At 67.2% G+C, this 113,802-nt stretch carries 105 protein-coding genes, 4 tRNA genes and 2 pseudogenes (2 of these 111 cut by a window edge); 47 read left to right on the forward strand and 64 right to left on the reverse strand.

Going from position 1 to position 113,802, the window contains the following annotated elements:
- From mshD to asd, 7 genes are all read left to right on the forward strand, one after another.
- A protein-coding gene (mshD, locus tag IY716_RS12850; RefSeq protein ID WP_218222047.1) for a mycothiol synthase crosses the window boundary here: on the forward strand, positions 1–497 show its 3' portion. Its footprint begins 496 nt before the window's first position; 497 of the gene's 993 nt are visible here — the last part of the coding sequence; the start codon falls outside the window, past its left edge; it ends in the stop codon at positions 495–497.
- A gap of 14 nt (positions 498–511) precedes the next feature.
- Complete coding sequence (locus IY716_RS12855) at positions 512–1,543, forward strand: NUDIX domain-containing protein (RefSeq protein WP_369699717.1); 1,032 nt, start codon at positions 512–514, stop codon at positions 1,541–1,543.
- Between the two features lie 50 nt (positions 1,544–1,593).
- On the forward strand, positions 1,594–1,926 hold the full coding sequence (locus IY716_RS12860) for a GNAT family N-acetyltransferase (RefSeq protein ID WP_218222048.1): 333 nt from the start codon (positions 1,594–1,596) through the stop codon (positions 1,924–1,926).
- 79 nt (positions 1,927–2,005) lie between these two features.
- Positions 2,006–2,827 (forward strand): thymidylate synthase, encoded by an 822-nt coding sequence (locus IY716_RS12865; protein WP_218222049.1) that lies wholly within the window; start codon positions 2,006–2,008, stop codon positions 2,825–2,827.
- Positions 2,824–3,393, forward strand: a complete 570-nt coding sequence (locus IY716_RS12870; RefSeq protein ID WP_218222050.1) for a dihydrofolate reductase — start codon at positions 2,824–2,826, stop codon at positions 3,391–3,393. Before IY716_RS12865 ends, IY716_RS12870 begins: the two co-directional genes overlap by 4 nt.
- 1 nt (position 3,394) lies before the next feature.
- Entirely contained in the window at positions 3,395–3,676 is a 282-nt protein-coding gene (locus IY716_RS12875) for an NF038396 family protein (RefSeq protein ID WP_218222051.1), read from the forward strand.
- Positions 3,677–3,707: 31 nt separating this feature from the next.
- Complete coding sequence (gene asd, locus IY716_RS12880) at positions 3,708–4,916, forward strand: aspartate-semialdehyde dehydrogenase (protein WP_218222052.1); 1,209 nt, start codon at positions 3,708–3,710, stop codon at positions 4,914–4,916.
- 63 nt (positions 4,917–4,979) lie between these two features.
- Here asd and IY716_RS12885 read toward each other — a convergent pair whose 3' ends face one another.
- The 7 genes from IY716_RS12885 to IY716_RS12915 form a co-directional block, all read right to left on the reverse strand.
- Complete coding sequence (locus IY716_RS12885) at positions 4,980–6,158, reverse strand: UDP-N-acetylmuramate dehydrogenase (protein ID WP_218222053.1); 1,179 nt, start codon at positions 6,156–6,158, stop codon at positions 4,980–4,982.
- Between the two features lie 71 nt (positions 6,159–6,229).
- A complete protein-coding gene (locus IY716_RS12890) occupies positions 6,230–7,045 on the reverse strand; it encodes an amino acid ABC transporter ATP-binding protein (RefSeq protein WP_218222054.1) in 816 nt (271 codons plus the stop codon).
- A 14-nt stretch (positions 7,046–7,059) separates the two neighbouring features.
- The gene (locus tag IY716_RS12895) at positions 7,060–7,854 is read right to left on the reverse strand and encodes an amino acid ABC transporter permease (protein ID WP_218222055.1); all 795 of its coding nucleotides are present in this window, start codon (positions 7,852–7,854) and stop codon (positions 7,060–7,062) included.
- Positions 7,855–7,859: 5 nt separating this feature from the next.
- A complete protein-coding gene (locus IY716_RS12900) occupies positions 7,860–8,783 on the reverse strand; it encodes an ABC transporter substrate-binding protein (protein WP_255316765.1) in 924 nt (307 codons plus the stop codon).
- Between the two features lie 127 nt (positions 8,784–8,910).
- Positions 8,911–9,414, reverse strand: coding sequence for a MaoC family dehydratase (locus IY716_RS12905; RefSeq protein WP_218222056.1), 504 nt, complete (start codon positions 9,412–9,414; stop codon positions 8,911–8,913).
- Positions 9,411–9,863, reverse strand: coding sequence for a MaoC family dehydratase N-terminal domain-containing protein (locus IY716_RS12910; RefSeq protein ID WP_218222057.1), 453 nt, complete (start codon positions 9,861–9,863; stop codon positions 9,411–9,413). Before IY716_RS12910 ends, IY716_RS12905 begins: the two co-directional genes overlap by 4 nt.
- Positions 9,864–10,127: a hypothetical protein gene (locus IY716_RS12915; RefSeq protein ID WP_218222058.1), complete on the reverse strand. Its 264-nt coding sequence runs from the start codon at positions 10,125–10,127 to the stop codon at positions 9,864–9,866.
- A 205-nt stretch (positions 10,128–10,332) separates the two neighbouring features.
- On the opposite strand from IY716_RS12915, the gene IY716_RS12920 reads away from it, so the two are divergent.
- Genes IY716_RS12920 through IY716_RS12930 form a run of 3 tightly spaced genes read left to right on the forward strand, consistent with a single transcriptional unit; the run spans position 10,333 to position 15,547 of the window.
- Positions 10,333–11,733 (forward strand): MFS transporter, encoded by a 1,401-nt coding sequence (locus IY716_RS12920; protein ID WP_218222059.1) that lies wholly within the window; start codon positions 10,333–10,335, stop codon positions 11,731–11,733.
- 20 nt (positions 11,734–11,753) lie between these two features.
- Positions 11,754–14,021, forward strand: a complete 2,268-nt coding sequence (locus IY716_RS12925) for a molybdopterin oxidoreductase family protein (RefSeq protein WP_218222060.1) — start codon at positions 11,754–11,756, stop codon at positions 14,019–14,021.
- The gene (locus tag IY716_RS12930; RefSeq protein WP_218222061.1) at positions 14,018–15,547 is read left to right on the forward strand and encodes an FAD-dependent oxidoreductase; all 1,530 of its coding nucleotides are present in this window, start codon (positions 14,018–14,020) and stop codon (positions 15,545–15,547) included. The genes IY716_RS12925 and IY716_RS12930 overlap by 4 nt, the downstream gene beginning before the upstream one ends.
- A 28-nt stretch (positions 15,548–15,575) precedes the next feature.
- On the opposite strand, the gene IY716_RS12935 is transcribed toward IY716_RS12930, so the two are convergent.
- The 3 genes from IY716_RS12935 to nirB are packed head-to-tail and all read right to left on the reverse strand — an operon-like array spanning position 15,576 to position 20,220.
- Positions 15,576–16,715, reverse strand: a complete 1,140-nt coding sequence (locus IY716_RS12935; protein WP_218222062.1) for a uroporphyrinogen-III synthase — start codon at positions 16,713–16,715, stop codon at positions 15,576–15,578.
- Positions 16,715–17,527 carry a uroporphyrinogen-III C-methyltransferase gene (gene cobA, locus IY716_RS12940; RefSeq protein ID WP_369699718.1) on the reverse strand — a complete coding sequence of 271 codons (813 nt, stop codon included), beginning with the start codon at positions 17,525–17,527 and terminating at the stop codon, positions 16,715–16,717. Before cobA ends, IY716_RS12935 begins: the two co-directional genes overlap by 1 nt.
- Positions 17,527–20,220: a nitrite reductase large subunit NirB gene (gene nirB / locus IY716_RS12945; RefSeq protein ID WP_218222064.1), complete on the reverse strand. Its 2,694-nt coding sequence runs from the start codon at positions 20,218–20,220 to the stop codon at positions 17,527–17,529. Before nirB ends, cobA begins: the two co-directional genes overlap by 1 nt.
- 280 nt (positions 20,221–20,500) lie before the next feature.
- On the opposite strand from nirB, the gene nirD reads away from it, so the two are divergent.
- The 3 genes from nirD (at position 20,501) to IY716_RS12960 (ending at position 24,127) form a co-directional block, all read left to right on the forward strand.
- Positions 20,501–20,878 (forward strand): nitrite reductase small subunit NirD, encoded by a 378-nt coding sequence (gene nirD / locus IY716_RS12950; RefSeq protein ID WP_218222065.1) that lies wholly within the window; start codon positions 20,501–20,503, stop codon positions 20,876–20,878.
- A complete protein-coding gene (locus IY716_RS12955; RefSeq protein WP_255316766.1) occupies positions 20,871–21,674 on the forward strand; it encodes a sirohydrochlorin chelatase in 804 nt (267 codons plus the stop codon). The genes nirD and IY716_RS12955 overlap by 8 nt, the downstream gene beginning before the upstream one ends.
- A 299-nt stretch (positions 21,675–21,973) precedes the next feature.
- Positions 21,974–24,127 (forward strand): DEAD/DEAH box helicase, encoded by a 2,154-nt coding sequence (locus tag IY716_RS12960; protein WP_218222066.1) that lies wholly within the window; start codon positions 21,974–21,976, stop codon positions 24,125–24,127.
- Between the two features lie 154 nt (positions 24,128–24,281).
- Here IY716_RS12960 and IY716_RS12965 read toward each other — a convergent pair.
- The 6 genes from IY716_RS12965 to IY716_RS12990 all read right to left on the reverse strand — a co-directional run bounded on the left by IY716_RS12965 (position 24,282) and on the right by IY716_RS12990 (position 30,582).
- Positions 24,282–24,355 (reverse strand) — tRNA-Met (locus tag IY716_RS12965).
- A gap of 98 nt (positions 24,356–24,453) precedes the next feature.
- Positions 24,454–24,525 (reverse strand) — tRNA-Thr (locus IY716_RS12970).
- Between the two features lie 140 nt (positions 24,526–24,665).
- On the reverse strand, positions 24,666–26,834 hold the full coding sequence (locus tag IY716_RS12975) for a DEAD/DEAH box helicase (protein WP_218222067.1): 2,169 nt from the start codon (positions 26,832–26,834) through the stop codon (positions 24,666–24,668).
- A 427-nt stretch (positions 26,835–27,261) separates the two neighbouring features.
- The gene (locus tag IY716_RS12980; protein ID WP_218222068.1) at positions 27,262–27,888 is read right to left on the reverse strand and encodes an MOSC domain-containing protein; all 627 of its coding nucleotides are present in this window, start codon (positions 27,886–27,888) and stop codon (positions 27,262–27,264) included.
- A complete protein-coding gene (locus IY716_RS12985; RefSeq protein ID WP_218222069.1) occupies positions 27,881–29,050 on the reverse strand; it encodes a cystathionine gamma-synthase in 1,170 nt (389 codons plus the stop codon). The genes IY716_RS12980 and IY716_RS12985 overlap by 8 nt, the downstream gene beginning before the upstream one ends.
- Complete coding sequence (locus IY716_RS12990) at positions 29,047–30,582, reverse strand: pyridoxal-phosphate dependent enzyme (RefSeq protein ID WP_218222070.1); 1,536 nt, start codon at positions 30,580–30,582, stop codon at positions 29,047–29,049. Before IY716_RS12990 ends, IY716_RS12985 begins: the two co-directional genes overlap by 4 nt.
- Before the next feature lie 144 nt (positions 30,583–30,726).
- Between IY716_RS12990 and IY716_RS12995 the strand changes: the two genes are divergently transcribed.
- Positions 30,727–31,788 (forward strand): DNA-3-methyladenine glycosylase, encoded by a 1,062-nt coding sequence (locus IY716_RS12995; protein WP_218222071.1) that lies wholly within the window; start codon positions 30,727–30,729, stop codon positions 31,786–31,788.
- 42 nt (positions 31,789–31,830) lie between these two features.
- Here the strand turns inward: IY716_RS12995 and trxA are convergent, their stop codons facing one another.
- Positions 31,831–32,214, reverse strand: a complete 384-nt coding sequence (trxA, locus tag IY716_RS13000) for a thioredoxin (protein WP_218222072.1) — start codon at positions 32,212–32,214, stop codon at positions 31,831–31,833.
- A gap of 206 nt (positions 32,215–32,420) precedes the next feature.
- Positions 32,421–32,502 (reverse strand) — tRNA-Tyr (locus tag IY716_RS13005).
- A 222-nt stretch (positions 32,503–32,724) separates the two neighbouring features.
- Between IY716_RS13005 and IY716_RS13010 the strand changes: the two genes are divergently transcribed.
- Positions 32,725–34,092 (forward strand): PLP-dependent aminotransferase family protein, encoded by a 1,368-nt coding sequence (locus IY716_RS13010; protein WP_218222073.1) that lies wholly within the window; start codon positions 32,725–32,727, stop codon positions 34,090–34,092.
- Positions 34,093–34,108: 16 nt separating this feature from the next.
- Here the strand turns inward: IY716_RS13010 and IY716_RS13015 are convergent, their stop codons facing one another.
- Positions 34,109–35,326 carry a cobalamin-independent methionine synthase II family protein gene (locus IY716_RS13015; RefSeq protein WP_218222074.1) on the reverse strand — a complete coding sequence of 406 codons (1,218 nt, stop codon included), beginning with the start codon at positions 35,324–35,326 and terminating at the stop codon, positions 34,109–34,111.
- Between the two features lie 127 nt (positions 35,327–35,453).
- Here IY716_RS13015 and IY716_RS13020 point away from each other — a divergent pair, with 127 nt between their 5' ends.
- The gene (locus IY716_RS13020; protein WP_218222075.1) at positions 35,454–35,942 is read left to right on the forward strand and encodes a YajQ family cyclic di-GMP-binding protein; all 489 of its coding nucleotides are present in this window, start codon (positions 35,454–35,456) and stop codon (positions 35,940–35,942) included.
- A 76-nt stretch (positions 35,943–36,018) separates the two neighbouring features.
- Here the strand turns inward: IY716_RS13020 and IY716_RS13025 are convergent, their stop codons facing one another.
- Positions 36,019–36,315, reverse strand: coding sequence for a hypothetical protein (locus tag IY716_RS13025; protein WP_218222076.1), 297 nt, complete (start codon positions 36,313–36,315; stop codon positions 36,019–36,021).
- 175 nt (positions 36,316–36,490) lie between these two features.
- Positions 36,491–37,726: a Na/Pi symporter gene (locus IY716_RS13030; protein ID WP_218222077.1), complete on the reverse strand. Its 1,236-nt coding sequence runs from the start codon at positions 37,724–37,726 to the stop codon at positions 36,491–36,493.
- A 259-nt stretch (positions 37,727–37,985) separates the two neighbouring features.
- Here IY716_RS13030 and IY716_RS13035 point away from each other — a divergent pair, with 259 nt between their 5' ends.
- Positions 37,986–38,867: a M48 family metalloprotease gene (locus tag IY716_RS13035; RefSeq protein ID WP_218222078.1), complete on the forward strand. Its 882-nt coding sequence runs from the start codon at positions 37,986–37,988 to the stop codon at positions 38,865–38,867.
- Between the two features lie 78 nt (positions 38,868–38,945).
- Here IY716_RS13035 and IY716_RS13040 read toward each other — a convergent pair whose 3' ends face one another.
- Complete coding sequence (locus IY716_RS13040; protein WP_218222079.1) at positions 38,946–40,385, reverse strand: FAD-dependent oxidoreductase; 1,440 nt, start codon at positions 40,383–40,385, stop codon at positions 38,946–38,948.
- A 99-nt stretch (positions 40,386–40,484) separates the two neighbouring features.
- On the opposite strand from IY716_RS13040, the gene IY716_RS13045 reads away from it, so the two are divergent.
- Both IY716_RS13045 and IY716_RS13050 read left to right on the forward strand, forming a co-directional pair.
- Complete coding sequence (locus IY716_RS13045) at positions 40,485–40,931, forward strand: hypothetical protein (protein ID WP_218222080.1); 447 nt, start codon at positions 40,485–40,487, stop codon at positions 40,929–40,931.
- Positions 40,928–41,437: an HIT family protein gene (locus IY716_RS13050; protein ID WP_218222081.1), complete on the forward strand. Its 510-nt coding sequence runs from the start codon at positions 40,928–40,930 to the stop codon at positions 41,435–41,437. Before IY716_RS13045 ends, IY716_RS13050 begins: the two co-directional genes overlap by 4 nt.
- Positions 41,438–41,488: 51 nt before the next feature.
- On the opposite strand, the gene IY716_RS13055 is transcribed toward IY716_RS13050, so the two are convergent.
- Entirely contained in the window at positions 41,489–42,541 is a 1,053-nt protein-coding gene (locus IY716_RS13055) for a polyprenyl synthetase family protein (protein WP_218222082.1), read from the reverse strand.
- A gap of 21 nt (positions 42,542–42,562) precedes the next feature.
- Positions 42,563–43,291 (reverse strand): demethylmenaquinone methyltransferase, encoded by a 729-nt coding sequence (locus IY716_RS13060; RefSeq protein WP_369699719.1) that lies wholly within the window; start codon positions 43,289–43,291, stop codon positions 42,563–42,565.
- Positions 43,292–43,351: 60 nt separating this feature from the next.
- Between IY716_RS13060 and IY716_RS13065 the strand changes: the two genes are divergently transcribed.
- Positions 43,352–44,776 carry an isochorismate synthase MenF gene (locus IY716_RS13065; protein WP_255316767.1) on the forward strand — a complete coding sequence of 475 codons (1,425 nt, stop codon included), beginning with the start codon at positions 43,352–43,354 and terminating at the stop codon, positions 44,774–44,776.
- Positions 44,777–44,875: 99 nt separating this feature from the next.
- Here the strand turns inward: IY716_RS13065 and menD are convergent, their stop codons facing one another.
- Both menD and IY716_RS13075 read right to left on the reverse strand, forming a co-directional pair.
- Complete coding sequence (menD, locus tag IY716_RS13070; RefSeq protein WP_218222085.1) at positions 44,876–46,843, reverse strand: 2-succinyl-5-enolpyruvyl-6-hydroxy-3-cyclohexene-1-carboxylic-acid synthase; 1,968 nt, start codon at positions 46,841–46,843, stop codon at positions 44,876–44,878.
- A gap of 9 nt (positions 46,844–46,852) precedes the next feature.
- The gene (locus tag IY716_RS13075; RefSeq protein ID WP_218222086.1) at positions 46,853–47,983 is read right to left on the reverse strand and encodes an o-succinylbenzoate synthase; all 1,131 of its coding nucleotides are present in this window, start codon (positions 47,981–47,983) and stop codon (positions 46,853–46,855) included.
- A gap of 43 nt (positions 47,984–48,026) precedes the next feature.
- Here IY716_RS13075 and IY716_RS13080 point away from each other — a divergent pair, with 43 nt between their 5' ends.
- Entirely contained in the window at positions 48,027–48,992 is a 966-nt protein-coding gene (locus tag IY716_RS13080) for a phosphatase PAP2 family protein (RefSeq protein ID WP_218222087.1), read from the forward strand.
- Between the two features lie 49 nt (positions 48,993–49,041).
- On the opposite strand, the gene IY716_RS13085 is transcribed toward IY716_RS13080, so the two are convergent.
- Positions 49,042–49,794 carry an MBL fold metallo-hydrolase gene (locus IY716_RS13085; protein ID WP_218222088.1) on the reverse strand — a complete coding sequence of 251 codons (753 nt, stop codon included), beginning with the start codon at positions 49,792–49,794 and terminating at the stop codon, positions 49,042–49,044.
- A 111-nt stretch (positions 49,795–49,905) separates the two neighbouring features.
- On the opposite strand from IY716_RS13085, the gene IY716_RS13090 reads away from it, so the two are divergent.
- Complete coding sequence (locus tag IY716_RS13090; protein ID WP_255316768.1) at positions 49,906–51,393, forward strand: sodium:alanine symporter family protein; 1,488 nt, start codon at positions 49,906–49,908, stop codon at positions 51,391–51,393.
- 22 nt (positions 51,394–51,415) lie between these two features.
- Positions 51,416–52,408, forward strand: a complete 993-nt coding sequence (locus IY716_RS13095) for a phosphatase PAP2 family protein (RefSeq protein WP_218222089.1) — start codon at positions 51,416–51,418, stop codon at positions 52,406–52,408.
- On the opposite strand, the gene IY716_RS13100 is transcribed toward IY716_RS13095, so the two are convergent.
- On the reverse strand, positions 52,383–53,486 hold the full coding sequence (locus IY716_RS13100) for an acyl-CoA desaturase (protein ID WP_218222090.1): 1,104 nt from the start codon (positions 53,484–53,486) through the stop codon (positions 52,383–52,385). The two genes, IY716_RS13095 and IY716_RS13100, sit on opposite strands and share 26 nt — an antisense overlap.
- Positions 53,487–53,570: 84 nt before the next feature.
- Positions 53,571–55,475 (reverse strand): sensor histidine kinase, encoded by a 1,905-nt coding sequence (locus IY716_RS13105; RefSeq protein WP_218222091.1) that lies wholly within the window; start codon positions 55,473–55,475, stop codon positions 53,571–53,573.
- A gap of 96 nt (positions 55,476–55,571) precedes the next feature.
- Between IY716_RS13105 and IY716_RS13110 the strand changes: the two genes are divergently transcribed.
- From IY716_RS13110 to IY716_RS13120, 3 genes are read left to right on the forward strand one after another with little or no spacing between them, the layout of a single operon-like run.
- Positions 55,572–56,279 carry a response regulator transcription factor gene (locus IY716_RS13110; protein ID WP_218222092.1) on the forward strand — a complete coding sequence of 236 codons (708 nt, stop codon included), beginning with the start codon at positions 55,572–55,574 and terminating at the stop codon, positions 56,277–56,279.
- A gap of 59 nt (positions 56,280–56,338) precedes the next feature.
- Positions 56,339–58,606, forward strand: a complete 2,268-nt coding sequence (locus IY716_RS13115; RefSeq protein WP_218222093.1) for a S9 family peptidase — start codon at positions 56,339–56,341, stop codon at positions 58,604–58,606.
- Positions 58,603–59,430 carry a class I SAM-dependent methyltransferase gene (locus IY716_RS13120; RefSeq protein WP_218222094.1) on the forward strand — a complete coding sequence of 276 codons (828 nt, stop codon included), beginning with the start codon at positions 58,603–58,605 and terminating at the stop codon, positions 59,428–59,430. Before IY716_RS13115 ends, IY716_RS13120 begins: the two co-directional genes overlap by 4 nt.
- A 27-nt stretch (positions 59,431–59,457) precedes the next feature.
- On the opposite strand, the gene IY716_RS13125 is transcribed toward IY716_RS13120, so the two are convergent.
- Both IY716_RS13125 and IY716_RS13130 read right to left on the reverse strand, forming a co-directional pair.
- Entirely contained in the window at positions 59,458–60,492 is a 1,035-nt protein-coding gene (locus IY716_RS13125; RefSeq protein ID WP_218222095.1) for a DUF2332 domain-containing protein, read from the reverse strand.
- Between the two features lie 3 nt (positions 60,493–60,495).
- Positions 60,496–61,155: a TenA family protein gene (locus IY716_RS13130; protein ID WP_218222096.1), complete on the reverse strand. Its 660-nt coding sequence runs from the start codon at positions 61,153–61,155 to the stop codon at positions 60,496–60,498.
- Between the two features lie 185 nt (positions 61,156–61,340).
- Here IY716_RS13130 and IY716_RS13135 point away from each other — a divergent pair, with 185 nt between their 5' ends.
- Positions 61,341–62,330 carry a 1,4-dihydroxy-2-naphthoyl-CoA synthase gene (locus IY716_RS13135; RefSeq protein WP_369699720.1) on the forward strand — a complete coding sequence of 330 codons (990 nt, stop codon included), beginning with the start codon at positions 61,341–61,343 and terminating at the stop codon, positions 62,328–62,330.
- Positions 62,331–62,438: 108 nt separating this feature from the next.
- Here IY716_RS13135 and IY716_RS13140 read toward each other — a convergent pair whose 3' ends face one another.
- The 5 genes from IY716_RS13140 to IY716_RS13160 all read right to left on the reverse strand — a co-directional run bounded on the left by IY716_RS13140 (position 62,439) and on the right by IY716_RS13160 (position 68,240).
- Positions 62,439–64,013 (reverse strand): dihydroxyacetone kinase subunit DhaK, encoded by a 1,575-nt coding sequence (locus tag IY716_RS13140; protein ID WP_218222097.1) that lies wholly within the window; start codon positions 64,011–64,013, stop codon positions 62,439–62,441.
- Positions 64,014–64,188: 175 nt separating this feature from the next.
- Positions 64,189–64,800, reverse strand: a complete 612-nt coding sequence (gene folE, locus IY716_RS13145; RefSeq protein ID WP_218222098.1) for a GTP cyclohydrolase I FolE — start codon at positions 64,798–64,800, stop codon at positions 64,189–64,191.
- Between the two features lie 48 nt (positions 64,801–64,848).
- Positions 64,849–65,709: a methylenetetrahydrofolate reductase gene (locus IY716_RS13150; protein WP_255316770.1), complete on the reverse strand. Its 861-nt coding sequence runs from the start codon at positions 65,707–65,709 to the stop codon at positions 64,849–64,851.
- A gap of 66 nt (positions 65,710–65,775) precedes the next feature.
- Positions 65,776–66,651: a formyltetrahydrofolate deformylase gene (gene purU / locus IY716_RS13155; RefSeq protein ID WP_218222099.1), complete on the reverse strand. Its 876-nt coding sequence runs from the start codon at positions 66,649–66,651 to the stop codon at positions 65,776–65,778.
- Between the two features lie 182 nt (positions 66,652–66,833).
- Positions 66,834–68,240 carry an aminomethyl transferase family protein gene (locus IY716_RS13160; protein ID WP_218222100.1) on the reverse strand — a complete coding sequence of 469 codons (1,407 nt, stop codon included), beginning with the start codon at positions 68,238–68,240 and terminating at the stop codon, positions 66,834–66,836.
- 265 nt (positions 68,241–68,505) lie between these two features.
- On the opposite strand from IY716_RS13160, the gene IY716_RS13165 reads away from it, so the two are divergent.
- The 3 genes from IY716_RS13165 to IY716_RS13175 are packed head-to-tail and all read left to right on the forward strand — an operon-like array spanning position 68,506 to position 70,901.
- The gene (locus IY716_RS13165; RefSeq protein WP_218222101.1) at positions 68,506–68,820 is read left to right on the forward strand and encodes a hypothetical protein; all 315 of its coding nucleotides are present in this window, start codon (positions 68,506–68,508) and stop codon (positions 68,818–68,820) included.
- Positions 68,821–70,038 (forward strand): AMP-binding protein, encoded by a 1,218-nt coding sequence (locus tag IY716_RS13170; protein ID WP_369699721.1) that lies wholly within the window; start codon positions 68,821–68,823, stop codon positions 70,036–70,038. It abuts the gene before it with no gap.
- Positions 70,026–70,901: a 1,4-dihydroxy-2-naphthoate polyprenyltransferase gene (locus IY716_RS13175; RefSeq protein ID WP_218222102.1), complete on the forward strand. Its 876-nt coding sequence runs from the start codon at positions 70,026–70,028 to the stop codon at positions 70,899–70,901. Before IY716_RS13170 ends, IY716_RS13175 begins: the two co-directional genes overlap by 13 nt.
- Before the next feature lie 15 nt (positions 70,902–70,916).
- On the opposite strand, the gene IY716_RS13180 is transcribed toward IY716_RS13175, so the two are convergent.
- A complete protein-coding gene (locus IY716_RS13180) occupies positions 70,917–71,564 on the reverse strand; it encodes a PLD nuclease N-terminal domain-containing protein (protein ID WP_218222103.1) in 648 nt (215 codons plus the stop codon).
- A 61-nt stretch (positions 71,565–71,625) separates the two neighbouring features.
- Between IY716_RS13180 and IY716_RS13185 the strand changes: the two genes are divergently transcribed.
- The gene (locus tag IY716_RS13185) at positions 71,626–71,970 is read left to right on the forward strand and encodes a DUF4229 domain-containing protein (RefSeq protein ID WP_218222104.1); all 345 of its coding nucleotides are present in this window, start codon (positions 71,626–71,628) and stop codon (positions 71,968–71,970) included.
- 67 nt (positions 71,971–72,037) lie between these two features.
- Here the strand turns inward: IY716_RS13185 and ccsB are convergent, their stop codons facing one another.
- From ccsB to IY716_RS13210, 5 genes and pseudogenes are all read right to left on the reverse strand, one after another.
- The gene (gene ccsB / locus IY716_RS13190; RefSeq protein WP_218222105.1) at positions 72,038–73,081 is read right to left on the reverse strand and encodes a c-type cytochrome biogenesis protein CcsB; all 1,044 of its coding nucleotides are present in this window, start codon (positions 73,079–73,081) and stop codon (positions 72,038–72,040) included.
- Complete coding sequence (locus IY716_RS13195) at positions 73,081–74,823, reverse strand: cytochrome c biogenesis protein ResB (RefSeq protein WP_218222106.1); 1,743 nt, start codon at positions 74,821–74,823, stop codon at positions 73,081–73,083. The genes ccsB and IY716_RS13195 overlap by 1 nt, the downstream gene beginning before the upstream one ends.
- The gene (locus tag IY716_RS13200; protein ID WP_218222107.1) at positions 74,823–75,614 is read right to left on the reverse strand and encodes a cytochrome c biogenesis CcdA family protein; all 792 of its coding nucleotides are present in this window, start codon (positions 75,612–75,614) and stop codon (positions 74,823–74,825) included. Before IY716_RS13200 ends, IY716_RS13195 begins: the two co-directional genes overlap by 1 nt.
- A 185-nt stretch (positions 75,615–75,799) precedes the next feature.
- Positions 75,800–76,411, reverse strand: a pseudogene (locus IY716_RS13205) (TlpA family protein disulfide reductase); the annotation flags it as partial.
- Positions 76,412–76,539: 128 nt separating this feature from the next.
- Positions 76,540–77,241, reverse strand: a complete 702-nt coding sequence (locus IY716_RS13210; protein WP_218222109.1) for a histidine phosphatase family protein — start codon at positions 77,239–77,241, stop codon at positions 76,540–76,542.
- Between the two features lie 188 nt (positions 77,242–77,429).
- On the opposite strand from IY716_RS13210, the gene IY716_RS13215 reads away from it, so the two are divergent.
- Positions 77,430–78,425, forward strand: coding sequence for a hypothetical protein (locus IY716_RS13215; RefSeq protein WP_218222110.1), 996 nt, complete (start codon positions 77,430–77,432; stop codon positions 78,423–78,425).
- Here the strand turns inward: IY716_RS13215 and purN are convergent.
- Positions 78,412–78,990: a phosphoribosylglycinamide formyltransferase gene (gene purN, locus IY716_RS13220; protein ID WP_218222111.1), complete on the reverse strand. Its 579-nt coding sequence runs from the start codon at positions 78,988–78,990 to the stop codon at positions 78,412–78,414. The genes IY716_RS13215 and purN overlap by 14 nt on opposite strands.
- Positions 78,991–79,040: 50 nt before the next feature.
- On the opposite strand from purN, the gene IY716_RS13225 reads away from it, so the two are divergent.
- Positions 79,041–79,466 carry a hypothetical protein gene (locus tag IY716_RS13225; protein ID WP_218222112.1) on the forward strand — a complete coding sequence of 142 codons (426 nt, stop codon included), beginning with the start codon at positions 79,041–79,043 and terminating at the stop codon, positions 79,464–79,466.
- 31 nt (positions 79,467–79,497) lie between these two features.
- Here IY716_RS13225 and IY716_RS13230 read toward each other — a convergent pair whose 3' ends face one another.
- Both IY716_RS13230 and IY716_RS13235 read right to left on the reverse strand, forming a co-directional pair.
- Positions 79,498–80,865, reverse strand: a complete 1,368-nt coding sequence (locus IY716_RS13230) for a DUF6350 family protein (RefSeq protein ID WP_218222113.1) — start codon at positions 80,863–80,865, stop codon at positions 79,498–79,500.
- A 49-nt stretch (positions 80,866–80,914) separates the two neighbouring features.
- Positions 80,915–81,667, reverse strand: coding sequence for a sulfite exporter TauE/SafE family protein (locus IY716_RS13235; RefSeq protein WP_218222114.1), 753 nt, complete (start codon positions 81,665–81,667; stop codon positions 80,915–80,917).
- 102 nt (positions 81,668–81,769) lie between these two features.
- On the opposite strand from IY716_RS13235, the gene IY716_RS13240 reads away from it, so the two are divergent.
- Entirely contained in the window at positions 81,770–82,987 is a 1,218-nt protein-coding gene (locus IY716_RS13240; protein ID WP_218222115.1) for a glycosyltransferase family 1 protein, read from the forward strand.
- A gap of 9 nt (positions 82,988–82,996) precedes the next feature.
- Here the strand turns inward: IY716_RS13240 and IY716_RS13245 are convergent, their stop codons facing one another.
- Positions 82,997–84,142, reverse strand: a complete 1,146-nt coding sequence (locus IY716_RS13245) for an App1 family protein (protein ID WP_218222116.1) — start codon at positions 84,140–84,142, stop codon at positions 82,997–82,999.
- A gap of 65 nt (positions 84,143–84,207) precedes the next feature.
- On the opposite strand from IY716_RS13245, the gene IY716_RS13250 reads away from it, so the two are divergent.
- The 3 genes from IY716_RS13250 to IY716_RS13260 all read left to right on the forward strand — a co-directional run bounded on the left by IY716_RS13250 (position 84,208) and on the right by IY716_RS13260 (position 86,878).
- Complete coding sequence (locus IY716_RS13250) at positions 84,208–85,119, forward strand: inositol monophosphatase family protein (RefSeq protein ID WP_218222117.1); 912 nt, start codon at positions 84,208–84,210, stop codon at positions 85,117–85,119.
- 71 nt (positions 85,120–85,190) lie between these two features.
- Entirely contained in the window at positions 85,191–86,321 is a 1,131-nt protein-coding gene (locus IY716_RS13255; RefSeq protein ID WP_218222118.1) for a VIT1/CCC1 transporter family protein, read from the forward strand.
- 104 nt (positions 86,322–86,425) lie between these two features.
- Positions 86,426–86,878 (forward strand): pyridoxamine 5'-phosphate oxidase family protein, encoded by a 453-nt coding sequence (locus IY716_RS13260; RefSeq protein ID WP_218222119.1) that lies wholly within the window; start codon positions 86,426–86,428, stop codon positions 86,876–86,878.
- A 181-nt stretch (positions 86,879–87,059) separates the two neighbouring features.
- On the opposite strand, the gene sucD is transcribed toward IY716_RS13260, so the two are convergent.
- The 3 genes from sucD to IY716_RS13275 form a co-directional block, all read right to left on the reverse strand.
- Positions 87,060–87,974 carry a succinate--CoA ligase subunit alpha gene (gene sucD / locus IY716_RS13265; protein ID WP_192592175.1) on the reverse strand — a complete coding sequence of 305 codons (915 nt, stop codon included), beginning with the start codon at positions 87,972–87,974 and terminating at the stop codon, positions 87,060–87,062.
- Between the two features lie 15 nt (positions 87,975–87,989).
- Positions 87,990–89,168, reverse strand: coding sequence for an ADP-forming succinate--CoA ligase subunit beta (gene sucC / locus IY716_RS13270; protein WP_218222120.1), 1,179 nt, complete (start codon positions 89,166–89,168; stop codon positions 87,990–87,992).
- Between the two features lie 73 nt (positions 89,169–89,241).
- Positions 89,242–91,785 (reverse strand): ATP-dependent helicase, encoded by a 2,544-nt coding sequence (locus IY716_RS13275; protein ID WP_218222121.1) that lies wholly within the window; start codon positions 91,783–91,785, stop codon positions 89,242–89,244.
- Positions 91,786–91,884: 99 nt separating this feature from the next.
- On the opposite strand from IY716_RS13275, the gene IY716_RS13280 reads away from it, so the two are divergent.
- Positions 91,885–92,604, forward strand: a complete 720-nt coding sequence (locus IY716_RS13280; protein ID WP_218222122.1) for a hypothetical protein — start codon at positions 91,885–91,887, stop codon at positions 92,602–92,604.
- Here IY716_RS13280 and IY716_RS13285 read toward each other — a convergent pair.
- Positions 92,560–93,756, reverse strand: a complete 1,197-nt coding sequence (locus IY716_RS13285; protein WP_218222123.1) for an SGNH/GDSL hydrolase family protein — start codon at positions 93,754–93,756, stop codon at positions 92,560–92,562. The two genes, IY716_RS13280 and IY716_RS13285, sit on opposite strands and share 45 nt — an antisense overlap.
- Positions 93,753–94,370 carry a TetR/AcrR family transcriptional regulator gene (locus IY716_RS13290; protein ID WP_218222124.1) on the reverse strand — a complete coding sequence of 206 codons (618 nt, stop codon included), beginning with the start codon at positions 94,368–94,370 and terminating at the stop codon, positions 93,753–93,755. The genes IY716_RS13285 and IY716_RS13290 overlap by 4 nt, the downstream gene beginning before the upstream one ends.
- Positions 94,371–94,551: 181 nt before the next feature.
- Between IY716_RS13290 and IY716_RS13295 the strand changes: the two genes are divergently transcribed.
- From IY716_RS13295 to IY716_RS13305, 3 genes are all read left to right on the forward strand, one after another.
- Positions 94,552–94,624: transfer RNA gene (locus IY716_RS13295), tRNA-Arg, on the forward strand.
- A gap of 15 nt (positions 94,625–94,639) precedes the next feature.
- The gene (locus IY716_RS13300; protein ID WP_218222125.1) at positions 94,640–94,861 is read left to right on the forward strand and encodes a hypothetical protein; all 222 of its coding nucleotides are present in this window, start codon (positions 94,640–94,642) and stop codon (positions 94,859–94,861) included.
- Positions 94,862–95,233: 372 nt separating this feature from the next.
- Entirely contained in the window at positions 95,234–96,340 is a 1,107-nt protein-coding gene (locus tag IY716_RS13305; protein WP_218222126.1) for an alkene reductase, read from the forward strand.
- 4 nt (positions 96,341–96,344) lie between these two features.
- On the opposite strand, the gene IY716_RS13310 is transcribed toward IY716_RS13305, so the two are convergent.
- The 11 genes from IY716_RS13310 to IY716_RS13360 all read right to left on the reverse strand — a co-directional run bounded on the left by IY716_RS13310 (position 96,345) and on the right by IY716_RS13360 (position 105,110).
- The gene (locus IY716_RS13310; RefSeq protein WP_255316772.1) at positions 96,345–97,043 is read right to left on the reverse strand and encodes a TrkA family potassium uptake protein; all 699 of its coding nucleotides are present in this window, start codon (positions 97,041–97,043) and stop codon (positions 96,345–96,347) included.
- A complete protein-coding gene (locus IY716_RS13315) occupies positions 97,036–98,352 on the reverse strand; it encodes a TrkH family potassium uptake protein (RefSeq protein ID WP_218222238.1) in 1,317 nt (438 codons plus the stop codon). The genes IY716_RS13310 and IY716_RS13315 overlap by 8 nt, the downstream gene beginning before the upstream one ends.
- Before the next feature lie 244 nt (positions 98,353–98,596).
- Positions 98,597–98,800, reverse strand: a complete 204-nt coding sequence (locus tag IY716_RS13320) for a cold-shock protein (protein ID WP_036473143.1) — start codon at positions 98,798–98,800, stop codon at positions 98,597–98,599.
- Positions 98,801–98,960: 160 nt separating this feature from the next.
- Positions 98,961–99,116: a hypothetical protein gene (locus tag IY716_RS13325; RefSeq protein WP_218222128.1), complete on the reverse strand. Its 156-nt coding sequence runs from the start codon at positions 99,114–99,116 to the stop codon at positions 98,961–98,963.
- A gap of 36 nt (positions 99,117–99,152) precedes the next feature.
- Entirely contained in the window at positions 99,153–99,998 is an 846-nt protein-coding gene (gene fdhD / locus IY716_RS13330) for a formate dehydrogenase accessory sulfurtransferase FdhD (RefSeq protein WP_218222129.1), read from the reverse strand.
- Positions 99,998–101,263, reverse strand: a complete 1,266-nt coding sequence (locus tag IY716_RS13335; protein WP_218222130.1) for a molybdopterin-binding protein — start codon at positions 101,261–101,263, stop codon at positions 99,998–100,000. The genes fdhD and IY716_RS13335 overlap by 1 nt, the downstream gene beginning before the upstream one ends.
- Before the next feature lie 52 nt (positions 101,264–101,315).
- Positions 101,316–101,621, reverse strand: a complete 306-nt coding sequence (locus tag IY716_RS13340; protein WP_255316773.1) for a DUF6457 domain-containing protein — start codon at positions 101,619–101,621, stop codon at positions 101,316–101,318.
- 57 nt (positions 101,622–101,678) lie between these two features.
- A complete protein-coding gene (locus IY716_RS13345) occupies positions 101,679–102,332 on the reverse strand; it encodes a molybdenum cofactor guanylyltransferase (RefSeq protein ID WP_218222131.1) in 654 nt (217 codons plus the stop codon).
- On the reverse strand, positions 102,316–102,816 hold the full coding sequence (locus IY716_RS13350) for an HNH endonuclease (RefSeq protein WP_218222132.1): 501 nt from the start codon (positions 102,814–102,816) through the stop codon (positions 102,316–102,318). Before IY716_RS13350 ends, IY716_RS13345 begins: the two co-directional genes overlap by 17 nt.
- A gap of 208 nt (positions 102,817–103,024) precedes the next feature.
- Positions 103,025–103,903 (reverse strand): C40 family peptidase, encoded by an 879-nt coding sequence (locus IY716_RS13355; RefSeq protein ID WP_255316774.1) that lies wholly within the window; start codon positions 103,901–103,903, stop codon positions 103,025–103,027.
- 478 nt (positions 103,904–104,381) lie between these two features.
- Complete coding sequence (locus IY716_RS13360) at positions 104,382–105,110, reverse strand: metal-dependent transcriptional regulator (RefSeq protein ID WP_218222133.1); 729 nt, start codon at positions 105,108–105,110, stop codon at positions 104,382–104,384.
- A gap of 201 nt (positions 105,111–105,311) precedes the next feature.
- Here IY716_RS13360 and serC point away from each other — a divergent pair, with 201 nt between their 5' ends.
- Complete coding sequence (gene serC / locus IY716_RS13365) at positions 105,312–106,430, forward strand: phosphoserine transaminase (RefSeq protein ID WP_218222134.1); 1,119 nt, start codon at positions 105,312–105,314, stop codon at positions 106,428–106,430.
- An 84-nt stretch (positions 106,431–106,514) separates the two neighbouring features.
- On the opposite strand, the gene IY716_RS13370 is transcribed toward serC, so the two are convergent.
- On the reverse strand, positions 106,515–106,988 hold the full coding sequence (locus IY716_RS13370) for a DUF3027 domain-containing protein (RefSeq protein WP_218222135.1): 474 nt from the start codon (positions 106,986–106,988) through the stop codon (positions 106,515–106,517).
- Positions 106,989–106,990: 2 nt separating this feature from the next.
- Positions 106,991–107,374, reverse strand: a complete 384-nt coding sequence (locus tag IY716_RS13375; RefSeq protein WP_192592159.1) for a cold-shock protein — start codon at positions 107,372–107,374, stop codon at positions 106,991–106,993.
- Positions 107,375–107,478: 104 nt separating this feature from the next.
- Between IY716_RS13375 and IY716_RS13380 the strand changes: the two genes are divergently transcribed.
- From IY716_RS13380 to IY716_RS13400, 5 genes and pseudogenes are all read left to right on the forward strand, one after another.
- Positions 107,479–107,742, forward strand: coding sequence for a cell division protein CrgA (locus tag IY716_RS13380; protein WP_218222136.1), 264 nt, complete (start codon positions 107,479–107,481; stop codon positions 107,740–107,742).
- 1 nt (position 107,743) lies between these two features.
- A complete protein-coding gene (locus IY716_RS13385) occupies positions 107,744–109,960 on the forward strand; it encodes a helicase-associated domain-containing protein (protein ID WP_218222137.1) in 2,217 nt (738 codons plus the stop codon).
- Positions 109,957–111,614 (forward strand): annotated as a pseudogene (locus IY716_RS13390) (DNA repair helicase XPB). Before IY716_RS13385 ends, IY716_RS13390 begins: the two are co-directional and overlap by 4 nt.
- Positions 111,615–111,750: 136 nt before the next feature.
- Positions 111,751–112,479, forward strand: a complete 729-nt coding sequence (locus IY716_RS13395; protein ID WP_036473118.1) for a response regulator transcription factor — start codon at positions 111,751–111,753, stop codon at positions 112,477–112,479.
- Between the two features lie 60 nt (positions 112,480–112,539).
- Positions 112,540–113,802, forward strand: partial view of a HAMP domain-containing sensor histidine kinase gene (locus IY716_RS13400; protein WP_218222138.1) — the 5' portion only. It continues 294 nt past the right edge of the window; only the first 1,263 of its 1,557 coding nucleotides appear in the window; its start codon is at positions 112,540–112,542; its stop codon lies beyond the right edge, outside the window.

A 113,802-nucleotide genomic window follows, 5' to 3' on the forward strand; every position in this document is an offset into this window, starting at 1 on the left:
TGACCACGCTGGACGAGGCCCCGGCGCCGGAGCTTCCAGACTCGGTGACGCTGCGCGGCTTCCGGCCCGGCGAGGATGATCAGGCCTGGCTTGCGGCCAACGCGGCCGCCTTCGCGGATCACCCCGAACAAGGCCGGCTCACCCTGGAGGACCTGCACGCCCGCATGGAGGAGGACTGGTTCGATCCAGAGGGCTTCCTGCTCGCCTTCGAGGGCGATCAGCTGCTCGGATTCCATTGGACCAAGGTCCAGGATTCGAGTCTCGGTGAGGTCTACGCGGTCGGCGTCGTTCCCTCCGCCCAGGGTCGCGGACTCGGTCGCAGCCTCACCCTGGCAGGGATCGAGCACCTGCACCGTGCCGGGCATGACGCGATCATGCTCTACGTCGACGCGGACAATACGCCCGCCGTCACGCTGTACAAGAAGCTGGGATTCACCAAATGGGATGCTGACACCATGTACGCCCCGGCCGAGAAACACAGCACCGAACCCGCCTGATATCTTGGTTCCTCGTGAGCTCCCCCGAGACCATGACCAAGGTCCCCCGCCGCCGAACTGTCACAGTCTCCGATGACGGCACCGATGCCGAGATCCTCGCCGCAGGAGCGCTCTGCTGGCGCGTGCGCCGTGGAGAGCTCGAGGTGCTGCTGATCCACCGGCAGCGCTACGACGACTGGTCCTTCCCCAAAGGCAAGCTCGATGAGGGCGAGACCCTTCCCGAATGCGCGATCCGTGAAGTGCGCGAGGAGATCGGGCTGAAGGTCCGCCTAGGCATGCCGCTGCCGGTCACCCGCTACTCCGTGGGCAAAGCCCGCAACGGGACCGGCGGTGGAAACGGAAACGGCGGCAAAGCCAAGGAGGTCTGGTACTGGGCCGCCCAGGTCTCCGAGGGCGCACCTGTCCCCGACGGCGATGAGGTGGACGAGACCGCCTGGGTCAGCGTGGAACGAGCCCGCGAGATGCTCACGAACCCCGGCGACGTGCTGCCGCTGGACGAGCTGGAGAACCTCCACCAGCAGCAGCGGCTGCACACCGCGCCCTTCATCGTGCTGCGTCACGCCAAGGCCAAGCCCCGCTCGTCCTGGTCCCGCGCAGAGTCCGAGCGCCCGCTGGCCGCCACGGGGAAGCGGCAGGCCCGGTCGGTGGAGCGGCTGCTAGTCTGCTGGCGCCCGAGGCACCTCGAGTCCAGCCCCTGGAAGCGGTGCGAAGAGACCATCGCTCCCTACGTGAAGGCTCACCGCAACCGCGCCACATACCGCAAATCGTTGACGGAGAAACGTGCGGAGGCTCATCCCGAGCGGACCAGAACACGCACACGCCGGTGCCTGGAGCTGCTGCTGCCCACGCTGATCTGCACCCACCGCCCGGTGCTGCCGCTGATCCTGGAGACGATGACGGGGTGGTTCCAGTCGGCGGAGCTCGGCCTCGCGCTGCCACAGGAGGACCCCTATCTGCGCCCCGGCGCGGTGCTCGTCGCGCAGCAGGCCATGGACCGCGGCGGTGAGATCGTCGCCCTCGAGGTCTATGAGCCTTTTGAGGACTGATCGGTCGCACACTCCTGACAAGGGGTGACTGTGACCGGTACTCTCTGTGCATGACTGCGCAGAAGAACGTCCATCCCACCGCAGAGCTTCGCATCGACGAAGATCGGGGACGTGCCGAGCTGTGGGACAGCATCAACGGTCAGCGCACCTTCATAGGATTCGTGGGATTCGCCCCGGAGACCCGGCGCGGCCAGGAGGTCACCCTTCTCCAGCACACCATCGTGCACCCGCAGCACAGCAGGCAGGGCTATGCACGCTGCCTGGTGACCCTGCTGCTGGAGGAGTTCAAGGCCGAGGGCCGGCTCTTCGCCTCCGAGTGCACCTATATCGACGCCTACCTGCGCCGGTACCCGGAGTACCGCGCACAGCAGGCCAGCGCCTGAGTCCGCCGGCTGGTCACACTGCCGGGGACATCTCCACCGGACTACAGACCACGCGCCCCGGTGGTCACACTCCCCCGGTATGCTGTGGTCCGTGAACTCGACGATCCCCACCCCGTACGAGGACCTGCTCGCAGATGTGCTGAACTCCGGCGCGGCCAAGTCTGACCGGACTGGAACAGGCACCACCAGCGTGTTCGGCCGCCAGATCCGGTTCGACCTCGCGAAGTCCTTCCCCCTGGTGACCACCAAGCGTGTCCACTTCAAGTCCGTGGCGCTGGAGCTGCTCTGGTTCCTGCGCGGTGACTCCAACGCCCGCTGGCTGCAGGAGCGCGGAGTGCGCATCTGGAACGAATGGGCCGATGAGGACGGCGAACTCGGCCCCATCTACGGCGTGCAGTGGCGCTCCTGGCCCACCCCCTCGGGGGAGGACATCGATCAGATCTCGGATCTCATCACCTCGCTGAAGACCAATCCCGATTCGCGTCGACATCTGGTCACCGCCTGGAATCCGGCGCAGATCTCCGAAATGGCGCTGCCGCCCTGTCACATCATGTTCCAGTTCTATGTGGCCGACGGCAGGCTCTCCTGCCAGCTGTATCAGCGCAGCGCCGACATGTTCCTCGGCGTGCCGTTCAACATCGCCTCCTACTCGCTGCTCACTCGAATGGTGGCGCAGCAGGTCGGACTCGAGCCTGGCGAGTTCATCTGGACCGGCGGGGACTGCCACATCTACGACAACCACCAGGACCAGGTGCGCGAGCAGCTCTCCCGCACCCCCTACCCGGCCCCCCGGCTGGAGATCCGGCGCCGTCCGGAATCGATCTTCGAATACGAGCTCGAGGACTTCGAGGTCCAGGACTACCAGCATCACCCCGCCATCAAGGCGCCCGTCGCTGTATGACCTCACCCCACGCAGAGATCGGCATGATCTGGGCGCAGACGGCCTCCGGAGTGATCGGCGACGACGGCGGCATGCCCTGGCACCTTCCCGAGGACCTCGCGCACTTCAAGGAGCAGACACATGGATGCCCGGTGGTCATGGGACGCCGGACCTGGGAATCCTTCCCGGCGAGGTACCGGCCCCTGCCGGGCAGGACGAACATCGTGATCACCCGTGATCAGCAGGCCGCCGCGGAGATCACCCGACTCGGCGGCCGGACCGTGACGAGTCTCGATTCCGGGCTGGAGCTCGCAGCCGGCTCCGGCGCGGGGAAGATCTGGATCATCGGCGGTGGTCGGGTCTACGCCGAGGCCGTGGAACGCTCAGCGGCGGAGCTGGCGGTGATCACCGTGATCCAGACCGAGGTCTCCGGCGACACCTCGGCTCCGAAGCTCAGCGATGAGTGGAGGCTGGAGCGCCGCGATCCCCCCACCGGCTCCCGCCGCAGCGCCAACGGGCTGGAGTATCACATCGAGACGCACCGACGCGGAGACGGTTCCTCGCGACACCTCCGGGAAGGAGGCTGAGATGGCCGCGAACCTGCGCACCGACCACGCCCACGCCCACGGGGAGAATGGGACCAGCGGTGCACCCTCCACCGCGGTGCTGGGCATGGTCGGCTACGTGATCTTCCCGATCCTCGCCCTGGTCACGGTGGCCCTGGGATTCATCCTGGTGCTCAATGAGCGTCTGGTGCCCGGCCTGATCTTCATCCTGATCATCGCCCAGGTCTGGGTCATCGGAGGTCTGTGGGCTCATTTCCGGCGTCGTCGGCTGGTGGCGCCCGGAACTGGTGACGAGCACCTCTGACGCGCCGCAGCGACTCCGCTACCCTGGAGCTATGACTTCTGTTGTCTCCTCCTCCGCGTCCCCTGCCCTTTCTGCCGTGACCGGCGAGACCCCCTCAGTGGGTCTGATCGGATGGCGCGGCATGGTCGGTTCTGTGCTGATCCGCCGCATGCTCGATGAGGGCGATTTCGCCCACATCAATCCGGTGTTCTTCTCCACCTCCAATGCTGGAGGCCAGGCCCCGAGCTTCGACGGCGTGACGCCGGAGGAGACCACCCTGCAGGACGCCTTCGACCTGGACACTCTGGTGAAGCTGCCCATCATCGTGACCGCCCAGGGCGGGGACTACACCAGCGAGGTCTACCCCAAGCTGCGTGAGGCAGGCTGGAACGGCATCTGGATCGACGCCGCGTCCACCCTGCGGATGGCCGAGACCTCGATCATCGCGCTGGACCCGATCAATCGGGACGTCATCGACGCCGGTCTCAAGGCCGGGGTCAAGGAGTTCATCGGGGGCAACTGCACCGTCTCGAACATGCTCATGGGACTGGGAGGACTGTTCAAGGAAGACCTGGTCGAGTGGGGCACCGCGATGACCTACCAGGCCGCGTCCGGCGGCGGAGCCAAGCATATGCGCGAGCTGCTGACCCAGTTCGGCACCCTGCACTCGGCGGTCGCCGAGCAGATGGCGGATCCCGCCTCCGCGATCTTGGAGATCGACCGCGGGGTGCTCGCGGCGCAGAAGAAGGACCTCGACGCCTCTCAGTTCGGAGTGCCGCTCGCCGGGTCGCTCATCCCCTGGATCGACGCCGATCTGGGCAACGGCGTGGCCAAGGAGGAGTGGAAGGCCGGGGTGGAGACCAATAAGATCCTGGGGCGTGGGGAGAATCTGGCGCCGGGCGTCGCGGCTCGCGGCGCGGCATTGCCGTTCGACTCACTCTGCGTCCGGGTGGGCGCGCTGCGCTCGCACTCCCAGGCATTGACGCTCAAACTGCGCGAGGATCTCCCGCTGGCGCAGATCGAGGAGGTCATCGCCTCCGGCACCGAGTGGGCCAAGCTCGTCCCGAACGAGAAGGCCGCCACGATGGAGCAGCTCACACCCGTCGCCGTCACCGGCACGCTGGACGTCCCCGTGGGACGAGTCCGCAAGCTGGAGATGGGCCCCGAGTACATCTCGGCGTTCACCGTCGGTGACCAGCTGCTGTGGGGCGCGGCAGAGCCGCTGCGCCGGATGCTGCTCATCGCGATCGGCAAGCTCTGACTCGCGCCTGACGCGCCACGAACGGAGCCGCCCCAGCCTGACGCTGGGGCGGCTCCGTTCGTCTCAGAGTGCGTGACCGATCAGCACCGGCTCCTGATGCATGGTGATCCCGAATCGCGTGCGAACCTGATCGCGCGCCGCTCGCGCGACGGTGAGCAGATCATCGGTGGTCGCCGCGCCACGGTTGGTCACCGCGAGCGTGTGCTTGGTGGACAGCGAGGCCCGACCCTCCGCAATGCCTCTGCCCTGGGCGCCACGCCCCGCGGCTGGCCCGTCCGGAAGCCCGAATCCTTTGCCACAGCCCGCCTGATCGATCAACCAGGCGGCGGAGAGTTTGACCAGCGGCCTGCCGGAGTCATCGGTGCCGGCGGAGAACTTCGGGGCGTCGGCGGGAAGCGCGGCGGCCGTCTCCCGCGGCACGATCGGATTGGTGAAGAAGGAACCCGTGGACCAGGTGTCGTGGTCGGCGTCGCTGAGCACCATGCCCTTGCCCGCGCGCAGCCGCAGCACGGTCCGGCGAACCTCCCCCAGCGGCGCGCGTCGCTCGTGATCCGCGCTTTCGGCGTCCAGGCCCAAGGTCCTGGCAAGTTCGCCGTAGCGCACCGGGGCCGAGAGCCCGTCGGGGCGGTTCTGCAGCAGGAAGCGCACCGAGAGCGCCACATAGCGCGGAGAGCCATGCACGGTGGTCTGTTTCAGCAGCGAGTCCCGGTAGCCGAACCGCAGCTGCTCCTTGGTGAAGCTGATCAGCTCGCCCCGCGCGCGGTCGAAGACCTGGACGTCCTTGAGCGTCTGCGCGACGTCGGCGCCGTAGGCGCCCACGTTCTGCACCGGCACTGCGCCGGTGGAGCCGGGAATCCCGGAGAGCGCCTCGAGACCGGTGAGGCCTCGGGCGACGCTGAACCGTACGGCGTCGTCCCAGTCATGCCCCGCCGCGACGCTCATCAGCACCTTGCCGGCGCTGTGCTCCTCAGTGTCGATCCCGGAGAAGGCGAGCTGCAGCACGGTGCCGGGGAAGCCCTCCTCGCTCACCAGGAGATTGGAGCCTCCGCCGAGCACGATCAGAGTGTCGCGGCCCGCTTCGCGCTCATGTTCTTCAGGCAAGGGGTGCGCGCGGAGCACCTCGAGCGCCTGGTCCTGGGTCTCGGCCCGGATCCAGCGGCCCGCTGGGCCTCCGACCCGGGCGGTGGTGTGGTCACGGAAGCGGCCGGAGGGGCCGCCGGAGCGGGAGTCGACGCTGGTCACAGCGCAGAGCCTACCGGGCTGAACCGAGAATCAGCATCCCGGCCGTGAAGTGTGTCCCGGCGCTCGGCGGCTCACTCCGCAAGCGGATTCAGCACGCGGCGCAGGAAGTCCTGGGTGCGCGGCTGCTGCGGGCTGCCGATGACTTCGGTGGCAGGGCCTTCTTCGACCACGAGGCCCTGATCCATGAACACCACTCGGTCTGCGACCTCACGTGCGAAGCCCATCTCGTGGGTGACCACGAGCATCGTCATCCCAGCCTCGGCAAGCTTGCGCATGCTGGCCAGGACGTCTCCCACCGTCTCGGGATCGAGCGCGGAGGTGGGCTCGTCGAAGAGCATCAGCTGCGGCTTCATGGTCAAAGCTCGGGCGATGGCCACTCGCTGCTGCTGTCCTCCGGAGAGCTGATCGGGCCGGCGGTCAGACAGGTGCTTCAGCCCCACCGTGTCCAGCTGTGCCAATGCCTCGGCCTCGGCCTCCGCCTTGGACTGCCCGAGCACCCGGCGCGGGGTGATCGTGCAGTTCTCCAGCACGCTCAGGTGCGGGAACAGGTTGAACTGCTGGAAGACCATGCCGATCTGCCGGCGCATGGCATCGAGGTTCACATCCGGGTGGGTGGCCTCGTGCTCCCCGACCGTGATGGTGCCCGCGTTGGGGTTCTCGAGCCGGTTCACGCAGCGCAGCAGGGTCGACTTTCCCGAGCCGGAGGCACCGATCAGACACACCACCTCGCCGGGAGCAACTTCCATGTCGATGCCCTTGAGCACCTCGTTGTCCCCGAAAGACTTGTGCAGTCCGGAGATCGTCACGCCGGCCGCGCTGTACGCGCCTGCCGCCTGGAACTGGTCAGCGCCCTGCGTCGCGGCATCTGTGGTCTGGTTCTGACTCATCCTCGACTCCACCTCTACTTCTTCCCCGTGCGCGGGCTGCGGTGCTCCATGCGGCGTGCGAGCAGCGAGAGCGGCACGGTGAGCAGCAGGTAGCAGAAGCCGGCGATCACCAGCGGCGTGAGTCCGGCCTGATAGATGTTGATCCCGTCGCGGCCCATCTTGGTGAGCTCTGCGGCGCCGCCGGCCATGCCGACCACGAAGATCAGCGAGGAGTCCTTGGTCAGCAGGATCGCCTCATTGGTGAGCGGGGGCAGCACGATTCTGAAGGCCTGCGGGATCTGGATGGTCACCATCGCTCGCCAGGCCGGCATGCCCAGGGCGCGGGCTGCTTCGATCTGACCCTTGGGGACCGCCTGCAGACCTGCGCGCAGCGTCTCCGCGATATACGCGCTGGCCACGATCGCCAGCGCGGAGCCGGCGATCTGAAGGGTGGAGAGATTCACGCCGAAAGCCAGCGACGCACCGAAACCGAGCGCGATGAACACCAGGATCGCAGGGATTCCTCGGAAGAACTCGATATAGCCGGTGGCGACCCACCGGTAGACCGGGAACGAGGACATGCGCATGAGCGCCAGCAGCGTCCCTCCGAGCAGGCCGAAGACGAAGCCCACCACGGTGTACTTGACTGTGTTGAACAGTCCCACCGTGATGATCTCCGGGAACATCGGCCCGAGGTTCTCGATGGAGAAGAAGCTGTTGCGGATCGCGGACCAGTCGACCATCACGGCCAGCACGATCACGACCGCAAGGAAGATTCCTGCTTGGATCCCGAGGCTCACTCGCGCTCGGTCACGGGTTGTCATGGCCATGGGGCTTAGTTTTCGCCCTCGTCGGCGGACTCTTCCTCGGTGGGCTCTTCCTCGGCAGCCTCATCTTCCGCTGCTTCTTCATCGAGCTCTTCGGGGGTGTCTCCCTCGCGGAACCAGCGGTCTTCGATCTCCTGCATGCCGCCGGAGGCCTCGAGTTCGGTGAGGACCTCGTTGACCGCTTCGATCAGCTGGTCGTTCTCCGAGGCGGCTGCAATGCCGAGCTGCTCGCCGGTGTCGATCTCTTCGATGAACTCCGCGGTGTCGGATTCCCCGGCCTGGTAGCCCAGGATGGAGATGTTGCCGATCGCGGCGTCGACCTGGCCGGACTCGAGTCCCTGGATGAGCAGACCGGAGTCGGTGTACTCGCGGACCTCGTAGCCGTTCTCCTCGGCGTAGGTGGCGCCGGTGGTCTCCGTCTGCACGCCGACGGTGAGGCCCTCGAGGTCATCGAGGGAGGTGACGTCTGCCTCGGTGGCGGCCATCAGGCCCAGGTTGTCGTCGAGGTAGGGCTCGGAGAAGAGCATGTTCCCGGCGCGCTCCTCGGTGATGGTCATTCCGGAGATGGCAAGGTCACAGGTCCCCGCGTCCAGCGCAACACCGGACTGGATGCCTTCGAACCCGGTCTGCACGACCTCGAGCTCGGCGCCCATGGCGTCGGCGATGGTCTGGGCGATGTCGATGTCGAAGCCGACGACGGTGCCCTCCTCGTCGAAGTACTCGAACGGCGGATAGGGCACATCGGAGCAGACCTGCAGGGTGCCCTCGTTGTTGAGCTCGACCTCACCGAGATCGACGTCCACAGTGACCTCGTTCTGCGGCTCGGCTTCGACGCTCTCGTCAGCCTCATCGCCACCACCGCAGGCAGTGAGGACAAGCGCTGCCAGCGCGGAGGCGCCTACGGCCTTGGCCGCGGTCTTATGCATAGGCATTATTGGATCCTTAGGTTGGTCGGCGCATCTGGACTCAGACGGTCCCCGCGATTATACGGTCATGCTGTGTTTCAGCCCTATGTCGGCCGGGCACAGGCTTGACGGAGCTTCTTCCCCGGCGGACCGCTCAGAGCAGCACGACCGCCTGCGACTTCGCCAGCACCTTGGTCCGTGTCGGCTCCTGGTCAGGTTCCTCAGTGGGGCTCTGCCCCTGCGCCTCGGCGGCGGGCTGGAGCATCTCCACGGTGAGATCGATCCTGACCCGACGCTCCTCGGCGTCCACTGCGCCGATCTTGCCGGTGATGAGCAGCCGCGCCGTCGGGCTCTCGGGCGATCCGGTCTGCACATCGGGCACCGGGACCGGTTTCGTGAACCGCGCCTGATAGTCGACGACGGCGCCCGGGTCGCCGGCCCAGTCGCTGACCAGTCCGACGGCGGAACCCATGGTGAGCATGCCGTGGGCGATGACACCGTCGAGGCCGACCTCGCGGGCGAAACGGTCGTTCCAGTGGATGGGGTTGTGGTCTCCGGAGGCCGCGGCATAGCGCAGCAGATCGGCGCGGGAGAAGCTCAGCTCACGGGAGCCGATCTGCTGACCCTTCTCCAGGTCGGCGAGCACGGGCTTGTTCACGCGGGATCCTCCTCGGTGCGGACCAGCAGGCTGGAGGTGACGGTGGCGCGGGGTTCGCCGTCGGCTGCACTGATCTCAACCCGGGTGGTCACCATCGCTCCGGCGCCCATGCTGCGGATGCGTTCCAGAGTGACCTGTGCCGCAAGGGTGTCACCGGCAAGGATCGGGTGCTGGTGGGTGAAGCGTTCCTCGGCATGGACCACGCGGGAGAAGTCGATGCCGGCCTCGGCGTCGTTGACCACGGCCGCCTCCGCACGCTGGGCGATGATCACGGCGAAGCTCGGCGGCGCCACGAGGTCACGGTGCCCCAGCGCCTGGGCGGCCTCGAGTTCATGGTGCGCGGGGTGCGACGCCTTGACGGCCTGTGCGAACTCGCGGATCGCCTCGCGGCTGACCTGGTACGGGGCAGCGGGCGGGTACTGGTGCCCCTGCCTGTCTGGATTGATCATTCAGTCTTCCTCGGTGGCTCGGCGGGACAGGATCTGTGCGGCCTGGCGCCTGCGCAGACCGATCGCGATCAGGTGGCTCAGGATCCCGGCCCCCAGGCAGAACAGCCCGAAGCTGCGCAGCGAACCTGCGCCGTCGGCCGGTTCCATGACGGCGGCCAGGATCACCAGCACGACCCCGATGCCGGTGGCCGCCATGCCGGTCACCAACGTCACGCGGTAGGCGCGCGTCCCGCTGCTCCACGGGTCGAAGGACTGAGTGCTCACGGCGGACAGCCTACAGGTGCGCCCCCGCGGAACCCGACAACCTCACAGTGCACAGCGGTGGCTATGAGGCTGGTTTATCGCGACGGAAATGCGGCGCTCCCCTGACGGAAACACGGCATTGCCACAGTGAAGGTGTCACCGCCCGACCCTGAACGGCACATTGCGCGGCGCAGGCCCGTGAGACCCCAGGAAGCAGGAGATCAGGATGAACCCGCAGCTTTCCACGACCGAAGCACCCGCACCGACGACCAGCGGTCCAACCGACCGACTCGTGCTGAAGGATGGCCGTTGGATCACCAACTGGCAGCCCGAGAACAAGGACTTCTGGGAGGGCCCGGGGCGGACGACGGCACGCCGGAACCTGATCTGGTCCGTCTTCTGCGAGTTCCTGGGCTTCGCGGTCTGGCAGCTTTGGTCGGTGACCGTCGTCTTCCTCCCGCTGGTTGGCTTCGACCTGACCACCTCCGAACAGTTCTGGCTGGTCTCGCTGCCTCCTCTGGTCGGAGCCACACTGCGCATCCCGTACAGCTTCATGGTGGCCATGGTGGGTGGTCGGAACTGGACCATCATCTCTGCGCTGCTGCTGCTGATCCCCACCGTGGCCATGACGCTGACCTTGGGCAACCCGGAGACTCCGCTGTGGGCGCTGTTCGCCATCGCCGCCGCGGCAGGCTTCGGCGGCGGAAACTTCGCCTCCTCGATGGCCAACATCACGTACTTCTACCCGGCCAGAGAGAAGGGAGCGGCGCTCGGTCTTAACGCCGCCGGTGGAAATCTCGGCGTGGCTGTCGCCCAGTTCACAGTGCCGATCGTGGTCACGGCCTTCGCGTTCGGAACGCTGCAGCCAAACCTTCCTGCCGCCGGGCTGTTTTGGATTCCCTTCATCCTGCTCGCCGCCTGGGGCGCGAAGACGTACATGCACAACCTCTCCCACGCGAAGAACGACATCCGGGGCTCGCTCTCCGCGCTCAAGGAGAAGCACCTCTGGATCATCTCGCTGATCTACATTGGCACGTTCGGGTCCTTCATGGGGTTCGGCTCGGTCTTCCCCACGCTGATCAACATGCAGTTCCCGGAGTTCTCCAGCTTCGAGCTGCTCGGGGCGGCGCTCTCGCTGGCCTTCATGGGCCCACTGGTGGGCTCGCTCGCACGCCCCTACGGCGGAAGGCTCGCTGACCGCGTGGGGGGCGCTCGAGTGACCATCGTCAGCTTCCTCGCCATGGCGGCCGTCACCGCCGCCGTCGTGCTGACACTGCGGCTGGCGAACTTCTGGCTCTATCTGGTCCTGTTCCTCGCGCTGTTCATGCTGACCGGCGTCGCCAACGGATCGAGCTACCGGATGATCCCCCTGGTATTCCGGCTCTCGGTCGACCCGATGGATCGGGTGGGCCATGAGCGCAAGGCCTCCTCCGCACTGGGCCTGATCGGAGCGATCGGCGCCTATGGGGGTTTCGCCATCCCGCAGATTCTGCGCATCGCCAATGAATCCACCGGGTCCTTCGATCTTGCCTTCTGGGCCTTCGCCGCCGGTTATGTGGCTCTGGCTGGGCTGACCTGGATGGTCTATATGCGGCCAGGGACCGTCTTCGCCCGGGCGAACGTCTGATGGGGGGCCGCGAGAAGCCGATGGAGTACAGCGCGACGACTCAGGAGCGCAGCACCCGCAGCGTCACCACGCACTGTCCTTACTGCGCTCTCCAATGTGCCATGCGGCTGAACATCACCGAGAGGCCACAGTCAGCACCGAGCATCACGGTGGAAGGTGCCGACTTTGCGACCAATCAGGGACGATTGTGCCGGAAGGGCAGCACCTCCGCCGAGCTCCTGACCGGCCGCACGGACCGATTGACCACCCCACTCATGGCCGTCAGGGACGAGGACGGTGAGCGCACCGGAGAGTTCCGCGAGGTCAGCTGGGACCAGGCTCTGGACCACGTCGCGGACTGTGTGAAAGCCATCCAGCAGACCCACGGCTCCGATGCGGTGGGGGTCTTCGGGTCCGGCAGCCTGACGAACGAGAAGACCTACGCCCTCGGCAAGTTCGCGCGCGTGGCCCTGGGCACCTCGCAGATCGACTACAACGGTCGGTTCTGCATGTCCTCGGCCGCCAAGGCCTCGACCATGGTCTTCGGCGTCGATCGGGGTCTGCCCTTCCCGCTGACCGATCTGGACGCGGCCTGCACCATTGTGCTGCTGGGCTCCAACGTCGCAGACACCATGCCCCCCTTCGTCCAGCATCTGCAGGGTGCGATGGCCAAGGGTGGACTCATTGTGGTGGACCCGAGGCGCAGCGCCACTGCAGAGCTCACGGCGGAGGGCGGCGGATTCCACCTGGCACCGACCCCCGGAGGTGACCTTGCGCTGCTCCTCGCGCTGGCAAACGTGCTCTTCGAGGAGGGCTACACGGACCGGCGGTACCTGCAGCAGCGAGTCAACGGCCTCGAGGACTTCCGCCGCTCAGCGGCGGCCTGGTGGCCCGAGAGGGCACAGGCCGCCACCGGGGTCGGTGCCGATCAGATCCGCTTCATCGCGCGTCGACTCGGCTCGGCGGCGTCCCGGGCTCGGGAGGGCGGGGAGCCGGTGTTCATCCTGACCGGACGCGGGGTGGAACAGCATCGCGACGGCACCGACACTGCTCGTGCCGCCATCAGCCTCGCTCTCATCCTCGGGCTGCCCGGCAGCACCAGCGGCGGCTACGGCACCTTGACCGGACAGGGCAATGGGCAGGGCGGCCGAGAGATGGGACAGAAGTCCGACCAGCTCCCTGGGCTGCGCTCGATCAGCTCGGAGGCTGACCGCACCCATATCTCCGCGGTCTGGGGCGTGGATCCGAAGACCATTCCAGGTCCAGGAACCCCTGCCACCGAGCTGTTGCACACTATGGGCACCCACAGCGAAGACGGCCGGCCCGGCGTGCGCGCACTGCTGGTCCACGGCTCAAACGTCGCAGTCTCTGCCCCGGACAGCGGTCGGGTGCTCAAGAACCTGCGTGCTCTGGATCTGCTGGTGGTCGCCGACTTCTTTCTCTCCGAGACCGCGGCTGAGGCCGACGTCGTCCTGCCGGTGCTGCAGTGGGCCGAGGAGGACGGGACCATGACCAATCTGGAGGGGCGTCTGCTGCGTCGGCGCCAAGCGGTCCAGCCTCCGTCCGGGTGCCGCTCAGAGCTGTGGATCTTCGCTGAACTGGCCCGTCGCCTCGGCCAGCCCACCGGGTTTCCAATAGATCCCGCGGAGGTCTTCGAAGAGATCCGCCGCGCCACGGCGGGGGCCGCCGCCGACTACTCCGGCATGAGCTGGGAGAAGCTGGATTCCGGACACGCCGGATATTGGCCGCACCCCTCGACGGACGCGGAGGAGACGACCGACGCCGTCATCAGCCAGACCACCGGCCCGCGCGAACTCACCCTCAGCGGAGAACCGATCATCGGCACCCCGCGCATGTTCGAGTCGACCTTCGCCCATGCCGACGGCCGGGCGAGGCTCAGCGCGATCCGACCGCGTCGCCAGGCGAGCCCGCAGGCGGATGAACTGACCTTCACCACGGGACGACTGATGGAGCACTACCAGTCAGGAAACCAGACCCGTCGAGTACCAGCCCTTGATGCCACGCACCCTGAGGTCACCGTCGAGATCCATCCAGCTGCTGCCCGCCAGTTCGGACTCGAGGACGCCGACTATGCGGTGCTCGAAAATGCACAGGGATCCATGAGGGCGAAGGTTCGCCTGGATGAGACGATCCGCGCCGACACCGTCTTCGCACCCTTCCATTTCTCCGGTGAGGCGGCCGCAAACGCACTCACCCGCGGACTGACAGATCCACACTCGAAGATGCCCGAGTTCAAGAACACCCCGGTCCGCATCCGTCGCGCCGATTCCCAGGAGGCAGCCTCATGAGCCCGACGACACGTGTCACCGTCGCACCCGCCGCGAGGCTCGTGGTCCTCGGATTCGGTCCGGTCGCCGCGCGACTGGTCGACGAGCTGCTCGAGGAGGTCATCGCGGGCAGGATCCGGCTGACCATCGTCGGAGCTGAGCCCGAGCCCGCCTATCAGCGCATCCGCATCGGCGATGTCTCTGTAGGCCGCCTCCGACCCGAGGATCTCGCGGTCTCCGATGTGAAGCAGCTGCGAGACCTCGGAGTCACGGTGCTCACCTCCGCGAGAGCCACTGAAATTGACCGCGCCGCGCAGCGGGTCCTTCTCGAAGGGGGCGACGTCGTTCCCTATGACCGTCTGGTGCTCGCCACAGGAGCTGAGCCGCTCATGCCCACTCTGGAGGTGGAGACTCGACGCGCCGGCGCCATCGACGCCGAGGTGCGGGTCTCGCAGCTCCCGGAAGGCATCATGGCACTGCGAGACATGGGTGATGCGCTGCGCCTCGCCGCTGCGGTGCGTCGCGCCGAACCGGTGGTCGTGCTCGGCGGTGGCGTGCTCGGTGTGGAGGCGGCACTGGCCATCGCGGAAGTCGGTTCTCCCGTGACTCTCGTCCACCGCGGCAATGTGCCCATGGGGCGTCAGATCGACGCGGACGCCGGGATGTTGCTGCGCCGAGAACTCATCAGTGCCGGTGTGAAGGTGCGCGCGGCCGCAGACATCACCACGGTGGTGTCCGAATCCGGTCGCCTGAGCGCAGTGCGCACCTCGCTGGGCGAGAAGATCCCCGCCTCGCTGCTCGTGCTCTGCACCGGCGTACGCGCTCGTGATGGGCTGGCCGCCGAAGCGGGGCTGTCCACCCGCTGGGGCGTCATGACCGACGCATACTGCCGCAGCATCACCGATCCGAGGATCTTTGCCATAGGGGACTGCGCCACGGTCGATGGCAGGGAGCCTACGGGATTGATCGCCCCGGGATGGGCGCACGCGGAGACAGCTGCTGAGGCCCTGTGTGCCGAGCTGAGCCTGAGCCGGGGGGTGGAACGTGATGCCTCGGGTTCCCCGGTGAGGATGCGTGCCGGCACCGGGCTGGACGTCATCCTGGTGAAGTCCAAGACATTGAACGTGGCGTGCGCCGGAACCACGGACGTGGATCCCTGGGATCCTGACTCCCCCAGCGTCTCCACCTGGTCTGACCCGAAAGCCGGCCAGTATCTGCGCATCGTCTCAGAACATGACCGGCTGCTGGGATTCGTCTCCGTGGGCATGCCCCGCTCGGCAGCAGAACTGGCGATGCACGCCGGACGCGGCACCATGCCGGTGGCCGACCGCACGGCGCTGCTCGCCGCCGAGCATGCCACACGAGAGGCGCAGCTCGGTCCCGATGACGTACTGTGCCGATGCGCTGGGACCACACTGAGCCAGGTGGAAGATGCCGCGGGCTGCGCCTCCAGCGTCGCCGAGGTGGGCGAGGCCTGTCGTGCCGGCACCGGCTGTGGAACCTGCCACTCCCAGATAGAGAAGCTCCTCCAGCCGGCGCAGGCTTAGCAGGAGCTCGTGCAGCCGGTACACGCGCTCACACGGTGAGTCGGTATCCGCGTTTCACCACGGTGCTGACCAGGCCAGGCACGGGCAGTGATTTGCGCAGCCGGGAGACCCACATCTCCAAGGCGTGTTCCGATTCGCACTGCCCGAGCACCTGCATCAGATGTTCCCGGGTCAGCACCGCCCCCTCGGCCTTGACCAGGGCGCGCAGCAGCGACAGCGGACCAGGGGGAAGTCGGACCGGGGCGTCGCTGAGGGACGGAAGCCGCACCTCTGAACCGCGCAGCTCCATGAGACCGTGACGAGTCGTGATGCGCAGCGTGTGGTGCTCCTCGAGATGATCACAGACCAGCTTGATCAGGGCGCCGAGTCGCCACCGAGACGGGATGATCGGACTCAGCCCGGCGTCGTAGAGGGGCCCGGCTGTCACCGCCCCGACCGCCGCGCACACCACGTCTGAGCGCAGAGCGTCGACAAGAGCCTCTGATCTGTCGTACTGGCGCGCCACCGAGAGGAAGGCCTCCACCGCGGGGGCGGCGGTGAAGGTCACCAGGTCAAGCTGTCGATCAATGACCGCGTCGATCATGCGCAGCAGGTCGGAATCCTCATCCGGCTTGGTCCAGGTGTAGGGCAGCACCGACACCACCGTCGCCCCTGCTGCCTGCATACGCTCGATCTGAGAAACATCGCTGGCCCCATGCTGCTGCAACGCCACCGTCTTGCCGGCGATGTCGCGGGTGAGCAGCATGTCCACCACGGTCGCGGTACGCTCATCCTCCGCGGCGCCGTCGTCGTCGAGGCCTGCGGCGCGCACAGCTCCGCGCGCCTTGGGTCCGCGCACCAGAATGGTTGCCCGGTCCAGCGCCTGGAAGAGCTCGGTGCCCAGACCGTAGGCGTCTGCGGCTTCTGCCCATCGGCGCATCCCATAGGCAGTGGTGATGATCGCGAAGTCAGGTGCCGCCTCGATCACATGCCGGGTGTCCCGCTGCAGCGTCACGGATTCGGTGAGCGCCACGATGCGCAGTGCAGGCGCATGCGTGACTTCGGCCCCGCGGCGCTGGAATGCGCAGATGAGATCCTCGCTGCGCCGGTCCGAGGTGATGCCGATGCGGAAGCCCGCCAGCGTCTGGGGAACCCCCGTCGACGCGTCGGCAGAGGAGAGAGCCGTCATCAGAGCACCGCCCCGGCCATGGCACGGATCACGCGTTCCCCCGCGGCCCCGGGTGATGAGTCGGAGTCGCTGCTGGCCTCGCCCGAGCAGGGATCGGCCGCCGCGAGACGGACCACGTCGCCAATGATCAGCACCGCTGGCGAGCGCAGCCTGGCCGCAGCCGCCACCCCTAGCATCTCGGCCAGCGGCGCGATGAGCACTCGCTGGTCCTCGGTGAATCCGTGCTCCACGACCCCCACTGGAGTATCGGACATCATGCCCTGACGCTGCAGCCCGGCCATCGTGTGACCCAGAGTTCCCACCCCCATCAGGATCACGGCCGTGCCACCCAGCGCGGCGAGACCAGCCAGCTCCCGCTCGCTGAGCGGGTCATGGCCGGAGATCACGGTGAACGACTTGGAGACGTTGCGCGCCGTGACGGGGATCCCTGCCGCAGCCGGCACGGCGATGGCCGAGCTGATTCCCGGAACCACCGTCACCGGGATGCCCGCCTCGCGACAGGCGGCGACCTCTTCGCTCCCCCGGCCGAAGACGAATGGATCTCCGCCCTTGAGCCTGACCACGCGCCGGCCGTCGAGCGCGGCAGCCACCATCCTCTGCTGGATGTTCTCCTGAGTGATCCGGTGGTGTCCGGGCCGTTTGCCGACGTCGTAGAGCTCTGCGGCGGGAGCCCATTCCCTTAAGCCGTCTGTCGGGGCCAGCCGGTCATAGAAGACGACATCAGCGACGGCGAGGGCATCTCGAGCACGCACGGTCATCAGATCTGCGGCACCAGGGCCACCGCCGATGAGCGTCACTTCTCCGGTTCCCATCATGAGGTCCCTTTCGCAGCAGCCATGCTCGCCGCATCTTCGCGTGCCATCTCTTCGCGGACAGGGATCCGGGGGCCGGTCAGCAGCACCGGGCCCTCACCGGCCTCGGACGCGGCTCGCTCCTCTTCTGTGGCGGGTCGACGCTGGCCACGCTCGAGCACGTAGGCGAGCCCGGTGTCCGGAGCGTCCGGAGCGTTGACGAAGCTGCGGAAGCGACGAAGACGCTCCGGGTCCCGCAGCGTGGCGGCCCATTCGTCCTCGTAGCCGTCCACATGCTCGGCCATTGCGGCCTCGAGATCAGCACCGATCCCCAGCGAGTCCTTCACCACGACGTCGTAGACATGGTCGACTCCTCCAGGAAGCTCCTCCATCCACCGTGCCGTGCGCTGAAGCCGGTCTGCGGTGCGGACGTAGTACATGACGTACCGGTCGATGTAGCGCAGCAGCGAGGCATCGTCGAGGTCCTTGGCGAGCAGCTGTCCATGGGCCGGCGTGGCTCCGCCGTTGCCCCCGACGTACATGTTCCAGCCATCGCTGGTGGCGATCACGCCCACGTCCTTCGCTCGGGCCTCCGCACACTCACGGGCGCATCCGGAGACGCCGAACTTCATCTTATGCGGTGAGCGCAGCCCGCGGTAGCGATTCTCCAGTCTGATGCCCATGGCGACCGAGTCCTGCACCCCGTAGCGGCACCAGCTGGACCCCACACAGGACTTCACGTTGCGCAGCGCCTTGCCGTAGGCCTGGCCTGATTCGAAACCGGCGTCGACCAGTCGGCGCCAGATCGCGGGCAGCTGCTCGAGCCGCGCGCCGAACATATCCACGCGCTGGGCGGCGGAGATCTTCGTGTAGAGGTCGAAGTCGGCAGCAACCTCGGCAAGGATCTTCAGCTTCTGCGGAGTGATCTCGCCACCGGGGATCCGCGGCATGACGGAATAGGTGCCGTCCTTCTGCATGTTCGCCAGGGCGCGGTCGTTGGTGTCCTGCAGGGTGCCTCGTCCTGCTTCCAAGATGTATTCCGCACCATGCTGCGCGGCAAGGATCGAGGCGACCGCCGGCTTGCAGAGGTCACAGCCCAAGTTGACGCTGGGATCTGCGGGCGTGCCGAACCGGGCGACGATCTGGGTGAAGGAGGTCAGCTGGGTGGCACGCACCGCCTCGAACAGCTCCGCTCGGGAATGCGCAAAATGCTCACACAGCGCCCTGGAGACGTCCATCCCGAGGGAGAGCATCTGCTTCTCCATGATCTTCTTCGCCATCGGGATGCAGGAGCCGCACTGAGTGCCGACCTTGGTGCAGCCCTTCATCGCCGTCATATCGGTGCAGGGCGGATGCTGGTCATCGCCTTCCACGGCGGACCGGATGGTCCCGGCGCAGACGTCCTTGCAGGAGCAGATCTGCGCGTCATCGGGCAGGTCCATATCCAGCTCCCCACCTCCGGAGGCGGAGAGGAATGCCCCTGGGGCCGCCGGAAGCTCCCGCCCCAGCAGCGGTCGCAGCGAGGAGTAGGGGGTCGCGTCGCCCACGAACACTCCGCCGAGCAGGGTGGTCGCGTCGTCGGTGACCACGATCTTCTGGTAGATCCCGCCGACGGCGTCTGCATAGACGACTTCCAGTGCCCCAGGAGTCTCGGCGAAGGCGTCTCCGAAGGAAGCCACGTCCATCCCGGCGAGCTTCAACTTGGCCGCGGTGTCGAATCCGTCGAAGGAGGCGGTGCCTCCGCTGAGTCGATCCGCCACCACCTCAGCCATGGCATTGGCCGGGGCGACCAGACCCATGGAGACGCCCTGGTAGCTGGCCACCTCACCGATGGCCCAGATGCCCTCCGCCGAGGTGGCACAGGTCTCATCGATGACGACTCCCCCACGCTCGGCGCACTCCAGGCCCGCCTCCACGGCCAGCTCGTCCCGCGCCGTGATGCCGATGGCCGCCACGACCAGATCTGCCGGCAGATCGGGGTTCTCGGTGAATTCAAGGGTGTAGCGGCTTCCCCCGGGACTCGACTGGGGATCCACGGCAAGCCTGCTGGGTCGCTGACCCAGCTGAAGACGATAACCTTCCTTCTCCAGCAGACGGTTCAGCGTGCGCCCGCCGTATTCATCCACCTGCGCGTTCATCAGCCAGGGACGCGAATGCACCACGGTGACCTCGGCCCCGAGTCCTTTGAGCCCGCCAGCCGCCTCGAGGCCCAGCAGACCTCCACCGATCACCACGCAGCGGGCCGGGCGGCCGAGTTTCGCCGAAAGGTCAGCGGCTCGCTGCCGCAGCCAGTCCACGTCCTCCAGGGTGCGGTACACCGCGATGTGCTCAGCGCCGTCGATCGGCGGCCGAGGCGCCGAGGAGCCGGTGGCGAGGACCAGATCGTCGAAATCGATCACCTCCCCCTGCGCTGTGCGAACAGTCTTAGCCGCAGCGTCAATGCTGGCCACGGCCGTAGAGGTGTGAAGCTGAACCCGGAGGTTCTGCCACAGCGCCGGGTCGCCCAGCAGCAGGTCCTCGTCTGCGGCGAAGCGGCGAGACAGCGCGACGCGGTCATAGGGGGCCGAAGACTCCTCGGTGAACACGCTGATCCGCAGACCCTCGGGATTCCGAGCGATCAGGGCTTCGGTCACGCGGTGCGCGGCCGGGCCTCCACCGACGACGACGATGTGTCGCTCGGCCCTGGCCTGGGTCGAAGCTGTGGGTGCATCCATAGGTGTTCACCTTCGCGGTAGACGATGAGTGCTGCGAATAGCCTTCACGTTGATCTGGCACTGAAGTTGATCTGGCACTGAAGCGGGCGCGGCTCCTCCTGGATGCCGGACCGTCGAGGGTGCACCCCAGCCTAAGAACCTGCGATTTCTGGGCGGTGTCGCATTTGTAAAGCCAATATGACGACGTGCTCACCTCGATCTGAAGGCTGGTGAACTCGACGTCACGCGGGCTTTACATGCAGGCGTTCCCATCGAAACTGCCGCTGTTTACAGTGGTGCCATGAGCACCGCGACGACACCTGCCCCCCGTCCAGACGACGACGCTGCGACCGCGGATCCGCAGTGGCGGCGGGTATGCAGATTGGACGATCTCGAGCCGATGTGGGGAGAGGCTGCCCTGATCAACGGCACCCAGATCGCGCTGGTCCGGCTCTACGAGGACACCGTCCACGCGGTCTCGCAGTGGGACCCGTTTGCCCGCGCCAACGTCATGTCGCGCGGAATCGTCGGCTCGAAGGCCGGCAGGCCGACCATCGCCTCCCCGATTCACAAGCAGTCCTATGATCTCCAGACCGGTCAGTGCCTCAGCGAAGAGGGCCTGACGCTTCACTCCTACCCCGTGCGGATCGTCGAGGGAACTGTGGAGATCCATGTCTGAGCGTGGACTCGCACCTGAGCGGGGTTCCATGCCTGGACCGCAGCGGCGTCCGCCGCGGACCGCGCTGCTGGCAGTCTCCCATGGGACCTCCAACCCTGAGGGCCAGCGTCTCGTGGCGCAGCTTGTCCAGCAGGTCCGCGATGCAGCGGCGAAGCGCGGCCTCGCTGACCTGGTCAGACTCGGCCACGTTGATGTCCAGCAACCTGATGTCCCCGCCAGTCTGGCCGCCCTCTCGGAGGGGATGGCCGCCGTCGTCGTACCGCTGCTGCTCTCCGCCGGCTTCCATGTGAATGTAGATCTGAAGCGAGACACGGCTGAGCTGAATCGACCCGCGACCATCAGCGGGGCGCTGGGACCCGATGACCGCCTGGTGGAGCTGATCATCCATCGTCTGGAACAGGCCGGCGTCGATCTCGGCCGCGATGAGCTCATCTTCGCCGCCGCCGGCTCCTCCGACAGCTCTGCCGTGCGGGATTGCCAGGAGATGGCGGCTCGGATTCAGGCCCGCCTCGACCGTCCCGTCCAGGACGCCTACCTCTCTTTCGCGAAACCCTCGGTGAAGACCGCGGTGGCGCAGGCGCGGACCACCACGCAGGGCCGGGTCGTGCTGATCAGCTACCTGCTGGCTCCGGGCTATTTTCAGAAGCTGCTTGAACGCGCGGGCGCCGACGTGGTCACCCGGTCGCTGCTGCCGCAGGACTCGACGCAGGCACCGACGGAGCTGGTGGAGATCATTCTTGACCGGTTCGCCGCGGGACTGGCGGAACTGACTCCGACCGCGCACGCCGCGCGCTGACGGCGAGCGGACACGGGTTCAGCGCCAAGACACCCGCCACACCACGTCGTTCCCGGAACCTTCGAGATCACCCGGCAGGGCGTGTCCAGGCGTCGTAGGCGTAGCGGAGGCTCTCCCGAGGCCAGAGATTCGTCCGGCACGCGGTACGCTGGCGGGGCCCCCACCGGCTGGGCACGTCCGACGCGTCGATCTCTTGGAAATCCGCTGGACCAGCTTGTGCTCCGGGACCTGTATGCCGAGACTGCTCGGACGTCCCCGCCCCGCCGTGGGTGCCGTGCGGGCACCGTCCCGCCATGTGCATGACCAATCGCTTCGAGGAGGACTCCGTGGCTCGAGGAGCCCAGCGCCAGAACGCCGCACGTACGCGCGCCCGACGGCGACCCCGCAAGAACGACGACGGCGGCATCATCCACCTGCTCGCCAAGGTCGTGCGCGAGGTCGAGTCCGCGGTCCAGCGTGGTCTCGACCTGCCCTCGACCCGGACCAAGTTCCAGGTGGTGGCGCTGCTCATGCGCGAGGAGCGGGCCCGTCTCAAGGCCGAAGAGACGAAGCAGGGGGCGCGCGGCGCAGATGACCTGAAGCGCCTCGACGGCATCGCCACCATCCTGGCCACGACGGCCGCCCGCGACCCCTCCCTGCTGGGGCTGCTCGCCGACGACGCGGTCGTCTCCGACCGTGCGCGCTCACTGCGCCGCGAGCTCCTGCAGTCTGCCGGCATCGCCGTGCCGGACGAGCCCGCCGCACCAGCTGAACCGGCCGAGCCCACGCCGGAGCCGCAGCGCCAGGTGGTGCCCGTATCGGTGGCATCTCGTCAGCTCGCGAACCCCTTCCTCGAACCTGACTACTCCGTCGTCGCCAAGCGCACCGCCAAGCCCCGCCGCCTCGTCGGCTGGGAGCTCATCGAGCCGCTGATGAAGTCCTTCACCGACGGCGGCGCTCTCTCCTGCATGGACCTGCCGGAGCCTGCCGCCAGCCGGGCGACCCAGGGGCTGGACCTCATGCCGCATCAGGCGCGACTGGTCGCCGCCGCTGCGGAAGGACACCGGACGTTCCTGCTCGCAGACGAGCCCGGCCTGGGCAAGACGGCACAGGCGCTGCTCGCCGCTCAGGCGGCGGATGCCTACCCGCTGCTCGTGGTCGTGCCGAACGTCGTGAAGATGAACTGGGCGCGGGAGGCAGCACTGTGGACGCCTCGCCGCCCCGCGACGGTGGTCCACGGCGACGGGGACCGGATCGACGGCTTCGCGGACATCATCATCGTCAACTACGAGGTGCTGGATCGGCACGCGGGCTGGCTCCAGGAACTGGGCCTGCGCGGGATGGTGGTCGACGAGGCGCACTACATCAAGAACCGGAAGTCGCAGCGGTCCCAGAACGTGCTGCAGCTCTCCGAACGCATCCGCACACGGATCGCTGATCCGCTGCTCATCGCGCTCACCGGCACCCCGCTGATCAATGACATCGAGGACTTCCGGGCGATCTGGCAGTTCCTCGGCTGGATCGACGAGACCAAGCCGATCGGTGAGCTGATGGAGGCGCTCGAACAGACAGGTCTGACACCGGCCGACCGGGGTTTCTCCACCGCCGCCCGCTCAGCCGTCGTCGAGCGCGGCATCGTGCGGCGACGCAAGGTGGATGTCGCCTCCGACCTGCCCGCCCGTCGAGTGGCCGACGTCCCGGTCGAGATCGACGACGAGGCCAGTCGGTCCATCCGCGCCGCCGAACAGAGCCTCGCGCGTCGTCTCGTCACACGCTATGAGCGGGCCCTGGCCGCCCAGGGATCAAGCGAGGTCGTCGAGGGCATCGACCACGCACTCGTGCGCCAGGTCGCCGCCCGGGAGCGCGTGAGCCGGACGACGAAGAAGTCCAACGAGAACGTGTTCAGCATGACCCGACGCATCGGCCAGGCGAAGGCCGGCCTCGCGGCGGACTACGCCGCCCAGCTCGCCCGCAGCGCCGGCAAGGTCGTCTTCTTCGCCAAACACATCGACGTCATGGACACGGCCGAGGCGACCTTCGCCAAGCAGGGCATCCGGTACGCCTCCATCCGAGGCGACCAGAGCGCATCGGCTCGGCAGAAGCACATCGACGCATTTACCAACGACCCGGACGTCGCCGTCGCGGTGTGCTCGTTGACTGCCGCCGGCGTCGGCATCAACCTGCAGGTCGCCTCGAACATGGTGCTCGCCGAACTCTCCTGGACCGACGCCGAGCAGACGCAGGCCATCGACCGGATCCACCGCATCGGTCAGGCGGAACCGATCACGGCGTGGCGGATCATCGCGGCGCAGACCCTTGACACGAAGATCGCCGAGCTCATCGACGCCAAGGCAGGGTTGGCCGCGCGAGCGCTCGACGGGAGCGACCAGGCGATCGCCGACTCTGCCGATGTCCAGCTCGAGGCGCTCGTCACGCTTCTCGAGGATGCGTTGCAGGGCCACAGCAGCAACTAGGAGCTGCCCACTTCGCCCGGCGAAAGCGCCGCGACGGAAGGTCTGGCACCCGGAGCACCGGGCTGCCGGGCTGCGCGCCCGGAGACACGTCGGGCCCCCACGCTGTGAAGCGTAGGGGCCCGAAGCGTCGTGCTCGCCTGTGCGGCGTCTTCTGTAGCGGTGCCGGGGCTCGATCCCGGGACCTCACGATTATGAGTCGTGCGCTCTAACCAGCTGAGCTACACCGCCATATGCCGCTCCGGAATCTCTCTCAGAGACTCTGGAATCGGCGGAATGAGAAACACCCGCGCTGCGCATTCTGCTGCGCTGCGCGGGCTCTCATTCAGAGCCCCAAGCGGGAATCGATCCCGCGACCTCAGTCTTACCAAGACTGCGCTCTACCACTGAGCTATTGGGGCAACAGCACTAAACTCTACCACCAGTCCAGTGCCGGTCAAAAACCGTCAGGAGTGAGCTCGCTCTCCCCTGACGAGGGCCTCTGCCGCCGCAGAGTCAGCTCTGCGACGGCAGCTCCCGGAACCCCCTGAAGGGGCCTCGATCACTTCCAGCGGGGCTTGTTGCGATCCTTGTCTCCGAAGCGGCTTCCGCCGGCACTGGGCCGTCCGCCGCGATCGCCGGATCCGCCATCGCGCTTGCCGGCATATCCGCCCTCACGCTTGCCTGCGTATCCGCCGCGTGAGTCACCGGAGCTGGACGGTGCGCCGGAGTCGCGCTCCATCTTCAGCAGCTCGCCGCCGATGCGGGTCTTGGCCAGAGCCGCCCATTGTTCGGAGGAGAGCTTCTCAGGCAGCTCCACCAGGGAGTGCGTCGGGCGGATGTCGATGCCGCCGATCTCGCGGGCGCTCAGGCCCGCCTCGTTGGCGATCGCGCCGACGATGTGACCCGGGTTCACGCCGTTGCGGCGACCCACCGCGATCTTGTACATCGCATTGCCCGGACCCGCAGTGCGCGGCCCGCGGTCACGCGCTGGACGCTCGGGGCGATCGCTGCCGCCCCGCTCATCGCCGACCTCGCGCTTGGACTCACGGACCAGCTCGTCGTCGCGCTTCTCATCGAGGAGCAGCGGACGTCCGTCATGGACCATGGCCACCAGTGCGGCGGCCACGTCCTCGGCGGGAGTGTTGTGCTCCTGGGTGTAGGAGGCCACGAGTCCGCGGTACTCCTCCAGCTCCTCAGAGGCCAGGGTCTCGGTGATGCGCTCCGAGAAGCGCTCCAGCCGTGAGGAGTTCACATCCGCGATGGTCGGCATGGACATCTGCTCGACCGGCTGGCGGGTGGCCTTCTCGATGGACCGCAGCATCCGCTTCTCGCGGGGCGTCACGAACAGCACCGCGTCGCCTGAACGACCCGCGCGGCCGGTGCGGCCGATCCGGTGGACGTAGGACTCGGTGTCCAGCGGGATGTCGTAGTTGAAGACGTGGGTGATGCGCTCGACGTCGAGACCGCGGGCCGCGACGTCGGTGGCCACGAGGATGTCGATGCGACCCGACTTCAGGTTCTCCACGGTCTTCTCGCGCAGGTTCTGCGGAATGTCACCGTTGATCGCAGCCGTGCGGAAGCCGCGGGCAGCGAGCTTGTTCGCGACCTCTTCGGTGGCCGAGCGGGTGCGCACGAAGACGATCGCAGCATCATGCGGCTCGGTCTCGAGGATGCGGGTGAGCGCCTCGTTCTTCGCCGAATGCTTGATCAGCACGAAGCGCTGGCGGGTGTTGGTGCCGGTGGAGGTCTTGGACTTCACCGAGACCTCGACCGGATCGTTGAGGTAGTCCGCGGAGATCCGGCGGATCGCCTTGGGCATCGTGGCGGAGAACAGCGCGACCTGCTTGGTCTTCGGAGTGCGGGCCAGGATCTGGTCCACCTCTTCGGCGAAGCCCATGCGCAGCATCTCATCAGCCTCGTCGAGCACCAGGTGCTTGATCGTGGAGAGATCCAGCGAACCGCGGGTCATGTGGTCGATGACGCGGCCGGGGGTGCCGACGACGACGTGGGCGCCGCGACGCAGGCCCTCGAGCTGGGGACCATAGGGGGAGCCGCCGTAGATCGGCAGCACGGTGATGCCGGGGACGCCTTGGGCGTAGGTGGAGAACGCCTCGGCGACCTGGATCGCGAGCTCACGGGTAGGGGCGAGCACCAGGGTGGAAGGGGACTTGCCCAGCTCCCCTGCGTCGTTGGCGCGAGCCATGTGCGAGAGCGCCGGCAGCGCGAAGGCTGCGGTCTTGCCGGTGCCCGTCTGGGCCAGGCCGACGACGTCGCGCCCCTGGCTCAGCAGCGGAATGGTCTGCGCCTGGATCGGCGAGGGAGTCTCGTAGCCGAGCTTGGTCACCGATTCCAGCACTCGATCGTCCAGGCCCAGTTCTGCGAACTTCGGGCCGGCGGCCTGGTCGGCGCTGCTGGCGGACTTCGCGGGCTTCTCGGCCTGAGGGGAAGTCGGAGCCTCGGTCGGAGCCTCGGTCGGCGCCTCGTTGGAGGCAGGAGCCTCGGTGGACGTCGGAGCCTGCGCAGATGCGGACTGAGTCTCGACCGCTGCGGCGGCATCGACGGCGGCCTGGGTCTCGTCCGGCGCCTGCTCAGGCGCGGCCTCAGCCGCTTCAGGGGCCTGAGCGGGTGCTTCCGGAGCGGAATCGACCTCGGTGATGGTCTCGGTCGGGACTTCGGCCGCGTCCTGAGCCTGCGTCGGCTCGGAGGCGTTGGGATCCTGGATGGTCATGTTGACTCCTCGTCACATGTCACGCGACCGAGAGGACCCCCGCTTGAGATCCAGTCCCAGGGCACCTGCGCTTCAACCACCGCTGCTCGAAGAGGCTGCGCAGGCCAGAAGGCGCTGCACAGAACCTCTGCATGGGCAGGGCAGGTTGCTCAGATTCTTTGGACGGGACTGGATCAGTCACGGGGACTCGGCCGCTTTGTCGGCTCCGGAGTCGACCCGTGGATACACACAACCCTCAACGAGCTTCCGGCCCCTCTCAAGGAGGAGCACGCTCGGAGTCAGCAAGAGAAAACGGGATTATCCGGAGAATGCCCATTCAGTCTAGCCCACGGGCGGCACACCTGTCGTCTTTGGAGACGAAGCTCACGTTCACGCCGCCCACCAGGCCTCCTGCCGCGGAGCTGCCCAGTCTTCGGGTCAGAGCTGCTCAGTCTCCAGGACGGGACTGCGCAGGGCCGCGTGCGAGGGCGAGCTCACGGATGCTCTCGGCTGCAGTCTCCGCCACGGAGACGACCTCCACAGCATCCCCCGCCTGCACGGTTCCGGCCGTGATGACGCGGAAATAGGTGCCGGGTCTGCCCGCCTCCATGAAGCGTCTGACCCAGCTCGGCTCCCTGAGCCACCGCCCGAAGGTGGCGCAGGGGATGCGCGGGACGGTGGCCTCGAGCACCACGCGCTCGCCGATCCGCCACCGCTCGCCGGGGTACGCTCCGTCGAGATCTATTCCGGACAGGCGCAGGTTCTCCCCGAAGGTGCCGGCGGGGAGCTCGCGCTGCAGCTGCTGGGACCACCAGGCGGCGTCGTCGGCGGCGTAGGCGTAGACGGCCTTGTCGGCACCGCCGTGATGTTTGCGATCGGCCTGCACGTCACCGTGAAGACCGAGCGTTCGCACCCGGACCGGTCCCGCGACGGGTCGCTTGTCGATGCCGGAGACCCCCACTGCGCCGACGTCGTCGTTGAAGAGCTGACCCACCACACAGACCGCGTCCACGGTGCCGGTCAGCCCCAGGCGCTGCGCCGCTGCCGCGAGGCAGGTCGGCGAGGACTCAGCCACGGCCCGTGAGCCCCTCCAGCGCACGATCCAGATCGGCGATCAGGTCGTTCACGTCCTCGATGCCGACCGAGAGGCGCAGCAGGTTCTCCGGGACTGCAAGCTCTGTGCCGCGCACCGAGGCGTGGGTCATCTCATGCGGGTAGTTCATCAGCGACTCGATGCCGCCCAGGGATTCCGCCAGCACGAAGAGCCTGGTGCCCTCGGCGACGGTGCGCGCGGCCTCCTCGCCGCCCACGAGCTGCACCGAGACCATGCCGCCGAAGCCGCGCATCTGCCTGCTGGCCAGCTCATGGCCGGGGTGGTCCGGCAGCCCGGGGTAGAGCACCCGCTCGACGGCGGGGTGGTCCACCAGGTGCTCGGCGATCGCCTGGGCATTGCTGCAGTGCCGGTCCATGCGCACTGCCAGGGTCTTCAGTCCACGAGTGGTGAGGTAGGCGTCGAGTGGGCCGGAGATGGCGCCGACGGCGAACTGCTGGAAGCCGATCTTGGTGGCGAGCTCGTCGTCGGAGGTGACGACGGCGCCGCCGACCACATCCGAGTGACCGCCGATGTACTTGGTGGTGGAGTGCACCACGATGTCGGCGCCCAGGCTCAGCGGCTGCTGCAGATAGGGGCTGGCGAAGGTGTTGTCCACCAGCAGCAGGGCGTTGTTCTCATGAGCGATCTTCGCCAGCGCCGCGATGTCGGTGATGGACATCAGCGGGTTCGAGGGCGTCTCCACCCAGAGCAGGGTCGCGTCCTCGGTGGCCATCTCGGTGGCCACACGGTCCAGGTCGGAGAGGTCCAGAGGCGTGTTGGCGATGCCCCAGTCTCCGTGGATTCGGCTGATCAGCCGGTAGGAGCCTCCGTAGGCGTCATTTCCCATCACGATGCGCTGCCCGGGGCGCATCACCGCACGGATGATCGCGTCCTCGGCGGCCAGGCCGGAGCCGAAGCTGAATGCGTGCTCCCCACCCTCGAGGGCGGCGAGCTGGGTCTGCAACGAGGTGCGTGTGGGGTTTCCCGCACGGCCGTAGTCGTAGCCGCGGCGCAGGTTGCCGATGCCGTCGGGTGCGTAGGTGGTGGAGAAGTGCAGGGGCGGGACCACCGCGCCGTAGACCTCGTCGAGCTCCTGCCCGGCGTGGATGGCGTCCGTGGCGAATCCGTAGCTGTTCTCGGTCATCGGTTGTCCTTCTGTTCTGAACTGGAGAGGTGGGCCAGCAGGTCATTGCGGGTGAGCACGCCGACGATGTCGCCGTTCTCAGCGGCGAGCAGGGTGGGATTGCTCCTGAGCTTCTTCAAGATCTGCGGGATGGTCTCGGTGATCCCGACCAGGGGCAGCTCGGTGCGCAGGTGGTCCGCGACCAGCTCATCAGCAGAGGCGTGGCCCATGATCATCTCTTCCGAGAGGTGGGTGACGTCGACGACGCCGTAGACCTCGCCGATGCGGGCCACGCGTCCGGGCTGATCGATCACCGGGACGATGTCGATCCCATAGCGATTCATCACCGAGACGGCGTCCCGCAGTGTGGTCTCGCGGGAGATCGACACCACCTCCGGCATGGCGGCGGAGAAGAGCGAGCGCTTGCCGCCCAGGACATCCGCGGCGGTGAACACTTCGGAGCGGTCCTTGCTGGTCTGCGCCTCGGGGTGTTCGGCACGGGTGCCGATGACCCCCTGTGCGACCGCGTCCGAGAGTTCCTGGGAGGACTTCACGGTGATCTCCACCCCGCTGGAGTGTGAGACGACCTCGCCGAAGCCGTGGTCGATCATCCACTGGTCATTGAAGATCTTCCCCAGATAGCCTCGCCCGGAGTCGGGCAGGACGGCGACCACGACATCGTCGGGTCCGAGGTCCTCGGCGATGCGAAGGGCGGCGACCACGGCGGTGCCGGAGGAGCCGCCGACGAGCAGGCCCTCCTCGGTGGCGAGCCGCCGGGCCATCGCGAAGGACTCGGCGTCGGTGATGGAGTGGTGTTCATCCGGGACGCTGGCGTCGTAGTTCTTGACCCAGATGTCTTCCCCGACACCCTCGACGAAGTAGGGGCGACCTTCGCCGCCGGAGTAGATGGAGCCGTCCGGATCGGCGACGACCACGCGGACCGGGCCGGTGTCGCGGTCCGCGGAGACCTCTTTCAGGTACCGACCCGTGCCGGTGACCGTGCCGCCGGTGCCGGCGCCGACGACCAGGTGGGTGATCTTGCCTTCGGTGTCCTCCCAGATCTCGGGGCCGGTGGTCTCGTAGTGGGAGTTCGGTGCCGCCGGATTGGAGAACTGGTCAGGCTTGTAGCCGCCGTCGATCTCTTCGGCGAGCTGGTCTGAGATTCCGTAGTAGGACAGAGCGGACTCCGAGGGAACCCCGGCGGGTCCGACGACGACGTCGGCGCCATAGGCACGCAGCACGTCGCGCTTCTCCACCGCCACCTTGGGCACGGTGACGAAGACTGCGCGGTACCCCTTCTGCTGGGCGACCAGGGCCAGTCCCACACCGGTGTTGCCGGAGGTGGGCTCGACCACGACTCCGCCGGGCTTCAGCGAGCCTGCGGCCTCCGCCTCCTCGATCATCTTCAACGCGATGCGGTCCTTGATGGACCCTCCCGGGTTCAGATACTCGAGCTTGACCAGGACGGTGGCGGAGAGACCTTCGGTGACCCGATTCAGCCGCACCAGAGGGGTGCCGCCGATCAGCTCGACGACAGACTGGGCATATTTCATGCCGCCAACTCTACCGATGCCCACTGACATTGGGTCAGGATCTGTCTTTCGGCGAAATCTCGCCTGCCGGATGAGTGGGCATCGCGGGCAGGCAGTGCACGGGGGTGCGCGAGAGATGTCCCACCGATGTGCCAGAGTGAATGTATGACCACGGCGGGGCACAGCAGCGAGGTTCTTCTGGATCTCCAAGGGCCGTTCGACCTGCCCCGAACGCTGGGGGTCCTCCAGCGCGGGGCCGGGGACCCGAGCATCCGACTGGATCCGGGCTCGGCCGCCATGGCCGGCGGTCCACAGGGGACGCCCGGCGCTGGGGCGTGGATGTGCCAGCGGATCTATGACGCCCAGGGCCGGCAGCGCGGACAGGCCAGTCTGCGCTTTGACCAGCTCGGGCCCTCGATCGTGCGGGTACGGGTGGCTGCTGCGAGCGGCGATGGCGCCGGCGCCCACGAGGTCTCCGAGCTGGCGGAGCGTCGGGCGGGGCGGCTGCTCGGCTGCCTCGACGACTGGGGGGATCTCGAACTTCGCCTCGATGCTCTCGGAGACGAGACCTCGGCGGCGTTGGCTCGGGTGCGGCGTCGTCATCCTGGTGTCCGGCTGCCCGCCACCGGAGCACTGTTCGACCAGCTGGTGACCGCCACCCTGGAACAGAAGGTCACTCATGATCAGGCTCGTGCCGGATGGCGCCAGCTGCTGCGCCGGCACGGGGAACCCCCGCCTTCGGCGCCCGGAGTGCCAGCCCCGGACTGGATGCGGCTGCCGCTGACGGGAGATCAGCTGCGCGCGGTCCCGTCCTGGGAATGGCACCGGCTCTGGGTGCAGCCGGCGCTGTCGAAGACCATCCTGCGGGTGGCCGAACGCGCGAGGAGGATCCATCAGCTCAGCGCGGAGACCCCGGCCGAGACCGCGGCGGTCGCGGCACTCGGTGTGAGGCTGCGATCGATCCCGGGGATCGGTGAATGGACCGTGGCGGAGGCGCTGCAACGCTCCCACGGCTCTGCGGATCTTCCCGCCGTCGGGGATTACCATCTGAGCAACTTCGTCGGCGCCGCGATGACCGGTCAGCGCACCGATGACGCCGGGATGCTCCGGCTGCTCGCCCCCTACGCCCCGCACCGTCAGCGCGTGATCCGGCTGCTCAAGCTCTCCGGGTTCCAGCACCAGAAATACGGACCCAAACTGACTCCGGCGGACCACCGAAGTCGGTGATCCGCCGGAGTCGCGCGCTCAGTGCAAACTTCTGGGCTCGGGTCAGCTCTGGGGCGTCTCGCCCTGCGCCTGGTCCTCGGCGATCTGCTTGTGGACCTCGTCCATGTCCAGGTCCTTGACCGCCGTGATGACCTCGGTCAGCTGCTCGGCGTTCAACGCGCCGGGCTGCGAGAAGACCAGAACCTTCTCGCGGAAGGCCATCAGAGTGGGGATCGAGGTGATGTTCGCGGCGGCGGCGAGCTCACGCTCAGCCTCCGTGTCCACCTTGCCGAAGGTCACGTCCGGGTGCTTCTCGGAGACCTCGGAGTAGACGGGTGCGAACTGCTTGCAGGGGCCGCACCAGTCAGCCCAGAAGTCAACGAGCAGAATGTCGTTCTCCTCGAGGGTCTGCTGGAAGTCAGTGGTGGTCAGATCAGTGGTAGCCATGCCTCGCCACCATACGCGAGCACTTCGAGCTTGTCGGCCCCCGCGGGACCGTGAACCAGGCTCTTAAGCGGCTAGCTGAACGACTCCGGCGAGCAGTTGCGACGACCCGGAAGCCGCCGCTGGGCAGTGATGCCGGGACGTGGACCCCGAGACGCTGAAGGGCGGGCCGGGATCATTCTGATCCGACCCGCCCTTCAGCGGTGATGTGGCAGATGAGGGATTCGAACCCCCGTAGGCGATGCCAGCTGATTTACAGTCAGCCCCCTTTGGCCGCTCGGGTAATCTGCCGCGCAACCACACGGTGTGACCTGAGGCCATTTCCCGTGTCGTGTTTTTTCATGCCCCGGTGCTCGGCACCCCATAACTTTAGCGAAGATGCGGGGAATTCTCGAATCCTGATCCGCAGACTAGGAGTATCGTGGGGCGCATTATTCGTGCCTGCGCGATGATCCCGTTCTGATCCTCCGCCATGCGGCACGCCCTCCCCCGCACCGACTTCCAAGGAGCATCGTGGCCGACATCGAGGCCGAAACTCTTGCCGAGAAGCTGAGTGAGCGCGGCCCGGCCGGCATCGCCGAGCAAGTCCGCGAACTCATCAGCGCCGGCACACTCACCGCAGGCATGCGACTTCCCACCGTGCGCGACCTCGCCACTGAACTCGGGGTCAGCGTGGGCACGATCGCTCAGGCGTGGAGCCTGCTGCGCGAATCCACCCTGGTCGAGACCCGCCGCCGCGGTGGAACCCGAATCGTGGACCCCGGCGAGGTGGGCGGCGTGAGCTTCCGCAGCTGGGCGAGCGTGGACCTGTTGCACTGCAGTCCTGACCTGCGGCTTCTGCCCTCTCTGGAAGAGGGGTTGCTGCGCAGCCTGAAACAATCTGATCTGCACAGCTGGAGCCGAGAGCACATCCTGCCCGAACTCCAGCGCGCCGTGGAGAAGAAGCTGGGCCACCGGCCTGCGGAGTCGCGTCCACGAAGCTTCGCCGCCGTCTCCTCCGCCACGGAAGGGCTCTGGCTCGCCACCAAGGCTGTTACGAGCCCCGGTGATCTGATCGCTGTGGAGGAGCCGGCTCCGCCGGGCTACCTCTCGGTGCCCCGCAGCCTTGGCCTGCACATGGTGGCGGTGCCCGTGGATGCTCTCGGACCGGTGCCCGCCGCGCTGCAGGAAGCCCTCGACGCGGGCGCCACCGCTTTCGTCCACAGCCCCGGAGGCGCCTTCTCACCGCGGCATGTGCTGAGCACCGGGCGCGCACAGGAGCTTCAGCAGATCCTGGACGCCTCCCCCGAGACCGTGGTCATCGAGGAGGACCCGCTGGGCCCGCTCGCCGAACGGGAGCCCTTCGTCCACACCCTGGAGGCTCACCTTCCGGAACGCACGCTGCGCGTGATCGGCTTCGAACGCGCCTACGGCATGGACCTGCGCACCGCCGTGCTCGCCGGACCGAAGCCACTGATCTCGCGAGCGATCACTGAGCGTTCAGGCGGTGTCAGCTCGAACAGCAGGATCCTGCAGCACGCCCTGGCGTTCCTGCTGCGCGACCCCGTCGCCGCCCGGCGGGTCAGCAGCGCCCGGACCCGGTACGCCACCCGGCGTCGGATGGCGCTCAAGGCCTTCACCGAGGCAGGCCTCACGGTCCAGGCGGGGCCCGCCAGCTGGGCGCTCTGGGTTCAGGTGCCCGACGAGCAGGCGGCGGCGCTGACCTTAAGCGCCCAGGGGGTGATCCTCGACGTGGGCAGCGGATCACATCTCACCGAACGGCCCACGGGACTGCTGCGCCTCTCGATCGCTCAGCTGCCCGAAGATGAAGAGCTGCTCCGGGGTCTGGCCCAGCTGATCCTCCAGGCCACCGAGGAGGGCCTGAACTCCACGTTCGTCTAGAAGCCACAGGGCGGGATCAGAGAAGTCGCTGTCCCGCCAGGGCGGCGCCGAGCCCCAGGGTCTCGAGCTTTGCGTGGGCGATCTGCGGATGCAGGCGCCCGCCCAGGCCGCAGTCGGTGGACGCGATCACGTTCTCCGCGCCGACCAGACGGGCGAAGCGTTCGATGCGTTGAGCGACCAGCTCGGGGTGTTCCACGACATTGGTGGCATGGGAGACGACCCCGGGCGCGATGACCTTGCCCTCGGGCAGCGAGACATCCTCCCAGATCCGATACTCGTGCTCGTGGCGCGCATTGGCGGCCTCGAAGGCGTAGTACTTCGCGTTGACGCCGAGCATCAGGTCCACGATGTGCCTGAACTCGATATCTGTGGTGTGCGGGCCGTGCCAGGAGCCCCAGCACAGGTGGAACCGCACCTGCTCCTCGGGAATCCCCCGCAGCGCCCAGTTCAGCGCCTCGATGCGAATCTGGGTGAACCGCCGGTAGTCCTCCACGGAGGGCTCCGGAGAGATCTGATCCCAGTTCTCCGCCACCGAGGGATCATCGATCTGCACGATCAGCCCGGCATCGGTGATCGCCTGATACTCATGGCGCATCACCTCCGCCCAGGCCCAGATATGGTCCTCCTCGTTCGCGTAGTGCCGGTTGGGGATGCGCGCGCCTGAACCCGGCGACAACGAGGTGAGGAAGCCCGTCTCCGCGCCTGCGGCGTCGAGTCCTGCACTCAGGTTCGCGATGTCGGAGTCCACGGCCGCCTGGCCCCGCCAGCTCAGCTCGCCGGTGGTGGAGGGGAACGCAGTGGCGGTCTTGCCCGTGGCGATGCCGGAACGCGGGTCCGAGTAGGCCTGGCTGAAGCGCACCCAGTCTCTTCGGTGGAGCATGTTCGTCAGCTGGATGTTCCCGGGGCTGGATTCCACGTGCGGCCAGCTGAACAGGTCTTCACCGGTCAGCTCGAGCCCGCCGACGCGCTGGAAGACATAGGACCACCAGGCCCCGTAGTCCACGGCCGAGGTCATCGCGTGCCCGTACTCCCCATCCCCGGGGACGGTCACCCCGTAGCTCCTCTGCCGGACGACCAGGTCGGTCACAGCTTGGGAGAGCAGGGTCTCAAACTCGGGGGTGCGGCGCAGCGTGAAGCCGTCGGGCTCCAGCTCACGCGCTGCATTCGCAGCGATGAGCTCCTCGGTGCGGGGCAGCGAGCCTGCGTGTGTGACCGGAATGGACCTGTCGGACATGATTGCCTTCCGCATTTTTGTTCATATCTTCAAATCACATCTTAGCTGCAGAGGAGCACCGGCTGTACAGGACTATTAGACTCATCGGCAGATATCGACACCGACAGCACACCGACAGGAGACACCCATGGCCAAGGACTCGACATTCGACGTCGTCTCGAAAGTGGACAAGCAGGAGGTCGCCAATGCCTTGAACCAGGCGCAGAAGGAGATCGCCCAGCGCTATGACTTCAAGGGCACCGGCGCCGAGATCGACTTCTCCGGAGAGAAGCTGCTCATCAAGGCCAACTCCGAAGAGCGCGCCAAAGCCGTGGAGGATGTCTTCGGCTCCAAGCTGGTCAAGCGCGGAATCTCGCTGAAGTCCTTCGACTCCGGTGAACCCTATGCCTCCGGCAAGGAGTTCCGGATCGAGGGGACGATCAAGGAGGGGATCGACCAGACGACCGCGAAGAAGATCACCAAGCAGATCCGCGACGAGGGCCCGAAGTCAGTCAAAGCCACGATTCAGGGCGACGAGCTGCGCGTGACCTCGAAGTCACGCGATGACCTCCAGGAGGTCATCGCGATGCTCAAGGGCTTTGAGGACGCCGACCTGCAGTTCGTCAACATGCGCTGACTCTGCTCGAGGCGACACCTCTCTCCCCCTCCCCCGCTGGTTGAGTTCTCCGGTAGTCATGTATCCACCGGAGAACTCAATAGGCGGGGGTTTTTGGTGTCAGCGAGTTCGCGTCGCGACGGGCCTGGTGGCACAGGATGAGCGCCAGGATCGCGCCGAGGATGGGGGCCGCGAACACCAGGATCAGCAGAACTGCCTTGGTGGTGACCGACATCGACCGCGACCGCAGGACGGCGATCACTGCCCACAGTCCCAGCAGGAGCATGAGCACCGGGATCAGCACGACGAATCCGAAGCCGAAGCTCAGCGACTCCCAGACGTTGGGCACGAGTGGGTTGAGGTCAGCGCTGGCCAGCAGGGTCGCGGTGCTCATGGGTCTCCTCAAAGTCGACGGCGCGACGTCGGCCATTCAGCAGACGTCCAGGTGACACCGTAGCGCGGCTGACCCCACCAAGAAACCCCGCCGATTGAGTTCTCCGGTGGAAACATCTCCACGGGAAAACTCAACCAGCGGGGTTGATCGGGGTTGATCGGGTTGGGGGAAGCTCTCAGAAGAGGGTGCTGATACCGATCAGCGCCAGCGGGATCACGATGAACACGCCGAGCACCCATGCGAAGGCGTAGACCTTCTTCTCGGCGGCCAGATCGGCCAGCCAGGTCGCCCCGCGCGGCGGCAGGTCGCGCAGCCACGGGGTGCAGAAGATCACGAGCGTGGCCAGCACGTTGAACAGCAGGTGCGCCAGCGCCGCGGTCAGCGCGATCTCTCCCGCCGCGCCGTCGAAGGCAAAGGCTGAGATGAGGGCGGTGACCGTGGTGCCGATGTTCGTGCCCAGCGTGAAGGGGTAGATCTGCTTGAGCGTGAAGGCTCCCGAACCGGCCAGCGGCACGATCAGCGCGGTGGAGGTGGAGGAGGACTGCACCATGATCGTCACGGCGGCCCCTGAACCGATGCCAGCCACCGGGCCGCGACCGATCGCTGCGTGCAGCACCTGGCGAGCCTTGCCGACCAGAAGCACCTTCAGCAGCCGCCCGATGAAATTGATCACCATCAGGATCAGGCCGACGGCGACGACGATCATGATCACGCCCTGCAGGCTGCCCGGAATGAAGCTCAGCGCGTCCTCGATCAGATGCGCCAGCGGCTTGGTGGCACCCTTGACGGTGGAACCGATGCCGCCCAGCACCGCAGCCACCGGGCCGCCGTCGGAGCCTGTGGCCATCCCCGCGATCGAGGTGGAGATCCGCTCGAGCAGGCTGAACATGATTTCCAGGGGCAGGAAGATCGCGACCGCGATCAGATTGAAGAAGTCATGCACGGTGGCGGCGGCGAAGCCGCGGCGGAAGGACTCCTTCTCGCGGACCATGCCCAGACTGACCAGGGTGTTGGTCAGCGTGGTGCCGATGTTGGCGCCCAGGATGATCGGGATGGCCACGCCGAGCGGGAGGCCGCCGGCCACGAGGCCGACCGTCACCGAGGTGGTGGTGGAGGAGGACTGAGTCAGCGCCGTGGCCACGATGCCGATCATCAGACCGACCACGGGGTTGGTCGCGAAGCCGAAGAGCGCCTCCGCCTGACCTCCGGTGGCCAGGCTGAACCCGGTGCCGATGACATTGACGGCGGTGATCAGCACGTAGACGGCGGCTGCGACAGAGAGCCAGTTGGCGACGTCGAGCACCCGCCCAGAGAGACCGAATCGTTCGAAGGGGCTGAAGGGTCGCGTGGCGGACGCCTCGTCTACAGGCCCGGCAACCCGCTGCGGGGCCTCGATCGACGGTGCGGACATGCAATCTCCTCTGCGGAACACGAGCCGTGGTTCAGCCCTGCTGTGAATCGGCTTGGCACTACATTTGCGCTGCGCGGGCGGGACTGCGTGAGTATCACCGCCGGATGAAGGGCCGTAGAACACTGTGCACCGCTTGCAGAACGAGAGTCACACGGGAAGGTGAACTGCAGGTGAACGATCCGCCCAGAGGCGGCGCGAGTAGGATGTCCTTGGTCACAGCGGACCATTTCCCACCCTGATCCCCCTCTGAGGAGAGTCAATGCACCAGCATCACGGTCGGCTGCGCACAGCGGGGCTGCTCGCATTCCTCTTCGCGATGCTCCTGCTGGTCGGCGCGGTGATCGCCTATGCCACCCAGACGCCGGGACTGATCTTCGTCTTCGGGCTCATCGGACTGGTCTCGGTGGCCTACTCCTACTGGAACTCCGACAAGATCGCGCTGCGTGCGATGAAGGCCTACCCGGTGACCCGGGAGCAGGCTCCCCAGCTCTACGAGATGGTCGAGGACCTGGCGCAGCGCGCGCAGCAGCCCGCCCCACGCATCTTCATCGCCCCCTCGCCGAACCCCAATGCCTTCGCCACCGGGCGAAACCCTGCCAACGGCGTCGTCTGCTTCACCGAGGGGATCCTGAACCTGCTCACCGAGCGTGAGCTGCGCGGGGTCACCGGCCATGAGCTGATGCACGTCTACAACCGCGACATCCTGATCTCGTCCGTGGCTGCGGCGGTCGCCGGGTTCCTCACCACGATCAGTCAGTTCTTTCTGCTCTTCGGCGGCGGCCGCGGCAACAACCAGGGTGGGAACCCGCTCGCGCTGGTCGGCGCGATCGTCGCGGTGTTCCTCATGCCGATCGCGGCCAGCCTGATCCAGATGGCGGTCAGCCGTACTCGCGAGTACGACGCCGACGCCGACGGCGCCGCACTCACCGGAGACCCGCTGGCGCTGGCCTCGGCTCTGGACAAGCTGGAGCGCGGCATTTCTCGCTACCCGCTCGAGGAGAGCCCCAAGCATGACGCGCACGCGCACATGATGATCGCCAACCCCTTCGGCGGCAAGGCGAAGAAGCTCTTCAGCACCCACCCGCCGATGCCCGAACGGATCGCCCGGCTGGAGTCGATGGCAGGCTACGAGCAGCAGTAGTGACGTGCGGCGGCAGAAGAGTGCCCCCTGGCCCATGGGCCAGGGGGCACTCTTCTGTCCTCAGTCAGTTCAGCAGCCTCAGCTCTCGCGTGAGATCCGGATCATGTCCTCACGCTCGACGACCTTGACCCGCTCCCTGGCGCCGCCGTCGGGCAGCGGACCGTAGGACTCGCCCAGGGACATCTCATGGGCGTCGAGCTTCTGCCAGCCGCCCCAGGTGGTGTACTCCACGCCGCGGGACTCGAGCAGCTCGATGACGGCGTCCTCCTCCGGGACCTCTGCCACCGGAAGGTGGTGCAGGTCCTCGAGCAGGCAGCCGATGGTCTCCAGCGCGTCACCCTTGGTGTGGCCGATCAGGCCCACCGGCCCACGCTTGATCCATCCGGTGGCGTAGATGCCCGGCACGTGCGCTCCGGCCTCGTCGATGACTCGGCCGGCCTCGTTGACGAGCACGCCGCGTCGGGAGTCGAACGGCAGCCCGGCGATCTCGGAGCCCAGGTAGCCCACGGCCCGGTAGACGGCCTGTACCTCGTAGTCCTGGAACTCGCCGGTGCCACGGACGTTTCCGGTGCCGTCGAGCTCCATGCGTTCGAAGCGCACGCCCGCCACCGCGCCGGTACCCTGGCCGGACGCGTCGGTGCCCTCCAGGATCTCCACGGGCTGCTGCAGGAAGTGCAGGTGCAGCTTCCGCGAGGCCTCGGTCTCACGGTCCTCCTGCTCCACCAGCCAGTTCCCCAGCGTATTGACCATGGTCTTGACCTGGTTGTTCGTCTTGATCGCTTCGTCGGAGCCCTCGTCGAAGTCGAAGTCCTCCTCGTAGAGGATGATGTCCACGTCCTTGCTGTGCGAGAGTTCGCGCAGCTCCAGCGGGGTGAACTTCACCTGGGCGGGCCCCCGGCGGCCGAAGATATGCACATCACTGACCGGGGAGGACTTCAGCCCGGCGTAGACGTTCTCCGGAATCTCGGTGGTGAGCATGTCCTCGGCGTGCTTGGAGAGCACCCGGGCGACGTCCAGGGCCACGTTGCCGTTGCCGATGACGGCGACCTTCTCTGCGGTCAGCGGCCAGTCACGGGGATAGTCCGGATGGCCGTCGTACCAGGAGACGAAGTCGGCGGCGCCGAAGCTGCCCTCAAGCTCGATCCCGGGGATGTTCAGCTCCGCGTCCTTGATGGCGCCGGTGGCGAAGATCACGGCGTCGTAGTGTCGCCGGAGGTCCTCAATGCTCAGGTCCTCACCGATGTTCACATTGCCGATGAGCCGGATGTCGCCGCGGTCGAGCACCTTGTGCAGCGCCTTGACGATGCCCTTGATCCGCGGGTGGTCGGGTGCGACCCCGTATCGGATGAGGCCGAAGGGCGCCGGATAGCGGTCGTAGAGGTCGATACTGAACTCGAAGTCGCTCTTCTTCTGCGCCTTCGCCAGGATGTCGGAGGCATAGACACCTGCGGGACCGGCGCCGACGACGGCGACTCGGATGGCCCGGTCTGCTGGCCGCTGCGAGGAATTCTGGGACACGGATAGCTTCCTATCGATCGATTAACTCAGCACAGTATGCCGTATTGGGATGAACGCCGGCGGCCCGCGAGGATGTTCCCGGTCTTCTAGACTGAGGCCATGGCCGATATGTTCCTGGAGAAGTTCCGCGCCCTGGTGCCCGAATATCTCGATGAGAAGTGGACCCCGGAAGAGGGCTACACCGAAGCGGAGCTGCGTGAGCTCATCGCCGATTCCGAGCTGCCGGCCGAGCTGAAAGCCCGTCAGCGACTGCCTCAGGTGCTCGAGGAGTTCTATCTCGCGCTGGGCCGTTGTGAGGAGATCATGGAGGCCTATCACTTCTTCTTCGACCCCGATGAGCTGACCGTCGAGGACGGGCACCTGCTCTTCCTCGAAGATGAGGAGGAGCGCTGGGTCTGGGGCGTCGATGTGGACTCCCTCGATGTGCCCGATCCGCTCATCGCCCGGCGCAGCAGCAACTCCGGAATGTGGAATGACGAGGGCGCCACCGTCAGCGAGTTCGTCTTCGACCTGCTGGAGTTCTCCTTCGAGGAGGAGACGCCATGAGCGTCTCGGATCTGCGGCAGCTGTGGCCCTCGCATGCTCCTGAAGGCTATTCCTGCCCGTTCTGCGGGCTGGCCCGCGGCGAGGTGGACCAGCCGTCAAACCGCTGCGAGCTGACCGACCTGGTCCATCAGGACGATGACGTGCTGGTGTTCATGGCCTGCGACGGCTTCGGTCCGCATGAGGGACACGCCATGATCACCCCGGTGCAGCACCGTGAAGCGCTCTATGACCTCGAGGACGAGCTGCTGTCCAAGATCGCCATCATGTCCCGAGATGTCTCCAAGGCGATGAAGCTGGCGTGGAACCCCGAGGGAACCTCCGTGCGCCAGCACAACGAGCCGGCCGGGAACCAGCACGTGTGGCACTACCACCTGCATGTCTTTCCGCGGTACTCCGACGACATGCTCTACCGGCAGATACGACATCCGGTGCCGGTGGCGGTGCGCGCCGAGAAGGCGCTCGAGCTGCGTGCCGCATTGACGCAGATCCTCGCCGCGAAGAACTAGCGCAGCCGCGCAAGCTCCGGCTCAACGAGGTCCGGCTCAGTCAGCTCCGGCTCAGCCCTCGCGCTCGACCACCGCATCGGCGAAGGCCAGCAGCGCCGACTTCACCGTGCTCTGCGGCAGCTCGGTGATCGCGGCCTTCGCCTTATCGGCCCAGCTGTGGGCCACCTGCCAGGACTCCTCGGTCACCGGATGAGCGACGACGGCGACCACTGCCTCGGCCAGCGCCGCATCTGAGCTGAGGTCGCCGTCGATCAGGGCGAGGACGCGTGCCGCCTCCTGCTGGTCCTGTTCGGACTCGGCCGACTGCGCGTGCTGACGCAGCATGAGCACCGGCAGTGTGGAGACTCCCTCACGCAGATCGGTGCCGGGGGTCTTGCCCGAGGACTCGGGATCCGCCGTGAGGTCGATGACGTCATCGGCGAGCTGGAAGGCCACACCCACGGCCTCGCCGTATTCCTCGAGCATCGCGATGGTCTCTTCGGAGCAGCCGCCGAAATGTGCGCCGAGCCGCGACGCGGCGGCGACCAGGGAGCCGGTCTTGTCCCCGATGACGCGCAGGTAATGCGCGTAGGCGTCCTCGCCCTCCTGGGGGCCCACAGTCTCGTGGAGCTGGCCCATGACGAGGCGCTCGAAGGTCTGTGCCTGGATCTTCGAGGCCTCCACGCCGAGCTCGGACATCAGCCGGGACGCGCGCGCGAGGATCAGATCTCCGGTGAGGATGGCCACCGAGTTTCCCCACACCTGATGCGCCGCGGGTGCTCCCCGACGCACAGGAGCGGAGTCCATCACGTCGTCGTGGTAGAGCGTGGCCAGGTGTGTCATCTCCATCACTGCAGCGGCTCGGCGGACACGATCGTCCACGCCCTCGCCGATCATGGAGGTCAGCACGGTCAGCAGCGGCCGTACTCGCTTGCCACCGGCCTGAGCGAGGTAGCGCGCGGAGGCGTTGACCAGCTCGTCCGCGCTGGTCAACGAGCCGAGGAGGTCTGCCTCGACCTGCGTCAGCGCCTCCGAGACCTCGTTGGCGAGCGCCAGGTCCTCGGCCAGCACATCGAAGCCGGCGGGCAGCTTCGTGGTCAGGGGATCAGCGGCTGATTCAGTCATCGGTGTCTAGCCTATCCAGGTTCAGGATGCGGGGAGGGCGCTGGGCTTGATGGCGTGATGGATCGCGACGATCCCGCCGGTGAGATTGCGGTAACGCACCTCCGCGTAGCCGGCGGCGGCGATGTCAGCGGCCAGGTGATCCTGGTCGGGCCAGGCGCGGATGGACTCCGCGAGGTACACATAGGCCTCTGGGTTCGAAGAGACCGCGCGGGCCGTGGGCGGCAGCGCGCGCATCAGGTACTCGTTGTAGACCGTGTTGAAGAGCTTGTTCGTGGGGTCCGAGAACTCCATGACGGCCAGCCGACCCCCGGGGGCGGTCACCCGGAGCATCTCGCGCAGACCGGCCAGCGGATCCACGATGTTACGCAGCCCGAAGGAGATGGTCACGGCATCGAAGCTGTCATCGGCGAACGGCAGGTTCATCGCGTCTCCGGCGATGAACGTCATGTCCGGACGGCGTCGCTTGCCCACCTGGAGCATCCCGGAGGAGAAGTCGCACGCCACGGCCTCGGCGCCAGCGTCATGGAAGGGCTCGGTGGAGCTTCCTGTTCCGGCTGCCAGGTCGAGGACCCGTTCACCTGGGGCGACGGCGAGCGCGGCGACGAGCTGCTTACGCCAGCGCTTCGTCTGTCCCAGCGAGAGCACGTCATTGGTGAGGTCATAGCGGTCGGCGACCTCGTCGAACATCGAGGCGACGTCCTGAGGGTTCTTCGCGAGGCTTGCGCGGCTTCCGGTGCTGGGGCGATTCACCTTGGCATTCTCCCACACACGGGCATCGCTGCCGCCGCCATGTCCTAGACTTGTCCAGCCATGACAGCGCTTCCCGGTTCCCTCGACGCCACCACGCTGGTGGTGGATCTTCCCGGAGGCAGCTCGCTCGCGGATCTGCTGCCCGCGCTGGAGCCCAGCGCCGTATGGCTGCTGCGCGGTGACGGGCTCATCGGGCTTGGGGCCGCGGCACACATCCGGGCCCACGGTGCCGAGCGCTTCGCCGAGCTCGCGCAGTGGCATGCTCAGCATCTGGCCCCGCTGGGTGAGACCTCTCCGCTTCCGGACGACCTGGTCGGGATCCCCGGAGCAGGCCCCGTGGCGCTGACCTCCATCACCTATTCCTCCTCCTCGGCGGCCGACTCGCATCTGATCCTGCCCGAGCTGATCCTCGGCTCGGCGCAGGGGAAGGCGTGGATCACGGCAGTCTTCCGCGTTCCCGACTGGGACGAGGACTTCGAGGAGATGGACGAGCCAGCAGCTCAGACCCACGACGGCGCGGCGCAGGTGACGAACTCCCGGCGACTCCACGCGCTGCTGGCCAAGCACGGACTGCAGCTGAACGCGGGACGGCTCAGTCTGATCAGCGCCGCAGCGCCTGCGTCCAGAAGACGTGACGGGCACACGGCAGGGAGCTCCTCGCGTCCCGCCACCTCGCTGATCCAGGGCTCGCACTCCGAGCAGCATTACCTGCGCGCCGTGCGCGCCGGTGTGGACGCGATCGAGCACCGCCGGCTGGAGAAGCTGGTGCTGGCTCGCGACGTCGTCGTCGCCGCCGACGCGCCGCTGCCCACCGGTCCGCTGCTGGCGTCACTCGCCGCCGACTACGCGGACTGCTGGACCTACCTGGCAGGCGATGTGCTCGGCGCGACCCCGGAGATGCTGGTCAAGATCCGTGGACAGGACCTCTCCGCACGGGTGCTCGCCGGCACCGTGGATGGGCGTGAGGGGCTTCAGCGCGCACGCACGCTGCTGCTTGAAGACCCGAAGCAGCGCGACGAGCATCGCCTGGCGGCCCAGTCGCTGTTGGATCAGCTGGCACCGGTGGCTCATCAGCTTCACGCGGAGGATCCACCCGCGGTGCTTGAGCTGCCCAATGTCTTCCACCTCTCCACCGACGTCACCGGGCGGCTGACCGCTGAGACCCCGGCCCTGCTGGTGGCCGAGCGCGCGCATCCCACCGCCGCAGTCTGCGGCACTCCCACAGCCACCGCCGCGGAGCTGATCAGCACCCTGGAGGGCCTCGATCGGGGGGCGTTCTCCGGTCCGGTGGGGTGGATCGACGCGCAGGGCAATGCCGACTTCGGCATCGCCCTGCGCGGAGGGATCTTGCAGGAGCAGGGCACGCAGGTCAGGCTCTACGCGGGCTGCGGGATCGTGGCGGGATCGGTCCCTGAGGAGGAGCTGGCCGAGACCTGGGCGAAGATGCGCCCGATGCTCGGCGCCCTCGGCGTCCCCCAGCCCTGACCCACCCTCCCGGCGTTTTACCTCCCCGTACGTGAACTACCCCGCCGACCGTCGGGCCGGTATTCCTCGTAGGACGGGGTAAAACGCCAGGGGGTGGGGTCAGAGGTGCTCGGAGGCGCTGCGCAGCCGGGCATGGAAGTCACGCAGCACCGTGCGATCGGTGCGCACCTCGATGATCCGGATCCCGATCCGGTCCTCGATCCCGGAGAGCCCCTCCCCGAGGGACTCCAGGTCATCCGCGAAGTGATACTCATGGCCGTAGGCGTCCGCGAGCGCCTCGATGTCCACGGTCTGCGGTGTGCCGAAGAAACGCTCCACCGTCTCGGCCTGGCCCTCGCGGCGCCCGACCGCGCCATGCTCGAGCTGGTCGAAGATCGCCCCGCCGGAGTCGTTGACCACCACGATGTCCAGGTCCGGCTCCCGCTCCGTGGCCGGCACGAGCAGGGCGTTGACGTCATGCAGGAAGGTCAGATCACCCACCAGCGCGGTGACGCGGGTGTTCCTCGCCAGAGCGATCCCGGAGGCCGCCGAGAGGTTGCCGTCGATGCCGGCCAGGCCGCGCATCGCGTAGACCCGGCGTCCGCCGTCGTCCGCAACTCGAGACCGGGGACCCGACTCGGACTCCAGCACGCTGCGATTGAGAACCGCCGCCAGGTCCACGTCTCGGATCACCGAGGAGGATCCCAGCAGCAGCGGGGTCTTGACCGTCTCGGCCACGAACTGGGCCACCCGCACCGAGGACAGCTCACCTTGGGCGAGGGTCTCCTGCTCGGTCAGCGCGGCGTCGATCAGGCGCTGCGCCGCCAGGCCGCGCTCCGACCAGGCGTCCTGCCAACCGGCGGGCGCGACACCAGCGAAGAGCGCGATGGAGGGCAGATCGGCAAGACGACGGCGCGCGAGCCGGTGATCGAACCAGGCCTCACCGCCGGGGGCATACTGCACCGCCTCGACGTCCGCGCGATTGATCAGCTGCTGAACCGGCCGGGTCAGGGTGGGGCGTCCGGCCACCACGACGCGCTCGATGCTCCCCGCCAGCTCACTCGCGGGAGATCCCTCTGGAGCCTGCAGGATCAGTCGGTAGCCCTGGATGGCACCGAGGTCGCTCCAGCGCGCATCACTGCTGGGCTCCGCCAGCAGCGGGTGGCCCAGTCGGCGCGCCAGCTCTCGCGCCTCGGCCGGCGCCTCGGCACCCATCACAAAGACGGTGCGCCGGGGTGCGAGCTGCGGGCCGGACTCTGCGGGGGCCTGAGCGGGGTCCTGCGCCTCCCGATTGCCCTCTGTGCGTTCTGCGGCAGCGGGGTCCTGCGCATCGACGGCCGGCCGATCCGCCGCTCGATCGCCGAGGATCTCTCCTCCGATGATCTCGGCGCGCAGCTGTTCCGGAGAGCCGGTCCCGGTTACTCGGCGGGGAACGAACGGCGTGCGCGCCCAGCGCTGAGCTCCCGGCTGGTGCGCGGCTGCCGGTTCGGAGGGAACCAGCGGGTCGCGGAAACCGATGTTCAGATGCACCGGTCCCGGAGAGGACCCGGTGGCGACGCGCAGCAGCAGTCCGACCTGCGTCTCGGCGGCGAGCATGTCGTCACGGGACTCGGGCTCCAGCCGCGCCTCCCCCTGCTCCAGGTGGATCTCATCACGCACCCGTCCGGCGAACATGCCCTGCTGCCAGGCCGTCTGGTTCGCGCCGGTGCCATGCAGCTCCTCGGGCCGGTCAGCGGTGATCGCCACGAGGGGCACCCCGGAGAGATCGGCCTCCATCATCGCCGGCAGCAGATTGCCCGCAGCCGTGCCCGAGGTGGTGACCACCCCGACCGGGCTCTTCGTCGCGAGCGCGATCCCCAGCGCAGTGAACGCAGCCGAGCGTTCGTCGATGCGCACATGCACGGTGATCGCACCGAGATCCTCTGCCTCCCGCAGGGCGTAGGCCATGGGCGCCGAGCGGGAACCGGGCGCCAGCACGATATGGCGCATGCTCATGGTGAGTCCACGGATCACCCGCCGGGCAAGCCGCAGGGATTCGACGTCGTAGGAGTCGTCGAATTCACGAAACGGTCGCCGGCTTGTCGTCATGGCCCAATCCTAGAAGCTGTGCGACGACGGCGGTTCCGCACCCGGATCTGGGCGCGCTTCCGCGCCCGGCTCCGCGCGCCTTGTCAGTTCGGCATAGGCCGCACGCAGCCGAGCGAACCACCACTCGGCGCGGTCTCCGCTGATCCGGTGACGGTGCAGCAGCTCCGCAGACGGGACGACGGCGGCGGGCACGCTCAGCGCTCCGGCCACCGGGATCAGCGGGGCGTCGAGCACGTCCTCGGTGAACAGGGCGGCGGTGCCCAGGCCGCAGGCATACGGCAGCTCCGGCAGCCGGGCCGCCAGTGCCAGTCCGGCCGCCAGACCCACGGAGGTGTCCAGGGCGGAGGAGACGACGGCGTCCAGCCCCGCCTGCTCCACGATGCGCAGCGCCCGGTCCACCCCGCCCAGCGGAGGGACCTTGACCACGATCAGGTCGGCCGCACCCAGGCGAGCCACGCGCAACGGATCCTCAGCCTTGCGCACCGCCTCATCGGCGGCGATGCGCAGCGGGGCCCCGTCGGACGTGACCCCCGCCGCTGCCAGCGCCTCGCGCAGCTCGGCCAGCGGCTCCACCCCGGCCACCGGCTGTTCTGCGTACTCGAAGTTGCCCCCCGCGGCCTCGGCGAGCGCCGCGAGCGCAGGCACCGCCTCGGCGATGCTCCATCCCCCATTGGCATCGGCTCGAAGTCCTGCATCGGGCACCAGCCGTCGCACCTCCCGGAACCGGGCGACGTCCTCGGCCAGAGTCTGCCCCGGCTCGGCCACCTTGACCTTCACCGCCGGGATGGACTCCACGGCCCCGAAGCGGCGCAGCACCGACTCGACCTGATCAGGGCCGACGGCCGGCATGGTCGCGTTGACCGGAATGGAGGTGCGCAGCGGTGTTCCCCAGCCGTGCCACCCCGCCTCGAGCGCGGCCCGCAGCCAGTGGGCCGACTCTGCGGCCCCGTACTCGGGGAACGGGGAGAACTCTCCCCACCCCCGAGGGCCCTCCACCAGCAGCGCCTCACGGTGAATCTGACCACGAAATCTCGTGCGCAGCGGCAGCGAGACCACATGGGCACGCTCCAGCACCTCATGGAGATCGGGGTGCTGCCAGCCGTGCGAACCCGGCTCCGGTGCTTCGCTGTGGGGATCCATGTCATTCAGTCTAGGCAGAGCCGGACCTGCGATACTGGGGCACATGTCAGCTGCCAGCGCTCTGCGTCCCCCGGCCCGGCGCACCGGTCTGTGGATCCTCGGTATTCTGCTCTGTTGCGCGATCTTCATCGCGGTCTACGAATACCTCGTCCGCTCGGATTCAGGCCAGTGGGTCGAGTACGCGATGCTCGACGCCGCCGCCAACCGAGTGGACTCGCTCTCGGCCAGAGGATTCGACCTCTGGTGGCTGAGCCCGGTGATCATCGCGCTGCCCGCGGTGTTCTTCCTGGTGATCGTGCTCACCCGGCAGCGCTTCCTCGGGGCCATGATCGCGCTGGGCGCGGTTCTCGGCGCCAACCTCACCACCCAGGTGCTCAAGGCCTGGCTGGACCGCCCAGATCTGGGCAACGGCGTGCCTTACTGGACTGGGAACTCGCTGCCCTCCGGGCACACCACGCTGGCTGCCTCCATGGCTGTGGCGGTCTTCCTGGTCAGCTCCCCACGCCGCCGACCCTTCATCGCCGTGCTCGCCGCCTTCTACGCGGGCCTCGTCGGTGCCTACACCTTCATCGAGACCTGGCACCGGCCCTCAGACGTGATCGCCGCTTACCTGGTGGTGGCGGGCTGGGCGATGATCGGCGGCTGGCTGATCATGCGCACCGGAGTGGAATGGAACACGGTCGTGGCCGACTACGAGCCGGAGACCGCCCCGCTGGCGGGTCTGGCCTGGTTCTTCGGCGTGACGCTCACCGTGGTGGCCGTGCTGTGCTTCCTCTTCTCCGGAGGGTGGACCGGCATCGCGCTGGCCGGCGAGGAACCGAGCCTGTGGCACTGGTTCGCCGGACTGCTCGTCTCGATCGGGCCAGGCTTCCTGATGGCTGGCGCGGGCATCAACCTCTTCGGCGCCGAGACCGGGCGGCGGCAGCGTGGCGCCCCGGTGCCCTCTCCGCGGGGCGAGACGGTGCACTACCCGATCCCGCCTCAGTTCAACGAGCTCTACCGGGTCTGAGCCTCAGACACCGGCCGGGCCTGAACCGGACGGGCCTGAACCCGCCGAGTCACCGGCCGCGCAGCCGGGTGATCAGCTCGCGGGACTCCCCGGGGCCGTAGGGGATGATCGGGATGGCCTTGGTCGCATCATTGACCGCATCCCTGATCGCCTGTGCGGAGACATTGCAGCCCTGCTGCATGCGGCGACGCATGGACGCCAGGAAATCAGCATCGACCTCGCGCCCGTGGCCCGGGACGAACCTGCCGTAGTTTCCCGCCATCGACCACAGCCGGCCCAGCGTGCGAACCCACTCTTCAGGGTAAGAATCGTGGAACTCGGGGTCGCGGCCCTCGCGGACCAGGTCTCCGCAGAACATGATCCCCGGTTCGTCTCCCGAACGGACTCCCGCCACCAGGTCACCGGAGGTGTGCCCGCGCCCGAGGTGCGCCAGGACGACGGCGACCCCGCCGCCGAGCTCCAGCGTCACCGGCGTGCTGGAGACCAGATCGGTGGCTGACTCGACCCCTGCGTGCTCATGGGCCCAGATCTTCTGCACTCCCTGGGCTCGCAGGAACTCGTTGGCCCCCACGTGATCACGGTGCCCGTGGGTGTTGACCACGAGGATCTCGGCCGAGCTGAGCTCACGGACACCTGCCAGCAGGGCGGCGTGGTCGCCGTCGGACGGTCCCGGATCGATGAGCACCGCAAAGTCCTCTCCGAGCACCAATCCCACGTTCACCCCGGAGTCAGACCCTGGTGCGGCGAGCCAGACATGCTCCTCGAGGCGCTGGAAACGGACGGGGTCAGGGACGTGAGCCATCGTGATCACCTTCTGTGAAACCGGAGTTTCTCTTATTCTGCCTCACGCTCCGAACACAGCCTGGGAGGTTCCTGGGGGTGCCGTGACCGGTAGAGTCGGAGCATTATGACTATGGACAATCTTCTCGACACCATCGGCGCGATCGAGGACGCCTCCTGGACCTGGGTCGGCATCCCCGTGATCCTGGTGGTCGGTCTCTACCTCACCGTCCGCACCGGGTTGGTGCAGGTCCGGCACGTCCCGGACATGTTCCGCTCCATCACCGATAAGGCCACCCGCGACGAGAACGGCCGCACCCGGTCGCTCTCTGCATTCCAGACCTTCACCATCACCGCCTCAGCGCGCGTGGGCACCGGCAACATCGCCGGCGTCGCCGGTGCGATCGCCATGGGCGGACCCGGCGCCGTGTTCTGGATGTGGGTGATGGCGATCTTCAATTCGGCGGCCTCCTTCGTCGAGTCCACCCTGGCGCAGCTGTACAAGGTGCGCCGCTTCGACACCTTCAAGGGTGGTCCGGCCTATTACATCGAGCGGGGGCTCGGCTCCCGCTCCGGCGGCATCGTCTTCGCGGTGATCTTCATCTTCTGCTTCGCCCTGTCCTTCACCTCGCTGCAGGCCAACACGATCGTGGATGCGGTGACCGGTGCCGCCGGAGAGCTCGGAATGGCGGACACCACAGGCCTGGGCTGGATCCTGGCCGTGCTGCTGACGGTGCTCACCGGCGTCGTCGTCCTCGCTGGCCTGCGCCGAGTCGCCCAGGTCACTCAGCGGGTGGTCCCACTGATGGCGATGCTCTACATCCTGCTGGGCCTGGTGGTCGTAGCGTTCAACATCGAGCAGCTTCCCGCCGTGTTCGGCATGATCTTCGGCGAGGCCTTCAACTTCACCTCGGCCGCCGGGGGTGCATTCGGCGCCATGATCATGGCCGGCGTGCAGCGCGGAATGTTCTCCAATGAGGCAGGCATGGGCTCAGTCCCCAACGTCGCAGCCACCGCTGACGTCTCGCACCCGGTCAAACAGGGACTCGTACAGACCCTCGGCGTCTACCTGGACACGCTGATCATCTGCTCGGTCACCGCCTTCATCATTCTGGTGACCTTCCCGGAGGCGTCCGTCCGCGCGGAGACCAATGTGGGCGGGGAGCTGACCCAGGAGGCGCTGAGCGCGAACTTCGGCGCCTTCGGTGCGCTCGCCCTGGCTCTGATCATCCTGCTGCTCGCGTTCACCTCGATCCTGGGCAACTACTCCTACGGCGAGATGAACGTATTGTTCATCTCCCGCTCCGAGAAGACTCGCAAGATCTTCGCCGCGGTGCTCACCGCTGTGGTGTTCATCGGCGCGATCATCCCGGTGGACCTCGCATGGGCGATCGCCGGTGTGACGATGGTCATCATCGCGATGTTCAACCTGGTGGTCATCACGCTGCTCGGTGGGACGGCCGTCAAGCTGCTCAAGCACTATGAGGCGCAGAAGAAGCAGGGAATCGACCCGATCTTCTTCGCCTCGGACATGCCGGAGCTGCGCAACATCGAGTGCTGGACCGCCGAGGACATGGCGGATCACCAGCCGCAGAGCGATTCTCACCACAGCCAACACTGAAGTGGTGCGGCAGAATAGCCGCATGCCTCATCACCTGCGGACCCCGGCCTTCCACCCTGAGCGGTGGGCTGCCGGGGTCCTGCTGTGTGGGGCGCTCTTCGGGGTGCTCTACTGGATCTCGGTCCATACCGAGACAGGTCAGCTGCTGGACATCATGATGCAGCGCACCGGATCCACCACGGGCCACCCGCTGCCCGAGCTCGACCCGGAGAACGAGTGGATCGCGGTGTGGATCCTGCTGCCGCCGCTGGTGGCCTGCGTGGGGCTGGGCCGGAGGCGCGGAGCCCATGGCAGGTGGAGGGTGCTCGGCAGCGCCGCGCTGCTGGTGCTCGGTGCCAACCTGAGCACCCAGCTGTTCAAGCTGGTCTTCTCCACCCGTCCGGTGCTGATCGGACTCACCGAGGACTGGACCGGGAATTCGCTGCCCAGCGGTCACACCACGATCGCGGCCTCAGCTGCGGCCGCCATGTTTCTGGTCGCCCGACCACGCGACCGCGCGCTGTGGGGCGTGCTGGCGGCGAACTGGTCGGCGCTCTGGGGCGCCTACATCTTCGTGGAGGGCTGGCACCTGCCCAGCGACATGATCGCCGCCTATCTCGTGGTGGCGGGGTGGACGCTTCTCTGCGGAGCGGTGGTGCTGCAGACGGAGGCCCGTGACCCGAGCCTGGCCCCGCTTCCTGCGGAGAGCGGACGGGCCGGGGGCCGGCAAGCAGGACTCTGCATCACTCTGGGCGCCTTCGGCACCACCCTCGGACTCGTGTCCCTGCTGGGGCCGGTGCTGCGAGACGGGCTCGGCGCCGTCGCCGAATCCACCACCCCGTGGCTGTGGATCGCCGGGGCCGCGCTCTCAGCCGCGCCGGTCTACCTGCTCTGGGCCGCGCTCATCCCACTGTTCGGGGCGCAGACCCGAGAACTCGATCGGCAGGCCGCCCAGCGTCGCAGGCGCGAACAGGACCGCTTGGACAGCATCGCCCGGCGCTCCCGAGGGATCAGCGGGGACGGTACTGCGCCATGATCGGGCAGTCCATCGGATCGGCATAGCCGAGACCGACCCGGTTCAGGTACGTGATGACCATGCCGTAGGACTGGACGAGCCCCGTGGCGGTGTAGCTGATGCCCTTCTCGGCGCAGAACTCCTCGACGATGGGCTTGACCTTGTGCAGGTTGGGGCTGGGCATCCGCGGGAAGAGGTGGTGCTCGACCTGCAGGTTCAGTCCTCCCATCGCGATGTCCATGGCACGTCCACCCTTGATGTTGCGCGAGGTCAGCACCTGGCGGCGCAGGAAGTCCATGTCTGAGTCTTTGGGGATGATCGGCATGCCCTTATGGTTCGGAGCGAAGCTGCCGCCCATGTAGACGCCGAAGACCACGAGCTGCACTGCGAGGAAGCCCAGGGCCAGACCCGGGCTCATGGCCAGGAAGATCAGCACGGGGAAACCGATGAGCCGGACTGCCAGCATCGCCAGCTCGGTCTTGCGGCGCTTGAGCTTCTTGGCCGTGAAGACGGTCTTGAGCGCGTTGTAGTGCAGCGCGAGGGCGAACAGCGTCAGCAGCGGGAAGAACATCCAGCCCTGCCGGCGGGCCAGCCAGCCCATGGAGCCGGTGCGCTGCGCTGCGTCCTCGGCGACGAACACCAGGGCGCCGGGAGCGATGTCCCCGTCCTTGCCGATGGTGTTGGGGTTGGCGTGGTGCTTGCCATGCTTCTTGGTCCACCATGCGTAGGACAGGCCCACGATCAGGTTGCCGGTGATCCGGCCGAACCACTCATTGCGCTTGCCGGTGCGGAAGACCTGCTGGTGGGCGCCGTCGTGGGAGAGGAAGGCGACCTGGGTGAGCAGGATCCCGAAGAATGCGGCGACGGCGAGCTGCCAGAGGCTGTCACCGAGAGTGAACATGGCGACGAAGGCGCCGACGAAGGCGAGGCTGAGCACGATCACGCGCAACACGTAGCTGGACGCGCCGCGCTCCATCAGGCCCTCGTCCTTGACCCGCTGGGCGAGCTCGAAGAACTCGTTGACCTGCTTGTTCCGCGGTGGACGAGCCTGCTCGGAGTGGGTCCCTGCTGACTCGGACCGGGTCTGGGTGACTGTCATAGTTTCACCGTATCCAACCGGAGTCGCCAGCACGTCACCCAGGGGAGCCATCTTCACCCCCTACGCCGGTAGGGGGTTGGGGGTTCACAGCGGGAAAGCGGCGCGGATGTAGTAGCCGCCGTCCGGGGTCTCCCCAGTCTCAACAGTTCCCCCAACCGCGCCCACTCGCTCCCGGATACCCTCCAGCCCCAGGCCAGCGCCCGGTGCAGGCATAGAGACGGGATGCGGCGGAGCGGTGTTGCGCACCTGGATGAGCAGGTGTCGCTCGCCGTCGGACGCGTCGTGCCCGAGCAGTTCCGCGCTGACCTCGATCGTGGAGGAGGGCGCATGGCGCAGCGCGTTGCTCAGCCCCTCCTGGACCATGCGATAGGCGGCCAGGCCGACGGAGGAAGAAGCCTCCACGACATCGAGTCCGCTGACCCGGATCGGAGTGCCCGAGGCCCGTGTGGTCTCGACCAGCGAGTAGATCTCTGCGAGCCCCGGGGTCGGCCCGGTGGGCACCTCCTCGTCGCTGCGCAAGGTGCCCAGCAGCATACGCATCTCCCCGAGCGCCTGACGGGAGGACCGGGCGATCTCCTCGAACTCCTGCTGGGCCTCCGGGGTGATCGAGGACAACCGGTACTGGGCCGTCGCGGCCTGCACGCTGATCACGGACATCGAATGAGCGACCACATCGTGAAGCTCACGCGCGATCCGGTTGCGCTCCTCCAGCTCTCGACTGCGGCGGCTCTGCAGGGCGCTCGTGCGTTCGGAGACCTCAAGCCGGTCGGCATCGAGGATCCACTGCCGGGTCAGGCTCCCCAGCACAGCGACGCCGATCCCCACCGCGGCGAACACGATCCCCGTGCTCACCGCGCCGTCGGGAAGCGCTGGAGTCGCCATGACGATGGCCGCGGCGGTCAGCAGCGCACTGGCGGCCCAGCCGCTGGCGGCGCAGTACCAGGGTTCGCGCAGCGCAGCGACCAGGATCAGGGAGCACTGGATGATCATTGCGGTCACCGGCCAGGGCCAGATTCCAGCGTCGGTCTCCGCCGTGGCGCCCATGAGCGCGGCCGAGACCAGCACGGACGCGCCGATTCCGGCCCAGGGGAACTTCTGTGTGAGCACCAGGGCCAGGCAGTGCGCCAGGGTCAGCACCAGGGCGAGGGCAGGGTGGATCCCATAGACCGTGGTGGTCAGCGGCCACGACACCGCGAAGAGCACCACGGCGGCGAAGCAGACGCCGATCCAGGACCAGGCGGCGGCGCTGAAGGAGGCGGTGGACTCCTGAGTGCGCGATCCCGGGCGACCCACGGCGGCCCGGGAGAGCGTGCGCTCCAGCGGGTGTGCCCGGGGATGTTCCAGTGGGATCAGTCGACCCCGGCCCCCTGCGCCGAGCAGACTCGTCGCCAGCAGCGCATCCAGTGCCGCCAGGCCGCGCATCACCGCGGGAAGGGTGACCAGGAAGACCACACCCACGATGAAGAACACGGTGGAGTCCAAGACGTACTGCCAAAGCTCATCGGCCGGGACCAGAGCGGGCTCGATCAGCTGGAGAAGCTCGATCAGACCACGCTCTCCGGGGATGAAGCGAGACCAGAAGAAGTAGGTGAGCCCCAGCGGTCCCGTCAAGATCCAGAGCACCGCGACCACGAACGTCACCAGACGCACCGGCAGCGCGAGGATCATCTCGAAGACCAGATCAAGCCAGCGGCGAGGATCGGCCACCGGGCGCAGCCGACCTGAGATCCCCGGATCTCGGGGTCGGTAGCTCACGGGGGCGAGCTCTGCGCCCCAGATCTGGAGTCGGCGCCGGGAGAGCTCCGCGAACTCCGAGGCGGTGACAAGTGTCAGCGGCAGTATGAGGGCCCCGACCCACAGCGGTGCCATCGCGATCGAGACGGCCAGCAGGGTCAGCAGCAGACTGGCGCCGAAGATCGCTATCGGCAGCCCGGGGAGCACGTAGGCACCATCGCGCACCAGTCGCCGGGTCAGGGACTCAGGACGCACGCGCTGCATGGTGAGGCTCTTCGCTGGTGGTCATGATGGACACATCACATCACATCACAGGCCTGAAGGACTGCGGTACCGGGGTAGCGTTGGACCATGCCCCAACCCGTCCCCGCCGCCGCCTCGGCCCCGCCGCCAGGTTCCTCCATCCGAGTGTTGATCGTCGACGACCAGTCCATGATCCGGGCCGGGTTCGCCGCGCTGCTCGATGCCCAGGAGGACATCAGCGTGACCGGCACGGCCTCGGACGGGGAGGGGATCGTCGAGGTCGTGCACAGCACCACCCCGGATGTGGTGCTCATGGACATCCGCATGCCCAAGGTCAACGGCCTCGAGGCCACCCGGCAGATCCTCGCCATGGCCGGCACTCCCCCGCGGATCCTGATGCTGACGACCTTCGACGCCGATGAGTACGTCTTCGACGCGCTGCGCGCCGGTGCCAGCGGATTTCTGCTCAAGGACGCGACCCCTGAGGAGCTCGTGCAGGCGGTGCGCGTGGTGGCCAGCGGCGATGCGCTGCTCTCACCGAAGATCACCCGGACGCTGATCGCTGACTACGCTGCCCGTCCCTCTGCAAGCCCGAAGCAGCCCGATCTGCTCTCGGAACTGACGGAGCGCGAGCGTGAGGTGATGACCGCCGTCGCCCGGGGCCGCTCCAACACCGAGATCGCCGCGGAGCTCTATCTGGCCGAGCAGACGGTCAAGACGCATGTCTCGCGGATCCTCACCAAGCTGTCCCTGCGGGACCGGACCCAGATGGTGGTCTACGCCTACGAATGCGGGCTCGTGCGCGCCGGCGAGTGACGCCGTCGGCAGCTCCCGCGGGATCTTCTCGAGGTTTTCAGGTCTGATTGAATAGCGGCATGTCCGATTCAACCCCCGCGCAGAGCTCGTCAGCCGCCGACACCACCCTCCCGACACCTCCACGGGCGAAGCAGGTCCCGATCTCGCGCACCCACCACGGGGACACGTTCGTGGACCCTTACGAATGGCTGCGCGAGAAGGACTCCGCCGAGGTCATCGAGCATCTTCACGCGGAGAACTCCTACGCGGAGGCGGTCACCGCGGATCAGCAGCCGCTGCGGGAGGCGATCTTCTCCGAGATCAAGCACCGCACCGTGGAGACCGATCTCTCGGTCCCCTCCCGCCGCGGCGACTGGTGGTACTTCACCCGCACCCTCGAGGGCGAGCAGCACGCCATCTACTGCCGGGTCCCCGCCGAGGCAGGACAGGAGGAGAGCCCCACGGCCGACGACGACGCCGGGCGCGGGTCCTGGACCCCCCCGCAGGTCCAGGCCGGAGTCACACTCACCGGTGAGGAGACCATCTTCGACACCAATGCCGAAGCGGCGAAACATCCCTTCTACCAGCTCGGCGGGATGTCGCTGAACGCCGAGGGGACGCTCCTGGCCTACTCCGAGGACACCTCCGGGGATGAGCTCTACACCCTGCGGTTCCGCGACCTGAGCACCGGAGAGAACCTGCCGGAAGAGGTGGGCAGCGTCCACGGCGGCCCCGTGCTCGAACCCACCGGGGCGCGCGCCTATTACATGGTGGCCGACGCTGCCTGGCGGCCCTACCGGCTCTATGTGCACACGCTGGGGACACCCGCCGAAGAGGATCGGCTGCTCCTGGAGATCACGGACGAACAGCTCTGGACCGGTGTGGGGCTCTCGGCGGACAAGCGCGAGCTGCTCATCATCTCCGGGAACTCCGAGTACGACGAGTCCCGGCTGCTCGATGTCACCGATCCCGCGGCGGAGCCGGTGCTGCTGATCGGCGCGGAGCGGCGGATCCTGCACAGCATCGATCCGATCGTCCTCGACGGCGAGCGCCTGCTGCTGATCACCCACAACCAGGCCGGACCCAACAACGCGCTCTCGCTGACCACCGCAGAAGAGCTCACGGTGCAGGCCGCTGACCAGCCGTTGGATCTGGGCCGACTCGTGCTGCCGCATGAGGAGACGGTGAAGCTCGAAGGAGTGACCGTCACCGCCGCGCAGGTGATCGTCGCCGCACGGCGCGACACCGTTGAGTCAGTCCAGCTGCTCTCGCTGGGTGCGCTGCGCGCGGCGCGCGAGGGTGCGGCCCCCGTGCTGACCTCCACACTGCCCGGGCCGGCCTTCGGCGAGCAGCTCTACACCTGCGCGGTGATCGCCGCCGAGTATGAGGCTCCGCTCTTTCGGGTCGCCTATGAGTCCTGGCTGACGCCGACTCGGATCTATGACATCGACCATGCCGAGGGAACACCGGTGCTGCGCCGGGAGACCCCGGTCCACGACGTGGACCTCGAGGCCTACCGCGCCACCCGCCTCTGGGCGCCGACCGGGGACACCCGGGCCGACGGTTCGGAGATCACGGTGCCGATCACGGTCCTGCACCACCGGGACGTGAGCGCCGACGGCAGCAACCCGACCCTGGTCTATGGCTACGGCTCCTATGAGATGAGCATGGACCCCAGCTTTGGGATCCCGCGGCTGTCCCTGCTGGATCGCGGCATCGTCTTCGCCATCGCTCATGTGCGTGGCGGCGGCGAGCTGGGCCGCGGCTGGTACGAGGACGGGAAGAAGCTGAAGAAGACCAACACCTTCAGCGACTTCATCGCCGCGACCGACCACCTGGTCGCCCAGCGGTGGGCCGATCCTGCGCGGATCGCGGCGCTCGGCGGCTCTGCCGGCGGACTTCTCATGGGGGCGGTGGCCAACCTCGCCCCCGAGAAGTACGTGGCCGTCCTGGCGCAGGTGCCCTTCGTGGACAACCTGACCTCGATCCTGGACCCGGAGCTGCCGCTCTCTGCGCTGGAGTGGGAGGAATGGGGCAACCCGATCACCGACCCCGACGTGTACGCGTACATGAAGTCCTACTCCCCCTACGAGAACATCCGTGACGTGGCGTACCCGGCGATCGCCGCAGTCACCAGCCTCCACGACACCCGCGTGCTCTACGTGGAACCGGCAAAATGGGTCCAGGCTCTGCGCGAGCACCAGCAGGGCGACGCCCCTGTGGTGATGAAGATCGAGATGGACGGCGGGCACGGCGGCGCCTCGGGCCGCTATGAGAGCTGGAAGGAACGCGCCTGGGATTATGCCTTCCTGGCGCATCACCTCGGTGCCGACGGGCTGGGCCGATGAGCTCGCCTGGTTCCCCTGCGACCCCGGGACCTGCTCCGGGACCGCAGGTGGACCCCGCCTTCGCCTGGGTGCAGGATCCCGAGCTCGTGGCGATCTATGACGTGGAGAACGCCGGTGGCTGGGACCACGAGTTCTACCTGGAGCTGCTCGAAGAACTCGGCGCCCGGAGGGTGGCCGATGTCGGCTGCGGGACCGGCGTGCTCGGTGTCCTGCTTGCCCAGCACGGCATCCGCGTGGTCGGGGTGGATCCCTCGGCGGCGATGATCGACGTCGCCCGGTCCCGCAGCGCCCGAGCCGGGGTTGACGCACAGATCAGCTGGATCCATGGCTTCGCCGATCAGCTGGAGACCGGTGGTGTGGACGCGGTGGTCATGGAGGGCCACGTGGCCCAGTACTTCCTCGATCGGGCAGACTGGGACGGGGTCCTGGCTGCCGCCTGGCGGGCGCTGAGCCCTGGCGGCCATCTCGCCTTTGAATCCCGGAACCCGGCCGCCCTGGAGCTCGACGCCTGGGATGCCGAGTCCACCCGAGAGACCCAGCCGCACCCAGCCGGTGGAGAGTTCACCTCCTGGATGGAGATCGCCGGGGTGCGCCCTGACACCGTGGACGGGCAGCTGATCACCGCCCGAGCGCATAACCTGCTGCCTGATGCGCGCGAGATCATCGCCGAGGAGACCCTGCGCTACCGCCCGCTGGACGTGCTGCGCGCATCGCTGACCGACGCCGGGTTCGAGATTCAGCAGATCTGGGGCGACTGGGATCGTGAACAGCTCAGCGAAGACTCCCCCGAGATGATCTTCCTGGCGCAGAAGCCGCTGCGCTGAGCGTGATCACCGGCGCAGCCTCGAAGGTCACCGATGCAGCGCGCGGGCTGCCTGACCGTGGGGGGCGGTGCGCGCCAGCGGCTCTCCGTCCAGGCTCAGCACGAACCCAGACTCCGCCTCGCTCTCCCGCGGAAGCCGCTCAGCGATGCCCTCGATGATCTGGATCCCCTCATTGCTGACCCAGCGCACCCCCGCCGCTTCGACCTGGCTGCGGAACCGCCGTCGATCCTGCCTGCTCAGGTAGGCGAGCACGGCCGTGTGGAACACCACCGGAGTCATGCCGGCAGGGACCTGATCGAGCACCTGGGCCAATCGGTCGTTGAGGTCTCCCGCGAACATCGCCGGAGCGTCCTGGGCCAGGATCTCGGCGCCGGCGCGGATCCGCGGGATGCGGTATTCCATGCCGGGCCAGATCAGGGACTCGAGCCAGCGCTGATCCTCGACGTCGGTGAGGTCCAGCGGGTTCAGGTCGATGCCTGCCCGGTAGCCCACCCGAGGCAGCGCATGCGGGGCCTCCAGGCCGCTGAGCTCACAGCTCAGCTGCACCGTGCTGCGCAGCGATCCTTCGGGAGGCGCGAGCTCACGATCGGGCTGCCCGGCGCGGAGGTAGCGGGTGGGCCAGGCGTCGGGGTAGAGGCAGAGGCCGGCGGAGGCGCCCACCTCGATCAGCGCGAGCGGCGCGTCGTCGTCGTCCTGGATGGCGGAGAAGGCGAGGTTCAGCGCAGCGATGCGACCGGGCTCATTGGTCTGGGTCGCTCGATCCCGCATGGTCGCGGAGATCTGCGCCCAACCGCTGAGGATCAGTTCGCGGGCTCGAGCCCACGCCTCGGCCTGCACACCGTGAAACTGGGCGGACGCGAAGAGGAGATTCGCCTGACGTTTTGCCGAGGGAAGGCCGAGGAGACGCTGCAGGAGCTCGGCGTCCTCGGCCACTCCCGCCGCCCATCGGGCGTAGCGCGGCGAGACCGGCGCGGCCTCGACCTCGGCGAAGACGCGGTAGTGCTCCTGGAGCTGCGCCAGGCTCGCAGCATCAGCGAATTCTCGATCGGGCAGCTCGTGCATTTCTCAGGCCACCGGCCAGGTCTCGAGCCGGTGCGCGGAGTCCCAGAACATCCATTCGTACTGGCTGGCGCGGTGGTAGGCCCGGTGCATGGCGGCGCGCGTCTCCTCGCTGGAGGCGGCGGCCAGTTCGTCGACGATCCGTCGTGCCGCCTCGGTGAGCTCGTGGAACTCCGGGTCGCCGTAGGCGGTGATCCAGTCGGCGTAGGGGTGGCCCTCCAGGGACCCGACGCGCTCCTTGAGCCGAGTGCCGACGTCGTCGTAGATCCAGAAGCAGGGCAGCACGCTGGCCGCCAGCACCGGCAGCGATCCGGCGGAGACCAGGGCGAGCTCGAAGGAGGTATAGGCCACCGTGGTGGGCGAGGGCTGCACGGCGGAGAAGTCCACGACGTGGGTGGCGTGCAGGGCGCGCTCCTCCTCGATCGCGCCGGCGGCCGCGCGGGACCAGAAGATGATGTGCTCGGGATCGGTGGACTGGGCCGCGCAGGCAGCCAGCGCCCGGGCGTAGTCGGTGAGGTACAGCGCATCCTGACCCATGTAGTTCTCGAAGATGGTGCGCGGAAGCGAACCATCCTGGAGCTGGCGCAGGAACGGCAGCGCGTCGATCTCGCTGCGGATCGCGGCGGTCCGCTCCCAGGCCTCCTCAGTGAATGGTGCTGCGCTCATCATCTCCCTCTCCAGATTCATGTTCCCCCTCGCCTCTACCCAAATTATCGTAGAGCTCTCGAATAATCGTGGAGCTATAGCTCTACGATTCGCTACAGCTCTACGATAATTTCGCGGGGGTGGGGCTCAAGCGGAACACTGCCGACGACGACGGCGCACCATCGCTCCTCGGTAGACTCGCTGCTGTGATCGGATCAGATACTCCCAGCAGCCCGCACGACTCCTCCTCCGCGGTCCTGCCGCCGCAGGTCTCGGACATCTTCGACCCCTGGCAGTGGCGCGTGGTGGAGGGGTTCGACTTCACCGATGTCACGTACCACCGTCGTGTGCAGCGGGACGAGTCGGGAACGATCACCGCCGACCTCCCCGCGGTCCGGATCGCCTTCGACCGCCCCGAGGTGCGCAACGCCTTCCGGCCCGGCACCGTGGACGAGCTCTACCGGGCCCTGGACCATGCGCGGATGACCCCCGATGTGGGTGCCGTGCTGCTCACCGGCAACGGCCCCTCCCCCAAGGACGGCGGACACAGCTTCTGCTCCGGCGGTGACCAGCGCATCCGCGGCCGGGACGGGTACCGCTACGCCGAGGGTGACACTGCGGAGACCATCGATCCGGCCCGCGCCGGTCGGCTGCACATCCTCGAGGTCCAGCGACTCATCCGCACGATGCCCAAGGTGGTGATCGCCGTGGTCAACGGCTGGGCCGCCGGCGGCGGACATTCCCTACATGTGGTGGCGGATCTGAGCATCGCCTCGCGCCAGCACGGGAAGTTCAAGCAGACCGATGCGACCGTGGGCTCCTTCGACGCGGGCTATGGCTCCGCCCTGCTGGCCCGTCAGGTGGGACAGAAGAAGGCCCGCGAGATCTTCTTCCTCGCCCGCGAGCACTCTGCCGAAGACATGGTGGCCGCAGGGGCGGTCAATGAGGCGGTGGACCACGAGCGTCTCGAAGAGGTCGCCCTGGAGTACGCCGCCGACATCGCGGGCCAGTCTCCGCAGGCCATCCGGATGTTGAAGTTCGCCTTCAACGCGGCCGACGACGGCCTGGCAGGTCAGCAGGTCTTCGCCGGTGAGGCCACCCGGATGGGGTACATGACCGATGAAGCTGTCGAGGGCCGTGACGCCTTCCTGGGCAAGCGTGCGCCGAACTGGTCCGAGTTCCCGTACTACTACTGACCCGGGGCATGACCGTCATCGATGTCCGCTCGAAGCACCCCGGGGCCTCACTGACCCGGGGCATGACCGAGCTGGGTCGCGAATCGCTTCACGGTGTGAAGAGGCGGTTCAGTTTCTGCTGATAGCGGTGAGAAGCGCGGCGACGGCTTTGGCCCCCGGGTCTTCAACACCAGAAGAGGCAGCGTCAGGAACATAGGCGGCTCGACCGGACCGGGCTGCGAATTCAGCCGTTCCGCGTGCACCTGATTCCGCCTCTCGGGCAGCTTCCACCAGGCTGCCACCCGCGTCCAGGACCCTGAACGCTGGGGCGATCGCGTCGACCATCGTGGAGTGTCCTTCTTCAGCGCCGCCATGGTGCATCATCGCGTTGAGCCCAGCACCTAAGGCGTCTGCCCAGTTGGCGTCTCGAGCCAACACCTCGGACATGGCAGTCGTGAGTATCGCAAGAAGAACTCCCGATGAGCCGCCCATTCGCGTTTCAAGGATTGTTGCTACGCGGTTCATACCCGCGGCGGGGTCGGCGAATCCCAGGGTGCCCGCGTCGAGGTCCGCGAGTATGGCTTCGGCCCCAGCGCGGAACGTTGTTCCTGCATCGCCGTCGCCGGTGGACCTGTCAAGGTCGTCGAGCACAGCCTTCAGCTCGATAAGGGTCAAGCACCCCTGCCTGACCCTCTCCTCAATCTGGTTTCCGGCGGAAACTTCCATAGGTGTATCTGGTTGTTTCTTGTTTCTGCTCTTTGTCCGCCGAGGCGATTCTTTGACTCTCTTCGGGGCCATCCAGGCAGGGGCAGTAGTCGGTCTCTCCAGCGCCGTGACCAGAGCATCCTCTGCAGGCATAGCCGTGACAGAGAATCCCTGCATTCCAAGGGATGTCATCGCTCTCACCGGGCCAATGAAGCGTGCGATTCGGGACGGACCAATCTGGCGAATCAGTTCGTGCGTGAGAACAAGGCTCTCCTGGGCTGAACATCCGCCGAGGTCGTTGAGCATGATCACCATCTTCTGGGGCTCCGCGGCGATCTCCAGAGACTCGATCACCCGTGCGACCGCGTCGGCAGCACTGTCGATGGAGATGGTTTTCGCCCCAGGCTCGTTGTGGATCCCCAAGCCCAGTTCGGCTCCACGCTCGAGATCAGGTGCATCACCTGGCAACTGAGCCGGGCCAAGCGCCACCCCGATGGTGCGAATCGACCCCGCCGCCTGGCGCGCGGCGTCTGCTACTTCAGTGAGGCTCTTGCCCGTCCACGCCGCGGCTCCCGCCACTTTGTGCACCAATATCGTTCCGGCGAGCCCGCGTGGCTGCTCGAAGCCAGGGAGTGCCACATCGTCTGCAACGAGGACGGTTTCGACCTCGTAGCCCTCTTGACGCGCGCGCTCAGCGGCGAGCCCGAAGTTCAGTCGATCACCGGTGTAATTCTTGATCACCAGAAGGCACCCAGCCGGACCGGAAACATGTCGAATGCCCTCAAGCACAGCGGTGACCGAAGGAGAGGAGAAGATCTCGCCAGGTATGGCCGCGTCTAGCATTCCCTCGCCGATGAACCCGGCATGGGCAGGCTCGTGACCTGACCCACCACCCGAGATGACGGCGACTCGAGATGGGTCGCGCTGTGACGCGGCTCCTACGAGGACTGTTGTCCCTTCAGAAGTCTCAAGTTCTTCTAACTCGAGAGTCTGCGTCATGGCCGAGAGCATCTCGGGCACCAAAGTTTCACGAGAGTTATAGAACGGCATCGCGCTCCCCCATTATTGTCATTCAGCATGCGCATGAGGCGCTTGAATATGATGTACGGGCGACGGATTGTGAAGCGTAACACATCACAATCTCTGAACCTCCTGGAAGCCTCGAACTGGCCGGTCAACGCCAGAAGATCAGGCTCATCGCCTCTGCACGGGTGGCTGCTTCTCTCATCTGACCCCGCACTGCCGAGGTGATGGTCTTCGCCCCGGGTTTGGCGACTCCCCGCATGGACATGCAGAGATGTTCGGCCTCCAGCACCGCGATGGCGCCCCTCGGCTTCAGCTGCTCCATCAGTGAATCGACCACCTGTGTGGTCAGCTGCTCTTGGACCTGAGGTCTTTTGCTGAACACGTCGACCAGTCGTGCCAGGGCCCCGAGTCCGGCGACGTTGCCGCCCAGCGCCGGGAGGTAGCCGATGTGAGCCACTCCGAAGAAGGGAACCAGGTGGTGTTCACACATGGAGTAGAAGGAGATGTCACGGACCAGGACCATCTCCTCGTGGCCGGCCTCAAACGTCGACCCGAAGAGGTCCCCCGGATCCTGCTGCATCCCGACGAACGCCTCCTGATACGCGCGGGCAACACGGGCAGGGGTGTCGCGTAGGCCCTCCCTCAGGGGGTCCTCTCCCACGGCCAGCAGCACCTCGCGAATGGCGTCCTCGATCCGTTCAAGATCCACCTCACCTCGCACGGCTGGCGCCACCCTCTCTTCGACCCACAGATCCGTCATCTCGCTCCTCACTGCGAATCCTGCAGTTCAACGCCCCGTGGGGATGACTCAGCTTCCGAGCTGCCTCGCGTCGTACTCGGCGATCCAGTCGGCCGTGGTCTCCATCCCGCCGAAGGTGTAGAAGTGGAGCTTCACATCACCTGATTCGGGGTTGAGTCCCTTCTGCAGGTCACGGATCAGCCGCTCCGGACCCGCAGTCCCCAGCAGGTTCGTCATGGAGAACCCATACTTGCGGGCGATGCCCGCAGACGTTGAGACCCCGAAGCGTTTCGCGTAGGTCATCAGCCGCTTGATCCCGGCAGGACCCGGCACGCCGATTCGGATGGGAAGGTTGATGCCCCGAGCACGGACCTCGCGGATCCAGTCATGGATCGGGTCTACGTCGAACCCGAACTGGGTGAGGATGGTGCCGGAGAGACCCTGCTGCTGAAGCGCCGCGACCTTCGCCTCCAACACATCCCAGAGCTCAGTATCGGCAATGTCCGGATGTCCCTCCGGATAGCCTGCGATGGAGATGTCGGTGAATCCATGCTCCGCCGGAAGGCCTGAACGAATGAGATCAAGGGCCGAGGCGTATGGCCCCATGGGTTCGGACGGGTCTCCTCCGACGGTGAAGAGGTGAGTCGTTCCCACCTGCCCGCGCAGGGCAACCAGGAACTCGACGAATTCCTCCTCAGACGACATCCTCCGAGCCGCTACGTGGGACACGGGGATCAGCCCCGCGTCATGAACGGCCTTGGCGGCTGCGACTCGCATATCGAGGTTCTCGTTTCCCAGGAACGTCACGTTGACGCGGGTCCCGGGTGTGATCTTGGGCGCCGCCGCGAGAAGCGCATCCACATCTTTTCCCGTCATCTCCAGTGAGGGGTCCGCCATCACGGAAGCTGCTGCGTCATTGTTCATCGCCATCTTGCTCACCTTTGTCTTCGATAGTCCTCGTCTCGGTGTTCACCGATCCGTGATGCCGCGCTCGACTCAGAAGACGATCGTGGCCGAGCCGTCCCGCAGAACCCGGTCTTCACAATGCGCCTGGACCGCCGAGGAGAGGACCCGCCGTTCGACGTCCGCGCCTCGTCGCTGGAGGTCTGCAGCAGTGTCTCGGTGCGACACCGCGATGACGTCCTGGGCGATGATCGGTCCTTCATCCAGATCCTTGGTCACATAGTGAGCCGTCGCCCCCACCAGCTTCACACCACGTTCTTTGGCCTTGCGGTATGGCGCGGCCCCGATGAAGGCAGGAAGGAAGGAGTGATGGATATTGATGACCGGCACCCCGAGGCCCTCGATGAAGTCTTCTGTCAGGATCTGCATATAGCGGGCAAGCACGACGAGGTCTACGTTTCCCTGCAGCAGCTCAAGCTGTCTGGCCTCCACCTCCTCCCGCGGCTTCCCAGCAGTGGGCGTGTGGAAGAACGGGATGCCGAGGGAACGAACATCTTCGTCCAGGCCAGTGTGATTGGAGATGACCATAGCGATGTCGACGGGCAGCTCACCCCGCCGATAGCGCCAGAGCAGATCGAGCACGCAGTGATCTGAAGTCGAAGCCATCACCGCGATGCGCTTCTTCTTGGAGGCATCCACCAGCGAATGATCAAGACGGAAGCCTTTGAGCGCCTCACCGATTTTGGCATCCAGCGCAGGCAGCTCCGCCGAGAGATGAGGCATCGAGAACACGGTTCGCTGGAAGAAGCGTCCTCCGTCGGGGTCCGTCGTGTGCTGGTCCAAGGAGATGATGTTGGCACCGGCTGCGGAGAGTATGTCGGTGATGGCAGCAACTATTCCAGGCTCGTCGGTGCCGTATACAACAAGCCTGCCGACATCTGCGAACGACTCGCTCTTCTCTGCACCCATGGGTGTTCCCTTCATTCCCGGTCTCTTCCTTCGTGGGGCCCGTCGGGGCGCCGGCCGCCACTGATGCCAGCAGCGACCGGCACGATCACGTGATTCAGCTCAGGCCTTGATTCGCCCTGGCTGTGTCCGCATCGTCACGGAGCGACCCCGGAGAAGCGTTGAGGCAGAACTTTGTCAGTGCTTTAAGCCGCAGTCCCGGTCCGCCAACCGCCGTGGTACTCCTTGCGGGCCACGACGGAGAAAGGCACCGGGCTGACGACTGCTCGCACCTCGATCTGTTCGTGAGGTTCCACCGTGGGCTTGGAGGTTCCTCCGTTGGGCTCACCCCACAACACTTTGACCTCGGCACCCTCGGGGACGTCCGGAGAGACGGTGGCCAGAGAGATTGCCCGTCGATCATTGGAGGTGTAGCCGGTGAACATCGAGAAACCGACGTTCGTGCCTTCGGCATCGAGGACTGAGTCGTAGTTGGAGGAGCCGTACTGGGCCATCGGCAGGTCGAAGTACTTGTACTGTGGTCCATCGACATCGACGAGTGAACCCCAGATCTTCTTCATGTCCTCACTGTTCCAGGACAGGGTGACCTTCCGACGCTGGGTGCTCGGATCGATCTTCTCCAACGCCTCACGGCCGATGAAGTCGTGGTCGAACTTCACGAAGTTGCCGTAGCCGAGCTCCCACGGGGTGAGGTAGTAGTCGTCGATGGAGTCGCCAACGAAACTGCCAGCGATGGCGTTGATGGCCTCGTAGCTGTCAGCGCCCAACCACTCTCTATAGCCCCGCATCTCCTCGCCCGTATAGACCGCCGGAAGCGGAGAAGGGATCCACCCTGATTCGATCGTGTTGGAGGAATACGTGCGGGAGCCCACCGGCACCATGCCGAATTCGGCTCCCTGCTCCAGGATCGCGTCACGGATCCGGAAGTAGTCCTCGTAGGGACCCCAGAGCTCCAGACCTGGCGCGCCGGCCATACCGTGACGCAAGGTCCGCACCTGGGTGCCATCGACCTGCATATGCGACATGTTGAAGAACTTCAGCTGCTCCAGTGAACCGCCGTGGAGCTTTTCGATCACCTGCCAGGCGTTGGGGCCCTGGATCTGGAAACGCCAGTACTTGCGCTGAACCGGACGTCCCAGGGGGTGGGAAGGGGAACGACGATCAATCTCGACATTGACGTTGTAGCCACCCGTCTCGGCGTGGAAGATCAGCCAGTTCGCAGCAGGCGAGCGGCCTACGTAGATGAACGTCTCCTCCGCCTCGCGAAAGACGATGCCGTCACCGATCACGTGACCAGAATGGGAGGTGGGAACGTACTGCTTGGCCTTGTTCACCGCGAAATTCGCGACGGAGTTGACCGCAGTGTCCGAGATCAGCTTCAGCGCGTCAGGACCTTCGATGATCAGGTTGTCCATGTGGTGGGACTGGTCGAACAGCACGGCGGAATTGCGCCATGCCTGCTGTTCGGTCCGCCAGTTGGAGAATTCCGTGGGCACGACCGGGTACACGTAGGCACCCAACTGAGAGTTGCGGAGCAGGTCCACGGTGCTGTTCGAACCGTCCAGGACATCTTGCAATGACCGGTGAGTCATGTGTATCTCCTTCCCCGTGAGACCGGCTCACGGGCGTGTTTGGAAACTTCCAGACGAAGGGACCTCTGGCGGCACCGTCGGTGAACGACTAATCCCGTGTGTTCCCCGTCACATCAACGTCTTGAGAATATATCTATGTATGTAGTTATGTCCAGGCAAGATCTTCCGATGCTGGGAGGTCGCTGTCGAAGCCGACGGTGCGCTTGTCGCGTCCACTGAGCACGTCCTCCGCTCCGCTGAGGAGCTCAGTTGCTAATCTGTTGCCATGCCTTGGGTCGCGTGGGTCGCCATTATTGCCATCATCGTCTTCGGCATCACCCAGATCGTGAGCATGGCCACCGGCCGGCCGCTGCCCTGGGGGTCGGATTCAGAGGAAGAGATCGAGGCCCTGCGCAAACGGTTGAAGAAGCTCGAGAAGCGCAGCGACCCGGAGCTCGAAGGTCCGAAGATCCCCACCAAGTCCGAGGAGAACATGTCCGCTGAGGACCGCTGGCGCCTGGACATGCTGGAGGCCCGTCTCGAGGAGCTCGAGAAGCAGAAGAAGGATCAGAAGGACACGAAAGACGACGGCGGAAGCTGAGTGACAGACACACCCCAGCGTCCCGAGCCATGGGTGCCGGAGGCCCTCGGCGCGCTCCAGAAGTCCTTGGACGACCTGCACTCCCCCGTCGAGTTCCTTCCCGGCAATCCCGACGCCGACCCGCGATGGACCTTCCGCGTGGATGTCTCCCCCTCCCAGGGTGCCGCGATCGTGCGCACCTCGGGGTCCACCGGCACGCCGAAGCAGACCCTGCTCAGCGCCGATGCCCTGCGGTCCTCGGCGCATGCCACAGCCGAGGCGCTCGGCGGGCACGGCCAGTGGCTGCTCACCCTGCAGCCGAGCTATGTGGCTGGACTTGCGGTGCTCAGCCGCAGCCTGCTGGCCGGCACGACACCGGTGCCGCTGCTGCAGCACACCACCGACCCCGACTCGTTCACCCGTGCGGCCGCGCGCCTCGACGGCGAACGCCGCTACGTCTCCCTGGTGCCCACCCAGCTGCAGCGACTGCTGGACCACCTCCCTGCCGACGCGGAGCTCTCCGATGTGCTCCGACGGTTCGATGCCATCCTGCTCGGCGGGGGACCCAGCTCCCCCGCCCTTCTCGAGGAGGCAGCACATCATGGGCTGACCGTGGTGCGCACCTACGGGATGAGTGAGACCAGCGGTGGGTGTGTCTACGACGGACGCCCGCTGCCAGGTGTCCTTCTGAGCACGGAGGACTCCGGTCGGGTGAGGGTCAGCGGGCCCATGGTCGCCTCGGGGTACCTCGCGGACGAGGACCTCAGCGCGGCCCACTTCAGTCAAGACCCAGACTCCGGGCTGCGCAGCTTCCTGACCGATGATCTGGGCGAGGTGGACACGGATTCCCGCGGCCAGCGGCTGAGCATCTCCGGACGCGCCGATGACGTGATCATCACCGGCGGGGTCAAGGTCTCCGCCGCGCTCATCCGTGAAGCCCTGCTGAGCCACCCAGACATCAGCGACGCGTTCGTCGGCCCGGTGACCGACGCCGACTGGGGGCAGGCAGTCAGCGCCGTCGTCGTCCCCAACAGCCAGGACCTGCAGCCTCAGCTGGAAGCAGAGCTGCAGAAGCTGGTCAGCTCCGCACTGGGCGCGCCAGCGGCGCCCAAACGCCTGATCCTGGTGAGCGAACTGCCGCTGCTGACCAATGGCAAGCCCGACCGCCAGACGCTGCTGCAGCTGCTCGCCGAGGACCCGAGACAACAAGAACGAGAGGTCACCCCGTGGCAACTGTGAAGGAATGGATCGCTGGCTCCCGGCCACGCACGCTGCCGCTGGCGGTGGCGCCGGTGATCATCGGAGCCGCCGCGGCGCATGCCCTGGGACACTTCGATGTGCTCATCGGAGCACTGGCCCTGGTGGTGGCGCTGGCCCTGCAGATCGGGGTCAATTACGCCAACGACTACTCCGACGGGATCCGCGGCACCGATGACGTCCGAGTGGGTCCGATGCGGCTGACCGGATCAGGGGCGGCGAAGCCCCAACAGGTCAAGGACGCCGCCTTCTTGAACTTCGGGCTGGCCTCCCTGGCTGGGCTGATCATCGTGATCCTGACCGGCATGTGGTGGATGCTCGCGGTGGGCGCTGCATGTGTGCTGGCAGCGTGGTGGTACACCGGAGGCTCCAGGCCCTACGGCTACCGCGGGCTGGGCGAGATCATGGTCTTCGTCTTCTTCGGTCTCGTCGCCACTCTGGGGACCACCTGGGCGATGGCGGCGCAGCTCAGCCTGGCGGCGGTCCTCGGTGCCGTGGGCTCGGGGCTGATCGCCTCGGCGCTGCTCATGGCGAACAATGTGCGTGACATCCCCACCGACGCCGAGGTGGGCAAGAGGACCCTTGCTGTCCGACTGGGGGAATCCCGCGCGCGGATGAGCTACATCCTGATGATCGGCGTCGCGCTGGTGCTTCCACTGATCCTGCTGCCCCAGAGCTGGTGGTTCCTGCTGGTCCTGCTCGCCTGGCCGCTCGCGCTGGGCCCGGCGCGCATCATGGGCTCGGCAGAGAAGAAGGGCGCCGCGCTCATCCGGGTGCTGCAGCTGACCAGCATGATCGGATTGGCCTTCGCGATCACCTACTCTGCCGCGCTCGTGCTGAGCTGACGCGCACTCCCGCGCTCAGCTGGAGCGGGAGTCCGGCCGGGAGGTGCCGGTCTCGCCGTCGTCCTCGGAGTTCTTCCGGTCCTTGTTCTTACGGTCGTTGTTGTTGCGGTCCTGGGCATGATCCTCGGCAGTGCGTTCATCAGCACTGCGATGTGGGGAGCCGGTTCCAGAGTCAGGGTCGGATGACCCTCCAGAGACCGCCTCGTCGGCCGCCTCGCCCAGCTGCTTCTCCTGCTCCGCCCGGGCCTGAGCCTCGGCCGAAAGTGTCTCAGGCTCCTCCGAGGAAGAAGCCTGCTCTGAAGACTCCTGCGCCTTCTGCTCCTGCTGGCGGCGTTCCTTGCGGCGGAGATCGGCCTCGCGCTGGCGCTTCTCCTCTTCGCGCTGCCGATGCCGACGCTGGATCTCTACCTGACGCAGAAAATCGGGATCGTCATCCGGTGAGCTGGGCCGCTGCGGGGCCTGGCTTCCCTTCTTCGGGTCGCGGACGCGACCGAACCCGAGCCAGAGACCGGCTCCGACGATCGGCAGCAGGACGATCACCGCGATCCACGCGATCCTGGGCAGAACGCGGATGCGATGCCGCGGCGTCTGCAGGCATTCGATCAGGCTGTAGATCAACAGCCCGAGGCCCACAATTGCCAGCCCGATAATGATCCTCAACATCCCTCCAGGGTAGTTGATCGGCCAGCTCGGATTCACCAGCGAGCAGACCTAGACTGGGGCCATGTCCGTGCTGAAATACTCTCTGCTGCGCCTCGGCGCCTTCTTCATCGTCTTCGCCGCATGTCTGCTGCTCGACCTGGGGACTTACACGGTGTTCTTCGCCCTGATCGTGGGCCTCGTCGTCTCCTGGGCCGTGGGGTACCTCTTCTTCAACCGGCTGCGCCTCGCCGCCGGTGATCAGCTCGCGCAGCGCTTCGGCGGAGGACGGAAGCTGGGCGCTGCGGAACAGGACGACAACACTGCAGAGGACGCCCTGGCCGAAGACTTCAACCTGACGCAGGAACAGATTCGCCGACAGTCAGGAACCTCCGGCCCTGGAGCGTCCTCCGACCCGCAGGCCCGCTGAGCCCCTCCGGCCCGCAGGGCCACTGAGCCTTCGACTTGCGGCCCTTTTGAGCCGCTCGACTCTGCAGTCAGTCGGGCAGTCCGGCGTAGGAGTGCAGACCTGGGAAGTACACGTTGACCACGGCGTAGTTGAAGATGATGCAGCCGAACCCGATGATCGAGAGCCAGGCGGCCCGGTTGCCGGTCCACCCTCGGGTGGCGCGTGCGTGGAGGTACCCGGCGTAGACGACCCAGATGACGAAGGTCCAGACCTCTTTGACGTCCCATCCCCAGTAGCGGCCCCAGGCCTCTTCGGCCCAGACTGCGCCGGTGATCAGCGGGCCAAGGGTCCAGAAGACGAAGCCCACGGCATTCATCCGGTAGGCCCAGTTCTCGAGCGAGATCGCCGAGGGGACCAGGCGCAGAAACTGCCAGCCGCTCCTGGTGGATCCGGCCGCCTGGGCCAGTTCTCGCCGGTGCTGGATCAGCTGCAGGACGTTCATGGCGAAGGTCAGTGTGAAGAGCGAGATGGCCATCACCGCCAGCGAGACGTGGATGGCGATCCAGGGGCTCTGCAGCGCGGGCTGCACGTGTGCCACCGGAGTGGGGAATCCGATGGTCGCCGAGACCATCATGGTGACCACCAGGCCGAGCACGAAGGTGCCCAGGAAGCGGACATCCTTGCGGGTGAGCACCAGCAGGTAGACCGCCGCCACCACCAGGGCGCCGGTGGTGAGGAACTCGAACATGTTCGCCCACGGCACCCGGTTCGCGGCGATCCCGCGGGAGGCGACGGCGAAGGCATGCGCGGCGACTGCCAGCACAGACAGTGCCACCGCGACGTTGGCGAAGGGACGGCGCGTGCCCAGGTAGGCCATCTCCTCGTCCACCAGCTCCTCGGAAGGCACCTGCTGGTGCGGGGCCTGGTCCCGCGGCGCCTCGCCGGCGCCGGAGCTGACCAGCTGGCGCTCGGTCATGTTCTCTGCGGCCAGCTCAGCCTCCACCCTGCGGATCGTCGCAGAGCTGCGGATCATGTCCACGGCGAACAGCATGAACGCAGCGGTGTAGACGAAGGCGGCGATCAGCAGGAAAAGCTCGCTGTACTGCACCAGCTCCATATTGATGGACTGCATCAGGAATCCTCCTCTGGGGCCCGCACTGGCCACTTCTTCTCGAACTGGGCACGTAGGGCAATGTTCTCATCCCGCAGCCGGAAGTCCTCGCCGCGAGCAAGCAGGCCATAGCGCACCAGTGTGCGGCCTGCCGGGGTGGTCTCCACGGTCACCCAGGCGCGGCGACGGCGCAGGAACAACGACAGGATGAGGCCGGTGAGAGCAGTCAGCGCAAAGAACAGGACGCCCTGCTGCGCCGGGTTGTAGTGGACGTCAATGGCGATATAGTCCCGGACTCCGTCGAAGCTGATGGATCCCATCCCCTCGGGAAGCTCATAGGTCTCCCCCTCCGAGAGCACGATGCCGCCGGCCTCCTCGTCGCGGGAGTTGAGCACTTCGAGGCCCTCGGTGTCCAAGACGTAGACATTCTGCGGGTTGCCCTCATCCAGGCCGAGATCCCCGTAGTAGGAGTTCAGCTGCAGCTGGGGATTCCCCAGCTCGGGATCGACCGAGACCGAGAGTCCCTCACCGGTGTCCTGAGCCGTGGGGAGCAGCAGTCCGACGAAGCCGAGCTGCTCGGGCTGCGCATCCGGGGCCTTGATCACTGCCATGGAGGTGTAGACCGGGTCATCCGGGCGGGTGACCACGGGCCCGGAGAAGGCGACGTCGCCCGCACCGTCTCGCACGGTGATCTCCGGGGCGTACCCGTTACCCACCAGGAACACCCTTGCATCGTCGAGGGTCAGTGGCTGGTTCACTTTGAGCTCCTGCGACTGCGGCTCCCCCTCCGGGCCGAGCTGCGTGGTGACATCCGCCGTGAAATCGAGGGGCTGGCCGAAGTTGGTCGCGGACTCCCGGTCGAAGACCCGCTCGAAATCATCGAGCTGGACCGAGAACGGCTGGAGCTGGTCCTCGCTGAAATAGGCGCCCGGGTGGAAGCTGTCGTAGGCGACCAACGCGTTCACGAAGCCTTCGTCCTCCACCAGGATCTTCTGTCCTCGGTAGCTGAACATGGAGCCCAGGGCCACACAGATCAGCACGCCGACCAGCGCCACATGGAAGACCAGGTTTCCGGATTCCTTGAGGTAGCCCCGTTCGGCGCCCACGGAGCCCGCCGAACCGGCTGAGTCCCCCGAGCCGGACGCCTCGGCACCATCGGTCGCCGCAGCGTCGCGGACCTCCACCCGGTAGCGCCGAGCCTTGAGGATCCCGGCCGCATCCTGCAGAGCCTGCTGGGCCTTCGGCCCGTCCTCCGGGTCACCGGCGGCCGTGGACTGCAGCTCCAGCGCGCCGAACTCGGGGAGCCGCTCCAGCCTGCGCGGGGTGCGCGGCGGCGGAGAGGTCATCAGCTGCCAGTGCTTCTTCGCCCGCGGCAGGATGCAGCCGATCAGCGAGATGAACAGCAGCAGGTAGATCGCGGAGAACCAGACCGAGGAATAGACGTCGAAGAACTGCAGGAAGTCCAGGACCTCCCCGACCCCGGGGTTGTCCTCGATCCAGGCGTCCACCGAGAAGGGGTCCTGGACCCGCTGCGGGAAGATCGAACCGGGAACGGCGGCCACTGCCAGCATCAGCAGCAGCATCAGGGCCGTGCGCATGGAGGTCAGCTGGGTCCAGGCCCAGCGGAGCATGCCCCTGACGCCCAGCGCCGGCGGGGTGACTTCGGCGCGCGAAGACCCGGCGGGGGCATCCGTGGAGCCCGCCGCCTCGGGGGCGTCGCGATGCCCGGCGGGCAGATAGGTGTTTTCGCGTTTTTCGGCCATCAGATGGGCAGCCTCACGTCATTGGCGAACCAGTCCTGCAGAGCATAGACCCAGGTGTTCCAGATGCCGGAGAGCATCAACAGCCCGACCAGGATGAGCACGGCGCCGCCGAAGCGCATCACCGCGACCTTATGCCGGGTGAAGAAGCGCAGCGCGGTCATCCCGCGCCTGAGGCCCATGCTGATCAGGATGAAAGGGATGCCGAGTCCCAGGCAGTAGATGGACATCAGGAAGACGCCGCGGGCGGGGTCTCCCCCCATCGGCGTCGCGAGCGCCAGCACGGCGGCAAGAGTCGGCCCGATGCACGGCGCCCAGCCGATGCCGAAGGTCGCGCCCAGCAGCGGAGCGCCGAGCAGCCCGTCCGGCGGGCGACGCTCGAGCTTGCGCTCGCGCTGGAAGAAGCTGAAGGCTCCCATGAACACCAGCCCCATGACCACGACGACGGCGCCCAGCACCTGGGTCAGCCAGCCCCCCTCCACCCGCAGCCAGACCATGGCCTGGGAGAAGACGACCCCGATTAGGACGAAGACCACCGAGAAGCCGAGCACAAAGAGAGAAGCACCGAGCACCATCCGAGACTTGCGTCGCTCATGCAGCTCCACTCCGGAGAGCCCGGTCACATACCCCAGGTAGCCCGGCACCAGGGGCAGCACGCAGGGGGAGAGGAAGGAGACCAGCCCGGCGAGCAGCGCCACCGGAGCGGAGATCAGCAGAGAACCGTCGAAGACGATCTCGGCGAAGCGGTTATCGGCAGCGCTGAGCAGCGGCACCGCCTGGGACGCGAGGTTCATCGGGACTCTGCCGACCCCAGAGCGGCGGAAGAGCTGCTGGCGGAAGCCGCGGCGTCGTCGGCGTCAGAACTCTCCGTGTCGGAGCCGTTGGTCTCGGCGTCGGAGCCGTTGGTCTCGGCGTCGGAGCCGTTGGTCTCAGCGTCGGAGCCGTTGGTCTCAGCGTCGGAGCCGTCGGCGCTGAGGTCCTCCTCGAGCGCCGTGCTGATCAGCGCGCTGAGCGTCCCGGGCTCCGCGACCCCGAGGATTCGGGAGGACACGCGGCCCTGCTTGTCCAGCACCAGGGTGGTGGGCACCGCTGAGGGCGGCACATAGTCGGTCATGGCGAGCATGACATCGCCGTCGCGATCCTCCATCGAGGGGTACTCGATGCCGAAGTTTCGCTCGAAGGCCTCTGCCGTGGGCTCGGTGTCGCGGGTGTTGACGCCGTAGAACTGCACACCCTCGGGGCTGAACTCCTCGTGGAGGTCGGCCAGGTCGGGGGCCTCGACGCGACAGGGGGCACAGGCGGCGTACCAGAAGTTGATCACGGTGACTTCACCCTCCCAGCTTGCCGCGCTGACCGCAGAGCCGTCGAAGAGGGTGGATTCGAACTCCACGGGCTCGCCACGTTCCGCCGGCGCGATCTCCTGCACCGAGCCGTCGCCGGCCACATAGTTGGTGCCGTCGTTCTGGGCGCGCTGGGCCAGCTGATCATTGCCGGAGCTGCACCCGGTCAGCGCGAGGGCGGAGGCAAGCGCCACCGCAGCCAGCGCGCGGAGGCGCGGGGTCTGTGCGAATCGATCAACGGAGACGGTCATGCGCTGCGGTGTCCAGATCTGAAGAGGGAGCCAGGGTCAGCCGAGAACTAATTCTACAGTCCGTAGAACTGCCTGCGAAGCAGAAGTCAGCGAGTCAGCGACTCACCCCGGGGAGCTGAAGCTGCGGATCAGGCTCCGGGAAGGTTGGCAGCGTCCTTGAGCAGCTCGCGATTCGGCTCGGCGTAGCTCACCGACTCCACTCCGTCGCGCCCCAGGTGCAGGGAGGTCACGGAGGTCAGTGAACATTCGCGGTCCCTTGGGTCGTGCCACAGCGGACGGTCCTCGGCCCAGAGGCGGGTCACCCAGATGGGCAGCTGGTGGGAGACGATCACGACTTCAGCGCCTTCTCCATGGGCCGCCACGGCCTGGTCGGAGAGGTCCTTGACTGCCGCCAGCACCCGGCTGACCTGCGACTTATAGGGCTCACCCCAGGAGGGCCGCAGGGGGTTGACCAGCAGCGGCCACCAGCGGGGGTTCCGCAGCGCTCGCTTGACCTCGGAGAGTCCCTCGAAGGCATTCTCGGCCTCGAGCACCCGGTCCTCCACGGTGACCGGCAGCCCCAGCCGTTCGGCGATCGGGGCCGCCGTCTCCTGCGCCCGCTGCAGCGGCGAGGCCGCCAGCAGGTGCACCGGTCGGCCGGCCTCGGCTCGGTCGTGAAAGTGTTCGGCAATGCCTCGGGCCATCTGCGCTCCGAGATCGGAGAGTCCGAACCCGGGGAGGCGTCCATAGAGGACCCTCTGCGGGTTGTGGACTTCCCCGTGGCGCACCAGGTGCACGGTGGAGACTGACTGTGCGGACCTGCGGAGATCCTTCGTGTCCCGACGTTGCATAGTTCTCAGTCTTGCAGAGTTTCCCTGCGGACCCCCACTTCTCCCGTGTGCTGTGTCACCGCAGGCGAGACGTGCACGGTGTGGTGAGCCCCGCGACGCCGATACAGTAGGGCGGAGATCAGAGCGTCCGAACCTGCGGAGCACAGTCCATGTGATCAGTTGGCTCGGTCGCGGAGGAGGGAACTTCCATGAGCAGCACCCCCGAGGGAAACCGACCGCCGGAACAGCCACGCTGGGGCCAGCGCAATCCAGCTCCCGGAGAGCCGGGACACCACCCCCAGCCGCAGCCCGACGCTTCGCAGCCCGCCTATGGCCAGCACCAGAACCCCGCGGCACCCTATGCGGCGGCGCCTGCCGGGTACTACGCGCAGCAGCCCGGACAGGGAATGGCGCAGACCGATGGTCAGCCCACCCCGGGGCAGAAGCCGAAGCGACCGATGACGATGATCCTCGCCCTGGTGCTCATGCTCCTCGCCGGGGCGGCCGCGCTGACGCTGAGCATTCTCAGCTTCCTGAACTTCATCTCGGTCAACCCCGCGGACATCGATCCCTTCTGGACCGAGGCGTTCGAGGAGGCCCAGGCGCAGCAGGGCGCTGACGCTGAGCAGGTCACCATGGAGGAGATGCTCTATGTGGTGGGAGTGATGGTGCTCCTCGGCGGCATCCTGCTGGCAGTGCTCTATACGGTCTTCGCCTTCGTGGGGACCATAACCGGCAACGTGGGCAGGATCCTGGCCACGATCTTCCTCGCCGGCAGCGTCTTCATGATCCTTTTCGGACCCCTCAACCTGATCGTCACGGGACTGAGCCTCGCGGCGATCGTCGCCCTGTGGCTGCCCGCCAGCAATAACTACATCCGCAGCCGCAAGGCCTGGAAGCAGCGCCCGCGCGGCGGCCCCTACGGCGATCCGCAGCCCCAGGGCGGCTACGCCGCCGGTAACCCCCAGCAGCAGTGGCAGCAGCCGGGCGGCCCAGGAGAGCCCGTCTCACGTCAGCAGGGTCCCTACGACCAGGGCCCCTACCAGCCCGGCCCGTACGACCACGGTCCGTATCAGCCCGGCCCTTATCAGCCCGGCCCACACCAACAGGGCCCGTACCAGCAGGACCCCTACAACCCGGACGCTGGTTCCAACAGGCCGGATGAAGATCCGCGCAACCCCTATGGGGGATCTACCCGACGCTGAGGGTCCCCGCGGCGATCTCCTCGAGAGTCTGCACCAGCAGTCTCCGCTCCGCGGCCTTGATGCGTTCATGCAGCGCGTCCTGGTCATCATCGGCCAACACCGGCACCGCCTCCTGCGCGATGATGGGGCCCGTGTCCACCCCGGCGTCGACCTCATGAACTGTGCATCCGGTGATCCTGACCCCGTGCGCGAGCGCATCGCGCACCGCATGGGCACCGGGAAAGCTGGGCAGCAGCGCCGGGTGGGTGTTGATGATCGGCGCGCCCACGCGCTGAAGGAACTCGGCCCCGAGGATGCGCATGAATCCCGACGAGACCACGAGGTCGGGACGGTGCTGCCGCACGGCGGCGCAGAGTTCGCGGTTCCATGCTGCGCGGTCTCCGCCTCGGGCCAGCGGCACCGCGAAGGTGGGGATGCCGGCCGACTCCGCACGCTGCACTCCCCCACAGCCGGGGACGTCGGTGCCCACGGCGGCGATCTCGAGGCTAAGACGACCCTCCTGGACGGCGTCGATGACGGCTTGAAGATTCGTCCCCGAACCGGAGACCAGGACCACTATGCGCATGCCCCCAGCCTACTTCGGGTCCACGCGGTGCCCGGATAGGGTGGTGATCCATGAGCACGACACCCCCTGCCAGGCCCCGCACCGCTGATCTCGACGAGACCACGCTTCGCTTCTACGGACGCTTCTCGGGATGGCTGGTGCTCGCGCTGCTGTTGAGCTATACAGGCCTGCAGCTGCCGCTGCCCTGGCGTCTGCTCGCGGTGGTGGCCGGCCTCGCGGGTGTCGCGGGCGCCATCGTGCTGCTGGTCCAGTGCCTGCGCCGGCGCCTGCCGGTGCTGATGCATATCAGCGCGATCGCCGTGCTGCTGTGCTGCGGGATCTTTGCGTTCACCGGGGTCTCCCAGGCGATCTTCTGGGAGGCCACCGAGGATTTCGATGAGTGCCGCAGCAGTGCGCTGACCGAACGGTCGATGAATCGCTGTCTGCTCGACTACGAGGACGGCATGCTCAACTCGGTGCCCGGCATCGGGCGCTGAGCGTCAACGTGGAGAGCCCGGCGCTGAGGGTTCAGCGCCCACGTGCTGGACGCCGCCTGGCTCGCTGCAGACCCAGCGAGATGCCGTAGCCGAGCACGGCACCGAGCGCGACCCATGCTCCGAGCAGGCCTGCGGCGATCAGCGCATGGGGACCGATATCGGTCATCCTTCCGACCCCCAGCGAGATGTGGGAGAGCCACAGCGGGCCCACTGCCAGCAGCGCCGTCACCAGACCCGTGAACACTCCCAGGGAGAGCGTGGAGAGCCCAGCCGAGAGCGGGCGCCAGGAGATCCGCAGCGCGAACCAGTCATCCAGGTGGTTCTCACCCTCTCGCATGAGCCACCATCCCGCGACGACGCCGGCCAGCACCGGCAGCCCAAGCACGGCCAGTGCATAGGGCTCTGCTCCTCCGGGGAGCGCCGCCAGCACCGGCACGGCGGGCACCGAGCCCAGCTCGGTGCCCCAGGGGGACACCAGGGTCCCGGTGCCCAGCGAGAATCCGGCACCGGTGGAATAGGACAGCGCCCAGAGCACCAGGTTCGGGGCGAGGCCCAGATGCAGCAGCGTCAGCCCGAGGACGCCGAAGATCCCGGGGTTGAGCTGCTCGTAGACGTTGGCGACCTCCATCCACTGGATGCCCAGCTGCGCCGCGAGCAGCAGGGCGGCCAGTCCGCAGGCAGCGATGAACCCGACGAGTCCGGCACGAGCGGCGGCCCAGGCGTAGGAGCCCGCCCAGCGCAGCTGCTGAGAGAGCTCCTCCACGCGGGCCTCGAGATCCATGCCGATCATCCGCGCGGCGCTGCGCGCCTCCGCGTAGCAGCCCGCGAGCGCGGCCAGGCTCATCAGCAGCACGCCGCACAGGGCAGCCACCCACGGCATCACCTGGAAGGTCTCCGACTGCGCCACCCCGGCGATGCCGGCAGCACCGGCCCCGTAGCCCAGGGCCAGCGGCAACAGGCCCTGCCAGAGCTGGTCCGAATAGGAACCGCGGGCGATCCGAGCGCCCGCGCGCCACCCGAGCCAGACCGGGATCAGGGTCAGTCCCAGCGGGACAAGATGGAACCAGCCGCCCTCGGGGACGTCCAGCGCCCCGCCCAGGGCGCCGGGATCAAGCGTGAGCACCAGCTCCACCGGGGTGCCGTGGAGCACCAGCCATGACTGTGCCGCCAGGGTGAGGACGAAGTCGACGTTGAGCTCGGAGAAGCCCCCGGCGAGACTCATGGCCAGCACCGGCAGGCCCACCAATAGGGCCGTGATGAGCAGAATCTGCACCGCCTCGGCCAGTCCCACCAGCCACAGCGGAGGCGTCGGCAGGGTGAAGCGGCGTCGTCGTCCTGGCTCGGACGGGCCTGCGGCAGGACGTGCCTGGCTGCTGGGTCTGGTGTCGGTGGTGGCCATCGGTCCTATGGTCTCAGCAGGTTCTGTGCAACCGCGGGAGCAACAGGCCTCAGCCGAGGATGAGTCGCAGACCGGTGATCAGCGCCATGATCGAGCCGATGAACGCCAGGATCAGCACGAGCCGGCGGACCAGCGCCTCGTCGATGCGCCGCTGCAGCCACTCTCCGATGAAGATGCCGGCGATGATCGCCGCGACGGACCCCGCCCAGGCCCATATCGGCAGGCCCGGAAGGGCGCCGTCGTCGAAGGCCCATTTGATCCCGAAGGACCCCATGGACAGGAAGATCCAGATCGGCTGCAGTGTGGCGATCATCGCCATGACCGGCCAGCGCGCCACGACGGCGTAGATGGTCATGGCGGGACCTCCGACACCGGCGATGACAGTGCCTGCTCCGGCCCCGACACCGGCGATCAGCCGCGTCGTCGGCCCGTCGGCCTCAAAGGTGATCCGGCTCAGCAGCATCGAGGTGATCAGCCCGATGATCACCAGGGCCGCCACGACCACATACAACGGCCCCGAGGGGGAGTTCACCGACACCCAGGCTGCCAGCGGCATGATCGCCAACGCCGGCACGCCCACCCACAGCACCTTGCGCCACTCGATGTCACCCCAGATGCGCGGCAGCACAAGCATGGGCGCGAAGATGCTCAGGAAGTTCACCAGCATGACGCCCTCGTGGGCGCCGATGAGCACCACCAGGAACGGTGCCATCACCATGCCGAAGCCGAGCCCCACCAGACGCTGGATCACGGCGGCGAGCAGGACGAGGCCGACGACGGCGACAGGGATCAGGGTTTCCACCAGATCACCCTATCTGCTGCGCCGGGAAAGGTTTCTGTCCTGTTCACGAGGCCGTCACGACGACGACGGCGGACGCTCGCTCAGGGTTCCTAGCCTGAAGGCGTGAGAGTTGTCGTGGTGACAGAATCGTTCCTCCCGCACATGAACGGCGTGACAAACTCCGTGCTCCATGTGCTCGCCCATCTTCGCCGACGCGGCGATGACGTCACGGTCATCGCCCCCTCCGACACCATGTTCGAGGTTCCTGTACGGGCCGAGCTGGGACACGCCGGAGGCGAACGCTGTGAGGGCTTCCCCGTGATCCGGGTGCCCTCCCTTCCGCTGCCGGACTATCCGAAGGTCCGGGTCGCCGCCGGCTTCGTGACGCGCATCCGCCACCTCCTCGCCGAGATCCGCCCGGACGTGGTGCATGTGGCCTCCCCGTTCGTCCTGGGCTGGCGCGCGATTCAGGCGTCGGAGGCGCTGGGGATCCCCACCGTCTCGATCTATCAGACCGAGGTCCCCACCTACGCGGCCCGCTATCGGCTGCCCTGGGCCACGGAGCTGCTCTGGCAGCACGTGGACCGGATGCACACCAGTTCCACCCTGACCCTCGTGCCGTCCTCCTTCTGCCGGGACCAGCTGAGCCGACGAGGGATCAAGCGGCTCAAGACCTGGCGGCGCGGCGTGGACACGGCACGATTCACCCCGGAGCGTCGAAGCGCGGACCTCCGCGCAAAGATCAGCAGCACGGGAGAGAAGCTGATCGGCTTCGTGGGCCGGCTCGCGGCCGAGAAGCAGATCGAGGACCTGCAGGTGCTCGACGCCATCCCCGACTCTCGACTGGTGATCATCGGCTCCGGGCCTCAGGAGGAGGCGCTGCGCCGCCGCCTTCCACGGGCGCACTTCGCCGGGTTCCAGTCCGGGGACGATCTGGGGCGCCATGTGGCGAGCCTGGACGTCTTCGTGCACCCGGGCGAGGCCGAGACGTTCTGTCAGACCATCCAGGAGGCCATGGCGGCAGCCGTACCGGTGGTGGCCGTGGGCCGCGGCGGTCCGCTCGACCTGGTCGACGTCGGGCGCACCGGATGGCTCTATCGCCCGGGCGACCTCGCCGGCATGCGCTCGGCGGTCGAGCATCTGCTCGCCGAGGACTCCACGCGCAGCACGTTCGGTCGCAATGCCTTCGAGACGGTGCAGGATCGCACCTGGGAGGCGGTGTCGAACGAGCTCATCGGGCATTATTCCCGAGCCGTAGAGGTCAACCGCAGGGTCCGCTCGCTGCGCACCAGGCCCCGGCGCTCCGGCACCACTTCCGCAGAGGTCGCGCCGGTGAGCTAGCCGCCCGGGTCAGTTGGAGAGCAGCCCGTGAGCGGAGAGCTTCGCGGCGATGTCCTTGCCGTCGGGGCCATAGATCCACGGGATCCGCCGCTCCCCGGCCAGCTGGACGGCGTCGTGGGGCTCGGCCGGGTCACCGTAGTTCAGCAGGTCATTCCCGGCCGGATCCTCCGCGCGACCACCGGCGAGCATGGCCTCGGAATAGGTCAGCTCGCGGATGATCACTGCGGTCACGTTCTCGGGGTGTCGGCGGACGAAATCGGCGTAGATGCTCGGATCATGCTGCCCGTCATCGCCGATCAGCACCCAGGACATCTCGGGGAAGTCCTGGGCCAGCCGCTCCAGCTGCTGGACCTTGTGCAGCTTGCCGGAGCGGAACCAGCGGTCCTCGGTCGGTCCCCAGTCGGTGAGCAGCAGCGGCCCCTTCGGATAGAGGTTGCGCGTGAGGAAGCGGGTGAGCGTCTGCGCCACATTCCATGCCCCGGTGGAGATGTAGATGACCGGGGAGCCCGGGTGATGCACCATCAGCCGCTCCATCATCACCGACATCCCCGGGGTGGGAGTGCGGGCGTGCTCGTCCAGCACGAAAGAGTTCCAGGCTGCCAGCAGCGGACGTGGGAGGGTGGTGACCACGACCGTGTCGTCGATGTCACAGACCACGCCCGTGTAGGTCGAGTCGTCGACGATGTGGACATCCGCGGTGGTGGGCTCGCTGCCCGGCGCGTGCAGGACGACCTGCTGCCAACCCGGCTCCAGTTCGGTCTCGACCACCGTGTCGACCACGCCCCCGCGGTCGGCGACCACGCTGAACTGCTTGCCGTCGATCTCCACGGTGAGCTCGGCGAAGGGCACCGGGGCGGAGATGAAGTTTCGCCAACCACGGACTCCGTCGGCGATCACATTGGCCACGCGCAGGCCGTTCTCGAAGTCCGAGTCCGGGGCCATCACGACCCGGGAGAAGATCCTGACCCAGCGCCGACAGCCGTAGCCCGTCATCGAGAGCATCGTGACGTTCTGCCCACGGCGCCGGGCGAGCCCGAGGCGGAACTGGTGCCACGCGTCCTCGGTCTTCATCACCCTGTTGCGGGTGCGGTCGCTGTAGTGCCGACGGACCGCGGCGGTGTCCTGCAGGACCTCGGTGTGCTCCTGATGCGTCATCGGCCCGATCCTACCGGCTTGTGTGCTGGGACACCGCCTCGGCGCCCGATGGATAGGGTGAACACGTGAGGAACAACCCTGAGCCCACCCGCAGCTCTGAACCCGGCCGACCGCAGCCGAGCGAGCTGCGCCTGATCGCCGTGCGCGCCGCCCAGCAGGTGGGGCTCCCTCTGGTGGAGGCCTTCCGCTCGCGAACCCCGGCGGAGCTGGCAGTCACCACCAAGACGAGCAGCCATGACCTGCTCACCCATCACGACGCGGCCACCGAGGACGCGCTCTCCCGGGCGCTGACCGACGCCGTCCCCGGCTCATGGGTCACCGGGGAGGAACGAGGCGCACGCGGAAGCGGCACGCTGGAGTGGATCGTCGATCCGATCGACGGCACCAGCAACTTCGCTCACGGCTTTGCGATGTTCTCCATCTCCATCGCCGCGGTCTACGCCGGCGAGGTGATCGCCGGCGTCGTCCACGATCCGGTGAACCGGCTGACCTTCTCCGCCGACGACGACAGCGCCTATCTCGCCACCGCGGAGGCGGAGCTGCGGCTGGAACCGCCGCTGGCGGAGGCACCTCAGTCGCGCGCCGAGCAGAGCCTGAACCTGATGACCAGCTACCCCTCTGCGGAGGTGCTCGCTCAGGAGGGCGCGGCCTCGCTCGAGGCCTTCGCGGAGATGGTCAGCACCTTCGCCACGGTGCGCCGGGTGGTCTCCGGAGCGCTCGAGCTGTGTCACGCGGCGGCGGGGTGGGCCGATCTCGTGCTGGGAGTGGACACCAATCCATGGGACGTCGCCGCCGGCATGCTTATCCTGCGCCGCGCCGGTGGACGCTATGTGGCGCACGGTCACAGCCTCGAGGCTCCCGGAGCCGATCATCTGGCGCCGGACTACCTGGGGATGGCCCCCGGGGTGGATTCCCCCGCAGCGCGGCGGCTGATCACTGAGGCGAGCGCCCGGCGCCTGAAGTCGCGGCGCGGTTGAGCGGGTTTAGCCATTCCTGAACTTCGTCACAGGCCGTCCACAGCCCCACAATGACCGGCCTGCCGGGGAGAATGGCTTCAGTGAGCCACTCATCGCAGACCCCGGCGGATTCTCCGCATGACCAGAGCGCTCCCACGCCGCGCCAGATACGCCGCTGGAGACGCTACCTCGCCGACGAACAGGCCGAGGGACGGCTCTACCGGGACCTCGCCGAGCGCAAGCGCGGCGAGGAGCGACAGATCCTCCTCGGGCTCGCAGCTGCAGAGAAGCGCCATGAACAGCACTGGCGTGAGCTGCTGGGGGAGCACGCCCAGCGGCTTCCCGCCCCCTCCGCGCACCGTGTGGTACTCAGCTGGATGGCGCGGATCTTCGGCTCGGTCTTCGTCCTCGCCCTGGCCCAGCGCGCGGAGGGCGAGTCCCCCTATGACACCGACTCCGATGCGACCGCCCGGATGGCGGCCGATGAGGCGGTCCATGAGGAGGTCGTCCGTGCACTGGCCACCCGCGGCAGGGAGAAGCTCTCCGGAGGATTCCGTGCCGCCGTCTTCGGAGCCAATGACGGACTGGTCTCCAACCTCGCGCTGATCGTGGGCATGGGCGGCACCGGGGTGGGATCGACCATCATCCTGCTCACCGGTGTGGCGGGTCTTCTCGCCGGAGCGCTGTCGATGGCCGCCGGCGAGTTCGTCTCCGTGCGCAGCCAGCGTGAGCTGCTCGACGCCACACGCCCGACCCAGGCGACGCTCCGGGCCGCACCAGACCTGGATCTGGACCACAACGAGCTGATCCTGGTCTACCGAGCGCGCGGCATGAGCGAGGGCGACGCCGAGCATCGAGCACTGGAGCGCCTCGGCGTCTTTGACTGCGACTGCAACCCCGAGCTCTCCCATGACCCGGAGGAGGTCGCCGACGAACACGCGATCGTGGGCTCCGCCTGGACCGCAGCCGGATCGAGCTTCGTCTTCTTCGCCGTGGGTGCGATCATCCCGGTCCTCCCTTACCTGCTGGGAGTCGAGGGGCTCACCGCCGTCGTCGTCTCCTGCACCTTGGTCGGGGTCGCGCTGCTCGGCACCGGCGCGGTGGTCGGACTGCTCTCCGGGGCCTCCCCGCTCAAGCGAGGGCTGCGCCAACTGGGAATCGGACTGGGTGCGGCAGCGGTGACCTACCTGCTGGGCTCGGTTCTGGGCGTCACTCTCGCGTAGCCGCGCACCTCTCACCGCGTCGAGACTCTTCTACAACGTGTAGAAAAGCACTAGACTCGGGAGTGCACAGCGACGTGCACCCCCAGCGAAAGACGGTGACGGCAATGTTCGAACATCCAGACAATGACCCGGTCCTGGTGCTTGATGAGGACCAGTGTTGGAGCCTGCTCAAGGGCACCCAGCATGGACGGCTGGTCACCGTGGTCGGCGGTCGCGCGGATATCTTCCCGGTCAACTGCGCGGTCCAGCGGAACTCGATCGTGCTGCGCACCGCACCGGGCTCGAAGCTCGCCGAGATGGCCGTCAATGAGAGCGTGGTCTTCGAGGCCGACGGCATCCTCGCCGACCAGGCCTGGTCCGTAGTGCTGCGTGGCACCGCCGCTCGGCTGGAGACCACAGCAGAGCGGGAGGAGGCGGAGGAGCTCGGCCTCAAGCCGTGGGTGCCCACGCTGAAGGATTTCTTCGTGCGGATCAGCCCCGGGGAGCTCAGCGGGCGCCACTTCCTCTTCGGCCCCCATCCCGAGCGCGAGCTGGGCGAGGGATCCGAGGGCGGCTGAGCCCACCAGCCCATGCCGACCCGGCACTGCCGGGCTCGTCCATTCCTGCCATGCCGACACACCCCTGCCATGCCGGTGCAGCGCTGCCACACCGGTTCAGCCCAGACAGTTGCGGGGCCGCCCCTGAGAATCAGGAACGGCCCCGCGCTGCGGTCTTGTGAGACTTTTGCGTCTCTTGGCGTCAGCCCTTGAAGATCTCGCGGAGCAGGTCAGCGGTCTCGGACGGCGTCTTGCCGACCTTCACGCCTGCTGCCTCGAGTGCTTCCTTCTTGCCTTCGGCCGTGCCCGAGCCGCCGGAGACGATGGCGCCGGCGTGGCCCATGGTCTTGCCCTCGGGAGCGGTGAAGCCCGCCACGTAGCCCACGACGGGCTTGGTGACATGGGCCTTGATGTATTCGGCAGCGCGCTCTTCAGCGTCGCCGCCGATCTCACCGATCATCACGATGGCCTTGGTCTCCGGGTCGTTCTCGAAGGCCTCCAGCGCATCGATGTGCGTGGTGCCGATGACCGGGTCGCCGCCGATGCCGATGGAGGTGGAGAATCCGATGTCGCGCAGCTCATACATCATCTGGTAGGTCAGGGTGCCTGACTTCGAGACCAGGCCGATGGGCCCGGCTTCGGTGATGTTGGACGGGGTGATGCCCGCCAGCGCCTGTCCCGGGGTGATGATGCCGGGGCAGTTGGGGCCGATGATCCGGGTGACGGGCTTGCCGTCGGCGCCGGTCTTGGTCAGCGAGAGGTTGAAGAACTCAGCCGAGTCCTGCACCGGGATGCCCTCGGTGATGACCACCAGCAGGCCGATGCCTGCTTCGATGGCCTCCACTGCAGCATCCTTGGCGAACTTCGGCGGCACGAAGGCCACCGAGACGTCGGCGCCGGTCTTCTCCATGGCCTCGGCCACGGATTCGAACACGGGCAGCTCGACGTCGGCGCCAGCCTTGTCCTTGTGGGACACGGTGGTGCCGGCCTTGCGGGCGTTGACGCCGCCGACGATGTTGGTGCCTGCTTTGAGCATCAGAGCGGTGTGCTTGGTGCCCTCACCGCCGGTGATGCCCTGCACGATGACCTTGGAGTCCTTGTTCAGGTAGATAGACATTGTGTGAGCAGGTCCTTACTTCTCAGTCTGCGCAGAGTGCGCGAGTTCGGCGGCCTTGTCGGCGCCGGCGTCCATGGTGTCAGCGGTGGTGACCAGCGGGTGGTTCGCCGCCTCAAGGATGCGGCGTCCCTCTTCCACGTTGTTGCCGTCGAGGCGCACCACGAGCGGCTTGGTGGCGGAGTCCCCGAGGATCTCCAGCGCCTTGACGATGCCGTTGGCGACTGCGTCACAGGAGGTGATGCCGCCGAAGACGTTGACGAAGACTGACTTCACCTGGTCATCGCCGAGGATGACGTCGAGGCCGTTGGCCATGACCTCTGCCGAGGCGCCACCGCCGATGTCCAGGAAGTTGGCGGGCTTGACCCCGCCGTGCGCCTCTCCTGCATAGGCCACGACGTCCAGGGTGGACATGACCAGACCGGCGCCGTTGCCGATGATCCCGACCTGACCGTCGAGCTTGACGTAGTTCAGGTCGTTTTCCTTGGCCTTGGCCTCCAGCGGGTCCTCGGTCTGCTCGTCCACGAGCTCTGCGTGCGCCGGCTGGCGGAAGCCGGCGTTCTCGTCGATGGTGACCTTGCCGTCGAGGGCGATGATCTGCCCGTCGCCGGTCTTCACCAGCGGGTTCACCTCGACCAGTGTGGCGTCCTCCTTGGAGAAGACGGTCCACAGCTGCACGAAGGCGTTGGCGAGCTGCTCGTGCTGCTCCGCCGGGAACCCGGCCTGCTCGGCGATCTCCTTGGCCTTGGCCGCGTCGATGCCGGTGTTGGGGTCGATGCCCACACGAGCGAGAGCCTCGGGCCGCTCTTCAGCGAGCTGCTCGATCTCCACGCCTCCCTCTTTGGAGCACATGGCGAGGTAGTTGCGGTTGGCTCGGTCCAGCAGGATCGAGAAGTAGTACTCATCTGCGATGTCTGCACCCTGGGCGATCATCACGCGGTGCACAGTGTGCCCCTTGATGTCCATGCCCAAGATGTCTGCAGCGTGCTGCTGCGCTTCATCGGCACTCTTGGCAAGCTTGACGCCGCCGGCCTTGCCGCGGCCGCCGACCTTGACCTGAGCTTTGACTACGACGGTGCCACCGATCTTCTCGGCGGCCGCCTTCGCTTCTTCCGGGGTCTGCGCTACGATTCCGGCCAGCACGGGAACGCCGTGTGCCTCGAAGAGATCGCGCGCCTGGTACTCATACAGGTCCACGTGGGTGTCCTTCTGCGTCGAAGTCGTCTCTACTGGCGAAGGTCGGTGGCGTTGCGCGCTTCACGCGCAGCGCTCAGCTGACCTTCTCAAGGGGAGCATATCGCAGGAGAAGTCTCTTCTCAGACCCGGCGAAGCTGACCTTGGCGACCGTCTTGGCACCGGTTCCTTCGACGGAGAGCACCTCGCCCACCCCGAAGCGCTTATGGCTCACGCGCTCTCCGGGGCTCAGGCTCGGGATCTCTCGATCGGGGTCCACCTGCGAGGGCGCCGCCCCGCGGGTCGCCCCGGGCAGGGAGGAGGAGCTCTTCTCGCTGTCCGCAGCCCCGTAGACGGTGGGCCCTGATCGGCCCGCGCCGGAGCCATACGCGTTCGATCCGGCACCCCAGCTGGCACTGACGCTCCCGCCCTGGATGGAGCCGCCGAATCCAGCCGAGCCGAAGCGCGGCCCGCGGGTGTTCGAGGACGCGGCGTCGATCTCCAGGAGCTCCTCGGGAATCTCACCGAGGAACTGACTGGGCGGATTGAACTGGTGCTGGCCCCACAGGTGCCGGGACTCCGCGCGGGAGAGGTAGAGCCGCTGGCGCGCTCGGGTGAGCCCGACATACGCCAGTCGGCGTTCCTCGGCGAGTTCATCGGGGTCCGACATGGAGCGTGAGTGCGGGAAGATTCCATGTTCCATGCCGGTGAGGAACACCACCGGGAACTCGAGTCCTTTGGCGGTGTGCAGGGTCATCAGCGTCACCTGTCCCTGCTCCACTGCCAGCCGCTGAGACTCCTCGTCACCGGCGGAGGGGATGGCGTCGGCGTCGGCGACCAGGGAGACCTGTTCCAGGAAGTTCGCCAGCGCACCGGGACCCTCCTGTGCATCCGACCCGGCGAGCGCTGATTCGCCCTCCAGCGTCGATGCGTCCTCCTGGTTGCTGGGCGCCGCATCGGCGGCGGCAGCCTCGGCCTCGTACTCCTTGACCACGGCGACCAGCTCACCGAGGTTGTCCGCCCGGGACTCATCCTGGAGATCCTTGGACTGCCGCAGCGCCTCGAGCATGCCTGACTGCTCGAGGACCGCCTCCAGCACCACCGAGGGCTTGCCGTCCTGGTTGAGCTGGATGAGGTCATCGATCATCCGCACGAAGGAGGCGATGGCCTTGAGCGAGCGAGTGGCGATTCCCGGCGCGGACTCCGCGCGGCGCAGCGCCTCGAGGAACGTGGTCCGCTCCCGAGTGGCCAGCGTCGCCACGGCACCCTCGGCGCGTTCACCGATGCCACGCTTCGGCTCGTTGAGGATGCGGCGCAGGTTGACGTCGTCGTCGGGGTTGTTGACCACCCGCAGATATGCCAGCGCGTCCTTGATCTCCTTGCGGTCGTAGAAGCGGGTGCCGCCGATCACCCGATACGGGATGCCGCGATTGATGAGCCGCTCCTCCAGGGACCGCGACTGCGCATTGGTCCGATAGAAGACCGCGACGTCGGAAGGTCTGATGCCGTGCGAGTCACCGAGGGAGTCGATGGTCCGGGCGATCCATTCGGCCTCGTCGTTCTCCGAGGGCGCCACGTGCAGCACGATCGGGGATCCCTCCCCCAGATCCGTCCAGAGCTTCTTCTCCGTGCGGTTCGGGTTCTGCGAGATCACCGCGTTCGCGGCATTGAGGATCGTCTGCGTGGAGCGGTAGTTCTGCTCGAGCTTGATCGTGGTGGCGTCGGGGTAGTCGCGCGCGAATTCCACGATGTTGCGGATGTCGGCTCCGCGGAAGGCGTAGATGGACTGGTCGGAGTCGCCCACCACGGTGAGCTCCGCGCCAGGCGTCGCCGCCTCCTCCGAGCCGTCACCGGCGGGGCCGGTGAGCTGGCGCACGAGGCGGTACTGCGCGTGGTTGGTGTCCTGATACTCATCGACCAGCACGTGACGGAAGCGACGTCGGTAGCTGTCCAGAATGCGCGGGAAGGCGTCGAACATGTAGACCGTCTCCGCGAGGAGGTCATCGAAGTCATAGGCGTTCGCGGCACGCAGCCGCTCCGAGTACTCCCGGTACACCGTGGCCACGGCCTCGGAGAAGGGCTCGTGAGCCGCGGTGGCCTGAAACGCCTCAGCGTCGATGAGCTCGTTCTTCAGCGCCGAGATCTTGTTCTTCAGTGCCCGCGGGGCGAACCGCTTGGGATCCAGGTCATGGGACTTGGCGATGGTCGTGATCAGCCGCAGCGAGTCGGCGCTGTCGTAGATCGTGAACGTGGTCCGTCGCCCCAGATGCGCCGCTTCCGCGCGGAGAATGCGCACGCAGGAGGAGTGGAATGTGGAGATCCACATGCGTTCGGCCGCGGGGCCGATCATCTCTGCGATACGGTCCTTCATCTCCCGCGCGGCCTTGTTGGTGAAGGTGATCGCCAGGATCTCATGCGGGCGCGCGGCGCCGCTGCGCAACAGGTGCACGACCCGGCGCGTCAGCACCCGCGTCTTGCCCGAGCCTGCTCCGGCCACGATCAGCAGCGGCGACCCCGAGTGGAGCACTGCTGCCTGCTGCTCGGTGTTGAGCTCAGCGACGGCGTCTTCCGGGGTCGCGGATCCGGGGCTGGACGGCTGTTCGGCAGGGGTGGCTTTCGGCGGGGTGAAGAGGAAATCCATGGTGGTCTCATTCTACGGGGCGAAGCTGACACCCATCGGGAGCGCCAGGGACCCGAACCTCTGCCAGACTGGAAGCACACGGATTTCTTCAGGAGGGTCATGTCCAAGCGGCGCAAGAAGGTGCGGGGCAATCCTGCGAGGCAGGCACGGCCTACTCAGCCCCCGAGCCAGCCGGGGGGTCTGCGGGGTTTTCGACAGGCGCGACGCGAAGGTCGGGACACCTCGAGCGCCCCTCAGCGCCGTGATGACGTGCGCGGGGGATATCTCAGCGAGGCGAACCGACGCGCGGCTTCGGGCGCCGACTCGAACCCGCATCTGTTGCTCTACTCCCTGCTCGGTCTGATGGTCCTGCTCTTCGCCTACCTGCACCTCTACGCGCTGCCGCAGATGAACTACTTCGCGGGCGGATTCTCCATGCCGGATGCACGACTCTTCGGCTACTCCGTGGACGACATCGAACGGCTGCGCAACGTCATGGACTCCGACGGCACCGGGCAGCTCAGCTTCCTGCATCGCACCGCCGGGATCCTGTTCCCGCTGTCCTTCGTGCTCTCCGCCTGGGCGGTCGTGGGTCTGGTGATGCGTCGGGGGGTGTTCCGCTGGATGGTGCTGGCAGGGGCGGTGATCTTCGCAGTCGTCGACATCACCGAGAACTTCCTGATCGACCACATCCTCACCATGGAGCCGTTGGATGAGTCGCTGGTGGGGGTCTCCTCCACGTTCACGGTGACCAGCTGGGCCCTGCTGATGATCATCGGCGCGGTGGTGATCGGCTCAGTCGTGATGAGCCTGATCAGTCGCGGCGTGGAACGGACCTAAAGCCCGCGCCGCTGCGAGGGCCGCGAATCGTTCACCGATGATCTGGTGGGTCTCCGCGTCAGGGTGCAGCGCATCGGGAAGCGGGTGTTCCTGCGCATCCTCGACTCCGTAGAGCTCTTGTCCGTCGAGAAGGTGCAGGTGTGGGTCGCTCGCGGCTCGCTCGGCCACGATCCTCTCGAGCTCCATGCGGATGACCTCGAGCGTGAGCTTTCCGCCTGCGGTCTCGGTCGGGTCCCCGGTGGCGCGAAAGCGCACGATTCCCTGCTTGAGTGCGTCCGGATCGAAGGCCCCGGGCCCGGGGGTGCGCTCATGGATGGGGCAGCTCAGCGGCGAGATCACCACCAGTGGCGTCGTGGGGTGCCCCTCTCGGATGGTGTCGAGGAAGCCGTGCACGGCGGGGCCGAAGGCGCGGAGCCTCATCAGGTCGGTGTTGACCAGGTTGATCCCGAGCTCGAGGCTGATGGCATCGGCGGGGGCGTCTCGGATGCTGCGGGCCACGAAGGCGTCCAACAGCGCGCTGCCGCCGAAGCCCAGGTTCACCAGTTGAACCTCCGCCAGCCGTGCCGCCACCGCGGGCCAGATCCCGGTCGGGTGAGTGGCGTTGGATCCCTGGCTGATGGAGCTTCCGTGGTGCATCCACACCGGAAGCGCAGACGCGACGGGTTCCACCGGGGCGTTGCTGCGCAGTTCGACGAGTTCGGTTCTCTCGTTGTGCGGCAACCAGATCTCGAGGTCCTTCACTCCGGCCGGCAGCTCGGCGAAGCGAGCAATGTGGGTCCGATCCGCGGCCCGCTCCACGGCACCGGTGCGCAGGTCGATGGTCGTGGTGGCGCCTCCCGCGGTCACCGAATGCCCGATCACCGCGCCGTCATGGACGAGTTCGATCACCCCGTCGGGGCGAGGTGGCACGCCTGAATACGCCCTCCGTGTGCGCCAGGTCTCCAGCTCGAGCGTGGTCGCCGCCGTGCGCAGCGCGATCCGCACCCCGGAGGACTGGGACTCCACCATGGCCAGCTGGGGGTCGGTGTTCTGCGCGCGTGCCCAGCCGGGCAGCCGGTGAGGCAGAGCACCACGCTCGGTGTGCTCCAGCTCGAGAGCTCCGCGCAGCAATGCCGGGGAGAGCGGAACGGGGGTCAACAGCTCGTGGGTCATCGGGCATCCTCAGCTCGTGGTGACGGGAGTTCTGCGCCGGGGGCGGCGGGCCAGCTGCGGAACAGCGTGTCGAGGCCATGGATGATCTGTGCCCAGCTCTCGTCGGCCGGCGGCGAGCTGTGGTCGAAGCTGCCGCTCATCTCCAGGGTGATGAAGCCGCGCACAGTGCTGCCGAGCATGCGCACCGCGTGGACGCGTGCGCCAGGATCCACGGCGTAGCCGCGCAGCACGGCCTCGGTGAACCGGGCATGTCGCGGTCCTGCGCTGCCGGCGGCGGTTTCGGCAGTCAGCGTCGCGGCCGCGGCTGAAGCGGTGAAGCGTCCAGGATGCTGCCAGGCGTAGTCCCGGTAGGAGTTGGCAAGCCCCGTCAGCGCCGCCTTGCCGGAGAGTCCAGCCACCGCCTCCGCTGCGCGATCGGCCATCTCTTCCAGAGCCAGCAATGTCACCTGTTCACGGAGCTCAGCGGTGCCGCTGACGTGTGAATACAGGCTCGGAGTCTGGACGCCGCAGCGTCGGGCCACCTCGGCGAGCGTGACACGCTCGAAACCCAGCTCATCCGCGAGCTCGGCGCCGACGGCGGCCAGCCGCGCCTTGGTGATGCCTGCACGAGCCATCTGCGCCTCCCTCCGCCCCACCACGACTAGAACCTATTGTTATTAGGTTTTAAGCTACATCATGAAGGATGAGCGTGCCAGTGCGCCCGATGGCGGGCCTGGCCACGGCGGACGGTCTCGCAGGTAGGATGGTGCGGTGCTGTGCCGGAACGGGCAGCACCCGCGGCGATGCCCGTCGCAGCCCTCCGTAGCTCAGGGGATAGAGCACCGCTCTCCTAAAGCGGGTGTCGCAGGTTCGAATCCTGCCGGGGGGACCGTCGCACCATGAGGTGCTCCGCCAGCAGCAGCGCCTGCTGCTCGCGGCCGAGCAGCCGATACGCCTGCTCCCAGTCCTCCGCGCGCGCCATCTGCAGCCCCCTCCACCGCTCCCCGGCCCTGGCGGGAATGCGAGTCACGCCCTCGGCGGAGTCCAGAGCGAAGCCGACGAGCACATCGATGCTGTGATCTCCGGCGTCGACCTCGATCGCGGCGTCGGTGCGAAAGATCCCTGAGCGTGCCTTGCGCCGGTGCGGCAGCCCCAGCTCCCCGAACAGCTGTTCCACATCTGCGGGCTCCGCGTCCACGACGAGGTCCCAGTCGTTGACCTCCGTGATCAGACCCAGGCTCGCCAGGAGCCCCGATCCCCCGACGACGTTGTTGATCCCCTGCTGATCCAGAGCCTTCTGGATGAGCAGGATGCTCGCCAGCGGGGGCATGGTCACCGCAGCAGGCGGTGGAGAGTCCGGTGCGGGGTCCATGGGCTCACGATACTCGGCAGTGTGACGTTGCCCCGGCTCAGGAATCTCTGCCCCTGTCTGACGGTTGGCCTGATCAGCACGGCTCGATGAGTCTCACGGGCCACCACGCACGAAAGGAACTCCTCTATGACTTCTTCCACCCAGGCCAGCCAGGTGCAGGACAAGCTCTTCTCGCCCCTCTCCCTCGGCGCCATCGAGCTGAACAACCGGCTGGTGATGGCTCCTTTGACGCGCATCCGCGCCGATGCGGACGGGGTGCCCAACGAGATGATGGTGGAGTACTACACCCAGCGCGCCTCGCTCGGACTGATCGTCACCGAGGGGACCTTCCCGGTCATGGAGGGACGCACCTGGATCGGTCAGCCCGGCCTCGAGACTGAGGAACAGGTCAGCGGATGGCGCCGAGTGACCGAGTCCGTGCATGCCGCAGGAGGGAAGATCGTCGCGCAGATCATGCATGGTGGCCGCATCGGACATGAGCTGATCTCCGGCACCGGCCGCGTCGTCGCGCCGAGCGCCCTGGCCGCGCCCGGCGAGATCCGCACGCCGGAGGGGAAATCGGCCCACCCGGTGCCCCACGCGCTGAGCACCGAGGAGGTCGCGGAGACCGTCACGGCATTCACCCAGGCGGCGAAGAACGCGATCGAGGCCGGGTTCGACGGCGTGCAGCTCCACGGCGCCAACGGCTACCTGCTGCACGAGTTCACCGCACCCGCGTCCAATACACGCAGCGACCAGTACGGCGGCTCTCCGGAGAACCGGGCGCGGCTCTCCGTGGAGGTCGCGACCTCTGTCTCGGCCGCGATCGGCGCCGACCGCACCGGCATCCGGCTCTCTCCCCAGCACAACATCCAGGGCGCGCTGGAAGAGGACCACGACGACGCACTGCAGACCTACCGAGTCATGGCCGAGGGATTCGCGCCGCTGGGGCTGAGCCATATCGATGTGCTCAACGCCGATCCGTCGAGCGAGATCGTGCAGCTGATCCGTCGCGTCTCCGGTGCGCCCCTCATCGCCAACAGCGGCTTCGGGGTGCAGACCACACGCGAGGAGGCCGCACGGCTCGTCGAGGAGGATCTGGCGGAGGCTGTGGGGGTGGGCCGCTCGGTCATCGCCAATCCGGATCTCGCCCACCGCTGGGAGATGGGTCTCGAGGAGAACCCAGCAGACCCGTCTACCTTCTATGTCGGAGGCGAGCGCGGCTACACGGACTACCCCGCAGTGCGGAACTGACCGCTCAGCGAAGTCGCTTGAATCCTTCGGCCTTGGTCGCCGAACCCGAGACCAGGATGATGTCGTCGGCGGCGAGCACCGTCTGCGCCGTCGCCGGCTCCCAGTGGCCGCCGGCATGCTTCACCGCGGTGATGGTGACTCCATGCCGGCGGCGCACGTCGAGCTGGCCGAGCTGCTGACCGAGGATTCCCTGATGAGGGGTGGTCTTGGCCAGGGCGAAGTCCTCATCGATCAAGATGTAGTCCTGCAGACTGCCGCGCACCATATGCGCGACCCGCCGGCCCATGTCCTGTTCCGGGAAGATGATGTGACGGACCCCGAGCTGCTCCAGGATCGCACGGTGAGCTTCACTCACGGCCTTCGCCCAGAGCTCGCCGATGTTGAACTGCAGCATCAGCGAGGTCGCGAGGATGCTGGCCTCGAGGTTCGAGGCGATGGAGATGACCACGTGATCGAACTCGTCCACCGAGAGCTGACGCAGCGCCTCCTCGTTGGTAGCGTCCGCCGCGACCACGTGGGTGAGTTTGCCGTTGAGTGACTGCACCACGTTCTCGTCGCGATCGATCCCAAGCACGTCGGTGCCGTGAGCCATGAGCTCCAGCGCCAGCGCACGTCCGAATCGCCCCAGTCCGATCACTGCCACCGAGTCAGGACGGGCGACGTCGCCGGGGTTGGTGCCTCCGAAGAGCTTGAAATTAGCCAATGATGGGCCTTTCCTTGGGCAGTTCATACATGGTGCGACGCTCACGCAGCGCGAGAGCGGAGGCGAAGGTGATCGGACCGACGCGTCCGATGAACATCAGCAGCACCAGCAGCGCCTGACCGACCTCGGGCAGGTCCGCGGTGATGCCGGTGGAGAGCCCCACCGTGGCGAAGGTGGAGACGGTCTCGAAGAGGACCTGGTCCAACGGGAGTCCGGTCAGGTGCATCAGCGCGCCGGTGACCAGCACGATCAGCGCCGCGGCCAGCAGCACCACGGAGATCGCTTGGCGGTGCACGGCGCGGGAAAGACGCTTCCCGAAGATGTTCACCGCCGTGCCACCGCGCAGCTCGGCGAAGAGGATGAACAGCAGCACCGCGAAGGTGGTCACCTTGATGCCGCCGGCTGTGCCCGCCGGGGCTCCACCGATGAACATCAGCACGTCGATGCCCAACCACGTGGTCGGCTCCATCGCGGAGATGTCCACGCTGTTGAAGCCTGCGGTGCGGGTCTGCACGGATTGGAAGAAGCCGGCGAGGAGCTTCTCGGACCAGTTCAGCGGGCCCAGCGTCCCTGGATTCGACCATTCCAGCGCGAGGATGAATCCGGTGCCGCCCACCAGAAGCACCGTGGTGGCCCAGAGGACGATCCGAGTGTGCATGGACCAGAGCCTCGGGGTGCGGTACCGGCGGCGCAGCTGCAGGATGACGGGAAAGCCGAGACCGCCGAGGATGATCGCGACAGCTATGGAGAGGCAGACCACCGGGTCCCCCACGAACTGCATCAGCGAGTCGCTGAAGAGCGAGAACCCGGCATTGTTGAACGCTGAGACGGCATGGAAGAGACCCTGCCAGAGGGCCTCCGCGAACGTCATCTCGTAGCCCAGCCAGAAACGCAGGGTCAGGACCACCGTGAGCACACCCTCGACGATCAGCGAGATCTTCACGATGCCCAGGATGAGCGAGCGCAGGTCCGCGAGCCCAAGGCTCTTGGCCTCGGCGGCGGCAAGGAGCTTGGACCGCAGCGAGAGGCGGCCCAGCACAATCAGTCCCACCACGGTGGCGAAGGTCATCACCCCGAAGCCGCCCAGCTGGATCAGGACCAGGATCACCACCTGACCCAGCCCGGACCAGTGGGTCCCGGTGTCCACCACGGTCAGGCCGGTGACGCACAGCGCCGAGGTGGCGGTGAAGAGGGCGTGGATGAAGCTGGTCTGCTCCCCCGCGGCCGTTGCAGCCGGGAGCATCAGAAGCCCGGCACCGAGGCCTGTCACCAGGAGAAAGCCGAAGAAGATCAGCTGCACCGGGGTCATCCGGCGAAGCGACACCCGCGCGGTCGCGGGCCCAGGTCGAGTCACAAAGGTGAATCGTAGACCTGTGCGGCGAAAAGCTTCAATCCACGGGGAGCGCGCGGCTGAAGAGGCGTGTTAACCAGATCGACCCCCTGTCTTCGCATCAGCGAAGACAGGGGGTCGATCCTTTGAGGTTCTGTTCATCGAACCCGAGATGCTCAGCTTCGGAGGGCTAAAGAGCCATCCTCGGCGAACTCAGAGAAGCTCAGAGCGGGTTGACGTTCTCAGCCTGCAGACCCTTGGGGCCGCGGGCGGTCTCGAACTCAACCTTCTGGTTCTCCTCGAGGGAACGGAAGCCGGAAGTGGTGATCGCGCTGAAGTGCACGAAGACATCGTCTGAACCGTCTTCGGGGGCAATGAAGCCGTAGCCCTTTTCAGCGTTGAACCATTTAACTGTGCCTGTAGCCATGATGTTTCCTTAATATACTTGCTCTTGCTACGCATCGATCTCACGATGCATGTTCCGCAACCAGCCTGGCCGGCCGGAGGCGGTGTCTACTGGGACGACTGCATAAGTGCAGAAGCCATGTAGTCCTCCGTCAGCCTACGCTAATAATCCACTGAGGTCACTACGAGTCCTCATGTATCGCAACTTCTTCGGCGCGGGCCTCGAGTCTGGCCACCATCGCCTTGAACCCTGGGGTACCGGATTCCCAGGCCACCAGACGCCGGTGGAAACGCTCGGCGCAGCGCTCCTCACCCTGGACCACCGAGACCACGTCCACCAGATCCCGGACCGCAGAACCGGTCTCGGTAAGACGTCAGCCCCCTTGTTCCGCGAGCTGCTCCACGTGAACGCGTTCAGGGTGTGTATAGAGATTGATCGAGCCGCCGCGGGAGAACCCGGCCAGCGTGAGCGCCGAGCGCTCGGCGAGGTCAGCAGCCAACGACGACGGCGCACCGACCGCCGCGAGCATCTCGATGCCCGCTAGGGCCGCCTTCTGTACGAGTTCGAAGGAGGCCCGTCCGGAGACCTGCAGGACGGTGCCGCTCAGCGGAAGCCGCTCCTGGGTCAGCGCCCAGCCGACCACCTTGTCCACCGCGTTGTGTCGCCCCACATCCTCACGCAGGCACAGCAGCGTTCCCTCTGCGTCGAAGAGCGCCGCGGCGTGGACCCCGCCGGTCTTGCGGAACACCTGTTGCTCGGTGCGCATGAGCTCGGGCAGGCCCAGCAGGGTCGCGGCCTCGATCCGCAGCTGCGCAGGACCCCGCGCGGGCAGGGTCTTCTCCACCGCGTCGATGGAGGTCGTTCCGCAGATGCCACAGGCTGAGGTGGTGAGCACATTGCGTGCCTGCAGCCGTGTCGCCAGGGGCACCGGGGTGTCCAGCTCGGCATCGATCACGTTGTAGGTCTGATTTCCGAGCTCATCGGTGCCGGCGCAGTAGCGCAGGCTGCGCAGGTCATCCCGTGTGGAGATGATTCCCTCGGCCACCAGAAAGCCCGCGGCAAGTTCGAAGTCGTGCCCCGGGGTTCGCATGGTCACGGTGAAGGACTCTCCGCCGAGCCGCAGCTCCAGAGGCTCTTCCACCGCAAGCTGATCCACCTTGGTGACGGTGCCCTCGGCTCGGATGGTGGTCACGCGTCTGCGTTGTGTGAGTCGACCCATCAGTGTCCTCCCCTTCGCTGTCCCGGCACGTCCAGCCCCTGCAGAGGCTCTCCCGGGTCCGCGCCCGCGCGACCCACGATGGCCAGCGCGTGCGCATCGGCCAGTCCCCGCATCATATGGGAGCTGCTGTGCTCCAACGGCAGTGCACCCTCAGGGCCGATCCAGACGGGGAGCAGACGCACCCCATGGGCGGCACCGTGAATCCGCGTGCCAGCCGTGAGGCTCAGCGTACGCGTCCGCTCGGCCGCCGGAACACCCCGGAGTGCGTCGACCAGAGGTGCTCCCAGTGCTGCCAGCGCGGCGAAACCCGCCAGTGGGTTCCCGGGCAGGCCCAGCAGATGCACGGTCCCGGCGGAGCCCTGAAGTCGGGCGAGCACAGAGGGGTGGCCGGGGCGCATATCCACCGAATCCGCGATGAGCTCGGCCCCGAGGCTTCGCAGGGCCGGGCGCAGCGAGTCGGCACGGGAATGCGAGGTGCCTCCGCTGGTGATGATCAGATCCGTCGCGCCGGCCTCCAGGAGCCGTCCGAGCTCCCGTGCCAGCGCCTCGTGATCGTCACCGAGCCGTGTCGAGGCCACCGAGGCGGCCCCGATCTCGGTGAGCATCCCCGGCAGCGCGAGACCGAAGACATCGCGCACCTGACCGCCGGAGGGGATGCCGCAGGTGATGACCTCTTCACCGGTGAGCACCAGGTGGACCCTGGGACGCGGGATCACCGTGAGTCGATCGCAGCCGGCCACGGCGGCCACGGCGGCGCGCGCCGGGGTCAGCAATGTGCCGCCCGAGAGCACCTCGGCGCCCGCAGGACATTCCGTGCCGGCGGACCGGACGTTGCGACGCGGTGCGGTGTCGGGACTCGCGATGGCGGCGCGGAGCTGGCGACCCTCGAGGATCCCGTGTTCGCTGCGCAGCACTGAGACGGTCCCCTGTGGCACGGGCGAGCCGGTGACCACTTCGGCCGCCTCACCGGGCTCGAGCGGAGCGAGCTGCTGGACCGGACTGAGCGCAGCTTCGGCGCGCAGCGTCCAGCTGCTGGACGCATCGGGGGCCTCCACAGGGATCGCAAGTGCCCAGCCGTCCATGGCTGAGGTCGCCACATGGGGCACTTCTTGGGCGGCGTGGACCGGTTCCGCGAGGATATGCCCCACAGCGTGTGCCAGTGGCACCCTCTCCGCAGCCAGGGGGTCGACGGAGGCAGCGCGCCGCCGCGCATCGTCGAAGCTCAGCATGCGCGCCCTGCCGAGAGGGCCGACCCCGCTGCGCACGGTCTCAGCCTGCGCTGCGGCACGGCCAGCGGCACGGCCAGGTGAACCCCGTTCAGCCCACTGCTCCGGATCGACGCTCCAGGAGCTGGGAGGCGACGTTCGAAGCGGCTCGGGAGGCCGTGGCGAAGTCAGCCTGACCGGTGGCTTCGGCGAGACCGGCGACGTAGCCGATCAGGTAGGTCGTCACGGGGGCCGCGGGGCGGACCACAGTGTGCGCTGCCTGCCCTGCCAGGGCGAGGATCGCATCGACGTCGATCTGCACGCCGTCGATCTCTAGGTGGTGGGTGAGCTCTCTGATCCAGAGCTCGATGGACTCCCGGGCGTGGCCCTCTTCTTCTGTCATCCCGCCTTCTGTCATGTCAGCTCCTTCGCCGATGCGCAGTGTGTTCGTCGTTCGCTCCAGAATCTCACAGCATCAACGCGCGCCCGCACCCGGAAGGTCGATCCCCCACCGCAGGGCATCCTCGAACGTGTCGATATCGGCGGCGAGCTCCGCCGGGATCACGGGATGCACCACCGTGTCGGCGCCGTCGAGTCCGTCCAGCAGAGTGCGGACTCGGGCGTTGACGAGTCCCCCCGGCCCCAGCTCCTGCGCTCGCCGCTGCAACCAGGTGGTGGACACCAAAGCGCACAGGTACTGCACTCGCCCAGAGCCATCCTGGGGAAGCACCGCATCCGCGGCAGGCGCTGCCTCCAACGCCGCGAGGAGCCACTCGATCAGCGGTCCGGGCGAGGCCATATCCACTGCCAGGACCAGCGTCCAGCTCCGGTCCTCGCCGGACTGGCTGCCGTGCTGCAGGGCTCGGACACCGGCCAGGATTCCAGCGGCGGGGCCCGAGAAGGCTGGCTTCTCCTGCACGAGCTGCACTGCTTCGGACACTTCAGCGCGCAGGTGCGCAGGTCCGACGACGGCGGTGCGAATCTCTCGCCGGTCAAGCTCCTCCACCCACCGACTCAGGAGCGTGCGGCGCCCGCGCATGAGCAGCGCCTTGTCCGCGCCGCCCAGCCGGCTGCCGGTGCCGCCGGCGAGCAGGACCGCCTGCAGAGCGGGCTCAGCAGGCGCGGGCATGGCTCAGAAAGGGCATCCACACGTCGCGCGGCGCGTCGAGTTCCACCGGCATCCAGACGTGGTGCGGCGGTGCCTGCGGGGTGATCGTGAGCGTCCAGCCGAGCTCGTCCAGAGTCTTGCTCCCTTTGCGTGCGTTGCAGGCTCCGCAGCAGGCCACCAGGTTCTCCCAGCTGGAATCACCGCCGCGGGCACGAGGGATGACATGGTCCACGGTCGCAGCCGGTCGCGAACAGTAGGTGCAGAGGCGGCCATCGCGGCGCAGAATACTCCTCCGCGAGGGGGCTGCGGGCGCGTGGCGGGCCACCCGCACATAGTGGTGGAGCAGGATCACCGCCGGTCGAGGCACCATCAGCGAGGGTGTTGCGATGGGGATGCGGTCCTCAGCCAGCACGCTGGCCTTGCCGCGCATGACCAATACAGCGGCACGACGCGACGTGACCACGCTCAGCGGCTCGTAGCCTGCGTTGAGCACCAGTGTGCGCATATCGGGGCTCCCGTGCGTTCACCCCTGCTCGGGAAGCCGTGCCGCCGCATCGCGGGGTTCGGCCCGTCTCTCACAGGGTTCAACACCTGTCCTGCTCTGCCTGTACAGGCTCAATATAGACGCTGTGGCGGGGGAACAGAAAAAGCCGCAGGGCGCGATCCCTGGTGGGATCGCGCCCTGCGGCCGAGGTTTGTTCAGTGCTGAAGCGTCAGTTGGCGCTCAGGTACATGGTGTTGGACCAGTACGGGGAGTTCAGGGAGTACTGGACCGTGCCCACGCGGGGGTTGTTCGCACCGATGAGCTGACCGTTGCCCACGTAGATGGCGGCGTGGCTGCCACCGTTCTGGATCACGATGTCGCCCGGTGAAGGGGACGAGACCTGGCGCATGGAGCTCATCATGGCGTAGGTGCTGCGGGGTACGGAGACGCCGGCCTGGGCGTAGGCCCAGTTGATGAAGCCGGAGCAGTCCCAACCGCTGGTGCTGCTGCCGCCATAGGAGTAGGGGTTGCCGAGGCCTGCATATGCGGCGCCGACGACCGATCCGTTGCCGCCGCTGGAGGCTGGTGCTGCGGTCTGGGCCGGCTCGGAGGAGGCGACCTGGGTGTTGCCCGTGGCCGCCTGGCCGGTGTCGGCCTGCTGGGCCTGCTGGGCCTGCTGCTGTGGGGCCTGCTGAGTCTGTGCCTGCTCTGCGGGAGCTTCCTGCTCGACCTGCGGGGAGGCGGGAACCACAGCGGCAGTCTCTTCGACGACTGGCTCCGGTTCCGGCTCGGGCTCCGGCGCGGGAGTGGAGGTGACCACCGGGCGGTCGAAGGAGAGCTCGACCTCACGGGAGGCCGTCACGGCAACCGATGAGGTGTTGCTGGCGCGCTCCACGCTGAGACCGGAGGCTGCCACCTCGAGGGTGGTGACCTCGGGGGTCTCCACGGTGGTGGATGCATTGGCGGCGACTCCGGAGGTGATCACCAGGCCCGAAGCTGCCACGGCAACCGCGGCGCCTCGTCCCACGGTGCCGGCGTTGGATGCCACAGCCTGAGCCAGTGAAGGCTTGGCCTGGCGGCGCCGGTCACGGCGTGAGACGAAAGTCATGTTGTCAGTCACTTCTTGGAAACCTCTCCCTGTAAGTTGCGGGACTGCCTTCGTGAAGTGCGAGCCGGGAAGCTCGCCATCTTCAGGTCTAGATTGACCGCGATGTCCCGCACCCTGCCTAGCGGTAGTTTTTTCGAACGGCCCCGGTCAGCGGCAGGAGGAGATCTGACTGGAGGAGCTTGCGGCATCGGACAGCAGCCGCAGGCACGAGTACGACGGTATAACAGATCGATAAAATTGTCACGCTCAGGTCACGGTCAGTGGAAAAAGGCCTGCCGTTGAGGTTCCCGTGTGACCCCGTGAGCACCCGCCGATCTCCCGGAATCACGCTAAACCAGCTGATCAGAGCTGCTTCGAACAATTCACCGCGGATCTCGGGAAAGATCACGGCGGCCCGATATCTTTGTGATCTTCTTCGCTATTGACCGTGACATCCCCGCAATCAGGGCTCATTCAGCGCACCCAGCCGGCGAGGTGCTCAGCTGGCGAGGGACTCAGCCACGAAGATGTGCTGGGCGACCTCCAGCGGAAGCTCCACCTCGAAGGGCGCTTCCGCATCGGGTGCCACCTCGAGCATCACGTGGGCCTGGTTCAGCCCTCGCAGTCGCAGAGCCCCGCCCGGGCGCAGGCCCGCGTCGAGAAGCTGCTCGAGCACTTCAGGCTCCATCTGGATGGATTCAGCGAGACGCTTCACCTGCCACTGGGCCCCCGAGGTTCCGCCGGGGTCGGCTTCGGCCGCCTGTCGCAGCGTGATCCTCGTGGGAGCAGACTGGGCCGTCGGGGGCACCACACCGAGCTCCTCCAGACCGGGGATCGGGTTGCCGTAGGGCGATTCGACCGGGGACTGCAGAATCTCGACGAGTCGACGCTCCACCCGCTCACTCATCACGTGTTCCCAGCGGCAGGCCTCTTCATGGATGTAGGGCCATTCCAGGCCGATGACATCGGAGAGCAGCCGTTCAGCCAGCCGGTGCTTGCGCATCACCTGCACGGCAAGCCCCCGTCCCGAGTCCGTCAGCTGGAGTCGTCGGTCGCTGGTGAGCACGAGCAGACCGTCTCGTTCCATGCGTGCAACGGTCTGGGACACCGTGGGCCCTGAATGCTCGAGGCGCTCTGCAATCCTGGCTCGCAGCGGGACGATCTCCTCCTCCTCGAGATCGAGGATGGTGCGCAGATACATCTCGGTGGTGTCGATCAGATCGGTCACGTATGACTCTCTCTCCTGCGCCGCGCCTTGGTAACCTGAGCCCGGCGCTGTTCGTCCTGGTGGAAGCAGCTGCTGTACAGCATAGATCGGCACCTGAGCGCTCCGGCAATGGTGCTGAACCGGTTGTGCCCGCCCGACCAACGAAGCCCCGGGCCTCCCGTCCGATCGACACCAGCAACCCAGCCCTATAGAGGAGTCTCCATGTCTGAGCAGCACATCACCATCCCCCGCGACATGCTGCCCCAGGACGGCCGCTTCGGCGCCGGACCCTCGAAAGTACGACCAGCTCAGATCGAGGCTCTCTCCGCGGCGGGGATGAATCTGCTGGGGACCTCTCACCGACAGGCCCCTGTGAAGAACCTGGTCGCAGAGGTCCGTGAGGGACTGCATCAGTTCTTCGGCGCTCCGGAAGGGTACGAACTGATCCTCGGCGTCGGCGGCTCCACCGCATTCTGGGACATCGCCTCGTTCGGCCTGGTCCAGCGGAAGGCTCAGCATCTCGCCTTCGGCGAGTTCGGCTCCAAGTTCGCCCAGGCGACCGACAAGGCACCCTTCCTCGAGCGTTCCAGCATCCTCAGCGCGGAACCGGGAACGCTGCCGAGCCCGGCAGCCGAAGCTGGTGTGGACGCCTACGCGTGGCCGCACAACGAGACCTCCACCGGCGTGGCCGCGCCGGTGAGGCGAGTTCCAGGAGCTGACGAGGGTGCACTGGTGCTGATCGATGGCACCTCGGCCGCCGGTGGACTCGCCGTGGACGTCACCGAGACCGACGCCTATTACTTCGGCCCGCAGAAGAACTTCGCCTCCGACGGCGGCCTGTGGCTGGCGATGATGTCCCCGGCCGCCATCGAACGGGCGGAGCAGCTCGAGGCCGAGCGCTGGGTGCCGGATTTCCTGCAGCTGACCACCGCGATCGAGAACTCCCGGAAGAACCAGACTTACAACACTCCTGCACTGGCCACGCTGATCACGCTCAATGAGCAGGTCCGCTGGCTCAATGGCAACGGCGGCATGGACTTCGCTGCGGCGCGCACGGCGGATTCTGCGGGACGGGTGTATGCCTGGGCGGAGGCCCATGAGCTGGCCCAGCCCTTCGTCGCCGACCCGGCCGAACGCTCGAACGTGATCACCACGGTGGACTTCGCCGAAGAGATCGACGCCGCCGATCTCGCCAAGACACTCCGATCCAACGGCATCGTCGATGTCGAGCCCTACCGGAAGCTTGGCCGCAATCAGCTGCGGATCGCCACCTTCACCTCCATCGACCCGGAGGACATCACGCGGCTGCTCACCTGCATCGACCACGTGCTGGCTCGCTGAGCCGAGGTCTAGCGGGACGGGGGGCGGGTCGAACCGGCCGATACGACCGACTGCTGGATCGACCCGGTCGAGACGACCGGAGGCTCAGTCCTCGCCGGACTCCGCCTGCTCCACCCGATGAGCTTCCTTCTCCTCGTCGTTCATGCGCTCGAGCCAGGGCACCCACTCCGGTGCGATGAGAGCGTCTTCACCGGGGAGCAGCCCCAGCTCGCAGACGGTGACCGTCTTGGAGCGCGGAGCGCGCGCCACGGTGACGAACCACTCCCAGCCGCGGTAGCCGGGCTTGTCTGCGGCGAAACGGTGAGTGAGCAGGCGATCGGCCTCGGCGCTGACGCTCAGGTGCGCGCCGATCTGCGAAACGTCGGTGATCTCAGCGAGCGCCGCGCGGGCGAAGTCGACAGCTTCCGCCAGGGTCGGATCGGCCTTGGGCTTCGCGGGCCGACGTGGCCGTGCAGCAGGCGCGGCGGTGACGGGCTCGGTGGTGGAGGGCTCGGCGGCGTTGGACTCGGTGGTGGTGGGCTCGGCGGCGTTGGACTCGGTGGTGGTGGGCTCAGTCATCATCAGGCATCAAACTCGTCGGCCACACGGCGCAGCATGGCGGCGATCTTCTTGGACTGGGCCGTCTGCGGGTAGTGGCCGTTGCGCAGCTGGCCGGTGGAGTTGTCCAGCACGTTCACCAGGTCCTGAACAAGCTCCGCCATCTCCTCGGCGGGCTTGCGCGAGGCCCGGGCCACCGAGGGCGCCTCTTCGAGGAGACGAACAGACAGCGCCTGCTTTCCGCGACGGCCATCGGCGATGCCGTACTCCATGCGCGCACCGGCCTTGACGCTGGGAACTCCCGCGGGCAGGGCGGAGGAGTGCAGGAACACTTCCTGACCGTCATCTGACGTCAGGAAGCCGAAGCCCTTCTCGGCGTCGAACCACTTCACTTTCCCGGTTGGCACGGTGCTCTTACCTCATGAATCGTTGGAGATGGGTACTGATGATCAAGGCCTCCAGAGTACCGCCGTCGGCGCCCGAGCCAGAACCCGCGCGCTAGAATCGACCCATGTCCACTTCCACCAGCGCCTCCCTGAGCGGTGAGAGCCCGCGCGCCGCCTCCCGCGCGTCAGCTGCGCTGCTGTGGTCCGGCACGGTGGTGGCCGGCCTCTCCGGCCTCGCCCTGGCGGCCATCCTGGTGATGTATTTCCTGCAGACCCAACCTCATCCCGCGGTCTACGCCGTCGGCCTCTGGGGGCTGCCGCTCGGCTTCGTGCTGATGCTGGCGCACCTGATGCTCTCGGCAGGGCGCCGTCGCCGCGGCCTCGGCTGAAGTGACGCTGCTGAACCTGGAATCCCTGCTTGATCGCCTCTCCCGCTGGGACGAGGACCAACTCGCACGCCTGCTCTCAGTCCGCCCGGATCTGCTGCACCAGGCTCCCGGGGACCTCACCGTGCTGGCGATCCGGATGAGTTCCGAGACCTCCATCCGTGCACACCTGCAGCGACTCGACGCCCCCGCGCTGCGCCTGCTCAGCACGCTGACCCGCGACGCCGCTGCGCAGACCCCGACGCCGGCCTCCGAGGTGGACCCCGAGACCGCCGCCTCGTTGGAGACGGCCGGTCTGATCTTCGCCGCAGAAGAACCCTCGACGACTCCGTCCACCTGGGAGACCCCGGCGCGGATGCCGCACATTCTGGACTCGCTTCAGGCCCAACTTCCGCAGCTTCCCGCCCTGCTCCAGCTGGATCCCCCGGTGCAGGGAACCGACACTGTTTCGGCGGCGATGGTCGAGAACGCCTCGCTCTCGGTGATCTCGGACCTCTTGGACGACGTCGCAGAGCTGCTCGGCCTGCTCGACCACTCCCCCGCGGCCACCCTGCGCACGGGAGGAGTGGGGATGCGGGAGCTGCGCCGCATCGTGGCGCAGTCCACCCGGTGGGGGGCCGCCCCCGGCGCCCGCGGCGGTGCCTTCGAGCCGGGCCTGGGTGCCTCGGTCGGATCGGACGCGAGCGTGGGCGAGATCGGCTGGCTGCTGGAGCTGACGGCCAGCTGCGGGCTGATTGAGCTCAACGACTCCCAGGCGTGGGCGCCGGGCAGACTCGCTGAGCAATGGAGCACTGCGGCCCGCGAACACCAGCATCAGCTGCTGGTCTCCGGGTGGCTGATCGCTCCGCGAGCGCCGATGCTGCTGCGCGGCCCCCATCCCACCAGCAGGATCGCGCCGACGCTGGCCCTGGACCGTCAGCGCGGGGACGCCGAGGCGCTGCGCCGGGTGCTGCTGCAGACCGCGCGTGACCTCATTCCTGATGCCGCCGCTCCGCGAAGGCAGCTCTATGTCCTGAACCTGCCTGAGGATGACCTCCCCGGCGCCGATGCCCTCCGCGGGACCCTGCTTCAGCGCCTTGGCTGGGACCGGCCGCTGCTCCGGGCACGGGTCGGACATCTGCTGCCGTGGCTGGTGCGCGAGGCGGAGCGGCTCGGGCTCTTCGCAGTGGGCACGCTGAGCACCACCGGCCTGGCGCTGCTCGACTCCGGGTCATCTGCCGAGGCTTCGGAAGGTGCAGCCTCGGGCACGCCCTGGGCGGCGGGCCTGGCACATCTCGCACTGCAGCTGGGCCGCTCGCTCCCCTCCCAGGTGGACACCATCCTGGTGCAGTCTGACCTGACCGCCATCGCCACGGGCTCACTTTCGGCGCCGAGTGCGACGGCGTTGAGCGACTTCGCCCAGCGTGAGGGTCACGGAGCCGTGCCCACCTTCCGCTTCAGCACGGAATCGCTGCACCGCGGACTTGCCCGCGGCTGGAGCGCGGCATCCATGCTCTCCTGGTTGCAGACGCACAGCCTGACCCCCCTGCCGAGCTCGCTGAGCACGCAGATCACCGATGCTGCGCGCAGCTGGCGCGGCGTGCAGATCGCCCCGGCCGGTGCCTGGCTGAGGGTGACCGACGCCGAGCAGCGCGATGCCCTGATGCAGCACCCGGAACTGAGCGGACTCGGTCTCCACGTTCTCGGCGAGGATGTGCTGGTCTGCGAGGTCGGTCCCGCCGCGCTCGAACAGGCGCTGACCATGGCCGGGTTCAACAGTGCCCGCACCGCGAACTCGGCACCGACGCAGAGCAGAGACTCCGGGGCGCCGATGCTCGGCTCCTCCCCTGAACACACGGCCTCCTGGACCCTGGAGGCCTCCCCCTGGGAGCACTCCAGGGTCACCAGCCCGCATCAGCGCGCCCCCGACGCCGAGGAGGTTGCCGCCGCGGCGGCCGCGCTTCGCCGTGCGGGGCTGGCCGCGCCGTCGTCGGACTCTTCGGTGGCCTCAGATGTGATCGGCACGCTGCGCTCAGCGCTCGCCGGCCGGCGCTCCGTGACGCTGACCCGCGTGTCCCCGCAGGGCAGCACCCACCACGTGACGGGAGTGCCCACCGGCATGAACGCCGGAAGGGTCCGCATTCGGGTGCGTGAGGATGAGGGCGAGGCCGTCGTGATGCTGCACCGCATCGCCGCCGTGGAAGAGTCAGACGTGCATCACCGCCACGAAGGAGACAGATGACTGATGGACCGCTGATCGTCCAGTCGGACAAGACCGTCCTGCTGGAGGTCGATCACCCGCAGGCCGACGCGGCCCGCCGTGCCGTGGCCGCCTTCGCGGACCTGGAGCGCGCGCCGGAGCACATCCATACCTACCGCATCACCCCGCTGGGGCTCTGGAATGCGAGGGCCGCCGGGTTCGACGCCGAGTATGTGGTCGACACCCTGCTGAACCACTCACGCTTCCCCGTCCCGCATTCGCTGCTGGTGGACATCGCCGAGACGATGAGCCGCTACGGGCGGCTGCGCCTGGAGAAGGACCCGGTCCATGGCCTGGTGCTGCGCAGCCAGGAGGAGGGGATCCTCAGCGAGGTGCTCCACGCCAAGACGCTGACCTCGCTGCTCGGACCCCAGATCGACGACACCACCGTCGCCGTGCACGGCCAGGCCCGCGGGGAGCTCAAGCAGCAGCTGCTGCGGCTGGGCTGGCCGGCGGAGGATCTCGCCGGGTTCGTGGACGGCACCGCACACCCGATCGAACTGCGCCAGGACGGCTGGGCGCTGCGCGGGTATCAGCAGGAGGCCGTGGACAACTTCTGGCAGGCCGGCTCCGGAGTGGTGGTGCTGCCCTGCGGGGCGGGGAAGACCCTGGTCGGTGCTGCGGCCATGGCGACCTCCGGAACCATCACGCTGATCCTGGTCAACTCCACGGTCTCGGCCCGGCAGTGGAAGGCAGAGCTGATCAAGCGCACCTCGCTGACCGAGGAGGAGATCGGCGAGTACTCCGGGGCACGCAAGGAGGTCCGTCCGGTCACCATCGCGACCTACCAGGTGCTGGCCTCGCGCAAGAACGAGCTCTTCACGCACCTGGAGCTGCTCAACGGGCATGACTGGGGGCTGATCATCTACGACGAGGTCCATCTCCTGCCCGCCCCGATCTTCCGGATGACCGCCGATCTGCAGGCCCGCCGCCGGCTGGGACTGACAGCCACGCTGATCCGCGAGGACGGGCGCGAACGCGAGGTCTTCTCGCTGATCGGGCCCAAGCGCTATGACACGCCCTGGAAGCAGATGGAGGCGCAGGGATGGATCGCGCCGGCGACCTGCATCGAGGTCCGCACCGACCTTCCGCGTGGGCTGCGCATGGACTACGCCGCGGCTCCGGACAAGGAGCGCCACCGCATCGCCGCCGGCGCCGAGGTCAAGGACGACGTCGTGGCGCGATTGGTGAACAGGCACCGCTATCTCGGCGAGCAGGTGCTGGTGATCGGTCAGTTCGTCGAGCAGCTCGAGCGCCTCGGCGAACAGCTGGGGCCCCGGTGCTGACCGGCTCAGCCTCGGTCGCCGCGCGGCAGAAGCAGTTCGATGCCTTCCGCGCGGGAGAGCTTGAAGTGCTGGTGGTCTCCAAGATCGCCAACTTCTCCATCGACCTGCCCCAGGCCTCGGTCGCGATCCAGGTCTCCGGGACCTTCGGCTCCCGGCAGGAGGAGGCTCAACGACTGGGCCGCCTGCTGCGGCCCGGCGAGACTGCCGAGGGAGAAGATCCCAAGCGCGCGCACTTTTACTCCGTGGTCACCCGGGACACCGTGGACATGGAGTACGCCGCGCGGCGGCAGCGGTTCCTCTCCGAGCAGGGCTACGGCTACTCGATCCTGGACGCGGAAGACATCGTCTGACGCAGCGCCTGTATCGGGGGCGTCGGCGCATCCGCGGCAGCGGCGCATGGGCGGCAGCGGTTGAGATCAGACGGACACCACGCTGCAGACAGGATATGTCCAGCAATCTCCCAGAAACAAGAGGGAAACTGGCCCAGTGACTGATAAGACTCCTGAAGCCAAGCTGCTCGTCGTCGATGACGAGCCCAACATCCGCGAACTGCTCGCCACCTCGCTGCGCTTCGCCGGTTTCGAGGTCGCTGCGGCCGGAAATGGCCGCGAGGCGCTGGAGACCGCGGAGACGTTCCAGCCTGATCTGGCGGTGCTCGACGTGATGCTGCCCGATATGGACGGCTTCACCGTCACCCGTCGGCTGCGCGCCGCGGGCAAGCACTTCCCGGTGCTCTTCCTCACCGCACGCGATGACACCGACGACAAGATCACCGGACTGACCGTGGGTGGCGACGACTATGTCACCAAGCCGTTCTCCCTGGATGAAGTCGTGGCCCGCATCCGCGCAGTGCTGCGCCGCACCGCCCCGTTCGAGGACGAGGACGCCGTCATCGTGGTGGACAATCTCGAGCTCGACGACGACGCCCATGAGGTCCGTCGCGGCGGCGAGATGGTGGAGCTCTCCCCCACCGAGTTCAAGCTCCTGCGCTACCTGATGATGAACCCCAACCGGGTGCTCTCCAAGCAGCAGATCCTGGATCACGTCTGGGAGTACAACTTCAACGGAGACGCCTCCATCGTGGAGTCCTATATCTCCTACCTGCGGCGCAAGATCGAATCGGGCTCCGAGGGCGCCCCGATGATCCAGACCAAGCGCGGCGTGGGCTACGTGCTGCAGACCTGGGAGCGTCGCCAGCGATCGCAGGGGCTGTAGGTCCGCTGCGGGCTTCTTCCCGCCACGCCTGAACTTCCCAGCGGCACGTAAGGTCGTCGTATGCGTCCGATCCATTCCCTGACCCAGACCTGGCGCAGGGCCTCGCTGCGCACGCAGCTGGTGCTGATCATGTCCGGGCTGCTGGTGCTCACCCTCTTCGTGACCACCTTCGTCTCCGCCTCGCTGTTCCGCCAGGAGCTTCTGCGCAACCTCGACGAGGACATCACGGCCAATGCGAACAGCGTGTCGATGTATCTGACCCGGCGCAGCGCTCCGGAGATCGGAGACAGCCAGTCCATCTTCCGCTTCTACGGAATCCTGATGAACTCCGAGGGAGAGCTGCTCCAGGCCAACTCGACTCACGCAGCCACCTACGGCGGGGACATCCCCGAGATCCCGAACATGACCTTCGAGGAGGTCGTCGAGTTCTGGCAGGCCGGGGAGCATCTCGACGTCGCCGGCACGGAGCCGGGCTCCCGCGGCTGGCGGGTGCACGTCATACCGCTGGAGAACGGGGAGGACTCGCTCGCCGTCGGCCTGCCGCTGGAGCCGGTGGAGACTTCGGTGGAGCGGGCGACCTTCCTGGTCGCCACCATCGGCCTGCTGGCCACCCTCGGCGCATCCACCATTGCCTACGCCCTGGTCACCCGGGCCTTCCGGTCACTGTTCCACGTGGAGAAGACTGCTGCTGTCATCGCCGGAGGGGACTTCTCCCAGCGGGTGGAGACCACCGCTCCCCCCGAGACGGAGATCGGGCGGCTCTCCCGCTCGCTGAACGTGATGCTCGAACACATCGAGGCCGCCTTCCAGGCCAAGAGCGCCTCGGAGGAGAACATGCGGCGCTTCATCCAGGATGCCTCACACGAGCTGCGCACCCCGCTGGTGACCATCCGTGGATTCTCCGAGCTGTATCGACAGGGCGGAGTCAGCGACAACCCGGAGGCGGTCGGCATGGCCATGGGCCGGATCGAGTCCGAGGCCAAGCGCATGGGCCAGCTGGTCGAAGACATGCTCACACTCGCTCGCCTCGATGAACAACGCCCCATGCAGCAGGCGCCGCTGGATCTGAACCTGATCGCTCACGACGCGATCATGGACCTGGCGGTCAACGCCCCGGATCGCACCACCCGGGTCATCGGGCTCGCCGATGACACTCCGGCACCGGCCCTCGGAGACGAGGGTCGGATCCGCCAGATCGTCACCAACCTGGTCACCAACGCCATGCGCTACACCCCTGAGGGGACTCCGCTGGAGCTCGCCGTGGGCACGCAGACCCGCGAGGACGGCGCCACCGAAGCGGTCCTGGAGGTCCGCGATCACGGC

Source organism: Nesterenkonia sp. Act20 (genome assembly GCF_019173455.1).
In the GTDB taxonomy this organism is placed as follows: domain Bacteria; phylum Actinomycetota; class Actinomycetes; order Actinomycetales; family Micrococcaceae; genus Nesterenkonia.

Bases quoted from the DNA above. Each gene is read 5' to 3' on its own strand.
- IY716_RS12860 (WP_218222048.1), top strand. From the start codon at position 1,594: ATGACTGCGCAGAAGAACGTCCATCCCACCGCAGAGCTTCGCATCGAC.
- IY716_RS12865 (WP_218222049.1), top strand. From the start codon at position 2,006: ATGCTGTGGTCCGTGAACTCGACGATCCCCACCCCGTACGAGGACCTG.
- IY716_RS12870 (WP_218222050.1), top strand. From the start codon at position 2,824: ATGACCTCACCCCACGCAGAGATCGGCATGATCTGGGCGCAGACGGCC.
- IY716_RS12875 (WP_218222051.1), top strand. From the start codon at position 3,395: ATGGCCGCGAACCTGCGCACCGACCACGCCCACGCCCACGGGGAGAAT.
- asd (WP_218222052.1), top strand. From the start codon at position 3,708: ATGACTTCTGTTGTCTCCTCCTCCGCGTCCCCTGCCCTTTCTGCCGTG.
- IY716_RS12890 (WP_218222054.1), bottom strand. From the start codon at position 7,045: ATGAGTCAGAACCAGACCACAGATGCCGCGACGCAGGGCGCTGACCAG.
- IY716_RS12895 (WP_218222055.1), bottom strand. From the start codon at position 7,854: ATGGCCATGACAACCCGTGACCGAGCGCGAGTGAGCCTCGGGATCCAA.
- IY716_RS12900 (WP_255316765.1), bottom strand. From the start codon at position 8,783: ATGCCTATGCATAAGACCGCGGCCAAGGCCGTAGGCGCCTCCGCGCTG.
- IY716_RS12910 (WP_218222057.1), bottom strand. From the start codon at position 9,863: ATGATCAATCCAGACAGGCAGGGGCACCAGTACCCGCCCGCTGCCCCG.
- IY716_RS12920 (WP_218222059.1), top strand. From the start codon at position 10,333: ATGAACCCGCAGCTTTCCACGACCGAAGCACCCGCACCGACGACCAGC.
- IY716_RS12925 (WP_218222060.1), top strand. From the start codon at position 11,754: ATGGAGTACAGCGCGACGACTCAGGAGCGCAGCACCCGCAGCGTCACC.
- IY716_RS12930 (WP_218222061.1), top strand. From the start codon at position 14,018: ATGAGCCCGACGACACGTGTCACCGTCGCACCCGCCGCGAGGCTCGTG.
- IY716_RS12935 (WP_218222062.1), bottom strand. From the start codon at position 16,715: ATGACGGCTCTCTCCTCTGCCGACGCGTCGACGGGGGTTCCCCAGACG.
- cobA (WP_369699718.1), bottom strand. From the start codon at position 17,527: ATGGGAACCGGAGAAGTGACGCTCATCGGCGGTGGCCCTGGTGCCGCA.
- nirB (WP_218222064.1), bottom strand. From the start codon at position 20,220: ATGGATGCACCCACAGCTTCGACCCAGGCCAGGGCCGAGCGACACATC.
- nirD (WP_218222065.1), top strand. From the start codon at position 20,501: ATGAGCACCGCGACGACACCTGCCCCCCGTCCAGACGACGACGCTGCG.
- IY716_RS12955 (WP_255316766.1), top strand. From the start codon at position 20,871: ATGTCTGAGCGTGGACTCGCACCTGAGCGGGGTTCCATGCCTGGACCG.
- IY716_RS12960 (WP_218222066.1), top strand. From the start codon at position 21,974: ATGACCAATCGCTTCGAGGAGGACTCCGTGGCTCGAGGAGCCCAGCGC.
- IY716_RS12975 (WP_218222067.1), bottom strand. From the start codon at position 26,834: ATGACCATCCAGGATCCCAACGCCTCCGAGCCGACGCAGGCTCAGGAC.
- IY716_RS12985 (WP_218222069.1), bottom strand. From the start codon at position 29,050: ATGACCGAGAACAGCTACGGATTCGCCACGGACGCCATCCACGCCGGG.
- IY716_RS12990 (WP_218222070.1), bottom strand. From the start codon at position 30,582: ATGAAATATGCCCAGTCTGTCGTCGAGCTGATCGGCGGCACCCCTCTG.
- IY716_RS12995 (WP_218222071.1), top strand. From the start codon at position 30,727: ATGACCACGGCGGGGCACAGCAGCGAGGTTCTTCTGGATCTCCAAGGG.
- trxA (WP_218222072.1), bottom strand. From the start codon at position 32,214: ATGGCTACCACTGATCTGACCACCACTGACTTCCAGCAGACCCTCGAG.
- IY716_RS13015 (WP_218222074.1), bottom strand. From the start codon at position 35,326: ATGTCCGACAGGTCCATTCCGGTCACACACGCAGGCTCGCTGCCCCGC.
- IY716_RS13020 (WP_218222075.1), top strand. From the start codon at position 35,454: ATGGCCAAGGACTCGACATTCGACGTCGTCTCGAAAGTGGACAAGCAG.
- IY716_RS13025 (WP_218222076.1), bottom strand. From the start codon at position 36,315: ATGAGCACCGCGACCCTGCTGGCCAGCGCTGACCTCAACCCACTCGTG.
- IY716_RS13030 (WP_218222077.1), bottom strand. From the start codon at position 37,726: ATGTCCGCACCGTCGATCGAGGCCCCGCAGCGGGTTGCCGGGCCTGTA.
- IY716_RS13035 (WP_218222078.1), top strand. From the start codon at position 37,986: ATGCACCAGCATCACGGTCGGCTGCGCACAGCGGGGCTGCTCGCATTC.
- IY716_RS13045 (WP_218222080.1), top strand. From the start codon at position 40,485: ATGGCCGATATGTTCCTGGAGAAGTTCCGCGCCCTGGTGCCCGAATAT.
- IY716_RS13050 (WP_218222081.1), top strand. From the start codon at position 40,928: ATGAGCGTCTCGGATCTGCGGCAGCTGTGGCCCTCGCATGCTCCTGAA.
- IY716_RS13055 (WP_218222082.1), bottom strand. From the start codon at position 42,541: ATGACTGAATCAGCCGCTGATCCCCTGACCACGAAGCTGCCCGCCGGC.
- IY716_RS13065 (WP_255316767.1), top strand. From the start codon at position 43,352: ATGACAGCGCTTCCCGGTTCCCTCGACGCCACCACGCTGGTGGTGGAT.
- menD (WP_218222085.1), bottom strand. From the start codon at position 46,843: ATGACGACAAGCCGGCGACCGTTTCGTGAATTCGACGACTCCTACGAC.
- IY716_RS13075 (WP_218222086.1), bottom strand. From the start codon at position 47,983: ATGGATCCCCACAGCGAAGCACCGGAGCCGGGTTCGCACGGCTGGCAG.
- IY716_RS13080 (WP_218222087.1), top strand. From the start codon at position 48,027: ATGTCAGCTGCCAGCGCTCTGCGTCCCCCGGCCCGGCGCACCGGTCTG.
- IY716_RS13085 (WP_218222088.1), bottom strand. From the start codon at position 49,794: ATGGCTCACGTCCCTGACCCCGTCCGTTTCCAGCGCCTCGAGGAGCAT.
- IY716_RS13090 (WP_255316768.1), top strand. From the start codon at position 49,906: ATGGACAATCTTCTCGACACCATCGGCGCGATCGAGGACGCCTCCTGG.
- IY716_RS13095 (WP_218222089.1), top strand. From the start codon at position 51,416: ATGCCTCATCACCTGCGGACCCCGGCCTTCCACCCTGAGCGGTGGGCT.
- IY716_RS13100 (WP_218222090.1), bottom strand. From the start codon at position 53,486: ATGACAGTCACCCAGACCCGGTCCGAGTCAGCAGGGACCCACTCCGAG.
- IY716_RS13110 (WP_218222092.1), top strand. From the start codon at position 55,572: ATGCCCCAACCCGTCCCCGCCGCCGCCTCGGCCCCGCCGCCAGGTTCC.
- IY716_RS13115 (WP_218222093.1), top strand. From the start codon at position 56,339: ATGTCCGATTCAACCCCCGCGCAGAGCTCGTCAGCCGCCGACACCACC.
- IY716_RS13120 (WP_218222094.1), top strand. From the start codon at position 58,603: ATGAGCTCGCCTGGTTCCCCTGCGACCCCGGGACCTGCTCCGGGACCG.
- IY716_RS13125 (WP_218222095.1), bottom strand. From the start codon at position 60,492: ATGCACGAGCTGCCCGATCGAGAATTCGCTGATGCTGCGAGCCTGGCG.
- IY716_RS13130 (WP_218222096.1), bottom strand. From the start codon at position 61,155: ATGAGCGCAGCACCATTCACTGAGGAGGCCTGGGAGCGGACCGCCGCG.
- IY716_RS13140 (WP_218222097.1), bottom strand. From the start codon at position 64,013: ATGACGCAGACTCTCGAGTTAGAAGAACTTGAGACTTCTGAAGGGACA.
- folE (WP_218222098.1), bottom strand. From the start codon at position 64,800: ATGACGGATCTGTGGGTCGAAGAGAGGGTGGCGCCAGCCGTGCGAGGT.
- IY716_RS13150 (WP_255316770.1), bottom strand. From the start codon at position 65,709: ATGGCGATGAACAATGACGCAGCAGCTTCCGTGATGGCGGACCCCTCA.
- purU (WP_218222099.1), bottom strand. From the start codon at position 66,651: ATGGGTGCAGAGAAGAGCGAGTCGTTCGCAGATGTCGGCAGGCTTGTT.
- IY716_RS13160 (WP_218222100.1), bottom strand. From the start codon at position 68,240: ATGACTCACCGGTCATTGCAAGATGTCCTGGACGGTTCGAACAGCACC.
- IY716_RS13165 (WP_218222101.1), top strand. From the start codon at position 68,506: ATGCCTTGGGTCGCGTGGGTCGCCATTATTGCCATCATCGTCTTCGGC.
- IY716_RS13180 (WP_218222103.1), bottom strand. From the start codon at position 71,564: ATGTTGAGGATCATTATCGGGCTGGCAATTGTGGGCCTCGGGCTGTTG.
- IY716_RS13185 (WP_218222104.1), top strand. From the start codon at position 71,626: ATGTCCGTGCTGAAATACTCTCTGCTGCGCCTCGGCGCCTTCTTCATC.
- ccsB (WP_218222105.1), bottom strand. From the start codon at position 73,081: ATGCAGTCCATCAATATGGAGCTGGTGCAGTACAGCGAGCTTTTCCTG.
- IY716_RS13195 (WP_218222106.1), bottom strand. From the start codon at position 74,823: ATGGCCGAAAAACGCGAAAACACCTATCTGCCCGCCGGGCATCGCGAC.
- IY716_RS13200 (WP_218222107.1), bottom strand. From the start codon at position 75,614: ATGAACCTCGCGTCCCAGGCGGTGCCGCTGCTCAGCGCTGCCGATAAC.
- IY716_RS13210 (WP_218222109.1), bottom strand. From the start codon at position 77,241: ATGCAACGTCGGGACACGAAGGATCTCCGCAGGTCCGCACAGTCAGTC.
- IY716_RS13215 (WP_218222110.1), top strand. From the start codon at position 77,430: ATGAGCAGCACCCCCGAGGGAAACCGACCGCCGGAACAGCCACGCTGG.
- purN (WP_218222111.1), bottom strand. From the start codon at position 78,990: ATGCGCATAGTGGTCCTGGTCTCCGGTTCGGGGACGAATCTTCAAGCC.
- IY716_RS13225 (WP_218222112.1), top strand. From the start codon at position 79,041: ATGAGCACGACACCCCCTGCCAGGCCCCGCACCGCTGATCTCGACGAG.
- IY716_RS13230 (WP_218222113.1), bottom strand. From the start codon at position 80,865: ATGGCCACCACCGACACCAGACCCAGCAGCCAGGCACGTCCTGCCGCA.
- IY716_RS13245 (WP_218222116.1), bottom strand. From the start codon at position 84,142: ATGACGCATCAGGAGCACACCGAGGTCCTGCAGGACACCGCCGCGGTC.
- IY716_RS13255 (WP_218222118.1), top strand. From the start codon at position 85,191: ATGGCTTCAGTGAGCCACTCATCGCAGACCCCGGCGGATTCTCCGCAT.
- IY716_RS13260 (WP_218222119.1), top strand. From the start codon at position 86,426: ATGTTCGAACATCCAGACAATGACCCGGTCCTGGTGCTTGATGAGGAC.
- sucD (WP_192592175.1), bottom strand. From the start codon at position 87,974: ATGTCTATCTACCTGAACAAGGACTCCAAGGTCATCGTGCAGGGCATC.
- IY716_RS13275 (WP_218222121.1), bottom strand. From the start codon at position 91,785: ATGGATTTCCTCTTCACCCCGCCGAAAGCCACCCCTGCCGAACAGCCG.
- IY716_RS13280 (WP_218222122.1), top strand. From the start codon at position 91,885: ATGTCCAAGCGGCGCAAGAAGGTGCGGGGCAATCCTGCGAGGCAGGCA.
- IY716_RS13285 (WP_218222123.1), bottom strand. From the start codon at position 93,756: ATGACCCACGAGCTGTTGACCCCCGTTCCGCTCTCCCCGGCATTGCTG.
- IY716_RS13290 (WP_218222124.1), bottom strand. From the start codon at position 94,370: ATGGCTCGTGCAGGCATCACCAAGGCGCGGCTGGCCGCCGTCGGCGCC.
- IY716_RS13305 (WP_218222126.1), top strand. From the start codon at position 95,234: ATGACTTCTTCCACCCAGGCCAGCCAGGTGCAGGACAAGCTCTTCTCG.
- IY716_RS13315 (WP_218222238.1), bottom strand. From the start codon at position 98,352: ATGACCCCGGTGCAGCTGATCTTCTTCGGCTTTCTCCTGGTGACAGGC.
- IY716_RS13320 (WP_036473143.1), bottom strand. From the start codon at position 98,800: ATGGCTACAGGCACAGTTAAATGGTTCAACGCTGAAAAGGGCTACGGC.
- fdhD (WP_218222129.1), bottom strand. From the start codon at position 99,998: ATGGGTCGACTCACACAACGCAGACGCGTGACCACCATCCGAGCCGAG.
- IY716_RS13340 (WP_255316773.1), bottom strand. From the start codon at position 101,621: ATGACAGAAGGCGGGATGACAGAAGAAGAGGGCCACGCCCGGGAGTCC.
- IY716_RS13345 (WP_218222131.1), bottom strand. From the start codon at position 102,332: ATGCCCGCGCCTGCTGAGCCCGCTCTGCAGGCGGTCCTGCTCGCCGGC.
- IY716_RS13350 (WP_218222132.1), bottom strand. From the start codon at position 102,816: ATGCGCACACTGGTGCTCAACGCAGGCTACGAGCCGCTGAGCGTGGTC.
- IY716_RS13355 (WP_255316774.1), bottom strand. From the start codon at position 103,903: ATGACTTTCGTCTCACGCCGTGACCGGCGCCGCCAGGCCAAGCCTTCA.
- serC (WP_218222134.1), top strand. From the start codon at position 105,312: ATGTCTGAGCAGCACATCACCATCCCCCGCGACATGCTGCCCCAGGAC.
- IY716_RS13370 (WP_218222135.1), bottom strand. From the start codon at position 106,988: ATGACTGAGCCCACCACCACCGAGTCCAACGCCGCCGAGCCCACCACC.
- IY716_RS13380 (WP_218222136.1), top strand. From the start codon at position 107,479: ATGTCCACTTCCACCAGCGCCTCCCTGAGCGGTGAGAGCCCGCGCGCC.